We start from the raw sequence: 85,238 nt of genomic DNA, 5'->3' as shown, positions 1-85,238 counted from the left end.
AAGTTCGCGTGGCGACCGAAGCCGGGCTGGTCCGGATCGGGTCGAACTACGACCTGTGCCACGGCTTCCTCGATCACACCGGGCTTTCCCTGTGACCACCACTAACTCAATTACCGAAACCTCTGTAAGGCACGAAAATCCTCGGGGCGCTCGCGCGTGGCGGGTGCGGAGTGTGTGACGCCGGCATTGTTGATCAAGATGTCGAGTCGCCCGAACTCGGCGATCGTGGCCTCGGCGAGCGTCTCACATTGCCCTGGATCGGTGACGTCGGTGGGGACGACGAGGCAGCGACGCCCGGCGGCCTCCACGGTCTGGGCGACCGACTCCAGTTTTTCACGACGGCGCGCGGCGATCACCACGTCCGCCCCGGCCTCCGCGAGTGCTCGTGCGAACCCTGCTCCGAGGCCGCTTCCGGCGCCGGTGACGACGGCGATGGACCCGTCGAGCCTGAAGAGGTCGATGATCGAGCCTGTGTGGTGTGCGGCATCTGTCGAGGTCATGTTGCATTCTCCCGGTGTTGTGTGGCGGTATTCGGTGGTGGGCCTTGCGTCCCCTAAACCTAATTACTTAAGATTAGATGGTAGGTGAAGTCCAGGGGAGCGAGAACACGATGGTCGCGAAAACCGATTCGGAGCAGACCAAGATGCAGGTGATCGGTAAGGACGTGCTTGCAGAAGGTGTCGTCATGGTGCGATTTGCCGACCCCGACGGAGGCTGCGTTCCCGCATGGGAGCCGGGATCACACATCGACGTCATCATCGACGAGTCGACGGTCCGGCAGTATTCCCTGTGCGGCGACCCCGCAGACGACACGTGCCTGGCAGTCGCGGTGCTCCGTGAGGACAGTGGCCGCGGCGGATCGCGCTGGGTGCACGACTCCCTGCAGATCGGCGACCTCGTCAGCATCGCGGGTCCCCGTAACAACTTCACGCTCGAATCCGCGCCGTCGTACCTCTTCGTCGCGGGCGGTATCGGCATCACTCCCATGCTGCCGATGTTGCGCGCCGCCGACGCCTCGGGGGCGGATTGGCGCTTGTTGTACGGCGGGCGGACTCGAGCAAGCATGGCGTTCGCCGAGGATCTCGTTGCTGAGTACCCCGACCGGGTCGAACTTCGGCCCCAGGACGAATACGGCCATCTCGACCTGGCCGCGGCGCTCGATGCGCTCGACGAGGGCACCGGCGTGTACTGCTGCGGCCCGGAGCCGTTGCTGCAGGCCATCGAGAACGAGTGCCGTGGCCGTTCGGGTGTCACTCTGCACGTCGAACGGTTTGCCGCAAAGGAGCGGCCGGCAGATGCACTGGACGACACCTTCGAAGTGGAACTCCGGCAGTCGGGCACGACGGTAGCGGTCGATGCGAACGAGACGTTGCTCGATGCGGTGCTCCGCTCGGGTATCGATGTTCCGTTCTCCTGCAGAGAAGGGACCTGCGGCACATGTGAAACCGCTGTGTTGGAAGGGATTCCCGATCATCGCGACTCGGTTCTGACGGAAGACGAGCAGGCTGAGAACAATTGCATGATGATCTGTGTTTCGCGGAGTTGCACAGCCAAGCTGACTCTTGATCTGTAGTGGGCCCCCGATGGTGACCCGAAGTCTCGCCGCCCCCAGGGTGCGTGAGCGCAAGCGCGGTGCTTCACCCGGTGTGCTGATCCCCGCGCTCTGCTTCGTCGTGATGATCACCGCGGTCATGCAGACTGCCGTCGTGCCGCTGATGCCGGCCATCACGGCACAACTCGGCGTGGGTGCGAATGCTGCCGGATGGATCGTGACGGCGAACCTCCTTGCGGCCACGGTCTGTACGCCGCTCCTGGGGCGGCTTGCTGATCGACGCGGACCGCGGAAGGTGTTGCTCGGAGTCCTCTGTGTCGTCCTCGTGGGCTCGCTGTTGTGTGTCGCGTGGGATTCGTTGCCGGTACTGATCGTCGGGCGTGTGCTGCAGGGGACGTCGTTCGCATTGTTCCCGATCGGTGTCGCGGTACTGCGTGGTGCTCTCGGGGCGGATCGGCTCACCGCTGGACTCGGGGTGATGTCGGGGACGATGAGCGTCGGTGGCGGCGCTGGAATGATCGCTGCGGGGCTGTTGTACCGCGACGGTGACGACTATCGTCGCGTGTTCTGGCTGTTGGTCGCCCTCGCGGTGGCCGCTCTTGTCGTCGCATGGTGGGTGGTTCCTTCCTCGCCCGGATCAGGTCGCGGCGGCGGCACCGATTTCTGGGGCGCGGCCGGACTCGCGATCGGTCTCTCCGCGCTGCTGGTGGCACTTGCGCAGGGGGAGACCTGGGGCTGGGTGTCGTTGCCGACGATCTGCTGCGCGGTTGCAGGTGTCCTTGTGCTCGGGCTCTGGTACTGGCACGAGCGGCGGTTCGATGTGCCGCTGATCGCTCCGATGCTCCTCACTGCCAGAACAGTTGCCCCGGCTCATCTCGCCGCCTTCCTCGTGGGTATATCGATGTTCATCCAGTTCCTCGCGATCGCGATGTTCGTGCAGGTCGACCCAGGGGAATCCGGGTACGGATTCGGCGCGTCGGTCCTCGAGACGAGTCTGGTGTACCTACTACCCGGGCAGATCGTGGGCGTCACCGCGGCCGCCGTGAGCGGATTGCTGGTTCGGCGATTCCGCGCCGACCGAGTGCTTCTCGTGGCGTGCGCCATCGGGGTCGGTGGGTTCAGCTTTCTCATCTTCGCCCACAGTCATACGTGGCAGATGATCATCGCGGTTGCGGTCCTCAACGTCTTCGTCAGCGTGGCATACGGCGCGTTACCGGCGATGCTGATCGATCATGTGTCACTGCACGACACGGGTGTTGCGAACGGTATCAATGCAATTGCAAGGACATTCGGAAGTTCTCTGGCGAGCGCGCTCGTGGGAATGCTGCTCGCGACCATCACGATCGCGGGCACCGACATTCCCTCCGAACGTGCGTTCGTGGCTGCGTTCGTAGTCGGCGGAGTCACAGCGGCGAGCGCCGCGCTTGTCGCGGCCACCAGTAGAATTTGGCAATTTACAAAATTTGATTGACGTCTCATCGGGATGTCGATATCCTGGTCGGACGCGACGCGCGGGGTAACGTCCCTCGATTCATTCGCGCTGAAAAACTTTGCAGACACACCTCATTCGGATTCTTTCCGGCAAGGGAAAGGCAAGACACATGGCTGCCACCGTCGGCTCGGCACTACATTGGTGGGCGAAGACCAAGGGGGAGCAGAACGCGATCATCGTCGCAGGTGAAGCTCTGACCTACCGGGAACTCCAGGACTGGTCCGGTCGCATCGCGCGCATGATCGTCGCTCGGGGAATCAAGCCCGGCCAGCGCGTCGGAGTGCTCGGCCCGAACTCGCTCATGTGGCCTGTGGTGGCACTCGGTGTACTCAAAGCCGGTGCGGTTCTCATTCCCTTGAACCCCCGCTTCAAGCCCGCCGAACTCCGCAAACTCGTCGACGACGCGGGCGCCGTCCTCGTCATTGCTCCGGAGGAATTCGCCGAGACGGTCGAGGCAGCGCGGCAACTCGGTGAGCCGTACGAGACTGTCGTCTTCGCCGAACTCGCGGGGTTGCGCGACGGCGGGCCCGAGAACTTCCGGATCGATCTCTCCCCCGACGACCCCACTGCGCTGCTGTTCACCAGTGGCTCCACGGGGTTGTCGAAGGGTGTCGTCTGCACCAACCGGACGTTGCTCAACATCGTCTTCGAAGCGACCCTCACCGAAGAAGGGTTTCGGCCGGGGTCCACCTCGTTGCTGGTGTTGCCTCTCGTGTTCACCCCTGGTCTCGTGTGGGGTCTGGTGATGACCACTGTCCTCGGCGGCACCCTGATCATCGAGAAGGAACTCGATCCGAACCGTGCCGCGAAACTGCTCGGTGAGCATAAGGTGCAAGCACTGTTCGGTGTCCCGCTGATCTTCGAAGCGATCTCCCGCGCACCCGAATTCGAGAACGCCGACGTGTCATCGCTGCGCACCGCGATTGTCGGTGGTGCCGCAGTCGCCCCGGACCTGCTGAAGAGGTGGGCCGACAAGGGAGTTGCGTTGCGTCAGATCTACGGCATGACCGAAGCAGGTGGCGTCGCGACCGCGACTCTCGTGTCCGAAGCCTTCGACCACCCGGATTCCTGCGGGTCAGGTTCGATCTTCACGGAAATGAAAGTAGTCCGCGACGATGGCACAGATGCTGCGCCCGGCGAAGAAGGCGAGATCCTGCTCAGCGGCCCCGGCGTGACGCCCGGCTATTGGAACGACCCCGAGTCCACGGCGACGGCGCTGCGCGACGGCTGGCTTCACAGCGGCGACCTCGGCACCCTCGACGAATCCGGGCGCGTCAAGTTCGTCGACCGGCTCAAGGACCTCATCATCACGGGTGGCATCAACATCTCGCCTGTCGAGATCGAGCGTGTGATCAGTCAGATCCCGGGTGTCGTGGAGGTCGCGGTCATCGCGGCGACCGATGATCGGTTCGGCGAAACTCCGGCAGCCATAGTCACCGTGGAGGACGGGGTCGACGCCGCGACCATCGTCGAGCACTGCGACCGGCTGGTGGCCGACTACAAGGTTCCGCGCTACGTCGTGATCCGGGACGAGCCGCTGCCGCGACTCCCCAGTGGCAAGCTGTCGAAGACGGCGATCCGGTCCGAGTACCGGGATGTGTCCGAACGATTCGACAAGGTGCGCTGACACCGACCTGCAGAAAGAGGCCCCTGTGACTCAGACCGGAACCGACGATGCCGTTGTCCTCGAGCGGCACGGGGAGATCGCCGTTGTTCGATTCAACCGGCCCGATCGGCTCAACGCCTTCACCGACGAGATGTGCTATCGGCTCATCGAGATCTTCGACGAGACCGACGCCGACGACGATGTGCGCGCGGTCGTCCTCACCGGAACCGGACGGGCATTCTGCGCGGGAGCCGATCTCGCGGCCGGCGGTGACACGTTCGCTCTCGACGACGATCCCGCTACCGGAGGAGCGCCGGCCGATACCGGCGGGCAGGTCACGCTGCGAATCTACCGATCATTGAAGCCGGTGATCGCCGCAATCAACGGTCCCGCGGCCGGCGTCGGTGTCACGATGACCCTCCCTGCCGATATCCGGATCGCCTCGGAAGCGGCGAAGTTCGCGTTCGTGTTCACTCGGCGCGGGATCGTGCCGGAAGCATGCTCTACCTGGTTCCTCCCGCGCGCGGTCGGGATCTCCACCGCTGTGGAGTGGACGGTCGGCGGCAAGACGGTGTCGGCCACCGAAGCCCTCGAGCGTGGCCTGGTTCGCGAGCTCGTACCCACAGATCAGGTACTCGACCGTGCCCTCGGGGTTGCTCGCGAACTCGTGTCGGGCACCTCGCCGGTCTCAGCGGCGCTGACCCGCCAGTTGATGTGGCGGATGCTCGGGGCGTCGGGCCCCGAAGTAGCGCACAAGGCCGAGTCCATCGGTGTCTATGTCCGAGGTGCGTCCGATGACGCACGTGAAGGCGTCGACTCGTTCTTGGAGAAGCGCGACGCCAAGTTCCCGAACCGGGTGTCGGAAGGTCTGCCGGACCTCTTCGAGTAACTACCTCTCCGAACTGGGCTCTCCGACGGTGCCGCCGGCAGCCGTCGGAGAGCCCAATTGTCCGCAGCGGGCGCAATGACAAATACCACAGCTTGTATCATTGCCCGTACGAATCGGTACGGCGAGGCTTCAGGAGCGACGAGATGGCGCGAAGGCGGGGGAATGTCCTCAGTGATGACACCGAGGCAGCGCGCGGTCAGATCCTGAAGGCCGCGGAATCGGTCTTTCGACGATACGGCGTGCTGAAGACCACCATGGACGATATCGCCAAGGAAGCCGGTGTTTCCCGTCCGACGGTGTACCGGTATTTCGGCGACCGCGACACGCTGATCACGGCGTTGATCGAGGCAAGGTCGCGTCGTCTTTTCGACAAGGCGCGGGCCTATCTGCGAGAACGTGAGACATTCGCGGAGCAGGTGGTGGACGGCTTGGTATTCCTCGTCGAACACGGTCGCCAGGACCCGATCGTTCGGTTGATCGTGAGCCCCGAGCACATGGACCTCGCGACAGCACTCGTCGGCAGCACTGGACTTGCGGCTCGCTTGACGCAGGAAATGTGGGCACCGCTGCTGGACGAAGCACGTCGGCGTGGAGAGATCCGGGAAGGGCTCACCGACGCGGAAATCTGCCAGTGGATCGCGCTGGTCGAACTTATTCTCGTCGGGCGGATGGATTTCAGTTCCGACGGAGACCCGGAGAATCGGCGGATGCTCACCAATTTTCTGCTGCCGAGCATTGTCACGGAAGCAGCCTTCGAGAAGAACAAGGCCCGTAGCTAGGGTCCGACCCCGGGGAGTGGTAGTCCTCGCCCGAGGGGCAACGAGGCCGGTGCCTCCCATCAGGGAGTCACCGGCCTTCGTGCATTGCGGAATCCACCGAACGAATTCGAGTCAATTTACAAATATCGATTGACGTAACATGTACTACGACGGTAACGTGGGTCACACGAGAGCGGGCGTTCGATGCAGTGCCCGAGACCGATCGGCCATACCGGCCGCGGTGCAGCGATTCTGCAAAGACCCTCCGGCGCAGTCCATTCGACGCGTCAGCTCGTCGTGAACGCCGAAATATGTGTGCCCGGAACGAGTATCGACCATCGATCCCGCTGAGGGACTTCGCTTCGAGGATGACCTATGACAACCACTGAACAGGCACTACCCGATGAGCTCGTCGTGGATTTCGACATCTACGACCAGACCCTCGCCCAGCCGGTCGACAACGTCCAGCAGCGGGTGGGTGAGCTGGCGGACAAAGGTCCGGTCGTGTACTCCACAGCGCACGGCGGGCATTGGATCGTCACGCGCTACAAGGAGATCCACGAAGTCCTCCGTGATCCGGAGACCTTCTCCAGCTACCCCAACAACCTCGTCACCGGCCCCGGCGGAATGGGCAAGTTCATACCCATCGAACTCGACCCCCCGGAGCACACCGGATATCGCCTCGCGATGCAGCCCCTCTTCAGCCCGAATCGGATGAAGGCGCTCACAGAGCAGATCCGTTCCCTCATCAACGAACTGATCGACGAATTCGCGGCGGCGGGCGAGGTCGAGTTCATCTCGGCGTTCGCCCACGAACTGCCCACGCGCGTGTTCCTGGCGCTCATGGACTGGCCCCTCGACGACGCACCGCTGTTCACCGATGCGACCGACACCGTCCTCATGGGTAAGCCCGGACTGAGCGAAGAGGAAAACCAGCAGGCTCAGGTCGCCGCCGGGTTCGAGATGTTCGGATACTTCCACAAAATGGTTCAGGAACGTCGTGAGAATCCCGGCGACGACATCACCTCGACGCTGATCCACACCGAGGTCGAGCTCGAGGACGGCAAGAGATTGCTGACCGATGAAGAGCTCTACCGCATGTTCTTCCTCCTTCTCATCGCCGGTTTGCACACAGTGCAGGGCTCTCTCGCATGGTCGATCATCCATCTGGTGAACAACCCGGACCAGCGCGCGGCGCTGATCGAGGACGAGTCGCTGATTCCCAGTGCGGTGGAAGAGATCCTACGTATCGAGGCAGCGGTGATCCCCGGTCGCTGTGCGACGCGCGACGTCGAGCTAGGTGGCGTGCGGATCAAGAAGGGAGATCAGTTGATTCTCACGTTGTGCTCTGCGAATCGCGATGCCGACGAGTTCGATGACGCCGACGAGTTGCAGCTCGACCGTCACCCGAACCGGCACCTGTCCTTCGGTGGTGGGCCGCACCGCTGCCTGGGGTCGCATCTCGCCCGGGTCGAGCTGTCGCTCGCTCTGGAAGAAATCCATCGGCGAATTCCCGATTACGACCTCAACGCGGAGGACCCGCCGATTCTGCATGCAAGCCAAGTGCGTGGTTGCATGCGGCTGCCGATCACGTTCACCCCCACCACGTGAGTGCCTCCGCTCGCCGGCAGTGCAACTCGGTGCCGGCGAGCGAAGGAAGGCGACTCCTGTATTCTCGGCACTTGAACCCGGATGAGGCGTTGAGGAGGGCACATGGCGCGACGTCACGGCGTCCTCAGCGACGATGCCGAGGTCGCGCGCTCGCAGATTCTCACCGCTGCCGACGCGGCAATCCAGCGTTTCGGTGTCGCCAAGACGACGATCGACGACGTCGCGAAGGAAACGGGTGTGTCGCGGCCGACGATCTACCGTTACTTCCGTGACCGCGACACCCTGATGACGGCAATGATCGAAGCCCGGTCTCGCAGGCTCTTCGAGCAGACCCGCGAGTATGTCGCGGATCGGAAGACATTCGCCGAGCAGATTGTCGACGGTCTCCTGTACCTCGTCGACAAAGGCCGTCGCGACCCGGCCATCCATCTGATCGTGACTCCGGATCAGGTGAGCAGCACGACGGCGCTCATCGGAAGTTCGAGCCTTGCGGCACAACTGACCTATGAAATGTGGGCCCCCCTGGTCGTCGCAGCGCGTGAGCGTGGCGAGATCCGCGACGGACTCACCGACAAAGAGATCTGCAATTGGATCACTGTTGTCGAATTGATGCTCGCCGACCGTATGGTTTCCGGTTCTCCGGATTCGCCCGAAAACCGTCGATTGCTCACCAATTTACTTCTCCCGGGCATCGTTTCGGTTCAATCGGGCGTGTAGCCCATTTCGCTCGTAGGGCATTTTCTGTGAGAAGAGCTGCCACTTCATTTCTTTGAACTCGCGCATTTTGCGCGAAATGTGCAATTCATTCCTGCGTTGACGGCTCGTTCGGCACCAGTGATCCGAGAATTGCGGCCGCCGAATATCAACCGAGAATGCGGGAGTCGTTGCTCCGAGAGGAGACCTTCCATGTCCGTGGATCCATCGTCATTGATCGTGGTGCTGGGGACCGCTGTCAACGCAGTTGTGCTGGGGGCAGACCTTCCGGTCGAAGTCGACGAGCACGTGGGGACGTTCACCGAATCTGTCGAACAGGGTGCGGCACAGCTCGGAGCCGAACTCGACGCTGCACTCGCTACACTGCCTGAGCCCGTCCGGGAACCGGTGGAGCACATCGTTGCCGACACAGCCGATCGCGCGGTCGCGGGTATCGAGGAGAGAATACCCGAAATAGGTTTCGTGGAACCGGATATCCATACAGGCATGGGAATTGGCGATGCCGACTCCGGTGCGCCTGTCGTAGCGGCGCCCGCCGGCCGACCCAACCCGTGGGGATTCGGTGCGCCGGCTCCGCACGAAGCGGCGCCCGATCCGACGGGTGGACTGTCGCTGCCTCGGATACCGGCGGTTCTCCCGGGGGTTTCCCCGGCGCCGATCGGTGCGGTCGCGGTGTTCGCGCCGTGGCTGAAGAAGGCGGGTGAGATCTGCGACGGGATCACCGCGCCGGTGCTCGCCGCGCTCTACTCGGTCGAGAACGGCTTCCGTCACGGCCCGAGTGCGCCTGTATCGCCCGCAGGGGCTCGCGGCCCGGGCCAGTTCATGCCCGGCACGTGGGACGCCTACGGTAAGGATGCGGACGGAGACGGGAAGGCGGATGTTCTCGGCATCGCAGATCCGGTGATGGCATCCGGAGCGCTTTTGTGCGACAACTGGTCTCGGATCGAAGGGTGGAAGCGCGACGGCCGGGTCATGGGCGACACTCTCGGGCTGACACTGGCTGCGTACAACGCGGGCCTCGGAGCGGTATTGCGATCCGGAGGAATGCCATCCGGTCTGCCCGACTACGAGAATCAGACGAAGCCCTACGTCGCGAAGATCTTGTCCGCGCGCCCGATCTTCGAACGTGTCCTCTCGCCGTTCATCGCACTCGGTCTACCTGCAATCGGAGACGGGGGACAGCGAGTGATCGACGAGGCATCACGCTATCTGGGCCTGCCGTACGTGTGGGGAGGTGGAAACATCCACGGACCTTCCGGCGGTGGCTTCGACTGTTCCGGCCTCACATCCTTCGCGGTGCACGCGGCCACCGGAATCTCGCTACCTCGTACGTCCGAAACGCAGTGGCACGTCGGAACCGAAATCCCTCTGAGCGAGGCGTTGCCCGGCGACCTCGTCTTCGGGAACTGGCAGGCGGCAGGACCCGGACACGTCGGAATCTACATCGGAGGTGGGCAGATGGTCCACGCACCCACCACGGGTGATGTAGTGCGTGTCGGCGATGTGTTCACCGACATGCGCGCGCGACGGATTCTCTGAATCGACCATGTTGTCCGATTGGTCCGACGTTGTCCGATTCTGTTGACGGAGGCTTGAATTCGATGCCCGGAAACCGTCGAACAACGATTGACAAAATTCGTTGTTTGCATCACAGTAAACAGCCGTAGGGACTTTGGTCACATTGGGTCCGGCCGCTCGGCCCTTGAACTTCTCGCGGCCGGTCGATCCCGAAATGCATCACCGAATGATTCGCTGACAACGCTGTCGATGGCGCACGCCGCGACGAGGGCGACGGACAGAAGGAGAACCGATGGGTGTCGAGGTCTCGGTCGAAGGATTGACGAAGTCGTTCGGGTCTCAACGGATTTGGAAGGACGTGTCCCTGACGCTTCCTTCCGGTGAGGTCAGCGCACTGCTGGGACCGTCGGGCACCGGAAAATCGGTGTTCCTCAAGTCACTGATCGGCCTGCTCCGCCCCGAGGAAGGCTCCATCGTCATCGACGGCACCGATATCATGCAGTGCTCGAGCAAGGAACTCTACGAGATCCGGAAACTGTTCGGTGTGCTGTTCCAGGACGGTGCACTGTTCGGTTCGATGAACCTGTACGACAATGTCGCGTTTCCGCTGCGTGAGCACACGAAGAAGCCCGAATCCGATATCCGCACAATCGTCATGAGCAAGCTCGAACTGGTCGGCTTGATCGGTGCGGAGGACAAACTGCCCGGCGAAATCTCCGGCGGCATGCGCAAGCGCGCCGGGCTTGCTCGCGCACTCGTGCTCGATCCCGAGATCATTCTCGTGGACGAGCCCGACTCGGGCCTCGATCCGGTTCGTACCACATACATCTCGCAGACGCTGATCGACATCAACGCCGAAATCGACGCGACCGTTCTCATCGTGTCGCACAACATCAACCTGGCCCGCACGGTGCCCGACAACATCGGCATGCTGTTCCGCCGCGAGCTTGTCATGTTCGGTCCGCGCGAGGTGCTGCTGACCTCCGACGAGCCGGTGGTCAGACAGTTTCTCAACGGCACGATGATCGGTCCGATCGGAATGTCGGAGGAAAAGGACGAGGCGCAGATGGCCCACGAGCAAGCACTCGTGGATTCCGGTCATCACGCAGGGGGTGTCGAGGATGTGGAAGGCATCGTGCCGCAGATGCAGGCCACCCCGGGGATGCCGGTACGGCAGGCCGTCGCGCGTCGACAGGAGAGGGTCCGCTCGATCCTGTATGCCCTGCCCGAGGCAGCGCAGTACGCGATCCTCCAGAGTCTCGACGCTGATCAGTACGACTCCGCACAGTACACAGACGCGTATTCGGGCTCCGACGCATCGACCGAGGTGATCGCACGATGAGTACCCAACTTGCACGTCCGCCCCACGACGCGTCAGCGCCTGCCCCGAGCCGAGGTAAGGTTGCCGTCCTCGGAGTAGGACGTTACCTGTCCGCCAAGCCCTCTGCCTCGCTCGCGACGATCGGTCGCTCCACGCGCCTCGCGGGAAATGTGATGCGCTACTGCGTTACCGACACTATCGCGATGCGCCTGCCCGTTCGGGAAGTGATCGAGCAGATGTGGATCCTTCTCAAGGTGACCGCGTTGCCGGCTCTCCTCATGGCGGTCCCGATCGGGGCGGAAGTGTCGGTGCAGGTCGGTGGAATCATGAACCAGGTCGGCGCCAACTCCCTCGCGGGGGCCGCCAGTGGACTCGGTGTGGTGGGTCAGGGCGCACCCATGGCAGCAGGATTGCTCATGAGCGGCGCCGCCGCGTCGGCCATCGCGTCCGACCTCGGTGCCCGATCCATCCGAGAGGAGATCGAGGCGATCCGAGTCATGGGAATCGACCCGGTCCAGCGTCTCGTCGTGCCGCGCTTCCTGGCGATGCTCGCCATCGCACCGATGCTGTGCATCATCATCATCGCTGCGGGTGTGGCCGCGGGCCTGATTATTTCGGCCAACGTCAACGATGTGGTGCCGGGCAGTTTCTGGCAGTCGTTCGGTGCGTTCGCGACTCCCACGGACCTCGTGTTCTCGGTGCTCAAGTCTGTGATCTTCGCGGCCATGGTCGTGATCATCGCCGGACTACGCGGACTCGAGGCGAAAGGCGGCCCCACCGGCGTCGCCAATGCGGTGAACGCGTCCGTCGTCCTGAGCGTCTTCTGCATCTTCGTGGCGAACCTCGTCGTGAGCCAGCTGCAGATGATGTTCTTCCCGGCCAGGTTGGCGTGATGACGACGGGGAATCCCGCGCATCGCGGGCCCGGAGAACCGACCGCCGTGTCTTCCCGCTTCGTGAAGGCAGTGAACAAGATCCGGGGCATGGTCGAGGAGATCGGTCAGGTCGTCGTGTTCACTGCACGAACGCTCTACCTACTGCCCAGGACTGTCAAGCACTATCGGAAGCAAACGCTCTCGACCATGAACAACATGGCCTGGGGGAACGGGTCGCTGGTCGTCGACGGCGGCGTGATCAGCCTGATGTTCTTCCTCGGTATTGCGGTCGGTGCAGTGGTCGCTATCCAGGCGTTCATGGCTTTCGATCTGCTCGGGTTCGGAGCGCTGACGGGGATCATCGGCTCGTTCGGCAATGTCCGGGTGATCGCCCCGATCATCACCGGCATCGGGTTCGCTGCGCAGGCCGGTTGCAGAATGACCGCCGAGATCGGTTCGATGCGCATCTCCGAAGAGATCGACGCAACCGAATCCATAGGTCTGCAGGCCATTCCGTTCGTCGTCGGCCCGCGCCTGATCGGCAGCATGCTCGTCGTGTTGCCCGGATACCTGATGGCTCTTGTTGTCGCGTTCTTCACCGGCGGTGTCGTGGTGAAGACCTTCCACGATCAACCGACCGGCACGTACGATCACTACTTCGCGCAGTTCCTGAATGTGCCGGACCTCCTGGCTTCCGTAGGGAAGGCGCTGATCTTCTGCGCCGTCGTCACGATGATTCATTGCTACTACGGATACTTCGCATCGGGGGGACCCGCCGGTGTCGGATCGGCATCGGGCCGTGCGATTCGCGCGAGCCTGGTTGCCATCGTGGTCCTGAATTTCGTAATGACGGTGATCATCTGGGGATTGAGCCCGGAACTGGTCTTCAAGGGATGAGGAAATGACCATGTCGAGAAGCCAGGACTTCCTGCGGGGAACCGCCGCAGATCAGTCTCGCAGGCTGGCCACGACGGGTGCCGCCGCGATCGCGCTCCTGGGCGTGGCAGTCGTGGGAGCCGCGACCGTGTATCCGAAAATTACTGCCCCGGAAGGAATCGAAGTGGCTGTCGACGTCTCCTACGTCGGTCCTGGAGTCGCCGAGGGCACCAAGGTTGTGTTGCGCGGGCAATCCGTCGGCCTCGTCACCTCACTCGAGCGCACCGAATCCGAGTCGGTCCGGATGGGTTTGCTGTTCGACGAGGACCAGATCTCCGGCCTCACCGATGAGTTGCAACTCGATTTCCGGCCGGAGAACTACTTCGGGACTTCTGCAGTGAACATTCTTGCCCGGCCCGGCGGTGCACCCCTCGAGTCAGGGATGCACCTGGCGCGCGAACCCGAAGGTGACTTCACGATGTCGACGATGATCGAGCAGGGTTCGCTCACGATCGACGGCACCCTCACCGACAGCATGATCACCTCCCTCGACAAGTCCGTGCACTACCTCGACGGGGTCACGGGGTGGATCGACACCGGCCTACTCGTAGCGGATCGCGTCGCAGTGACACAGCAGGAGATTCCGAGCACGCAGATCGCGTACTTCAACGACATCCTCGACGCGATGCCCGGGTTCAGCGACCAGGCCATCGAATCGCTGATGAACATCTACGACAGCAACTACAACAGGCTCTCCGACGGATCGATCGGGGTCGACGACGCCGTGTTCGACGAGGCGAACGCAGGTCTCACGCTGGCCGCGAACCAGCTGTTCGGGCAGGCCGGTGCCCTGCTGGCTTCGCACGGAGAGGAGGTTACGCCTCTGGTCACCTCGATCGCTGTTGCGTCGGATACTTTCCCGCATCTCGTCAACGGCGGCATGACCGCCGAGGCGGCGCAGGACATCATCCGCCGACTGGACTCGGCGTTCGTCGACACACCGGACGGCCACCGTCTCCGGTTGCGCGTCCTGGTCGACGGATTCCCCGCCTTTGCCGCGCCGCTCGGTCTCGGAGCAGCTCCAGAACAGGAGGACGACGGACGATGAGCACGCGCGCCACATACCTCGCGACGATCCTCAAACTGGTTGTTGCAGCAATTATCTCGGTGATTCTCTGTGGGCTCGTCATCAGCGCGATGCGGAGCCCGGTGGATGGTCCCACCCGCACCTTCACGGCGGAATTCAGCGACGTATCCGGTCTCGGATCCAACGGTGACATCCGCACCCGAGGTGTGCGCATCGGCAAGGTCGAATCCATCGACCTGGAGCGCCGCGGCGGCAACACGATCGCCGAGGTGCGTTTCACGATGGAAGAACCGTACGAACTGACCGATACCACGACGCTGTCCGTCAAGTACCAGAACCTCACCGGCGTGCGCTACATCGACGCCGACTTCGGTGAGCAACGGGGATCGCCCGTCGAGCGTCTCGACCTCGGCAGTACCCGTCCTTCGTTCGACATCACGGAACTGTTCAACGGACTACAGCCCGTCCTCGCGACAATGAGCACCGAGGACATCAACCGCTTCACTGAGAATGCACTCGCGCTGCTGCAGGGCGACGGTGGAGGCCTGAGGCCCATGATGGACGACGCCCAGAAGCTTGCCGACCTCGCGACCGACCGGGAACGGGTGATCTCGACTCTCGCCGACAACCTGGCCCGAATCTCCGACAGCATGGGCGGACGGTCCGACGGTGTCGTGGAATTCCTTCGATCAGTGAGCTTTCCGATAGGTAAGGCAATGACAGTGCTGGACGAGTTCCCCAAGACCGCGTCCTACGGGCCGCAGTTCCTCACCCCCATCAAACGACTCCTCGATGCCTACGGACTCCGTCCCGGCGCGAACGTCGACGAGATGGTGACAACAGCGTTCGCGTCGCTCGAAGAGGCAGCCGACGCGATCCGGCTCCTGCCGCCCGCCGCAGCGGGACTCCGGCTGCCGGCCGGCGCTCCCGTCGGGTCCGGACCGGAATGTACTCACGGGGTCGCGCAGCTGCCGACCGATGTCCAGGTCCTGCTCAACGGGAGCGAGGTCGTCGTATGCGCGCCGTGAAACCCGGAAAGAGCCGGGGCGGAACGACGTCGTGGCTGAGCGACACCCGGATCGGTGCTTGCGTCGCGATTGTCGCTGTCCTGGCACTCACCGCTACGGCGGTGCTGTACATGAACCCGCCCGGACGAAAGACCGTGGCGTTCGAGACGACCGACGTTTCGGCGATCGCCACTGGGCAGGATGTGCGAGTAGCCGGTGTGTCCGTCGGCAAGGTGTCGAATATGGAACTCGGTGACACGGCGGTCCGCGTCACCATGGAAATCGACGACGACACGGTCGTCGGCACCGGCTCACGGGTCGAAGTCAGGATGCTGACCCCGGTCGGCGGGTACGCCGTCACCTTGGTTCCGCTGGGGGAGACGCCGCTGGGCGAGTCGGTGATCCCCTCCGGTCAGGTGACCGTGCCGTATTCGATCGGGGATGTCCTGCAGGCGGTACCGAATGTCACCGAGAACGTCGACGGCGCGGACATCGATGCCAACCTCATGCAGGTCGCCGAAGCGCTGCGGAAGAATCCCGGATCGGTCGAATCGGTGATCTCGGGTATGAGCGCGGTAGCCCGCGTGATGGATCATCAGCGCACCCAGGTCCAGACCGTCGCGAAACTCGCTTCTGAATACCTGACCACCTTCAATGCCAGCCGCGAGATGGTCTTCCACCTGATCCGTGAGATCGACATCGTCTTCCAGACCTACAACACCACGCACGCAGGATTCAACGAGGCCTACCGACTTCTCGGACACGTGCTGATGACCGTGTCGCCCTACGCGGAGTACTACCTCGATCACAGCGACGACCTCACCGCAGGAATCGATCAGGTGCGATCGATGATCGAGGAGTTCAACGCCACCATGGGACCGTCGATCGACGCCCTCACCGCGACCCGCGACCAGCTCGCGAACTGGCTGACACCCGAGGGCGTGGCCGCTGTCGGCGGCGGAACCCTCATGGCATCGGACATCTGTATCCCCGTGATGGGACGCCGATGCTGACGGAATCGGTGGCACCCATCAGCACTTGCAGAGTCGATACGAACGGCAGGCCGTTGTGAAGAGAACGAGAAGGTCGGTAACCATTGCACTGACGGTCATCGCGATCGCGTCGTCGTGCGGTGTCGGAGTCACGGCCGCACAACCGGACCACGACCGTGCGCAGGCCGGTAGGTTCTGCGCCGAGATGCCCGACGGCGTCGGCCTGTACGCAGGAAATCCGGTCACGCAGATGGGCTTTCCCGTCGGGAAGGTCGAGTCCATCGTGAACAAGGGCTCCCACGTCGAGGTCGTGTTCACCACCGATGGAGCGCGTACCTTCCCCGCGGACGTGAAGGCCGTCACGCGCTCGAAGTCGATCCTCGCGGACCGGAGTCTCGAACTCGTCGGAAACTACGAGTCGGGGCCGGCACTCGCACCGTCGTCCTGTATCCCGCTGGAGAACAGCCACACGCCGAAGACGATTTCGGAGGTGGTCGGATCCGCGGCGGATTTCATCGATGCCCTGGCGCCCGAGCTCGGCGATGACACCGTCTCGATGGCGGTGTCCGGGCTGAACGAGTCGCTGCGCGGGCAGGGTGAGAACGCGCGGACGATGATGCAGCACGCAGCGAACGCGATGGAGAGCCCCGACCGGTTCGTCGCCGATATCGGAGCCTCGATCGAGAACATGGCGCCGCTGACCGAACAGGCGCTCGTGGAATGGGCTGCGATCACACGCATCGTCGACGTGATGCCCGACATCGTGGATGCCGGTATCGACCTGTGGCCGGGCACCATCGACGTGTGCGTGGGCATCGGCTGGGTCGTCGCACTTCTCGACGACATCCAGAACAACTACGGCGACGAGATCTGGCCGTTCGTGCACGGTCCGGCTGTCGACGCCATCGCACTCGCGGCCGGTCGCGCCGGTGACATCAGCGGCCTGGTCTCCTCGGTGCCCGAACTGTCGGGGGTCGTGGATCAGCAGACCACGAACGCCGGTGCTCTGACCGTCGACTTCGATGCACCGCAGGTGACGCTCAGTGATGCCGACGCGGAACGGCTGTGCGGGCTACTGGAGACCTTGAGCCCGGGGAGTTGCACACGATCGGGAGATGGCACGCGGCTTTCACCCGAGGGTCTGATCGGTCTGATCGGCGCGAACGGAGTGACACGATGACGGCCAACTCGATCGGGCGCGGCTTTCGGGCGGCGGCCGCGGTCGCATTGGTGCTCGTCGCGTCGGCGTGCTCGCTGTCTCCTGAAGACCTCCCGTCCGCACGCGGCGGCATCGGGGACGGATACGAGATCTCGATCGAGTTCGCCAGCGTGATGAACCTGCCGAGTGGTGCCGACGTCATCATGGACGGTGTCCGCGTAGGTGAGGTGCGCGGTGTCGAGATACTCGAGGACAGCGTGTCCGTCCTTGCCGGAATCCGTTCCGACACGCGTGTTCCGGAGAGCATCCGATCGATCGTCCGCCAGAACACACTTCTGGGTGACACCTACGTCGCCCTCGTGCGTGACCCCGAGGGTGCCGCCGGGGAGTACCTACCGGAAGGCGCGACCGTTCCGCAGAACCGCACCACCTCGCCCCCACAACTCGAAGACACCATGGCGGTGCTCGCGACCTTCGTCAACGGTGGAAGCATCCGCCGCATCGAGGACGTGATGGCGCAGGTCAACAAGGTCATGCCTTCTGTGCCCGACATCGAGCGTCTCGCGACGGTGGTGTCCGTCGACCTCGATGACCTCGGCGGTCGCACGGCCGAGATCGACCGTTTGCTCGACGGAGTGAACGCCACCGCAGTCACGCTCGACGAGAATGCCGATTCGCTCGCCACGATCTTCGACCCGTCGACGGTGCACTACTGGCGACGGCTTGCTGTGGACGTCGTCTCCCACATCGGACAGATCCTTCCGTCCGTAGGGAGTCTGTACGAGGGTGGCCTGTGGCTCATACCGATGTTCGAATCGCTCGCCGACACGACCGACATTTCCCGCGACGCTCCCTCGGCAGCTGTAGAACTGTCCAATTTCCTTCGGACGACATTGATTCCGTTTGCGCAGCACCCGTCGGTGGACATCGTGTCGGTGGAGTCGGCCGACGGCAATCAACTCGTCTCCGATGCCGAGAACATCCTACGAATGTTGGGAGCTGTGAGATGATTCGGCGAACTGTACTGTCGGTCACCGGCATGGTGGTGATTGCAGCTCTGTCCTTCGTGTATGTGAGTCAGTCCGGACTCCGGACCGGCTTGATGGAGGACACGTACACCGCGCGCGTCGAAGTGCCCGACACCAACGGATTGGTCGTGGGGTCTCGGGTGCTGCTGCGAGGGATCGCAATCGGTGAGGTCACCGACGTCGACTCGTCGGCAGAGGGCATCGACGTGGAGTGGAAATACGATCGAGACCAGCCCATCGCCGTGGACAGCACCATCCGACTCGACAACCTGTCGGCACTCGGCGAGCCGTTCCTCGCGGTGTGGCCGCAGACAGGATCCGGGCCGTACCTCGAGGATGCCGCGGTCGTGTCGACCGAGCGGGTCATCGTACCGACCACGTTCGAAGAATTGTCGGAGCGACTCACCGGCCTGCTCACCCAGGTCGAACCGGAAGGTGTCCGCGAGATCTTCCGTACTCTCGATGTCGCACTACCGGATGATCCGCGGGTGCACGGGAATATCACGCGGGCGGGTGATCTCATGGCAGCTACCCTCACCCAGAATTCGGACCAGTTCACCACGCTCCTCCGCACGGTTCAGCCCCTGCTGCTCGACAGCGAATCCATCCCTGAAGGATTGCGTGCAACTCAGCCGCGTGTCGCGGAATTCGGAAGCGGCTTCACCGATCTGCTCGCGGGTATCCGATTCGCCTCCGACAAAGGCCCACTCAACGCAGGAATCGAGTTCGGTGCGAGCCCGTTCATCGGTGAACTCCAGAAGTTTCTGGATGCCACGGCCCCGGACCTCGAGGTCCTCGGCGTCAACCTGCTGCCCGCGGTGTCGGAGGCGTCGAACAGCATCCGCTCGATGGATATCGGCACCCTCTTGTCCAATGTGCTCACCTCCACCGAATCCGGAGACGCTCTGACCCTGAACCTGGAGGTGCCCGGAAGCTGACTTGTCCGCCTGCGAACCATCACGACCTACGACGACGAGGACCACCATGGACACGACAGAGATGATCGACACCACCGACAACCCGCCGACTCCGCTGCGCGAGATCAGCAACACAACGACACAGCGGTGGACGCGATCACGCGCCCTGGTCGCAACCGCGGGGACAGTGCTCGTCGGTGCACTACTCGTCGTCGGCTGGCTCTGGATCGACGTTCGTAGTGAACGCGACACGCTCCTTGCTGACGCCGCAGCACGCGCGCAGGCAGAGCAGGTTGCGCTCGACTACGCGGTCGGTGCCGCCGAGATGGACTTCCGGGATATCGATGCGTGGCGTGGCAGGCTCGTCGAAGGGACAACGCCTGCGCTCGATGACCGCCTGTCGAAAGCCGCAACCTCGATGGAGCAGATCATCGTGCCGCTGCAGTGGGCGTCCACAGCGGTCCCGATCACGGCCAAGGCCGAGGTCGGCCCTGAGGGGATCTACACGGTGGACTGCTTCGTGAGCGTGCGCACCACAAATGCTCAAGCGCCCGAAGGGATCCAGTCCACCGCGACCTACCGGCTCAGCATGGACAGCAACGACGAGTGGGCGATCACCGAGATCAGCGGTGTCGGTGCCGAAACCCTGCCGGACGGGGGACGGTGAATCTCGTCGCCCCGTCCGGCCCTCGTCAGCGACCCAGCGCTTCCTTCCACGTGACTGTGCGACCGATACGCAGGATCGAGCGCTGGTAGATCTTCGCGGCCACCACGGCGAGGGCAGCGGTGACGACAATCATCAGCACGATCGTCCCCACGATCTGGAACGGCGACGCGACACCCGCTGCGATCCGCAGCGGCATGAGGACCGCGGAGAACGGCGGGATCCAGCTGAGCACCGTGCTCCACGTGGCCTCTGGGTTGTCGATCGACGAGAACGCCGCGAAGAACATCGCGAGAATGATGAACATCAAGGGACCGGAGGTGGCGTTGACGTCTTCCTGACGCGACACCATCGATCCGGCCGCAGCGTAGAGCACCGCGAAGAACGCGAATCCGAGGACGAACCAGCCGAGCGTGCTGGCGAACACGCTGATCGCGGTACCGGTGATGGTGAGGGTGTCGGTGGCCAAGGCGGCGCCGACGCCGACGGCTCCGTAGGCCGTGAGCTGGAGCAGGCCGACAGCTCCGATGCCGAAGATCTTGCCCCACAGCAGCTGCAGCGGGCGCAGCGTCGACAGCAGCAGCTCGACCACGCGCGACGACTTCTCCTCGACGACGCCCATCGCGACGTACATGCCGAACATCAGGATCTGCATGTAGAGCAGGATGACGGCGACGATCGCCAGGATCATGCGTTCGCCCTGCTCGGGGTCCGGCGGGTCGATGGCTTCGACGGTGACAGTGGCCTCGGCTGTCGCGGCGGCGATGTCGGCCGGATCGACGCCCCGGCCGGTCAGCGCAGCAGACTGCGCCTCCTGCGCGACTGCCGCGTCGATCAGAGATTTCAGCGTCGTGTCGATGTCGGATTCGGTGAGTGCGGTGATGCTCCCCGCATCGCCGGGCACCAGAGCGACATCCAGCTCACCTTCGGTGACCTGCGCGCGGCCGGCTTCCGCGTCGGGGAGTTCGGAGATGTCCAGGGGGCTTCCTGTTGCCTCGCCGAGGGCGCCGAGGGTGGCGCTCAGGCTCGTCCCTCCGACGACGCCGACGGTGGGACGGTCCTCGTCGCCGCCGCCGAAGATCGACATCGCGACGATGCCGACGACGATCGCGACGAGGATGATCCCGTTGCTGATCAGAAAACTCTTCTTCTGGACCTGGGTCTGGAATTCACGGCCGGCTACGAGCGCGATGGCCCGTGGTGCGGTCAGGGGGGCGCTCATGCGGAAACAACCTCTCGGAACAGGTCGGTCAGGGACGGCTGGTGCAGTGAGAACTCATGAACGGGACCGGTTTCCAGCGCGGTCTTCAGGATTTGCTGGTCGTCGACACCGGGCAGGACCGACAGGACGGTTCGCTCGCCGGTGTGCTCGACGGTCGTGACACCCGGGAGCCCGTTGGCCCATCCGGTCGGAGCTTGGGGGGCGTGCACCACGAGCCGGGATTCTCCGCCGGAACGCAGTTCATCGACGGTTCCCACGGCGCGCATCCGCCCCTTGGAAATGATACCCACACGATGGCACAGACGTTGCACGAGATCGAGCTGGTGGCTCGAGAAGATCACGGGTACACCCTCGTTCGCCTTCTCGACCAGAACCTCACTCATGACATCCACGGCGACGGGGTCGAGGCCGGAGAACGGCTCGTCGAGGACGAGAACCTTCGGGTCGTGGACGAGCGCGGCGGCGAGCTGGACTCGTTGCTGATTTCCGAGGGAGAGAGAATCGACCGCGTCGCCGACGCGTTCGGCGATTCCCAGTCGCTCGGTCCAACGCTGCACCGCGTCCGATGCCTCCGACTTCGAAAGGCCATGGAGCTGAGCGAGATAAGAGAGCTGTTTACCGACCTTCATCTTGGGATACAAGCCGCGCTCTTCGGGCATGTAGCCGATGGTGCGGCGCACGTCGAGATCGATGTTCTCGCCGTCCAGTCGAACCTCGCCGGAATCTGCGGCGAGGACGCCGAGGATGATGCGCATCGTGGTGGTCTTGCCGGCGCCGTTGCTGCCGACGAAACCGAACAACTCGCCCGGACGGACGTCGAAGGTCGCCCCGTCGAGAGCGACTGTGCTGCCGTAGCGTTTCGTGAGATTGTCGATGGTCAGGGTCATGGCTGGTCCTCCGGGTCGTCGTCGGGGCGGTTCCAGGCGAGCAGGATGGCGGGCAGGCACCCGCTGAACAATATCGACGCGATCGTGAACAAACCTGCCGAGTAAGCGAGGGACTGATGGTCGATCGAGTCGATCGTTGCTCCGAAGACAAGCGCGAAGCACGGGATCAACACCAGTATCTGAGCGACGGAAAGTCCGATCGATCGCGCGCTGTTGCGTTCGGCGATCTCACGTTCGTCGAGGGCGTGGCGAGGGGCGTCGGACTGGCGTCCGGACACGATCTGCAGGCACGTCCACGTGGGTAGGAACGCCAGGCAGACGACGAGCCACGCGAGTGCGACGATCATGTTGAAGAACGACACGATCGCGATGACGAACATGGTGGCCATCAAGGTGGTGACGATGGCCGCGAGGATTCGGCGACGATGTTGCGTGCGCCAGCCGGGTAGCCAATGGGCAGTCAGTTCCTCGTTCTTGAGGAACCGTCGGGTGCGGCGGGCCTCGTAGCGATCGAGCAGGGACTGCGGGGGCATGTCAGGCCTCCTTCCGGGGCTTGTAGAGCTCGGTCGACAATGGAGTGAACTCGGTGCGAGAGAAGACGGCCTCCACCGGGAGTGAGAACACGTCGCAGATGCGAAAAGCGAGGTCGAGACTCGGGTAGTGGTTGCCGCGTTCGAGTGCGCCCACGGTCTGCGGGTTCACCTCGATGAGCTCGGCGAGCTGTGCGCGACTCATGCCACGCTCCGCGCGCAGGACGCGGATGCGGTTGAAGATGGGGAGTGTTTCCCCACGACGTACCGGACTCATGGAACAAAGTGTTGTGAAAACACAACGATTTGTCAACAGGAGTATCGAATTGGTCCGGCGGCCCAAGACTGAGGGTCGCATCGAGCGCCGCTCGTCGAGGGGGCAGCCAGGCAAGTATGCAGGCAAGCCTATGCAAAGTGCGTTACATTTGTTCCGAATATCCCTTTCCGGATCACTCGGACTACTGGAGCGCAGATGTCCCTTATTCGCAGAATGAGCGTGCTGTCCTGCAGCGCCGCGCTGGCCGTGGGGTTGGTCGCGTGCAGCTCCTCCGACAGCACGGACGAACCCACCACCGACACCGACCAGGCATCCGCGTCGACGCTCGTCGTCTACTCGGGGCGCGACGAAGACCTCATCGATCCATTGATCGAGCAGCTCGGCGAAGAAGTCGACGCCACAATCGAAGTCGACTACTCCGGTAATACCAACGCGCAGGCAGCGAAGATCCTCGAAGAAGGCACCGCATCTCCCGCAGATGTGTTCATCGGCCAGGATGCCGGCGCCTTGGGTGCGCTCGACGCGGCCGGGACGCTGGCGCCGCTCCCTGACGACATCCTCGCCCTCGTTCCCGAGCAGTATCGCGGCGCCGACGGTACCTGGGTGGCCACGTCCGCTCGTGCCCGTGTGCTGGCGTACAACTCGGATCTGGTTGCGGCGGAGGAGCTTCCGGACGGTATCGACGGACTGCTCGACCCGCGCTGGAGCGGACAGATCGGCTATGCGCCGACCAACGCATCGTTCCAGGCGTTCGTGACTGCGCTGCGCGTGCAACGAGGCGAAGACGCCGCGCGGCAGTGGCTGGACGCATTCCTCGCCAACGACCCGGTTGCGTTCGAAGGTAACGGCCCGCTGATGGTCGCGGTCAACGACGGGCAGGTCACTGTGGGGCTGACCAACCACTACTACTGGTACCCATTCGTCGACGAGCATGGCGACGATGCGCCGGTGCAATTGCACTACTTCGCGCCGGGCGATCCCGGTGCGCTGGTGAACGTCGCGGGCGCCGGCATCGTCGCGACCTCCGACAACACGGCGGCGGCCGAGGACTTCCTGCGAGCGCTGCTGTCCGTGGACGCACAGACATACTTCGCGAACGAGACGGCCGAGTATCCGGTGATCGCCGGGGTGGTCTCCGAGTACGACCTGCCGCCGCTGGACGAGCTGGGGGCGTCGGACATGGATCTGGGCCAGCTGTCGTCACTGGAGCAGACCCAGGCTCTTCTCACCGAGGTGGGGATGATCTAGCTTGATCGGATCTCCGCGTGGCCGCCCCGTACTGGGGGCGGCCGCGTCGGCTGTCGCTCTACTGGCCCTGGCGCCACTGTGCTATTTGGTGATCCGGGCATTCGACGGCGGCACAGAGAAGGCGTGGGGGTTGCTGTTCCGGCAGCGAACCCTCGACCTGATGTTGCGCAGTATCGCGCTCACTGTCGTCGTGGCGGTTTCCTGTGTGGTGCTCGGGGTGGGTCTTGCGTGGTTGACGACGCGCACCGACCTACCGTTGCGCCGGTTCTTCGGAGTGTGCCTCACGATTCCACTTGCCATTCCCTCGTACGTGGCGGGATACACATGGATATCCCAGTTTCCTTCCCTGGCGGGATTTGCCGGAGCTGCGCTGGTCCTCACCGCGTCGTCCTTCCCCCTGGTCATGCTCCCGGTGTCTGCAGCTCTGGCATCCGCCGATCCCGGGATGTCCGAGGTGGCGCGCACGCTGGGGCGCAGCGAGATGTGGACGGTGCTGACCGTGGAGTTGCGACGTGTCGCTCCGGTTGCTGCTGCAGGGGCACTGCTCGCCGCGCTCTACACACTCAGCGACTTCGGGGCTGTGGCCCTGATGAGATACGAAGCGTTCACCCTCGGGATCTACAACGCGTACCGGGGCGGGTTCGACCGCACCGCCGCCGCCATCCTGGGGTTGGTTCTCGTGGTGCTGGCGCTGGTGTGCACGTTGCTCGAACGGTGGGTGCGGCGCGGCGCGACCGCCCGGGTCGGTTCGGGGTCGCCACGTCGCGCAGAGCGGGTTCGGCTGGGGCGGTGGAAGGTTCCCGCATTGCTGTGTGCAGTCGGTGTCCTGACGATGTCGGTGCTGGTGCCGCTCGCGGGGCTGATGCGCTGGCTCGCACGTTCGGTTCGATTCACCATCGACTGGTCCGACGTGGTCGCCACCACGGTCAAGACGGTGGAACTGTCGGCGACGGCGGCCGTTGTCGTGACCGTGCTGGCGTTCCCGATTGCGCTGTTCGCGGCACGATCGTCGTCCTCCGCGGCGCGGGCGGCCGAGATCTCGACGTATGTGGCGCACGGACTTCCAGGCATCACCGTCGGTCTTGCCGTCGTCTTCCTGGGGATACGTTTCCTGCCTTCGATCTATCAGACAACCACCCTGTTGATCCTGGCCTACGTCGTGTTGTTCCTTCCTCTCGCGGTGGGGAGTACGCGGTCGGCGATCGATGCTTCTCCGCTGGTGCTCGAGGATGTCTCACGTGTGCTCGGGTCCGGGCGGGTGCGGACCGATGTGCGGGTGACGATCCCCATCGCTCTGCCTGCAATCACTGCCGGAGCGGCGCTGGTGTTCCTGACCGTGGCAAAGGAACTGCCGGCGACTCTGATGCTCCGTCCGCGGGGCGTGGACACGTTGGCGACCGAGCTGTGGTCGACCGCCCAGGTGTTCAAATATGGTGAGGCGGCACCGTACGCGCTCGCTCTGATCCTGGTGTCGGCGCTTCCGACGTTTGTGCTCGGCAGAGTGCTCAGGGGACGCTCGGTCGACGGGCGGACCGTAGCAGGAGGTGGGATATGAAGTCGTTGTCGGTGGAAAGGGTCGGTGCGGCGTACGGCAGCACCCGAGTCCTCGACGGTATCTCGTTCCACGTCGACCGGGGTGAGATGCTCGCGGTGCTCGGTCCGTCCGGGTGTGGCAAGACCACCCTCCTGCGTTCGATCGCAGGACTGCACCGGATCGATACCGGCTCGATCATGCTGGGGGAACAGCTGATCGATCAACCACCCCGCGTGTACCTTCCACCCGAGCATCGGAGGATCGGGTTGATGCCGCAGGAGGGTGGCCTGTTCCCGCACCTGAGTGTAGGACGGAACGTCGGTTTCGGTTTGGTGCGTCCGTCGCTGCGTTCGGTGTTCGCTGACCGCAAGGTCCGGCGTGCCCGGGTGGCGGAGTTGCTCGACCTGGTGGGGCTCGCACATGCGATCGATGCGAGGCCGCGGGAGCTGTCCGGTGGGCAGCAGCAGCGTGTCGCGCTCGCACGTGCCCTCGCGCCGAGGCCGACGGTGCTGCTGATGGACGAACCGTTCGCCGCACTCGACGCAGGCTTGCGGGCGAATATCCGCTCGGAGGTGCGGGCGATGCTGCGGGAGCAGAAGGTCGCCTCGATCCTGGTCACCCACGATCAGGCGGAGGCGATGGGATCCGCCGACCGGGTTGCGGTTCTCCTGGCGGGGCGGTGCGCGCAGATCGGAGAACCCGAGCATGTGTACCGCGCACCGGTCACACGCGAGGTCGCTGCGTTCGTCGGTGAAGCCCAGTTCGTTGCCGCGGCGCGCACCGGGTCACATGCAGAGACCGTGTTCGGAAAGGTTGCGGTGCTCGGAGAGGGCCACGGTCGTGGAGAGATCCTGATCAGGCCGGAGCAGGTGAGGTTGGCGTCCGCGCCGGATGGGCAATTCCAGGTGGGTGAGGTCCAGTTCTCCGGACCCGAGTCGATCGTGACCGTGCATCATCGCGAGTCGGAGATCAGTGTGCGGGCGTCCGTGCGTGGTGAGGTGCCGTTCGGGATCGGGTCGATCGTTCGCGCGGAAGTCGCGCAACCGCTGGCGTTTTTCGATTCCTCATCGACGACCCTGTGACAAATCCACATGGTCGCTTAGGGAATATCTATGGCCATCTACCTTCCCGGAAGCGACCGGCTCTCATACGCTGACGATCGTTCATCAAGAGGGCCGGGGGCAGGGGCCCGGCGGTGAGGTCACTGCCGGAAGTCGTTCTTCACAGTGGCACCGGGCACGCCGTCATGACCGACGACCGATAGCGACCGACCGAGGATCCAGCGCCCCTGGTCGCGTGGAATCAGAGGAGCAATCGGATGTATCCAGGCAAGTACGCTGCCGAGGCCCCGCACCGACCGGCTGTAGTCGAAGCTGCCACCGGGCGAATACTGACCTATCGAGATCTCGAGGATCGGTCGGTGCAGTTCGCGTACTGGCTACGTGAGCAAGGTGCTATGCCTGGAGACCACATCGCAGTGCTGACGGTCAACGATGCCACGGCATTGGAAGTCTATTGGGGTGCAGTCCGTTCCGGACTGTACGTAACGTTCGTCAACACGCACCTGACGCCTGCGGAGACCGCGTACATCGTCGACGACTGCGACGCGAGCATCCTCGTTGTCTCGGCCCCGCTCGCCGCTCTGGCCGAGGCTATCGCTGATTCGACCCCGAAGGTGCGCATCCGAGTTGCGTTCGGCGGCGACGTGCCCGGACATGTGGACTATCGCACGGCCATCGCGACGATGCCTACTGCACCGCCCGACGATCAGCCGCGCGGAACCGACATGCTGTACTCCTCGGGAACTACGGGACGTCCCAAGGGAATCCGCCCATACTTGACAGGTGCGCAGATCTGGGAAGACTCCGGCAATCACGTTGTTCGTACCCTGCGCTCGTACGGGTTCGAGGAGAACTCGGTGTACTTCTCACCCGCACCGATCTACCACGCTGCACCCCTGCGCTACGCTGCCGCCGCTATCGCCCTCGGCGGTACCGTCGTCATGGCGTCGAGATTCGATGCCGAGGCGACCCTCGGATACCTGGAGCGGTACCGGGTGACGCACAGTCAATGGGTACCCACGCATTTCGTTCGTTTCATGAAGCTTCCCGCAGAAGTCCGGTCGAGGCATGACATGTCGTCGATGCAAGCGGCCTTCCATGCCGCAGCTCCGTGTCCGGTCGAGGTGAAGCGCGCAATGATCGACTGGTGGGGCGAGGTGATCTATGAGTATTACTCGTCCACCGAATCGCCTGGCAGCACCACCATCACACCGCAGCAGTGGCTACGCAAACCGGGTAGCGTGGGCCGCGCCGCAGGGGGATCGGTCGTGCACATCTGTAGCGACGACGGGGCCGAACTTCCCGCAGGTGAGGTCGGGCAGATCTACTTCGAGCGACCCGGCAGCGAATTCGAGTACTACAACGATCCAGACAAGACCGCCGAGTCGCGCCACCCCGGTCGGCCTGGCTGGTCCACCACCGGCGATCTCGGCTATCTGGACGACGACGGCTTCTTGTTCCTCACGGGACGGAAGAAATTCACGATCATCTCCGGCGGTGTCAACATCTATCCCGAGGAGATCGAGGCCGCGCTCACGGTGCATCCGAAGGTCTTCGACGTCGCCGTGATCGGTGTCGCCGACGACGAGATGGGCGAGTCCGTCAAGGCTGTGGTGCAATTGGCACCCGGAGTCGACGCGGGCGAAGCCGTCGCCTCCGAGTTGATCGAGTACTGTCGTTCCCGCGTCGCCCGATACAAGTGCCCGCGTAGCGTGGAGTTCACGGCGGCGTTGCCGCGCACTGCGACCGGCAAGCTGCTCAAGGGCGCTCTGTTGGACGCTTCTAGTCCTCGTTGAAGCCGCGAAGTCGATCCATCTCGCGCCGCTCCTTCTTGGTCGGCCGTCCCGCGCCGCGGTCGCGGCGCGGGATCGAGGCCAGAACTTCCTTCGGAGGCGGCGGAGGGCTGTGATCGATGTACGCCGTCGCCGCGATCGCTGCGCCCACCCGCTTGTTCACGAGCTGCGCGACCTCGACGATCTTCTCCGATCCGTGCACACGGACCCGCACCTCGGTGCCGATCGTCACGGGTGTCGACGGTTTCGCGGTCACCCCGTCGACCCGGACGTGCCCGCCCCGGCACGCACTCGCCGCGGCCGACCGGGTCTTGAACAACCGCACCGACCACGTCCAGCTGTCCACCCGAACACTTCCGCCCATCTACAGCAACTCCTCGCTCAGTTCTCCGCCGTCAAGCCTCCACCTGCGCGTCGCGCGGGTGGTATCCAGCATGCGACGGTCGTGCGTCACCAGCAGCAGCGTTCCGTCGAAACTCTCGATCGCCTCCTCGAGCTGTTCGATCGCGGGCAGGTCGAGATGGTTGGTGGGTTCGTCGAGGACCAGCAGATTCACCCCGCGCGCCTGCAGTAACGCCAGCCCCGCACGGGTTCGTTCACCCGGCGAAAGCGATGCGGCGGGTCGCAGGACGTGGTGACCCTTGAGGGCGAACTTCGCGAGCAACGTCCGGACATCCGCGTCGGGCCAGTCAGGTATTTGGCGTCCGAACGCCTCCACCAACGGCTCATCGCCCTCGAAAAGTCCTCGTGCCTGGTCGATCTCGCCGATGAGCACGCCGGATCCGAGTGTTGCGCGTCCCGTATCCGGTGTGAGTGAGCCGAGAAGGAGACGGAGGAGTGTGGTCTTGCCCGCGCCGTTCGGACCGGTGACGATGATGCGGTCGCCCCACTCGACCTGCGTGGTGACGGGGCCGAGGGTGAACCCGCCGCGTGTCACGACCACACCGTCGAGCGACGCGACCAGTGTGCCGCTGCGCGGTGCAGCAGCGATCGACATGCGCAGTTCCCATTCCTTGCGGGGTTCCTCGACCACCTCGAGACGCTCGATCCGCCGCTGGGTCTGCCGCGCCTTTGCCGCCTGCTTCTCGGTGGATTCGGCACGGACCTTCCGCCCGGCCTTGTCGTTGTCCTTCGACTTGCGGCGCGCGTTGCGCACGCCGTGCTCGAGCCAATTGCGTTGCATCTGCGCGCGATCCTCGAGCGCCGACTTGGTGTCGGCGTACTCGTCGTACTGCTCGCGGGCGTGTCGACGCGCGACATCGCGCTCGACGAGATACGCCTCGTAACCCCCGTCGTACACCGAGATCTGCTGCTGTACAGGATCGAGTTCGACGATTCCTGTCACCGTCCGAGCCAGGAACTCCCGATCGTGACTGATGACCATCAGCGCGATGCGGGTGTCGGCGACGAACCGTTCGAGCTGTTCGAGCCCGGCCAGATCCAGATCGTTCGTCGGCTCGTCGAGCAACAGCACGTCGTACCGCGACAGCAACAGCGCTGCCAGGCCGGCACGGGCAGCCTGCCCACCCGACAGCCCTTCCATCGGAGCATCGAGCCCCACGTCGAGGCCGAGATCAGCGACGACCTTCTCGGCTCGTTCCGCCAGATCGGCACCGCCGAGCGCAAGCCACCGTTCGAGCGCAGGGGTGTAGTCGTCGACGTCGGAGACCCCCAGCGCTTCGGCCGCGGTGTTCATGGCGTGTTCGGCTTCGGCGACGCCGGTGCGGCGCCCCAGGAAACCGAGGATCGTTTCGCCGGGCACGCGCTCGGGTTCCTGCGCGAGGTACCCGATCGTCGCATCGGGAGGGCTCGAGGTGACGGTGCCGGTGACGTCGGCGCTGCCCGTACCTGCGAGGGTCGTGAGCAGGGTCGACTTGCCGGCGCCGTTGGCACCCACCAGGCCGATCACGTCGCCGGGCGCGACCGTCAGGTCCAGCCCGTCGAACAGGGTGCGTTCGCCGCGGGAGGCCGACAGGTCGCTGATACGTAGGGTTGCGCTCACTCCCCGATTATCGCCGTCGCGATGAGTTCGCCGTCCGCCGCGGGTCGGTATCGGCATGACCACAGCTGCAGTGACCACCACGATCGACACCCGTTACGGCGAACCCGGCGCCGAACCCACGTCGTGGCCCGAGACCGAGGCCCTGTTCGCGTCGGCGCCGTTGTACTGGGTGAGCACCATACATACGACCGGTCGGCCACACGTCGCGCCTCTCGTGGGCGTCTGGCACGACGGTGCCTTCCACCTGACGGTCGGCCCGGGCGAACAGAAAGCCCTCAATCTGGTGCGGGACCCCCGCGTCGCAGTCACCACCGGACGCAACGACTGGGATTCGGGCACCGACGTGGTGCTCGAAGGGGAAGCCCGCCGCGTCACCGACCACGACGCACTCACCGCGATCGCCGCCGCGTACTTCGACAAGTACGGCGACGCGTGGCGCTTCGAGGTCGGAGAGGGAGGCTTCGGTATCGCCGACGAGTTCGCCTGGGTGTTTCGGATCCCGCCTCGCAAGGTGCTGGTCTTCGCCAAGAAGCCACACGGCCAGACCACACACCGATTCGGGTAGACGGTCAGGAACCCAGCTCCGTCGCGAGGGCACGCACCGTGTCCTGCGCGGCGGCGAGACTCTCCGCGGCCTGCCCGGCGAGCGGTGCCAACGGTGGAATTCTGTCGGCAAGGGTGAGTTCCGCTGTCACGACCGACACCGACATGCCGAGCGAGGTGCCCAGTGTCTGCTGGAGCGGCGGGATCACCGAGTCGGTTCCTTCGCCAGGTGTGCCGGGCGCATAGGTGTTGCCGCGACTCGACACGATCACCACCGGTTTGCCGGCGAACGGCGAATCCGGAGTGTCGAACGGCACGGTGGTGCCGAGCACGTGGATGTAATCGATCCAGGCCTTGAGAGTCGACGGCAGCGACCAGTTGTACATCGGTGCACCGACGACGAGGGCGTCCGCGTTCGTGACCTCGGCGATCAACTCCGCCTGCAATGCCTCGGCATCGGGATCCGGCCGCTCTGTGCTGGTGCGCAGTCGCGCTGCGTAATGCAGGCCGGCGTCGGGTAGGTGGGGCAGCGGCGAGCGGTGCAGATCCCGCACGAGCACTGTGTGCTCGTCGCCGAGTGCGCGCCACGTGTCGGCGAACAGACCGGTCAGACCGCGAGAAACCGAGTTCTGCAGGTCGGCGGACGAATCGAGGTGCAACAGGTGGGGCACGGTGTCTCCCGGTTCCGGCGGTGATGTCGATCGGAAGCCTACTGCGCCGTGCTGAGGTCATCCGACGTCCATCGCGGATCCCCTCGGTCGTGAGGAGTGGCGATGCGGTCCGATCCGGAAATCTGCTGTCGGTGGATGTCTACTTTCGCGGACTACTCACCCTGTGTTCCAGGTCATAGCGTTCCTTTCGAATTACTCGCGTCAGAGACATAGGGAGCGTCACATGAGCAGGTTGAAATTCGGCACCTTCCTCGCCCCGATCCACCAGCCGGGGCAGAATCCCACGCTGCTGCTTCAGCGCGATCTGGAACTGGTGGAATATCTCGAGCAATTGGGATACGACGAGGCGTGGTTCGGCGAACACCACTCTGCAGGCGCCGAAATCTATGCCTCACCCGAGATCATGATCGCGGCTGCCGGCGAGCGCACCAACCGGATCAAGCTGGGCACCGGAGTCACTTCGGTGTCATATCACAACCCGTTGTGGGCGGCCGAACGAATGGTCATGCTCGACCACTTGACGCGGGGTCGCGTGCTGTTCGGGCTGGGACCGGGCTCGTTGCCCACAGATGCTGCCATGCTCGGTCTGTCGCAGATCGACACCCGGGAGTTGTTGGCGGAGAACACCGATATCATCATGCGGTTGCTCCGAGGCGAGACCGTCACGGCCAAGACCCGGACCCACGAACTCTTCGATGCGAAGATCCAGATGGCGCCGTACTCGGAGCCGCTGTTCGACGTCGTGGTGGCGGCGATCGCATCTCCGACCGGTGCACGGCTGGCGGGCAAGTACGGAATCGGCCTGCTTTCGATCGCCGCAACTCTGACAGCCGACGGATTCAGTGCCCTGCAACATCATTGGGGAATGCTCGAGGAGTTCGCGGCCCTGTCCGGGCGAAGCGACGAAGTGGATCGATCGACGTGGCGCCTGGTGGGCCCATTCCACCTCGCAGAAACCAAGGAACAGGCATACCGGGACGTCGAGCACGGCATCGAATACTGGTTCAACTACCTCCAGCATGTGGCCGCCTTCCCTCAGATGGACGTGCGCGGCACGAACAAGCACGAGATGATCGACTTCATCAACACCTCGGGTATCGGTGTGATCGGTACCGCGGAGGAAGCACGCGAGCAGGTGCAGCGTCTGATCGATCAATCCGGCGGATTCGGCACGCTGCTGCTCCAAGGGCACGACTGGGCGAACCCGCAGGCCACACGTCGCTCGTACGAGTTGTTTGCTCAAGATGTCATGCCACACTTCCAGGGGCAGGCGCAGCCGATGATCGATGCGGCCGAACGCGCGCAGGCGGTTCGTGAGGGGCAGGCCGCCGAACATGTGAAGGCTGTCGAGCACATGACCAAGAAGTACGAGGCAGAGCTCGGGCGGGCGTGACGATGGCGAGGATCGAAGTACAGCGTGATTTCCCGGTATCTGCTGAGACGGTGTGGAATTGGATCGGCAGCACCGGTGAGGTGGCCTCGTGGATCCCGGCCATCAGATCGTCTCGAATGGAGGGAGACGTACGGCACGTGGTGTTCACGGACGGAGAACCCGCACGCGAACGGATCGTCGAGTTCGACGACGGTGAGCGGACCTACGCCTACGAGTACATCGACGGCCCACTTCCGTTGCGCCACTACCGTTCGACCGTCTCGGTGGTCGAAACCGGCGACCGCGGCTGCACAGTGCGCTGGGCGGCCGAATTCGGTGCCGAGTCCGCCGACGTGGAGGCCGGCCTCGCTACGGCGATCGAGGGAATCTACTCCGACGCTCTCGACGAGTTGAAGGGCAAGGTTGTCCCCGTCTGACGCCGCCGAGGTCGGTGCGGTCGTGAGTACCGCTCGAACCCGATCGAGCCGCGGCATCCGGGGCATCTCATGTCACTTCGGGTGCGAGCCGGTGGGGTCCCTGCCCGCGTCGTGCCTGCGATCGGTGGCCGCGACGTAGTACCGCGATGGCCAGTTCCGACCGATTGCGATGGCCCGTCGTGTCGAAGATCCGACTGATGTACTTCTTGACCGACAACTCGGACAGGAACAACCTCTCTGCGATCTCGGAATTGCTCAGTCCGTCGCTGACCAGTTCTGCGACTTCGAATTGGCGCGGCGTGAGCCCCTTCAGTGGATCCACAGGTTGTTCGGCTGCCGCGACTGTCACTGTCCGCGTACGCAATTGCCGTGCGAGAACGCGCATCGCGACCAGATCGGACTCATCCCACGGACGGACCGTGCCGAACATGCCGATCAGGGCCTCACCATCGGCGAGTGGGAGGTGGAGTGCGGACGCGGTGTACATATCGTGGGGGCGGAGATAGTCGACCACGTACGACCGCTGCGGCGACGGCAAGTGTGACAACTCATCGAGAGACGCGAATCCGGATGTGGTCAAGACTCGGCGGGACAACGGCAACGCGAAGATGTCCTTGTCGCGCCATCGGTCGTGGTAAGTGGGCAGCAGCGGTGAAGCAGCGCCGGTCAGCAGAGGCGCCGGATCATCGAAGATGTCCGGGAATGTCCTCCCGTGGAAGAACGTCACGTCGCGAACCCCGAAATAGGTGGATATCGCATCGACCAGCCCTTCCTTGAAGGCGTGCCCGCCCCCGGATTCCTCGCACTGATCGAGCACCGCCAGGATCCCGAGCATCTGTTTCCTGGACAGCTGGTCCTGCCACGCTCGGTGTTTCGTCATCGACCCATTCTCCCCGGCTCGAATGTGACCTACATCATGAAGATCGTCGCGTGCCTAACGATCGATTGTCAACACATACGAGAGGGAGGCGCGGATTCGCGCAGATCAAGGGATGATCAGGTGCGGAATGGCAGTAGATGAGAACGATCGTTCGGCTTCGGCGGGATGTGAACCGACAGAAACGGGGCGCTGCGCGGGCGTTCCGAGACCCCCAGCAAGAACTGCGCAGATGAGGCGCATTGTGCGGTTGAGATGAGGAATGGTGAAACGAATGGACGTTGCTGTGCCCCCATGGACGAAGCACTACCCCGAATCCGTACCCCCCGACCTGACCGGGACCCATTCGTCGATGCTCGCCGCGTGGAACGAACACGTACACACCCGCCCCCACGACCCCGCGGTGCACTACTTCGACACCACACTGACATTCGCCGACATCGACCGAGCAGCAGACGCACTTGCCGTCGCACTGCACGACAACGGACTCGACGCGACCGATCGAGTTGCCCTCTACCTGCAGAACGACCCGCAGTGGCTGGTCTCGCTCCTGGCCGCATGGAAACTGCGCGCCGTCCCCGTTGCCGTCAACCCGATGCTGCGAGCCGAGGAACTGCGCCACATCCTCACCGACTCCGGAGCCTCGACACTGATCTGCCTCGACAGCCTCTACCAGACGGTCGTCGCCGGCATCCGCGACGGAACCGCACTGCAGACCGTGCTCACCACCCACCCCCTCGACATGACCCCGAACGCGACCGTGCCGCCCGCCGTCGCACACCAGGTGCCGGCCCGCACATCGTTCGCGGACACGCTGGACTGGCACACCCTCACCCACCGGTACCGCGACCGCCGCCCCGAACCCGCGACCCCACGACCTCGCGATATCGCCGCGCTGACGTACACCTCCGGCACCACGGGACGTTCCAAAGGTGCGATGAACAGCCACAGCGCGATGGTGCACAGCTCCACCGTGTACGCGCGGTGGTGGGATCTGCAGCCCGAGCGTGATGTCATCATCGGTCTCGCACCGGTCTTCCACATCACCGGGCTCGTCGCCGGCTTCGGTGTGCACATCATCAGCGGCGCCCCGCTGGTGCTGCTGCACCGATTCGATGCCGAGGCGATCCTGCAGGCGATCGAGCGATGGCGAGGCACCTTCATGATCGGCGCCGGCACCGCGTTCATCGCCTTGACCACGCACCCTGCCCTCGACGCCGTCGACGTCTCGTCCTTGACGAAGACCCCGTCCGGGGGAGCGCCGGTCGGCCAGGCGCTGGTGGATCGGATCCGTGCCCGCGCGGGGTGGACCTTGCGTGGTGCCTACGGCATGACCGAGACGACGTCGCCGACACACCTGGGACCGCCCGACATCGATCCGCCGACCGACCCGGACAGTGGTGCGCTGTCGGTCGGAGTTCCGGTTCCCGGCGCGCAGGTCCGGATCGTCGATCCGGTCAGCGGCCGGGATCTCGGCCCGGGCGAACCCGGTGAGATCGTCGTTGCCGGTCCGATGGTGGTGCCCGGGTACTGGCGGCTGCCCGAGGAGTCCGCGCACGCAATCCGTGATGGGTGGCTGTATACGGGTGATCTCGGCAAGGTGACCGACGAGGGGTGGCTGTTCGTGGTGGATCGGATCAAGGATCTGATCAATGCCGGTGGGTACAAGGTGGTGCCGCGTGATGTCGAGGATGTGCTCTATCAGCATCCGGCGGTGCGGGAAGCGTCGGTTGTCGGGGTGCCGGACGAGTACCGCGGTGAGACGGTCAAGGCGTTCGTCTCGTTGGTGCCGAATGCTGCCGTGAGCTCCGAGGAGCTGATCGGCTATTGCCGGGAGCGGATGGCGGCGTACAAGTATCCGCGTTCGGTGGTGATCCTCGATGAGTTGCCCAAGAATGCCAGCGGCAAACTCCTCCGACGGGAATTGCGTAATGGGTGAACAGGCATCGCGAATCCGGCACTAGCGGTGGGGGAGTGTGGGGTCCGCCGGTACATCCAGCGGATTCTCGATCTCGTCGCGGCGCATCCGCGCCACGACGATCGTGATCACTGCGGCGACGATGGGCAACGTTCCCGCGAGCACGAATGTCGGCACCAGGCCGACCGCGAGCGCGATCGGACCGGCCACTGCCATCGAGAGCGGCATGAACACGAGCGAGACGAAGAAGTCCAGGCTCGAGACCCGTCCCAGCAAGTGCGCCGGCACACGCCGCTGAAGGAGGGTCCCCCAGATCACCGTCGGCGCCGAGAACAGCACTCCCACGATGAACACCGCCACCACCATGACCGCGATCGATCCGGTCATGCCCACGGCCACCAGCGGCACGGCGCCGAGACCCCACATCACCATCATCGTCGTCAGATACCTGCGAGGGAGGGACCACGAGGCCATGGCCAGCGAACCCAACGCGCCGCCCACCCCGAACGCGGCCAGAACCAGTGCGTGATCTCCGGCTCCTCCTCCGGGAATCTCCTTGATGGCGAAGGGGATCAATACTTCTATCGGGCCCATCAGGACGAACGTGATCGTGGATCCGAACAGGAGGGTTGCGAGCAGCCACGGTGTGCGCACCATATAACGGAAGCCGTCGGCGAGATCGGTGGTGGCAGCACGCAGCGGGTGGAGCTCAAGATCCGCAGACAGGTCGCGCCGAAGCGGGGTGGGTCGCAACCTGAACAGGAACGCTGCGGTGACCGCCTCGAGGATCGCCACCAATGCGAGCGCCGCGGTGGGGGAGTACGACGCGATGGCCGCACCGGCAAACACCGGGCCCAGCCCCTGCATGAATGCCGGACGGATCATCCCTTCGATTCCGTTGGCCGCCAGCAGGTCACCCGCGGGAACGATGGACGGGAGAAGTGCTGAATAGGCCGGATACTCGAACCCGTCCGCCATGCCCACCGCGAGGCCGATGAGCGCAAGATGCCAGAACTCGATGCGGTCGGTCCACGCGAGCGTCGTGGCGACGACCACCATGACAGCCTTCACGGCGAACACCGAGATCAGGATCTTGCGCTGTGGCACACGGTCGGCGAGCACGCCGCCTGCGAGGCTGGTGAGCACGATCCCCAGCGCCGGGCCGACGGCAACCAGCGACAGTTGTGCGGGCCCACCGCCGATCTCGATGACCAGCCACACCAGCGCAATCAACCACATGCCGGCGGCTATCAGGCCCAGCGACAGCGCAAGCGCCAGCACCCTGTACTGCGGGAACCGGAGCGGACGCACGGGGCCGCGGGCCCACCGTGGCTGCGGCAGGTCCGAGCGATTCACGGCGTCGTTGCGCATGATGATTTCTCCGCTGTCTCGTGTGTGCCGATGTGTCGAGGGGAATCATCCGACCTCGAGTCGACTGGAGGTCAAGTGTCCTCGGTCCTCTGGACGTCGGGCAAACGATTTACGGCGTGAACGCCGCGTCAGCGGACAGGTCCCGACTCGAGCGTCAGGTCGGTGGAGCCCGTAACTCCCGCTTCGTCGATCCATTCGACACGCACCCGATCGCCGGGCCGATGCCGGCGAAGTGCTTCCTCGAGATCGTTGGTGGAGGAGACAGGTACGCCGTCGAAAGCGACTATCACAAAGCCTGGTTCGAGACCGGAACGGTAGGCAGGGGAGCCGTACGAGACCCACAGCACCTCGGCGCCCCGATCGCCGCCGTCGGAGCGGGCGGTGGTGACGCTCACCCCGAGGTGCGGGGTGGGGCCGACATGGACGGTGTCGGAACCGACCCCGCTGCGCACCTGCTCGAGCACGTCGAGTGCTTCGCCGATCGGCACTGCGTACGCCTCGGGTGACTCGTTGCTGGTGTCGATCCCGATGGTTTCCGTCTGGTCGCGGTAGACCGAACCCGCGGTGTTGACCCCGACCACCACACCGAATGCGTCGACGAGTGGCCCACCGGAATCGCCGGGCCGGATTGCCGCGTCGGTCTGGAGCATGCCGGTGAGCCGGTGGCGCGATCCGTCGGTCGAATCACGCACCACCACGTTGCGGTCGTGGGCGACCACGGTGCCCGGTGCGGCGACGACCACCCCGCCGCCGTCGGCATTGCCGAAAGCGGTGACGAGGGATCCGACTTCCGGTGGTGTGTCGGCGAGGGTGGCGACCGGCAGGTCGTGTGCCGCGCCGAGTTGCAGGACCGCGATGTCTCGAGTGGGGTCGTAGCCGGTGACGGCGACGTCGTAGATCAGTCCGGTGGCGGGACTGACGGCGGTGATCTCGGTGGCGCCGCTCACCACGTGATGATTGGTCAGCGTCACGCCGTCGGGCGTGAGGACGATGCCCGTGCCCGCGACCCCGCTCCACCCGCGGCGCGCGTCGATGTTGACGACCACCGACTCGGTCCGGGTGGCGAGCTCTTCGAACGACAGAGGAGACGGGGGCGGTGGTGCGGGCGCCGCGACGGGCGCGGGAGGAGGTGTTCCGACCTCGACGACGGCGGGTGCGCTCACAAGGAGGCTCGCGGTGGCGGCGAGCGCCACCAGCAGCGTCGACCCACTGCGCCCCGTCACGTCGCGTGAGCCTCCGCCTCCAGGTGGTCGACGAGTTCGCGTGCTGCCGCGCGCCCTGCACGGTTGGCGCCGATGGTGGACGCCGACGGACCGTAGCCGACCAGGTGGATTCGGGGATCATTCTCGACCTGGGTCGCGAGTCGTCCGGTCAACGTGATCCCGCCGCCCGGGTTGCGCAGGTCCAGCGGCGCGAGGTGGTCGAGAGAACTGCGAAATCCTGTGCACCACAGGATGACATCGACGTCGAGCTGTGACCCGTCGGGCCATTGCACGCCGGTCTCGGTGATCTCCGAGAAGATGGGCTGCCGCTCGAGGACGCCGCGCTCGCGGGCGGCCCGGATCGCCGGGGTCACGGGTAGTCCGGTGACGGAGACGACGGAGCCGGGCGGCATGCCTCGTCGCACGCGGTCCTCGACCAGCGCCACCGCGGCCCGGCCGATCTCTGGACTGAATTCCTCGGTGCGCCAAGCGGGTTCGCGACGGGTGGTCCAGGTGGTTATCGTGACGCGGGAGATCTCGTCGAGTAGCTGCACTGCCGAGATGCCCCCGCCGACGACCAGGACGTGTTTGCCGACGAATTCGTCGGCGGAGCGATAGTCCTTGGTGTGGAGCTGACGCCCGCGGAAGCGGGTGGCTCCGGGGTACCACGGGACGAAGGGATGTTCCCAGGTTCCGGTGGCGTTGATGATGCCCCGGGCGGTGTAGATCCCGGAGTCGGTTTCGATGCGCAGGCGGTCGCCGCGATCGCAGACCACCGTCACCCGGACCGGGCGGTGGACCGGCAGCTCGAACCGCTCCTCGTAGTCCGCGTAGTACTCCGGTACCGCCGTGGACGCGGGGACGAGGCCGGAGTCGGAACCGACGATGTCCTCGAACGACGATCCGGGTAGATCGTGGACGCCGTTGACGGTGCTCAACGTCAGCGACGGCCATCGGTGCTGCCACGCTCCGCCGGGTCCGTAGGAGCGGTCCAGGACGACGAAGCCCGTTTCGGGGCGGACACCGAATCGACGCAGGTAGTACGCGGACGACAGCCCGGCCTGTCCGGCGCCGATCACGACGACGTCGACGGCCTTCGTATCGGCCGCGGTGTCCTCCACCGTCATCGAACCCCTCCCGGTCGGCTCTCGTGAATTCAATGATGCCCCGTGGCGCGGGGACGTGTGCGGCAACTGTGCAGGGGAGGCGGGCCGGTGTCCGGAACGTCGGGTTCACGCTCGTGCGTCGGCCGATAATGTGATATCACTTTAATATCTTCAAGGTATCGGAGGGAACGTCATGGACACACCGGACACATTCACAGTCGAGCGACCTGGCCGCTCGTCCAACGGCTGGGCGGTACTCGTCGCGGGCCTCGTGGTCGACCTCGTCGCGATCGGACTGATCGTGTGGGGCGCGATCGAGATCAATGTTCCTCTGATCGTCATCGGCGCGGTGATCTTCGTGGTCGCCACGGTGTTCCTCGCGGGCCTGGTGCTGGTGGAACCCAACGAGGCTCGCGTACTGCAGTTGCTGGGCGGGTCGTATTCGGGAACACTGCGCGAACCCGGTCTGCGATGGATGAACCCACTCAATTCGCGCCGCAAGATCACCACGCGCATCCGCAACCACGAAACGGGCAGAGCGAAGGTCAACGACGCCGACGGCAACCCGATCGAGATCTCCGCGATCATCGTGTGGCAGGTGGAGGACACCGCTCGCGCCGTGTTCGACGTCGACGACTTCGAGGAATTCGTCGCGGTCCAGACCGAGGCCGCCGTTCGTCACATCGCAGGCAGCTACCCGTACGACGGACCGCAGACGGTGATGTCGTTGCGCCAGAATGCCGACGAGATCACCACCAAGTTGTCGGACGAGGTCCACGATCGCGTGCAGTCGGCGGGGGTCCGAATCATCGAGACCCGCATCAACCAGCTCGCGTACGCACCCGAGATCGCGCAGGCCATGCTGCGTCGCCAGCAGGCCGGCGCGGTGATCGCCGCACGCGAACAGATCGTCCAGGGCGCCGTGTCGATGGTCGGAACCGCCCTCGCGCGGCTCGAAGCCGAGCACACCGTCGAACTCGACGAGGAACGCAAGGCCGCGATGGTCTCCAACCTGCTCGTCGTGCTCTGTGGCGACCAGAGCGCTCAACCGGTTCTCAACACTGGCTCGCTCTACCAGTAGGACGACGGCATGGCCGAACGTAAGAAGGTGCTGCTGCGGCTCGACCCCGCGGTTCACGACGCGCTCGCGCGGTGGGCCTCGGACGAGCTGCGCAGCACCAACGCGCAGATCGAGTTCGTCCTCCGTCGCGCCCTGACAGACGCGGGACGGATGCCACGCGATGCCGGGCGGATCCGGGGGCCCGGTCGTCCCCGCGCAGACGAAGACGAGTGATTCGATCTCCGCCAGGCGAACAACGCGAACTGCCCACGCACGCGCTCCGTTGCCGTTAGCTTTGTGCGGATGACGCCTCATCGACACCACGAGGCGGCTTCGACACGAACGACAAGAGGAATGCCGTGAGTCTGTGGAGCTATATACAGGGCCGTGAGGAGACCTTGCTGTTCCTGACCTACCAACACGCCTCCCTCGCGTTCCAGACCGTCCTCGTCGGCAGTGTCGTCGCGTTGGCGATCGGCATTGCTGTCTATCGCCTCCCGGTGCTGTCCTCACTCACGCTCACCGGCAGCCGCGTGGCGCTGACCATCCCGTCGCTCGCCCTGCTCGCGCTGCTGATCATTCCGTTCGGGCTCGGCGTCACCCCCTCGTTCGTGATGCTCGCCTTCTTCGCGGCAATGCCGGTGATCGGCAGTTCCGTCGTCGGGTTGCGGTCGGTGTCGCCGGCGGTGGTCGAATCGGCACGGGGTATCGGCCTTGCACGATGGCGGATACTCGCATTCGTCGAACTGCCGATCGCATGGCCGGTCATCCTCAGCGGAATCCGCGTCTCGACGCAGATGGTCGTCGGTGTCGCGGCGATCGTCGCCTACGTGCTCGGTCCGGGGCTGGGTTCGCTGATCTTCAACGGACTGGCTCGTCTCGGCGGAACCAACGCCGTGGAAATGGCACTGACCGGGACCATCCTCGTCGTCCTCGTGGCCCTGGTTTTCGACGCACTGCTCGTACTGCTCGGGCGCCTGACCATTCCGAAGGGACTCTGATGGCGGATCAGCGCATCACCGGCACTTCGATACGCCTCGACGGCGTGGTCAAACGCTATCGCGGACAGGAGAAGCCCGCCGTCGAACGGCTCGACCTCGATATCGAGGCCGGCGACATCGTCGCCTTCGTCGGGCCGTCGGGATGCGGGAAGACCACCACCCTGAAGATGATCAACCGGCTGATCGAGCCCACCGAGGGCCGCATTCTCATCGGCGACCGCGACGTCACCGATGAGAATCCTGACCGGCTCCGGCAGTCGATCGGCTACGTGATCCAATCGGGCGGCCTCTTTCCGCACTGGTCCGTCGCGAAGAACGTCGGCGCGATCCCTCGTGTTCTCGGTTGGAGTCGCGCAAAGATTGCTGAACGCACCGAGTACCTCCTCGAACTCGTCGGCCTCGATCCGGGCACCTACGCCGACCGGCTCCCCAGAGACATGTCCGGCGGGCAGCAACAGCGTGTCGGTGTGGCCCGGGCGCTCGCCGCAGATCCGCCGGTGTTGTTGATGGATGAGCCGTTCGGGGCGGTCGACCCGCTCACCCGGGTCCGCCTGCAGGACAGCCTCCTCTCCATCCAGCAGGAGCTGGGGAAGACGATCGTCCTGGTCACGCACGATTTCCAGGAAGCGACGAAACTCGGCGACAAGGTGCTCATCCTGTCCGAGGGCGGCCGCATCGAGCAGTATGCGACACCCTCGGAGATCCTCGCGAACCCTGCCACCCCCTTCGTCGAGGAGTTCGTCGGGTCCGGCGCCACTCTCGCCCAGCTCACACTCACGAGGGTGCGCGACGTCGACTACGAACAGGTGGTCACCGCGTCCGTCGGGGAGAACGCAGAGGAAGTGGCGGCTCGTGCCCGCGCTGCGGGCCACGATTGGATCGTGGTCGTCGACGGACGAGGCAGACCGCGTGCGTGGCCCACCCTCGCCGAGATCGCCACGAAACCACAGATTTCCGACTACATCGACGCGAGACTCCCGGTGGTCAGCGAATCGTCGACGCTCAACGATGCGCTCGACTCGATGCTCGCCGCGAGTCAGGGCGGAGTCCTCGTCACCGACGGCCGCGGAGTGATGCGGGGAGCGCTGCGAATAGACACGGTGATGGCGGTGATTCGCGCGCACACGGCCGAGGTGAGATCGGACGACGAGGAGCCCTCGTACATCTCGCACGAAGAGGACCACCACCAGGAGGGTTCGTGACCTCCGCGCGCCGTGTGCCGGTGGACGTCTGGTTCGAGCCCCTGATCATCGTCGTGGTCGGTGCCGGGTACCTGTTCTGGTACCTGACGTCGTCGTTCACCGAAACCGAACAGGCAGCGCTGGGGTGGGACAACCTGAGCGCGACCATCGTCGACCACATCGTGCTGACCGTGGTGGCGGCGATCATCGTGATCGTGATCGCCCTGCCCCTCGGGATCCTGCTGAGCCGCGACTCGATGCGATGGCTCAACCCGGTCGTCGTCAATGCGGCGAACGTCGGACAGGCCGCCCCGGCAGTGGGGTTGCTCGTCCTGTTCACGATGTGGCTCGGCACCGGATTCCGGACCGCGGTGATCGGTCTCGTCGTGTACGCGATTCTTCCGATCCTCCAGAACACCATCGTCGGTCTTCGTCAGGTGGATCGACGGGTGATCGAGGCGGCACGAGGCATCGGTTTCTCGAGCGCGCGCACCCTGGTGCGCGTCGAGTTGCCGCTCGCAGTCCCGATCATTCTCAACGGTATTCGGACCGCGCTGGTCATCCTGGTCGGAACGGCGACGCTGAGCACCTTCATCGGGGCGGCGAGCCTGGGAACGCTGATCACCACGGGGGTCACGTTGTTCCTTCCCGCGCTGCTCGTCTCGGGCGCGATCCTCGTGGCACTGCTTGCGCTGATCATCGATTGGCTGGGCAGGCTCGTCGAGTTCGCCGCGACACCGCGAGGCCTCTCGTGACCCGGATCCGGCACGGTGCGCACGTGCTCGTCGCCGTGGTCTGTGCGGTGACTCTGGCCGCATGCGGCCTGGTCAGTTCGTCGGGCACGTTCCGGAAAGCTGCCCTTCCGGACGGGAATGAGCCCTTGGCCGGAGCTTCGCTGGTCGTCTCGTCGAAGAGTTTCACGGAAGGCGTCATCCTCGGCAAGATCACGGCCACCTATCTTGCTGCTGCCGGCGCGGACGTTTCCGACCTCACGGGTGCACCGGGATCGGCATCGTCGCGTCAGGCGCTGCTGAACGGCGACGTCGACATCGTCTGGGAGTACACGGGTACCGGCTGGGTGAACTATCACGGAGAGACCGAAACGATCGCCGATCCGGACGAACTCTGGGAACGCGTCCGCGAGATCGAGAAACAGGAATACGACCTCGAATGGCTGCCGCCCGCGAACTTCAACAATACGTACGCGTTCGCTGCGTCCTCCCCCACCGCGGAGCGACTCGGCGTGCAGCGCCTCGAAGACATCGCGAGCCTTCCGATCGGGGAGCGCACGTTCTGTGTGGACGACGAGTTCTTCAGCCGCCCGGATGGTTTCGTTCCGATGCTCGAGACATACGGGATTCCGTTCAACGATCCGAATGGTGTTCCCGCCGGAAATGTGACCAGGATGGACACGGGCGTGATCTACACGTCCACCGCGTCGGGTGAGCCCTGTAATTTCGGGATGGTCTACACCACCGACGGCCGCGTGCGGAACCTCGACCTCGTCGTCCTCGAGGACAACCGAAGTTTCTTCCTTCCCTACAGCGGGACCGCGGTGGTCCGTGGAGAGGTATTGGCAGCGCATCCGGAGATCGCCGGACTCCTGGGCACGCTCTCGGCGCGATTGACCGAGGACGTGATGCAGGACCTCAACGGGCGTGTCGACATCGAAGGGCAGGAGCCGTCGGAGGTCGCGTACGAGTGGTTGATCTCCGAGGGGCTCGTTTCCTAGAACGAACGGCGCGGACGTAATCGGACCGGTGAAATTCTCTGGTCGAATCATGATCGCTCCCGCTAATGTCGTGGAGGTGATGACGTCATGCTGATCCGCCTGATCGTCACCTACCTGCCGCGATATCGCGTGAACGTCGTGGCGGTGGTGATCCTGCAGTTCGTGGCAACTGTCGCGATGCTCTATCTACCGACGCTCAATGCCGACATCATCGACAACGGTGTCGCCAAAGGCGACACCGGATACATCCTGCGGATCGGCGGCTGGATGTTCGCGGTGGCGTTGGTGCAGTTGGTCTGCATGATGTACGGGCAGTACTTCGGTGCCCGCGGGGCGCTTGCCGTGGGACGCGACCTCCGTCACGATCTGCTGCACCGGGTGAACACCTTCTCGGCGCGCGAAGTCGGCACGCTCGGTGCGCCGTCGTTGATCACCCGTACCACCAACGATGTACAGCAGGTCCAGCTTCTGCTGGTGATGAGTTCGTTCATCCTGGTCACGGCACCCATCATGTGTATCGGCGGGATCGCCATGGGGATTCACGTCGCGGCACCCATGGCGTGGGTACTCGTGGTGGCGGTACCCATCCTCGGCATCACGATGGCCCTCATCATCCGGGTGATGGTCCCCGGCTTCCGGGTGATGCAGGCCCGGCTGGACAGCGTCAACCGGATCCTGCGGGAGCAGATCACCGGGATCCGCGTGGTCCGCGCATTCGTCCGGGAACGGTACGAAGCCGACAGGTTCGAGGTTGCCAACGACGAACTCGCGGACGCGAGCCTGCGAGTCGGACGGATGATGGCGTTGATGTTTCCCGTGGTCATGGGGATCACGAACGTGACCATCGTCGCGATCATCTGGGTCGGCGGGCACGAGATCTCCGACGGCACTGTGGAGATCGGTGCACTGAGTGCGATGATCAGCTACGTCATGCAGATCATGATGTCGGTCATGATGGCGTCGTTCCTTGCGATGATGGCTCCGCGAGCAACCGTGTGCGCGGAACGGATCGGTGAGGTCCTCGCGACCGAGACCTCGGTGGTTCGGCCCGCCGAACCGATCGGCTTCGACGCGGATCCGGCCACCGTGGAGTTCCGCAACGCGCAGTTCCGTTACCCCGGCGCCGACAGTCCGGTTCTGGATGGAATGACCTTCCGCGTCGACCCCGGCACCACCACCGCGGTCATCGGGTCGACGGGCTCGGGCAAGACGACCCTGATCGGATTGGTGCCGCGCCTGATCGATGTCACCGACGGCGCGGTCCTGGTCGGCGGTACCGATGTCCGACACCTGGACCCCGACGTGCTGCGGGCGGAGATCGGGCTGGTGCCGCAACGGGCCTATCTGTTCTCCGGCACCGTCGCATCCAATGTGCGCTACGGGAAGCCGGACGCCACCGACGACGAGGTCTGGGAGGCACTGCGCATCGCGCAGGCCGACGAGTTCGTCCGCGCGATGCCGCAGGGACTGGACACGCCGATCGCACAAGGCGGCACGACGGTCTCGGGTGGCCAACGCCAGCGCCTGGCGATCGCGCGGGCCCTCGTCCGCCGGCCGTCGATCTATCTGTTCGACGACGCGTTCTCGGCTCTCGACCTGTCGACCGACGCGCGCCTGAGATCTGCGCTGCGGCCCGCGACCACCGCCTCGGCGGTGATCATCGTCGCGCAGCGCGTATCGACGATCATGGACGCCGACCAGATCGTGGTACTCGATCGCGGACGGATCGTGGGGCTGGGGCAGCACGACGAGCTGCTCGATTCGTGCGAGACCTACTCCGAGATCGTCCGATCGCAGCTCGCCGTCGAGGAGCGGTCGTGACCGGCCCGGGCGGCAGGCAGCCGCTGGGTGCCCCGGTGCAGAAGCCCCGATCGTTCGTGCCGTCCATGAAGCGGCTGCTGCACCTGCTCGTCTCGTATCGCGGCTTCATGATCGTGATCCTGACTGCGACCGTCGGATCGGTGATCCTCACGGCGATCGCCCCACGGATCCTGGGTCACGCCACCGACCTGATCTTCAACGGTGTCATCGGCCGGATGCTCCCCGCCGGTACCACCAAGGAGCAGGCGGTCGCCGACCTCCGGGCACAGGGACAGGACACGTTCGCCGACATGGTCGGCTCGATGGATCTCACCCCCGGGGTCGGCATCGACTTCACCGCCGTCGGACGGGTACTGCTGACGGTTCTCGCCCTGTACCTGGGATCGGCGCTGCTCGCGTGGGTCGGTGCCTATCTGCTCAACATCGTCGTCGTCGGCACGATCAAGCGATTGCGTTCCGATGTGGAGGACAAGGTCCATCGTCTGCCTCTGCACTACTACGACACGACCCCGCGCGGGGATCTGCTCAGCCGCGTCACCAACGACCTGGACAATCTGTCGCAAAGCCTGCAGCAGACCGTCTCGCAGGCGCTGAACTCGGTGCTGACCGTCATCGCGATCCTGATCATGATGCTCTCGATCTCGCCTCTGCTCACGATCATCGCGCTGGTGGCGATCCCGCTGTCTATCGTCGCGACCGTCCTGATCGCCCGGCGATCCAAGCCGCATTTCTCCGCGCAGTGGTCGTCGACCGGCAAACTCAATGCTCAGGTCGAAGAAGCGTTCACCGGACACGAACTGATGTTGGCGTTCGGTCGGCAGCAGGAGGTCGAGGACGAGTTCGACACCCGCAACGACAAGCTCTACAACTCGAGTTGGCGCGCCCAGTTCATCTCCGGGCTGGTCCAGCCGACCATCATGTTCCTGGGCAATCTGAACTTCGTCGCGGTGGCGGTCGTGGGTGGACTCCAGGTCGCGTCGGGCTCGATCAGCCTCGGGTCGGTGCAGGCGTTCATCCAGTACTCGCGTCAGTTCACCCAGCCGCTCGCCCAGATCGGCTCGATGGTCAACCTCCTGCAGAGCGGAGTGGCCTCGGCAGAGCGGATCTTCGACATTCTGGACGCCGAGGAGCAGAGCGCAGATCCGGCCGACCCGCAGACCCCGTCGACGACCAGCGGGCGCATCGACTTCGACGACGTGTCGTTCCGCTACGTGCCGGACAAACCGCTCATCGAGAACCTGTCGCTGGTGGCCGAGCCCGGGCACATGGTTGCGATCGTGGGACCGACCGGCGCAGGCAAGACCACCCTCGTCAACCTCATCATGAGGTTCTACGACGTCGACTCGGGAACGATCCGCGTCGACGGTGTGGATTCACGGCGCATGACCCGCGACGATCTGCGCGAACGCACCGGGATGGTCCTGCAGGATTCGTGGCTGTTCGGCGGCACCATCTACGAGAACATCGCCTACGGTGACCCGACCGCCAGCCGTGAAGAAGTGATCGAGGCGGCCGAGCTGAGCCACGTCGACCACTTCGTGCGGGCCTTGCCGGACGGGTACGACACGATGCTCGACGAGGAAGGCGGCGGCGTCAGTGCCGGGGAGCGACAGCTGATCACGATCGCCCGAGCATTCCTGGCCAAGCCGGTCGTACTCATCCTCGACGAGGCAACCAGCTCCGTCGACACCCGCACCGAACTGCTGATCCAGCAGGCCATGGCGACACTACGCACCGATCGGACGAGTTTCGTCATTGCGCACCGGCTTTCGACGATCCGTGATGCCGATGTCATCGTCGTGATGGAGGACGGACACATCGTCGAGCAGGGCAATCACGAGCAGTTGCTCGCAGTCCGCGGTGCTTACTACGACCTGTACATCAGTCAGTTCACCGGCCCGGTCGAGACAGTGGACGACGCAGGACAGCCGTCGATCGTCGAGCAGGCATGACGAGCGTGGCCGAGCACGACTGATCGAGGTCGCTGCCGAGTGGTCGGTCAGCGCCGGCTCGGCGCGACCGACAACACCGATTCGGTGGGCAGGCGCGGCGTCGGTGCCGGCCGGCCTTCGGCAGCGGCTGTCCCGATCCGGATCAGCGCCTGCGGACAGCCGCCACCGGGGATGAGCCCGGCGATGATCTCCCGGCTGCCCGGGAGCTCGGTCACGTGTGTCAGGGGGCATGTCGCCAAGCCGTGCGCCGTCGCCTCGAGAAGCAGTTCCGAGAGCATCCGACCGGCGGCCAGCCACGCGTGCCGCTCGTCCGACGAGGTGCTGACCAGCAGGACGGTCGACGCATCGACCTCGGTTGCTGTGCCGTCCGGAGTGGTTCTGCTGCCCGCGGGGAAGTGGCGTCCGACGTCGACCCGGTGATGTTGCTCCGTGGTCACCAATGCTTCGGGAGGAATGCCGGTGGTCGCGGTGGTGTGTCCGGCCCACCAATGGAGTTCTTCCTGGTAGGCGGTGTCGTAGCGACGCAGCGCGGCGCTGCGCGCGGTCGCATCGGCCAGTATCTCCCGTGCATCGGGAGACAGGACCGTGACCTGCGCGTCACTCGGCCCGACGCACGACACGACGCTCCGCGTCGCGGCTGCGTTGGGGGCTGCGAGCGGTCGACGGTCGGAATAGCGTCGCCTGATCGCCGCCACGAGATCGAAATCGTGCGAGGCAGGTCGGGCACCGTGCCCGAAACGCACGGTGGCGAGATGATCGGAGTGTGCACCGTCGGGGAGACGCCGGACCTCGGTGGACCATTTCAATGCGGTGAACGCGACCTGCAGGTGATGCAGCGCTGCGCCGCAGCTCAGGACGAGTTGCCTGCCCGAAGGGTCGATGGCCCCGAGCATGCGTGACGCGTCGCCGTGCAGATCGAGTGCCCCGGTCTCGTACCGCCAGTGCCATGGCTGGCTGTTGTGTACCGACGGTGCGCGGCACGCGAGATCCACGGCCATCCGCACAACGTCGGAATCGGGAATCCGGGTGCTCATGGTGGCTCCGTACTCGTGCGACAGGTCGGACCTTGCCACCATTGTTCGCCGTCGGTGTCGCCGGGTCCAGGGACAATGGTCATCGACTTCCTCACCGCGGGCGTGGTGGTGGGATGATGCGGATGCTCGAGTCGAACAGGATGGGGTAGTGATGATCGGAAACAGCCGCGACGGTGCCGTGGTGACAGTGGAACTCCAGCGCGAGGAACGCCGCAACGCACTCACCACCCAGTTGTGTGTGGAAATCCGCGAGGCCGTGGAGAAGGCAGTGGAGGACGACGCGCGGGTGGTCGTGATCACCGGACGCGGTACGTCGTTCTGTGCGGGTGCCGATCTGTCCGGCGATGTATACGCCGAGGGATTCACCGACAGTCTCGCGGAGTTGCTCCGCACGATCGTGGACGCACCGCTCCCGGTGGTCGCCGCAGTCAACGGTCCCGCGATCGGCGCGGGCACCCAGCTGGCGCTCGCCTGCGATCTGCGCGTGGTTGCGCCCGGTGCGAGGTTCGCGGTACCCGCAGCGAAGCTGGGTATCTCTGTGGACCGGTGGACGGTGCGGAGACTCGCATCCATTGTCGGTGGTGGACGCGCCCGTACGGTGATGCTCGCGTGCGAGGCGATCGAGACCGATGATGCGCTCGCCTACGGTCTCGCCAACAGGATCGGCGATCTGGCGACCGCTCAGGAGTGGGCGCAGGAGATTGCGAAGCTCGCGCCGCTGTCGATGCACGCACACAAGTTGTTCCTCAACGACGACGGCACTCGCCGCGATCCCACCGCCGAACAGCAGGCGGCGGCCGCCGCGGCGTGGCTCAGTGAGGACGCGCAGGAAGCACGCCGAGCGCGGGCCGAACGCCGCGACCCGATCTTCCAGGGCCGATGAACCTCGGGCGGGTGGCGTCCTCCGCCGCCGCGGGCGTCGGGCTCGCGTGGCTCGCCCGCGCCGCACGCGGGCTGCCCACATCGATCGGTGCGTCGGTGTCCGACATTCGCCCGTATGCGGCCGGATCGCCGCAGTACCGGGAGGGACGGTTCCACAACACCGAGCCCTCGTCTGCCCTCGATCCCGAGGCCGGCGGCGGGTTCGTCAAGGACCTGCTCGCCCGCGGATCCCGCGGAAGACCGATGCGGGACGTCCCGATCGCGCCGTACGTCGCGCCCGTGGACTCCGGGCCGCTTGCGGTGACGTGGTTCGGGCATTCGAGCGCCCTGGTCGAGATCGACGGATATCGAGTGCTCGCCGACCCGGTGTGGAGCGATCGGGTCTCGCCCTCGTCGACGATCGGCCCGATGCGCCTGCATCGCCCGCCGGTCGAACTCTCGGTGCTCCCGCAGATCGACGCGGTGATCATCTCCCACGACCACTACGACCATCTCGATCGCTTCACCGTCGAAACGCTCGCGGCAACACAGCCCCGGACCAAGTTCCTCGTGCCCGTCGGGGTGGGAGCGCACTTGCGGAAGTGGCGGGTGCCCGAAGAGCGCATCGTCGAACTCGACTGGGACGAACACACCGAGATCGACGGACTGAAGGTGACGTGCACCGAAGCCCGCCATTTCTCGGGCCGAGGTCTGCAACGCAACATCACCTTGTGGTCGTCGTGGGTGCTCACCGGTCCCGCCCACTCGGTGTTCTTCGGCGGCGACAGCGGATACACCCGCCGATTCGCCGATCTCGGTGAGAAGTACGGGCCGTTCGACCTGACATTGCTCCCCGTCGGGGCGTACGACCTACGGTGGCCCGACATCCACATGAACCCGGAAGAGGCGGTGCGCACCCACCTCGACCTCGGCGGAACCGAACGTCGCGACAGCCTCCTCGTGCCGGTGCACTGGGGCACGTTCAACCTCGCGTTCCATGCCTGGTCGGAACCGATCGCGCGCCTCCTGCCCGCCGCGGAGGCCGACGGCGTCGCCACGGCCGTGCCGATGCCGGGACAGCGGGTGGACGTGTCGCGGCCGCGGGCGGAGGAAACGTGGTGGGTGGAGCTGGGGTGACGCGCGGGTGAGGCGATCGGCAGCGGAGACCGCCGGTCGGCGCGGCCTGGAATAACCTGTTCGCTATGGCATCAGACGAGCCCACCGTGACGGTCGGGCCGAGCGAGACGATCACGACCGATCCTGAGCATGTCGTGAACGGTCTGACGACCGAGCAGGTCGCCGAACGGGTCGCGAGTGGCGAGACCAACGACGTCCCCGACAGGGCATCACGGTCCGTCAAGGACATAGTGCGCGCCAACGTGTTCACGCGCATCAACGCGATCCTCGGTGTGCTCTTCCTGATCGTGCTGTTCACGGGGTCGATCATCGACGGCATGTTCGGGTTGCTGATCATCGCGAACAGCGGGATCGGCATCATCCAGGAGGTGCGCGCCAAGCGCACACTCGACAAGCTCGCGATCGTCGGTCAGGCCAAACCGGTGGTGCGGCGGGACGGCATATCCGCAGAGCTGTCACCGCGTGAGGTGGTGCTCGACGACATCATCGAACTCGGCCCCGGCGATCAGCTCGTGGTCGACGGCGTCGTCGTCGACGCAGCAGCGCTCGAACTCGACGAATCGCTGCTCACCGGCGAGGCCGACGCGATCGACAAGACGGCTGGGTCGACGGTGATGTCGGGCAGTTTCGTGGCGTCGGGCAGCGGTGCGTACCGGGCGACGAAGGTGGGCCGCGATGCTTACGCCGCGCGGCTCGCGGACGAGGCCAGCAAGTTCACTCTCGTACATTCCGAACTCAACTCCGGCATCAACAAGATCCTGAAGTTCATCACCTACTTGATGATTCCGGCGGGCCTGCTCATCATCTACAACCAATTGTTCTCGAGCGGTGAGGCGCTCGGGCCGGCGCTCAGCGGTATGGTCGCGGCGCTCGTGCCGATGGTGCCCGAAGGTCTCGTGCTGATGACGTCGATCGCGTTCGCGGTGGGCGTGATCCGGCTCGGCCGCCGCCAATGCCTCGTGCAAGAACTGCCCGCGATCGAAGGGCTTGCCCGCGTCGACGTCGTGTGCGCCGACAAGACGGGCACGCTCACCGAGAACGGGATGCGGTTGGCGGACATCGTCGTCGCCGACGGCGCCGATCTCGATGTCGTGCGGGCGGCATTGGCCGCGCTCGCCTCCGACGATCCGCGGCCCAACGCGAGTGTGCTCGCGATCGCCGAGGCACTACCGAATGATCCGGGGTGGGGGGAGTCGACTGCGGTCGCGCCGTTTTCGTCGGCGAAGAAGTGGAGCGGACAGTCGTACGGAAGGCGCGGCAACTGGCTGCTCGGTGCTCCCGACGTATTGCTGGACCCCGCATCGGATTTTGCGCGGCAGGCGGAGGACATCGGATCGAAGGGCTTGCGGGTGCTGTTGCTCGCCTCGGGCGACCGTCCGGTCGACGATCCCGATGCGCCCGGCACGGTGACTCCGCAGGCGCTTGTGGTGCTCGAGCAACGGATCCGTCCCGACGCGCAGGAAACCCTCGAGTACTTCGCCGGTCAGAAGGTCGAGGTCAAGGTGATCTCCGGCGACAATGCCGTATCGGTGGGTGCGGTTGCGTCGTCGCTGGGTCTTCCGGGCGGTGACGCCCCCGTCGACGCCCGTACGTTGCCCCAGGACCCGGATGCGCTTGCCGAGACTGTCGGATCCGCAACGACATTCGGACGCGTCCGACCGGATCAGAAACGCGCGATGGTCGGAGCTCTGCAGTCGCGGGGGCACACCGTCGCGATGACCGGCGACGGTGTCAACGACGTGCTGGCGCTCAAGGACGCCGACATCGGTGTCGCGATGGGAGCGGGCAGCCCGGCGACCCGTTCGGTCGCGCAGATCGTCCTGCTCGACAACAAGTTCGCGACCCTGCCGTATGTGGTGGGGGAGGGTCGCCGCGTCATCGGCAACATCGAACGGGTCTCGAACCTGTTCCTCACCAAGACCGTGTACTCGGTGTTGCTCGCGTTCCTGATCGGTGTGTCGGGAGCGCTGTCACAGGTTTTCGACTTCGAACCGCTGCCGTATCCGTTCCTGCCGCGACACGTGACGATCGCTGCGTGGTTCACCATCGGTATCCCGGCCTTCCTGTTGTCGCTCGCACCGAACAACGAGCGTGCACGGTCGGGGTTCGTGTCGCGGGTGATGCGACTCGCGATTCCGTCGGGCGTCGTGACCGGTGTGGCCACATTCGTCTGCTATGTCCTCGTCTACGGCGGGCCGGATCAGACCGAGGAACAGAAGATCCAAGCCGGGACGTCGGCTCTGATCACCCTGATCATGATCGCGCTGTGGGTCCTCGCCGTTGTCGCACGTCCGTACCAGTGGTGGAAGATCGTGCTGCTCGGCGGTTCGCTACTCGGATACGTCGTCCTGTTCTCGGTGCCGTTCACGCGTGAATTCTTCGCGCTGGACCCGTCGAACGCCGCCTATTCGGCGATCGCCGTGACGTGTGGCGCGATCGGAGTGGTGCTGGTCGAGGTCATCTGGTGGGTGTCCGGACGTTTGCACGGCGAGCATCGGCGTCTGTTTGCGGCCCCCGACGACCTGCTCCCGGGAGTACACTGACCGACGACCGCTGCCCGGACTCGTCGATGCAGTTTCGCAGGAGTACTCGCGGGAACTCGTGTCGACGACTCCATCCACAGAAGGAGTACGGCATGGGAATCATGGACTCGCTCAAGGGACTGCTCGGTAAGGGTAAGGACTACGCGGCACAGAATCCCGACAAGGCCCACGGCTACATCGACAAGGCCGGCGACGCCGTCGACGGGAAGACCGGCGGTAAGTACTCGCAGCACGTCGACAAGGCGCAGGACGCCGCGAAGAAGCACCTCGGCGGGTCGGGTGGCGAAGGCACACCGGACCAGGGCGACGGAAACCCGCCGCCGCAACCCCCGCAGTAACTCGCGTTCGCCGGGCGTCCCTGCCGTCCTGTTCGGGTTGTGGAAAGCTTGACTGCCGCTGTACCCGAACGAAAGGACCAGCAGTGGGCTTCATGGATCAGGTCAAGGGCATCGTCGACAAAGGCAAAGACCTTGCCGCCCAGCACCCGGACAAGGTGAACCAGGCGATCGACAAGGTCGGTGACCTGGCCGACGACAAGACCGGCGGCAAGTTCGCCGACAAGGTCGATTCCGCCCAGGATGCGGCGAAGAAGGGTCTCGGCACCGCCTGAGTCCTCCCTGCTCGCGCACGCCACACTGCGTGGCGTGCGCGAGAACACGGCGCATCACGTCCCGGCGGCGGCGGTCTCGGGTGAGAATCGACCCGTGAACGGAACCTGGATCCTGCTCGTCGTCATCGCGGCGATCGCGGTGACCGGATTGGCGAACCGCGGGAATCTGCAGGCCCCGCTCGTACTGGTCGTGATCGGCGCCATCGCGTCGTTCGTCCCAGGCCTGCCACGACTGGAACTCGAGCCGCACGTACTTCTCGGGGTCGTCCTGCCGCCGCTGCTGTACTCGGCGGCACTGCGCTTCTCCGTTCCCACCTTCAAGCGCAATCTGTCGCACATTCTCCGGCTGGGTGTAGGGACGGTGCTGGTCACTGCCTTCGCCGTCGCGTTCTTCGCGGAATGGCTGGTACCGGAACTCACCTTCGGAGCGGCGTTGGTCCTCGGTGCCGTCGTCGCACCCACCGATGCGGTCAGCGCGGTCGCGGTCGGGCGGAAACTCGGACTGCCGAAGCGGGTCATCGCCATCCTCACCGGAGAAGGCCTGGTCAACGATGCCACCGCCCTCACCTTGTTCACGGTCGCGGTATCCACGGTCGTCGGTACCGAAGTGTTCGTCGAATCGCCCGTGGTGTTCTTCGGCTACGAGGTTGCGGGCGGTGTTGCAGTCGGGCTCGTCCTGGCGATCGCCGTGCAGTGGGTGCGATCCCACATGGATCACCATTCGCTGGAAACCTCACTCGGCCTGGTTATCCCGTTCACCGCCTATCTCGTTGCCGAGGAGATCCACGCATCCGGAGTACTCGCGGTCGTCGCGGCCGGTCTGTACATGGGACACCGTGCGACCGATTTGTCGGTGACGACGCGGCTGCAGGAACGGTTCGTCTGGGAAAGCCTCGACATCCTGCTCGAGATGTTCGTGTTCGCGTACATGGGGTTGCAGCTGAAGTTCGTGCTGGATGAAGTGACCGACAACGGCTACGACGTCGTCACGATCCTGCTGTATGCGTTCGCGGTGCTGGTCGTGGTCATGCTCGTCCGCCCGGTATGGGGCCTGCTGAACTGGGGCAGGCGACGAGCCGTCCGGAAGGCCGGACTGACCAGGCTCGGCCGCGACCCGCTGACCTTTCGAGAACACGTCGTGGTGTCCTGGGCCGGGATGCGGGGCGTCGTGACCCTCGCCGCCGCAGGTGGTGTCCCCGTTGTCCTGGCCTCGGGCGAGCCGTTCCCCGGCCGCGAGATCATCCACCTCACCGCGATCGTCGTCGCTGTCGGCACCTTGCTCATCCAAGGCTCCACAATGCCCGCGCTGATCCGTCGCCTCGACGTCACCGACCCGTACGAGCGACTGCGCGCCGAGGAGCAGCGGGCCCTGGCCCGGTCCATCAGTTCGGACGCGGCGAGGGGCCGACTGCGCGCCCTCTCCGAAGAACTTCCGAGCGGGACCGACGCCGAGAGGATGCAGCGAATCCTCGAGCGCGTCGAACGATCGATCCGCGCACGAGGCGATGTCGAGCGCGCCGAATCCGAGGTCGAGGTCGAGCAAGGCCCGGACGTAGGCGCGATGTTCGACAAGTTCCGTCGTAGCGTCCTGCGGGCCCAGCGCACCGCGTTGATCGCCGCACGCGACGACGGCAAACTCGACGACGAAACCCTCCGAACCGAACTCGAGAGCCTCGACATCGAGGAGGCCGCGGCAGAGGAGCGGATCGACCGGCGCGGCCGCGACTGATCCGGCCCGTGTGCGTCACACCGCTGTTGCCTGCTGCGCGTCGTAGCGTAGGTCCGTGACCGGAACAGTCCTCGTCGTCGTCGCTCTCGTGACACTCTGCGTTGTCGCGGGGATCGCCGCGGTGTGGGCGCGTACCCGCCGGGTCGTCACGACACCCGCCGAGCGTGCCGTCCACGCGACACTGCACACCGCGTCGCTCGCGGCGAGGCCCCTGCGCAGTGGGCTGGACGCGACCTCGGCGCAGGAAGCGGCCCCGCACTTGCGGATGCTCCTCGCAGAGGTGCAGGCAGTGGCGTTGCTCGATGCGGACGGCGGCCTGCTCGCATGGGACGGGCCGTTCGAATCGCTGTCGGGGCAGGTACGAGACGCCGCTGCCCGCGCGATCGACGGCGAGCGTCGGGTCCTCGTCGGACACGACTCCCTCGCGCGCGGACCCGACGATGTCGCGGCGCGTGCCCTGATCGCGCAGCCACTGGTCATCGACGAGGTCGGTGTCGCCGGTGTGCTCGGCGTCGTCACCACCACCGATCCCGGGCCTGCGCTGCTCGGTGCTCTCACCGAGGTGGCCCGCTACGCGTGCAGCCAGCTCGAACTCGCCGAACTCGATGCGTCCCGTGCTCGTCTCGACCGTGCCGAGGTGCGTGCGCTGCGAGCACAGATCAGCCCGCACTTCATCTACAACGCGCTCAATACTGTCGCCTCGTTCGTGCGCACCGACCCCGACCGGGCCCGCGAGCTGCTGCTCGATTTCGCGGACTTCACTCGCTATTCGTTCCGCGCGACCGGCGAATACACGTCGCTCGCCGATGAACTGCGCAACATCGACCGGTACCTGACGCTGGAACGCGCCCGTTTCGGTAACGCACTCGAGGTTCGGTTGCAGGTCGCGCCCGAGGTCCTCAACGTTGCCCTGCCGTTCCTGGCGTTGCAGCCGCTCGTAGAGAACGCGGTGCGGCACGGTATCGCCGGAAAGTCGACTCGGGCAGGCACCATCACGATCGTGGCTGCCGACGAGGGCACCGACTGCATCATCAGCGTGGAGGACGACGGAGTCGGAATGGATCCGGAACTGTTGCGGTCGGGCGTGCTCGATTCGACCGCCGACGGCACCGAGGGGAGCGGGGTCAAGGAATCCGCGCACGTCGGCCTGTCCAATGTCGACGACCGGCTGCGCGCAGCGTTCGGCAACGACTACGGCCTGGTCGTCGACACCGCGCCGGGCGCCGGCACGAAGGTGAGCATGCGGGTGCCGAAGTTCCGGGCGGGTATCCGGCCGTGATCGGAGCCGTTCGTGGCACGATGAGTCTGCTGTGAACGAGACTCCCGACACCTTGAACGTGCTCGCCGTCGACGACGAACCACCCGCGCTCGACGAGCTGGCCTATCTCCTGCGTGCCCGTCCCGAGATCGGACAGGTGCACACCGCGAGCGATGCGACCACCGCGCTGCGGCTACTGCGCGACGGCGGCATCGACGCGGTATTCCTCGACATCAACATGCCGGGACTCGACGGGCTCGAACTCGCCGGGATCCTACGGAACTTCGCGACCCCACCGTCGGTGGTCTTCGTGACCGCCCACGACGACCGGGCCGTGTCGGCGTTCGACCTGGGCGCGGTGGACTACCTGCTCAAGCCGTTGCGGGAGGAGCGGCTCGCCGAGGCTGTACGTCGGATCGTCGAACGTCACCGACCGGCGCCGTCGGACAATGCCGACGCGGAGTCGCGCGACGAGGTGATCCCCGTCGAACTCGGTGGTGTGACCACGCTGGTGTCGCGGTCGTCGGTGCGCTGGGTGGAGGCCGACGGCGACTACGCGCGCCTGCACACCGACACCGGATCGCACCTCGTGCGGATCCCGATCTCGTCGCTGGAGAGCCGCTGGGCGGATGCCGGTTTCCTCCGTGTCCACCGCTCGTACCTGGTGTCGCTGCCGCTGGTGACCGGTATCCGAAGTGCCGGGACCGGCCTGGTCGTGTGCATGAAACCGATCGGCAGTGAGGCCCCGGTCGAGTTGCCTGTCAGTCGCCGTCACACCCGCGAACTCAAGGACCGTTTGATCCGAGGCCCGATGCAGTCGTGGACATCGCGGTGACAGGCCCTTCCACTCGACCCACATCGGGGCCGAATCGCGAACGCGTCGTGCTCGCGAAGAGACGTGGTGCGCGGATGGTGCGTACGCGTGTCGAAGTGCAGCAGCAGACCGAGGTGGGTGACGCGATGGTCCGCGGTCTCGTGCGCGCGCAACTCGGGCTCGCTCTGCGGATCGCGGTGGTCCCGGTGTGCCTGCTGGGTGCGATCCCCATCGTGCTCGCCCTGTTTCCCACGCTGGCCGACCTCGCATTGTGGAAGGTACGAGTTCCGTGGATTCTGCTGGGTTTCGCCTCGTATCTCCTGCTCCTGGGCTGCGCGTGGCTGTACGTGCGCCTGGCCGAACGCAATGAGCAGGATTTCACCGACCTGACCGACGACTGAGGTTCCACGCCCGTGAACACCTCGGTTCCTGTCCTTACCCTGGTCGGCATCGTCGCCGCCGCGATCGCGACCGTCGCGATCGGTGTGTACGGGGTGCGGATCTCTCGCACCACCTCGGATTTCCTCGTCGCGTCCCGTAGCGTCGGTCCTCGCTGGAACGCCGCGGCGATCTCGGGTGAGTACCTTTCTGCCGCATCGTTCCTGGGTGTTGCGGGTCTCGTCGCCAAGTACGGCACCGACGCCCTGTGGTATCCGGTGGGGTTCACCGCCGGATACCTCGGTCTGCTGTTGTTCGTTGCTGCTCCGCTGCGTCGTTCGGGCGCGTACACCGTGCCGGATTTTGCCGAGTTCCGACTCGGGGAACCCTGGGTGCGGTCGCTGTCGATGATCATCGTCGCGATCATCTGCGTCCTCTACCTGGTGCCGCAGTTCCAGGGAGCCGGACTGACGCTCAACATCCTGCTCGGACTGCCGACCTGGGTCGGCGCGGCGGTCGTCGGCGTCATCGTGATCGCCAACGTGGTGGGCGGCGGGATGCGGTCGATCACGTTCGTACAGGCTTTCCAGTACTGGCTCAAACTCACCGCGGTCGCGGTTCCCGCGCTGTTCCTCACGATCTACTTCGTGAACGACCCCCGCGGTGTCGACGAACCGGTGCCGCCCACCGTCACCGAGACCACCACGGTCGACATCACCGTCGACGTCATCGTGCAGGTCGCGGAGCCGATCTCTGCGACCGTGACGGGTGAGATGGACTCCCGGCCGGTGGCGGGCCGGATCGTGCTGACTCCCGGCGAACACGAACTCGGTGCAGGCACCGAACTCGTGCTCGACGCCGGTTCGTCCGTGCCGGTGGTGGCGGGTGCGCCGTCCGACAACGATGCGTGGGCGTCGCCGGGCGCGGGTATCGGTGCAGGCGGCGAACATCACCTGTTCCAGGTGTATTCGCTGATGATCGCCACATTCCTGGGGACGATGGGCCTGCCGCACGTCCTGGTGCGGTTCTACACGAACCCGGACGGACGGACGGCGCGTGTGACCTCGTTCGCCGTGATCGGGCTGCTCGGGTTGTTCTATCTCTTCCCTACGATCCTCGGGGTGTTCGCGCGCCTCTACGTGCCCCAGTTGCTCATCACGGGCCGCTCGGACGCCGCGGTGTTGCTGCTGCCCAACTCCGTGCTCTCGGGATGGGTGGGTCAGCTGCTCGCTGCGCTCGTCGCGTCGGGCGCGATCGCGGCGTTCCTGTCGACGTCGTCCGGCCTGCTCGTGAGTGTCGCGGGGGTGCTGTCGACCGACGTGCTGCGTGGACGGGTCCGGGACTTCCGGATGGCAGCGGTTCTGGCAGGGGTCGTTCCGTTGTTCCTGGCGGTGTCGGTGGTGTCGCTGGATCTGTCGAGGTCGGTGGGGCAGGTCTTCGCGATCGCAGCGTCCACGCTGTGTCCGCTGCTCGTACTGGGGATCTGGTGGCGCGGGCTGACCGCGATCGGTGCCGCTGCGGGCATGGTTGTCGGTGGTGTCGTGGCAGGCGGTGCTGCGCTGCTCACTGTTCTCGTGCGCTTCGATCCTTCGGTCGCCGGGGGGTGGCCGGCCGTGCTGTCCGCCTACCCGGGCGCGGTGAGCGTGCCGCTGGCGTTCCTCGTCATGATCGGGGTGAGCCTTGCGACGAGAAAGAAGGTGCCCGCCGACGTCGGTCGCACGTTCTCTCGGATGCACGTGCCGGAGCGGCTCGGGATGGGACGCGACCGAGAGCTCGGCGCGTTCGGGGACCGCCGTTCGTCGCAATGAGGTGACCGTTCGGCGCACGCCACGACAGCTCGGCGTACAACCGGTACGCACCCCTATTTGTGTGACCGCCATCTCATTAGCGTTTGTGTGCACTACACCTCACACGTACGACCAAGGAGTCGGCAGTGACCACAGCACCACTCAGCGAGAGTGACGTACCGGAGCGGCGAGAACCGACGCCGCAGGACTTCGTCGACATGCAGGCGAGTCCGGAATTCCAGGAGTTGCGTAGCCGTCTTCGCCGGTTCGTGTTCCCGGTGACGGTGTTCTTCCTGGCCTGGTACGCCCTGTACGTTCTGCTCGCCACCTACGCGCCGGATTTCATGGCGACGAAGGTGATCGGGAACATCAACCTCGGCCTGATCCTCGGGCTCGGACAGTTCGTCACCACGTTCATCATCACCGCCGTGTACGTGAAGTTCGCCGGGCGTGAACTCGATCCGCGCTCCGCAGCGATCCGCGACGAACTGGAAGGGCCGCAGCAATGACCGTACTCGCCCAGGGCAGCACCGACGTCGGTAGCCCGCTGCTCAACATCGCCATCTTCGTGGCGTTCGTCGTCGTCACGATGGGCCTGGTCATCAAGGCCAGCCGCACCACGAAGAAGGCATCGGACTTCTACACCGGTGGTGGCCAGTTCTCCGGTCCCCAGAACGGTTTCGCCATCGCCGGCGACTATCTGTCGGCCGCGTCGTTCCTCGGCATCGCCGGCGCCATCGCCGTCTACGGCTACGACGGTTTCCTGTACTCCATCGGCTTCCTCGTCGCGTGGCTCGTTGCACTCCTGCTCGTCGCCGAATTGCTCCGCAACACCGGGCGATTCACGATGGCCGACGTTCTGAGTTTCCGGCTCAAGCAGCGCCCGGTGCGTATGGCTGCGGCACTGTCGACACTCGCGGTGTCACTGTTCTACCTGCTCGCCCAGATGGCCGGTGCCGGTGGACTCGTCGCCCTGCTCCTCGACATCCAGGACAAGGCCGGCCAGGCGATCGTCGTCGCCGTCGTCGGTGTGCTCATGATCGTGTACGTACTCGTCGGCGGCATGAAGGGCACCACGTACGTCCAGATGGTCAAGGCGGTGCTGCTGGTCGCGGGTGCAGGCGTCATGTTCGTCCTCGTGCTGCTCGCGGTGCGCGGCAACTTCTCGCAGCTGCTCGCCGACGCTCAGGCCATGGCATCGAACTCGACGGACGAAGCGGTCGCCGGCCGCGACATCCTCGCGCCCGGTGCGAAGTACGGCATCAGTGGCATGACTCGAATCGACTTCATCTCATTGGGTATCGCGCTGGTGCTCGGCACTGCCGGTCTGCCGCACGTCCTGATGCGCTTCTACACCGTCCCGACCGCCAAGGAAGCGCGCCGTTCGGTCACGTGGGCGATCGCGCTGATCGGAGCCTTCTACCTGTTCACGCTGGTGCTCGGCTACGGAGCCGCGAAGATGGTGGGTCCCGACGTCATCCTGAATGCTCCGGGCAAGGAGAATGCTGCGGCTCCGCTGCTCGCGTACGAATTGGGCGGCACGATCTTCCTCGCGGTGATCTCTGCGGTCGCATTCGCCACGATCCTCGCGGTGGTCGCAGGGCTGGCGATCACGGCATCCGCATCGTTCGCACACGACATCTACGCGAGCGTGCTCAAGCACGGCAAGGCCACCGAGGACGAGCAGGTGCGGGTCTCGCGCATCACGGTCGTCGTGATCGGCCTGGTCTCGATCGTGCTGGGCATCCTCGCCATGGGGCAGAACATCGCCTTCCTCGTGGCACTCGCCTTCGCCGTTGCCGCCTCGGCGAACCTGCCGACGCTGCTGTACTCGCTGTTCTGGAAGAAGTTCAACACAACCGGTGCACTGTTCAGCATCTACGGCGGCCTCATCAGCTGCCTGCTGCTGATCGTGTTCTCCCCGGCGGTCTCGGGCAGCCCGTCGTCGATGTTCCCGGATGTCGACTTCTCGTTCTTCCCGCTGTCCAACCCGGGCATCGTGTCCATCCCGCTCGCCTTCGCCCTCGGTATCATCGGCACCTACATCGGCCGCAACAAGCCGGAGGATCCGTTCAAGCAGGCAGAGATGGAGGTCCGCTCGCTCACCGGTGTCGGTGTCGAGAAGGCCGTGTCGCACTGACCTACCCGTAGCCGAGCGAATGGCACACCCGTCTCCTTCACGAGTTCGGGTGTGCCATTCGCTCTGGCCTCGACGAACGGATTACGCTGCGGGGCATGGCGAAACTCGAAGTGGCGACCGACCTCCCGCTCGACCCGCAGACCGCGTGGGAGAAGGCCTCCGACCTGGACGCGTTCGGCGAGTGGCTGAGCATCCACGACGGCTGGCGCGGCGAATTGCCCGAGACGCTCGCCGCAGGGGTGAGCCTGCAGTCGGTGGTGTCGGTCAAGGGGATGCGCAACCGGGTGGAGTGGAAGGTCGAGGAGCTCGACGCCCCGCACCACGTGGTGCTGCGCGGGTCGGGCAAGGGCGGCACGAAGTTCAAGATGCGCCTTGCGGTGGCCGGCGTGGGATCGGGATCGCGGTTGACGATGAAGATCGAACTCGGGGGAGCACCGCTGTTCGGCCCGATCGGTTCCGGGGTAGCGCGCGCACTCCACGGCGATCTGCAGACGTCGCTGAACTCGTTCGCGGAACTGTACGGCTGACCGCGACCGAGCGAATGGCTCACTGGTCTCGGTAGGCCTAGCGAACGATACATTCGCTCGAACGTAGGGAAGGGATACGGCGCGGTTGGCACAATGAGGCGATGCCGACCCGCACGATCGGGGACCGTCGTATCACGCTGACGAACCTCGACAAGGTGCTCTATCCCCGCACCGGCACCACCAAGGGCGAGGTGATCGACTACTACGTCGCCGTCGCCGAAGTCATGTTGCCGCACGTCGTGGGTCGTCCCGGCACCCGTAAGCGCTGGCCCAACGGTGTCGACGAACCGGCGTTCTTCGAGAAGAACCTCGCCCCGCACGCGCCGTCGTGGCTCGACCGTCGCACGGTTCACCACAAACAACGGTCGGTCACCTACCCGGTGTTCGACTCGGTGGCGGGTCTCGCGTGGCTCGGGCAGCAGGCCTCGCTCGAACTGCACGTGCCGCAGTGGCGATTCGACGGATCCGCGCCCGGCCCCGCAACACGGCTCGTATTCGACCTCGACCCCGGGCCGGGGGCAGGGCTCGCGCAGTGCGCGGAGGTCGCGCGGCACGTGCGCGACATGGTCGCCGAACTCGGGTGGGAGACCTATCCCGTCACGAGTGGCAGCAAGGGCCTCCATCTCTACGTTCCGCTGGACCGGCAGCTCGCCTCCGGCGGCGCATCGACCGTCGCACGACAGGTCGCGACGAATCTTGCGACGCTGCACCCGGATCTCGTCACGGCAACCATGGCGAAGGCGGTACGCGGCGGCAAGGTGTTCCTCGACTGGAGTCAGAACAATGCGGCCAAGACGACGGTCGCGCCGTACTCCCTGCGTGGCCGCGACGAACCGTGGGTGGCGGCGCCGCGGAGCTGGGACGAACTCGACGACCCGGATCTGCGGCACCTCACATTCGACGAAGTGCTGGACCGGATCACCGACCACGGTGATCTCCTCGCAGGACTGGATCCCCCGTTCGGGGGCGCTCGGCTCGACAACGTCGACAACACAGCGGACGACGCGCTCACCGCCTACCGACGCAAACGCAACGCCGCGCGCACCCCCGAGCCGATCCCGTCCGGAGCCACCGCGACCGGCGACGACGACCGGTTCGTCATCCAGGAACACCACGCTCGGCGCCTGCATTACGACCTGCGGCTCGAGCGCGGCGGTGTGCTCGCGTCGTGGGCGGTCCCGAAGAACCTGCCGGAGGACACCGGACGTAACCATCTCGCCGTCCGGACCGAAAACCATCCACTCGAATATCTCGATTTCCACGGCATCATCCCGCCCGGCGAATACGGTGCCGGGACGATGACGGTGTGGGACACCGGCACCTACGACACCGAGAAGTGGCGCGACGACGAGGTGATCGTGTGGTTGCACGGTGAGAAGATCGAGGGCCGGTACGCGTTGATCCGCACCGAGAAGGATCAGTGGCTCGCCCACCGGATGAAGCACCAGTCGGGTTCGGGACGGTCGGAGGAGTTCCCGACCGATCTGCGTCCGATGCTCGCAACCGCGGGCGACGTCGAGAAGCTCGACGGCTCGACGTGGGCATTCGAAGGCAAGTGGGACGGATACCGCGCCGTCGTCGAGGTCCGCGACGGCGAGGCCCGATTGCGTGCCCGCTCCGGGCGGGACGTGACCGGAGAGTTCCCCGCGCTCGGCGAGCTCGCGCATGTGCTCGACGGCCACGATGCCGTCCTCGACGGGGAGATCGTCGCAGTGGACGCGCAGGGCGTCACGAGCTTCGAGCGGTTGCAGCGCGGCGCGACCCCGGAGTACCGGGTGTTCGACCTCCTCTACCTGGACGGTGTGTCGCTGATCCGCAAGACCTACGACGATCGACGCCGGGTGCTGGAGGCCCTCGCCGGGGTGACGGAGAGGCTGATAGTGCCGGACCGGTTTGCCGGGGACGGAGCCGACGCTCTCGCCGCAAGCCTGGAACGCGGGTGGGAGGGCGTGGTCGCGAAGCGTCGCGACTCGGTGTATCTGCCCGGCAAAAGGGGCGCGGCGTGGATCAAGGCGAAGAACTGGCTCACGCAGTCGGTGGTCATCGGCGGATATCGACCGGGCCAGGGGAACCGTGCGGGGTCGTTCGGCTCGTTACTGGTCGGCATCCCCGGCGACGGCGGGCTCGTCTATACGGGAAGAGTCGGCACGGGATTCGACGACCGGGCTCTCGCGGCGCTGACGTCGTCGCTGCGGGCGCGACAGCGGGACACGAGCCCGTTCGCGGATGAGCTGCCGATCGTCGACCGGCGTGACGCCGTATGGGTGGAACCCGAGCTGGTGGGGGAGGTGCGGTTCGGTTCGTGGACGGAAGGCGGCCGACTTCGTCACCCGAGCTGGCGTGGCCTGCGCGGCGATCTGGACCCACACGACGTGCACCGGGAATGAGTTCGGCTGGTGGTTGTCGGTGCAAAATCGTATGTTCTTCTCAGACCGGACTCAATGGGCTTTGTCGGGGAGCCGCCGGTCGTCATATCGATCGAAGAAGGAATCCCGACATGACGAGTGTGCTCGCGCCCTCCCGCACCTACTCCTCGCCGCAGCTCTCGGCCCGTGAAACCGAGATACTCAGGGAGTGGCTCCTGTGTGACTCCAAGTCCGAGGCAGCGTCTCGTCTGTTCGTCACAGCGGCCACAGTGAGCACCCACATCTCCCGTATCCGCGACAAGTACATGCGTGTGGGGCGTCCCGCCGCCACCAAGACCTCTCTGCTCGTGCGCGCACTCCAAGACGGTGTCGTGTCCATCGACGAATTGTGACGCCGCGGAGACCTGCAGCGTGCTGCCCGCTCGGGCCCGTCGAGTTCTCCTTGTCCGATCCGTAACCTGATCGACCATGAGCGTCCTGAAGTCCCTCGTCCTGTTCGGCGTGGCCGCGTTGTTCGAGATCGGTGGTGCGTGGTTGGTCTGGCAGGGTGTGCGCGAGCATCGCGGGTGGATCTGGGTGGGACTGGGTGTGCTCGCGCTCGGGGCGTACGGATTCGTTGCGACACTGCAACCGGATGCCAATTTCGGCCGTATCCTCGCGGCATACGGGGGAGTCTTCGTCGCGGGCTCACTGCTGTGGGGGGTCGTGATGGACGGATTCCGCCCCGACCGCTGGGACATCGCGGGTGCACTGGTGTGTCTCGTCGGTGTCGCGGTGATCATGTACGCACCGCGGTGACCGAGCGTCGGAGGGTGGGTGTTTTCCCACCTCAGGGGACCTTCTGAGTGGCTGTCGCGGTACCGACACTGGGCGCATGACAACGACAACCAACACGGGTCCTCGCACCCGCACCGCGGCTTCCCGCCTGCTCGTCACCGGATACGGAGTGTGCGCCTATCTCATATTCCTCGCGGTGTTCCTGTACGCGATCGGATGGGTCGAACGACTGGTGGTACCCCGAAACATCGACCAGGGGCCTCGTGCCCCGGCCGGAATCGCCATCGTGATCGACCTGGCGCTGCTCTCGCTGTTCGCAGTGCAGCATTCGGTGATGGCCAGACCCTGGTTCAAGCGACGCTGGACCCGGATCGTGCCTGAGCCCGCGGAACGATCCACCTACGTCCTGCTCGCCTCGGTTGCGTTGGCACTCGTGATGTGGCAGTGGCGTCCACTCCCACACCCGATCTGGGACATCGACAGCAGTCCGCTACGGACACTGCTCTTTGCGATCTCGCTCGCCGGGTTCGGTCTCGTGCTCGTGTCGACGTTCGCCATCAACCATTTCGACCTGTTCGGATTGCGGCAGGTCATCCGTAACCAACGCGGACAACCGCCCGCTGCGAACGCCTTCCGGATACCGCTGCTGTACCGGTCGGTGCGGCACCCGCTCTATCTGGGTTTCCTCGTCGCGTTCTGGGTTGCGCCGACCATGTCGGTCGGGCATCTGCTGTTCGCGGCGGTGACCACGGCATACATTCTCGTCGCGATCAGGTTCGAAGAGCACGACCTCATCGCGACGTTCGGCGAGCGATATCGCTCCTACCGGACTCGCGTGCCGATGATCGTGCCGTGGAAGTGGTTCAGCCGACGGTGACGGCGCCGGTGGCCGGGGTCGAATTGCACAGCGGACCGCTGGCGAGGCTCACCGATCCGAATACGGTGGTCAGCACCTCGCCCGGTCCGGTGTCGACGGTCGCAGACAGATTCGGGTATTCCCCGGTGAGGTCGACGATGCCGGTGCGTCCGTTGTCGCGATTGAGCCATGCGACCGTCACCTGACCGGCGGCCGGTATCGGCCACAGCGCCTGCGTGGTTGCGAACTGCACGTGGCCTGCGGTGATCCCGTGTTCGTCGTCGGGACCGGGGTGGGCTGCCACCGATGTGAGTGACGCGAGGCTGCCTTGATTGAGGCAGCCGATGGTGATCGCTGTACCCAGCGGTTGCGTCGGAGCAGCTGTGGCGACACCGGCGAACAGAACAGCGGCTGCGACGGGGGCTGCGAAGGTGAGTGCTCGACGGATGGATCGCACTGCAGGCATGCTGCGGGCTCCTCGGGTGGGGGAATGTCGTGTCCGAGTGCCGACCACAGCGTGTGCTTCATGCGTGGCGCGTCCCGCGACCGATCGACTGCCGCGATTCTATCGATCTGTCGATCAACAGGGGCGGTTTCGAGCCCGATGGTGTTAGGGCCGTCACATGATCGGCGGATGGTGATCGGTTAGCCTGGCCTAATGAAGTGGGAGAATTTTGTTGCCACGCTGGTTGCGCGTGAACAGGTCGCGGCACATCTGTTGCGCGCTCGCCTCGAGATCGGGGAGGGGACCGGGAACGGCTACCTCCCCCTCGCTGCAGCAGACGAGGCCGTGGCGTTCTACCTCTCGCGCGACGCGGAAGAACTGCACGCGCGACCGAGCGATAATCCGAATGCTCTGGGCGGCTGGGAGATTGTCGACGAGGAGCGCAGCGCCGGACACCGCAACTACACGGTGCGCTCGTACGACGCGGAATCCCGCGAGATGGTGGTCGACTTCGCGGTGCATGATCACGGTCCGGCGATCGAGTGGCTGCGCGCAGCGGAACCCGGCTGGCGTGTGCTGGTGGCGGGCCCGCGCTCATGGCACGAGCCTCCGTCTGCGGCGACCCGGCACGTCCTTGCCGGAGACCTCGCCGCACTGCCTGCACTGGCCCGAGTTCTCGAGCAGACCGATCCTTCGGTGCACGTGACCGTCGTCGCCGAAGTGCTCGACCGCAGCGAGCTCGAGTACCTGCCCGCGCGGGAGAACACCGAGTTCGTCGAACTCGTCGGCAGCGGAAACGGAGTGTCGCGCACGCGGTTGTCCGCGGCGCTCGCCGAGCTCGACCTGCCCGCCGACGGATACTGCTGGTTCGCGGGCGAGGCTGCCGATATCCGCGCCGCCAAGAAGCATCTGCGTTCGCTCGGCTGGTCGCGCGACCAGTACGACATCGTCGGATATTGGCGTGAGGACGCCGAGCGGTGGACGGCGAAGTTCGAGGAGCAGGGTGACGAGCTTCGCGCGGTGTATGCCGCGGCGATTGCCGAGGGGAAGTCGGTCGAAGAGGCCATGGATGTATATGAGGCCGCGTTGGAGAAGGTCGGCCTGTAGATCTCGGCGCTCTTCGCGCGCACTTGTCGGCTTCCCGCATCGGCGATCCGGATCACCGCCGCGGGAAGCCGGCTTTGTTGCGGGAGTGTCGACGTATGGAGAGTGTGCCCCCGGCAGGATTCGAACCTGCGACACCCGCTTTAGGAGAGCGGTGCTCTATCCCCTGAGCTACGAGGGCGCGCGCCTATTCGGCGGACCGAATCGCGGCGCGGTGTGAGTGTAGCGGTCGCCCCCGCGCGGTGACGAAGGGAGCGGCAAATCCGCTGGTTGTTACCGACTGGTTGGTTTGATTCCCGCTCTATGAGATCAAGAAGGGGTAACGCTGGACCTCGCGTATATCGTTTTGTTACCTTGAATCGCCAGGAACGACCGGATGTTACTCACCGGCCGAAATCGGGACTACGAAACGGGACAGCGACTGTGGCACGGCACCAACGGACACGCGAAGATGCGTCGACATTCGACATCGACCTGACGGTCGGATCGACACAGCGTGGGCGTCATCGCATCGAACCGACGGGTCCGTCGGCTCCGGCGAAGGCCGCCACCGTGGCGTGTGCGACCGGTGCCTTCATGGCCATCGGCACGCAGTTCACTGCCGGTACGGCCGCTGCTCATCCCGGTCATGATCACGGCGCGGTCCAGGCGGCTCCTGCGCCAGCGCCGCAGCTCCCGTTCGAGTTGCCCGCAGGTATCGAGCTTCCTGCGATCCCCGGTGTCACCACTCCCGCCGAGGAGGGTGCCCCGCAGCTCCCTGCCGAGGTCCAGGGCTTCGTCGATCAGTTCGCCGGCGGCGGTAACTGGCTCGACAACCTCAATCCCATCAAGCCCAGCACGGTCCAGCCTGTCTCGGGCACCCTGACGTCGGACTTCGGTTCACGCTGGGGAGCGCATCACGGCGGAATCGACATCGCCGCCCCGATCGGCACACCGATCCAGTCGGCATCCGACGGCACGGTTCTCGACGCGGGCGCGGCCTCGGGATACGGCCAGTGGGTTCGCATCCAGAACGACGACGGCACCACCGCCATCTACGGCCACGTCGACACCTACCAGGTGTCTTCGGGTCAGCGTGTGAGTGCCGGACAGCAGATCGCCACCGTCGGAAACCGCGGCTGGTCCACCGGGCCGCACCTGCACTTCGAGGTGTGGGACGGGTCCGGCAACAAGACCGACCCGACCGCGTGGCTCAGCAACCGGGGTGTCGTCGCCGACTGGAGCGGCTACCGCGCAGTCTGACCCGCCACTGTCGACGCTTTCGGAACACGCCCGGCCCTGCGGCCGGGTGTGTTTCGCGTTCACTGGAGGTGCGTCGTCCGATCATGCGATTCGGTGACGGACAGCGGTTAGGCTTGCGGGGACATCCGTCGGCACAGACCGGGGAGAACCCTTGGGCACAGAGATTTCTGCTCGTTCGTTCACCGGCGCAGATCGCCGACAGTTCCGGCACAAGGTCCGCGAATGCATGAGCGCACTCGAGCGCATGCTCCGCGACGGTGCGTTCGCCGATGCATACTCCTCGCCCGAGCCGCAGCTCGGCATGGAGATCGAGTTCAACCTCGTCCAGGACGACATGGCGCCGGCAATGTCCAACCTGGAAGTGCTCCAGGCGATCGACGATCACGCGGTCTTCCAGACCGAACTCGGCCAGTTCAACGTCGAGATGAATGTCGAACCGGGCCCGCTGTCCGGCGACGCGACCATCGAGATCGAGGATTCTCTTCGTCAATCGCTACGGCGCGCCGACGAACGAATGCACCTGTTCGACGCCCAGCTCGTGATGATCGGGATGCTGCCGACCCTCGAGCTCGACCACCTCGGTCGTGACCGGATCACCGCGAACCCTCGCTACGAGGCACTCAACGAGCAGATCTTCGCGGCCCGAGGCGAGGACATCGAGCTCGACCTCGACGGTGTGCCGCTCCCCGGGACGGATGAGGTCGAACACTTACGCGCCGACACCAACTCGGTGGTGCCCGAAGCGGCCTGCACTTCGCTGCAGCTGCACCTGAGGGTGGCACCCGAGGACTTCGCGCCCCATTGGAATGCTGCGCAGTGCTTGGCGGGAGTGCAGGTGGCACTCGCAGCGAACTCGCCGTTCCTGGCGGGCAAGGCGCTGTGGCACGAGAGCCGGATCCCGCTGTTCGCTCAGGCCACAGATACACGGCCGCTCGAGTTGAAGAACCAGGGTGTGCGTCCACGGGTGTGGTTCGGGGAGCGCTGGATCGAGTCCCCGATCGATCTGTTCGAGGAGAACTCCCGCTACTTCACGGCGCTGCTGCCGGAGATCACCGATGCCGACCCCGCCGCGGAACTCGATGCGGGCCTGATTCCGCAACTGCGCGAACTGCAGATGCACAACGGCACCATCTACCGATGGAACCGTCCCGTCTACGACATCAGTGACGGTCAGGCGCACCTGCGGATCGAGAACCGTGTCCTGCCTGCAGGACCGACCGTCCTCGACACCATGGCGAACGCGGCGTTCTATTACGGATTACTGCGCGCACTCGTCGAGGACGACGATCCGCTGTGGCGCCGCATGACCTTCGATGCGGCCGAGGAGAACCTGATCATCGGCGCCAAATTCGGACTCGAATCCCGGCTGTACTGGCCGAAGCTGGGCTGGGTGGGCGCCGACGAACTCGTGCTGCGACGGTTGCTTCCTCTCGCGGATCGGGGCCTGGAATCGTTCGGGCTCTCAGCCCGTGCCCGCGACCGTTACCTCGGGATCATCGAGGGGCGGTGTTCGAACCGGCAAACGGGAGCGGCGTGGCAACGCGAGCATGTCGCGCGACGTGAAGCGGCGGGTGAGGATCGTCGTACCGCATTGTCGGGCATGCTTCGCGACTACGTAGCCGCGATGACCGACGGCCGGCCTGTACATGAATGGGTCGTCTAGCCACCTGGACCCGAAGGTATCTGCAGGATGATCGTGTCCATTCGGGTGACGAAGGTCGATCAGATCCGCAGCGACCGGGTGACGACGACCGTCGGCGTCATCACCACCTGATCCGTCGGTGGCTCGTAGCCGGGCACGACGCTCAGGTCATCCGACAGGTCGATGATGCGCAGCCCCACCCGATCTTCGAGGACGCTGAGGGTGAGAGTCACCTCGACCCCTTCCGAACCTGCTGCCCAGAATCGGAATCCGAAGTTGTCGGCGGGTTCTGCTCGGTGCCCGTCGACGGTTGCACCGTGGACGGTGGCCGTGGTGCTGTCGACCCACAATCCGACAGCGTTTGCGCCTCGGGGCGACGACAATCGCAGTCGCAGTTCACGTGCGCCGCCCGCCGAGGTGTCGTCGAGCACCTCCACCTCGGGTGCCTGAAGAGGCGCTACGGGCGCCGGACCGTGTGCCGTCGCCTCGTCGGCTCGCCAGGGGAATTCGGCGGGCAGGGGGCTTGCCGGATCGATGAGCAGTGCGCGGCTCCACTCCGAGCGCGGGGAGTCGGGCGAGGCCCAGATCGCGGCGTCGAGATCACTGTCGAGTGCGTACCACAGGAGTTCCTGCCGTGGTTCCGTCGCGCCGTCGCGGTTGAGGTAACCCGCGACGAGTGCAACCACGAGTACCGATGCGAGGGCAGTGGTTCCGGCCATCTGCGTGACGGAGACGTGACCGAGCCGCATCGTGGGCGACGGGAGCACCGCTTCCCAGAGCATGAGAGTCAGGGAGAACAGCACCGCGACGAATACGCCGGCGAGTGGGGCGCCGAACATCAGCCCCGCATCGAACGACATCACCACGGCGGGAACGAGCAACACCGCGGCGGGGACGGCGCCCACCGCAACCACGATGACCGGAAGCGGTGGACGATCAGTGAGGAAACGAGCGATCTGAATTCCCGCGAGCGCCGGCAGCGCGGGGAGAACCAGCACCGATGCGATACCGACGAACGGAAGTGCGATCACTGCCGTCAGGGCCATCAGAACGAACGCGCCGACAACGAAGGACGCCGCAGGTATGCGTGCACGGGCCCACAGGTAGGCCGTGACGAGCACACCGGTCGCCGCGAGAACGGCGGCAAGTTGGTAGACGCCCGGACGGAAGGGTTCGGAGGTGACGGGGGACGCCATCCCAGGGGCGATGCGCATGGCGATCCACCACGGAAGCCATGCGGCGAATGCCGCGAAACCGACCGCCACCGCCGAGACTCCGGTTGCGGTGGCGATGTTCCAGTAGGTGGCGTCGCCCCGCCGGATCCGTGCAACGACCAGCCATCCGACCCCGAGGACGAAAAGCGCCGTCAGTGCGATCTCCAACCAGCGCGGATAGTGGATCAGCCCCCAGGCCGCCGCGGTCACGACCTCCTCGCCGCCGGAGTCGAGCGTGGTGAGGTCGGATTCGACGAGTTCGCGCGCGACGGTGAGGGTGGTGTCGCCCATCTGCTGCAGCGACTCCCGGCTCAGCCGGTCCGGGGTGTCGAGCGGACTGTGATAGTAGGCAGAGCCTCCCGCGATCGCGGTGTCGTAGGCGTGGAACCCGGCATCGGCGAAATGCTTGAAATCCGTGTCGTTGGGAAGCAGTTCGAACCCGAGTTGAGTGAGTGAATCAGCGCTGGCGCCGGGGGCATGTGCGAGTGCCTCGATGAGGGCGCCGTTGGGATCCGTGATGCGAAAGGTCACGGGCACGCCGGCGTTGCCGCGCGCTTCGTGGTTGAGGACGACGGTGGGGCCGAGCGACGGCGAGCGCGTCTGCGTGAACATGTGAGAGCCGAGCAGACCCTCTTCTTCGCCGTCCGTCATGAGGACCATGACGTCGTTGCGCGGTGCGGGACCGGTCGTGATCGCACGCGCGGCTTCGAGAACGGTACCGATACCGATCCCGTCGTCGGCGGCACCGGGTGAACCACGCACGGTGTCGTAGTGGGCAGCGAGCACCACCGTCCCGGTGGGGTCGGTTCCCGGATAGAGCGCGACGATGTTGTGCACCCGGGCGCCGCGCTGTGTTGCTCCGTCGGTAGGTGAGTACCAGCCCACGCCGCTCTTGACGGACGTACGCCAGCCGAGTCCCTCGAGTTCTCCGACGAGGTACTCGCGCGCGGCGCTGTGCGAGGGTGTGCCCAGGACTCGGGGTTCGGCGGAGACCGCCTCGATATGGGTGGCCGCGCGGCCGGCGCTGAACACATCGGCGGGTGCGTCGGTGCCTAGCGGTGTCGGGGAGGAGTGCAGTAGCACCGCGGCGAGTCCGACGACGAGCAGCGCGAGGAGCGCGAGCAGGCTCGACCGTCGGGGTAGGGCCCGAGCTGCAGCGGGCGCGGCGGTGTCCATGGACCGAGCGTAGCGGTCAAAACGGGCAGTGCACCGGCCGACAAGCCGGGGCACTGCCCGTTGATCGATCAGCGGTGCTCAGGCACCGGCAGGGGCCCAGCTATCGGGGCCGAACACCTCGTAGTGGATGTTCTCGGCAGGTACGTTGCGCTCGATGAGGGCCTCACGCAGTGACAGCATGAACGGGAGCGGCCCGCACAGGTAGGCGTGGGTCTTCGGATCGAGGGGGAGATCAGTGATGTCGGCGCGGCCGACGCGGATCGTCTCGAGTGGCTGACGTGCGCCGAGGTCCTCGTACCAGCGGTACACATCGGCCGACGGGATCTTCTCGACGAGGGTCGAGAGTTCGTTCCGGTGTGCGTGGTTGGCGGCGGAGCGGTCGGCGTGCAGCACCGAGATCGGGCGCTGGTCGCCGACCTCCGCGAGGTGCGAGAGCATCCCGATCATCGGGGTACAGCCGATACCGGCGGATGCGAGGAACAGGGGGGTGTCCTCATCGGTGAGGACGAGGTCGCCGAACGGCGTGGTGACCTGGAGTTCGTCGCCTTCGAAGAGGTTCTCGAACAGGAAGTTCGAGACCTCGCCGGCGGGAATGACGGTTCCGTCGGGTGAGGTGGACGCGGCCAACCGCTTGACGGTGATGCGCCAGTCGCCCTGGGAAGGAGCGTTGGAGAGGCTGTACTGGCGGATCTGGCGAGCACCGTCGGGCAGCTTGACTCCGACCGAAAGGTACTGTCCGGGGCGGAAGGTGGGCAGGGGAGCGCCGTCGAGTGAGGTGAGGACGAACGAGACGGTGTCGGCGGACTGGTAGACGCGCTCGGCGACACGCACCGTGCGCCACACCTCTCCGACCTCGACACCGGCTGCCTTGTAGAGGTCGGCCTCGAGTGCGATGAGGGTGTTCGCCATCAGCCAGTACAGCTCGTCCCACGCCTTCGCTACCTCGGGAGTGACTGCGGCACCGAGTACTTCGACGATCGCTTCGAAGAGGTGCTTGTGCACGATCCAGTACTCGTCGGGCTTGATTCCGAGCGAGGCGTGCTTGTGGGCGACGCGCGACAGGATCGCCTCGACGCGGGCGGGATCGGGGTCGAGCTGCAGCGTGGCGAATGCTGCGATCGAACCGGCGAGTGCCTTCTGCTGCTCGCCCTGCTTCTGGTTGCCCCGGTTGAACAGGTCGCGCTCGAGCTCGGGGTGCTCCGCGAACATCTTCTTGTAGAAGAGGGGAGTGATATCGCCGATGGCGGCACCGACGGCCGGCAGCGTGGCGGCGATGACTTCCTTGGATTCGGGCGAGAGAGTCATGGTGAACTCCATTTCCTGTCAGGGTGTGGGCTGAGTGAGGGTCAACAGGACCGGTTCGATCTTCGATGTGGCCAGATCGGCGACGGTGACGTCGTCGAGCGTGGCGTAGAAGGCCTCCTGCGCGTCGCGCAGCGCCTTCCGGAGTTTGCAGCCGTGACGGAGGGGGCACGGGTTCGCCCCCTCGCAATCGACCACTTCCTCGTCTCCTTCGAGCTGTCGCGCCAGCCAACCGATCGTGGCGGTGCGGCCGAGTTCGGTGATGGCCAGCCCTCCGCCTCGTCCGCGGCGGGTGGTGACTACGCCGAGCTCATTCAGTCGGGCAACTACCTTTGTCGTATGTGCATACGACAGATGTAGTTGCTCTGCAACGAGTTTGGTTCTCGGCACACTGTCCGCAGAGGATGCGGCCAGGTGCATGACAACTCTCAGTCCGAGATCGGTGAACTGGGTGAGTTGCATGCTTTCACGCTAGTAAATTTGCATCCAGGATGACAATTTAGTGTGACGTAGATCGCTGAGGGAATCTCGTTGTCTCACTTACTTCTCCGGTTGCAGGGACGAAAGTCCATTCCACACCACATCCTTAGGGGCTAGTCTCGATCTTGTGAAACCTCACGGTGAAACACCTCGAGACCACAACAATGTGACTGTCGGTGTGGACGGATCACCCGCGTCCGGTCGGGCAGTGCGGTGGGCTGCGGCCACCGCGGCGCAGCGCGGCCTGTCTCTGCACCTCATCCACGCGGTCGACTTCGCCACCACCGGCTGGGCCGCGACTCCCTTCGTGCAGACCTCGCAGATATTCGAGTGGGCGGAGGAGGACGCCCAGGCCGTCCTCGGCGAAGCCAAGAGGATCGCACAGGAGAGCGCTCCGGGCCTCGAGGTCACCGCCGCGGTGGCCCTGACCGGTACCGCGAAATGGCTGGTCCGGTTGTCGCAGGAGACCCGGATGCTCGTGCTCGGGCAATCCGGAAGCGGACGCCTCGGTGAGATATTTCTCGGGTCGACGCCGGTTGCGGTGGTCGGACACGCCGCATGCCCTGTTGTCGTCGTGCGCGGCGAGGAGGCGCCCGAACCCGACTATCGACCCGTCGTGGTCGGCGTCGACGGCAGCCCTCTGAGCGAGAACGCCCTGGCTGCGGCATTCGAGGAGGCGTCGTTCCGCGACGTCGACCTCGTGGCCGTGCACATCTGGAGCGACATGAAGGTCGGAAGCCTCGACGCAATGCCACTCGAATTCGAGCCGCAGGCCCTCGAAGACATCGAGCGCGTGCTGCTCGGTGAGCGCCTGGCCGGCTACGGCGAGCGCTATCCCGACGTCACCGTGGTTCGCAAGGTCTACATCGACGGGCCTCGCACCCACCTGCAGGCGTGGAGCGAAAACGCGCAGCTCGTCGTCGTCGGCAGCCGAGGTCGCGGTGGATTCAAGGGGCTCGTCCTCGGTTCCACGAGCAACTCGCTCCTGCGTGAGGCCCATTGTCCGGTCATGGTCGTCCGCCCGGACGAAGTCTGACGGCGGTAGTGTTCGGGGCACGGTCCACAGGCGTGCCCCGCACGCTGCAGAGTTGAGGTGTGCGCATGCGAATCGGAATGGGTTTGAACTACAGCGGCGGATTCGCCGAGACCGTTGCCGAGGTCGCCGACCTCGAGCGTGCCGGGCTCGACATCGTCTTCGTCCCGGAAGCCTATTCGTTCGATGCGGTGAGCCAGATCGGCTATCTCGCCGCCAAGACATCGCGGATCGAACTCGCATCCGGCATCTTCCAGCTCTACACCCGCACACCCACACTGACGGCAATGACCGCGGCCGGCCTCGACTACGTGTCCGACGGCCGTTTCGTCATGGGCATCGGAGCGTCGGGCCCTCAGGTCATCGAGGGATTCCACGGCGTTCCGTACAACGCACCGCTCGGACGTACCCGCGAGATCATCGAGATCTGCCGCAAGGTGTGGCGACGGGAGAAGGTCGAGTACCAGGGCAAGTACTACCAGCTTCCGCTGCCCGAGGAGAAGGGCACCGGCCTCGGTAAGCCGCTCAAGCTCATAAATCAGCCTGTGCGCGAACGCATCCCGGTGGTCATCGCCTCGATCGGGCCGAAGAACGTCGAGCTGACGGCGGAGATCGCCGAAGGCTGGGAGCCCATCTTCTACTACCCGGAGAAGGTCTCCGAGGTGTGGGGCGACGCACTGGCCAAGGGTAAGGCCGAGCGCGACCCCGCCCTGGGCGAACTGCAGACCTACGTCCAGGTCGCGCTCGCGATCGGCGACGACGTCGACCACATGATCGATTGGGTCCGGCCGATGCTCGCGCTGTACATCGGCGGTATGGGCGCGAAGGGCAAGAACTTCTACAACGATCTCGCCGTACGCTACGGCTTCGAGAAGGAAGCGGCGCTCATCCAGGAGCTCTACCTCGACGGCAAGAAGGAGCAGGCGGCCGCGGCAGTGCCCGAGGATCTCGTGCGCGCGGTCTCGCTGATCGGTCCCGAAGGTTATGTGCGTGAGCGTGTCGCCGCGTTCGAAGAAGCCGGCGCGACGACACTGAACGTCACTCCGCTCGCCGGCGACACCGCCGGTCGGGTTCGTCTGATCGAGCAGATGCGGAATATCTGCAACTGACCCACTCGCCGGGTCGGCGTCACCATCACGGAGAAAGGTTCCGGACATGAGCGAGATCAAGCCGATCGTCGTCGCGGTCGACGGGTCCGATTCGGCCTCGAGCGCGGTGATCTGGGCCGCCCGCGCGGCAAGCGCCCGATCGTTGCCGTTGCGCATCGTCACGGTCGTCCACGTTCCTGCGTTCTACTATTCGGAGCCCTACCTCGCGCAGAGCTTCCACGACGAGATGAAGGCGACGGCCCGCGACAGGCTCGCCAATGCCGGGGTCCTTGCTCGTAAGGTCGTCGACGACAACGACGGCTCGGTGCAGATCAGCACAGAGCAGATCGAGGGCAAGGTCGCGCCCACGCTGGTCGAACTGTCTTCACGCGCCGACCGGCTCGTCGTCGGTTCGCGTGGGCTCGGCGAGGTGAAGGGTCTGCTCGCGGGCTCGGTGTCGACATCCGTGGCTGCCCACTCCCTCGCTCCCGTGGTGATCGTGCGCGGCCGCACCCTCGACGGAGCACCTCCGGTGGAAGGCCCCGTCGTGGTCGGAATCGATGGGTCGGAATCGTGCCGGGCTGCCGTCGAGGTCGCGTTCGAAGAAGCGGCCGCGCGGCGGGCGACGCTCGTTGCGGTGAACGTGTGGAGCGATGTGAGTGTGCAGCCGTCGCTGGGTGCAGTGCCCGAAGACCCGCATTGGGCCCGCATCCAGACGGGCGAGGAGATCGTGCTCGCCGAACGCCTGGCCGGGTACCAGGAACGGTATCCCGACGTCGTCGTCGAACGGGTGGTTGCGCGCGACCGGCCCGTGCGGGTGCTCAGTGAATATGCCGAGAGCGCACAGCTTCTCGTGGTGGGGTCGCGCGGGCGGGGTGGGTTCAGGGGTCTGCTGCTCGGATCCACCAGCAATGCGTTGATCCAGACCGCGGACTGCCCGGTGCTGGTGGCAAGGTCGGAGACGGGCGAGGAATAGACGCGGCGGGGCGTCCAGGAATCGGACGCCCTGCGGGCGGCTCTGCCGAACCGATCGGAGACCCTACAGGTCCCTGAGCTTGCCTTCGGCCCCTTCCCCAACGCTGCCCGGTCGCCATGCCCCGATAGACCTTCTCGGCCAGCACCTCTGGCCCCACGTCGGAGGTGACGTGTGGCTTGTACTGGACCCGGTCGGTTGTGTCGACCCGCGCGATCGGGTGCTCCACCGCCAGCTGCGGAGACGAAGGATACTGGCGCCCAGTCGGTTTCGAAATCAGGGAATGGCACCCCGGTTCGCAGCGTCGATGCGCTGACGTCGGACTCTGGGAGATGAGCGACGTTGCCTACTCGATGTGCCGTGGTTACCGAAACGGCCCTTGTGCACGTCGAGGCAGAGCAAACACCTCGGGCCCCTCGATCGGCACTGCCGAGTCGGCAGGATCGAGGGGTGAGATGGTCAGGACGTCGGTGAAGACCCTGGTGGCCAGGTGAAGTATCGGCCGGCGCGGGAGAATGCGCTCGCAGTGGGTTGCTGATTTACGCCTCGGAAGGGCGTGTGGATAGAATCCACCGTACGGTGCATGACAGTCCAATCTGTCGTGTGCCCAGACCCCGGTTCGGTGTTCGCGCACCTGCCGGGGTCGACCTGTATTCAGGCCGGTGGAGGGATGATCTCACGTGGCGTGATCGGGGTCAACTCGAACGATTGTTCGGTTCGCAGTCGTTCCCGTTGCTTACGTCTATCTCGGACGCGACGACAAGGTACTGCTCCAGCGTCGACAGAACACCGGCTACATGGATGACATGTGGGTTGCCGGCGCGGCGGGCCACATCGAACTCGGCGAGACGGCCGCGGGCACGGCTGTGCGCGAAGCGGGCGAGGAGTTGGGGGTCCAGCTCGATTCAGCGGCTCTCCGGCCGGTGACGATCATGCAAAGGACCGATCGCACGGCGAACCCCCGAGAGCAGTGCGCGGACTGGTTCTTCACGGTAGCAACGTGGAGTGGCGAACCGGCGGCGTTGGAAACGAACAAGTGCGCGGCGATCGCATGGTTCTCGCTGGCGAACCTTCCCGATGAGATTCCCGAGTACGAACGAGTGGTGCCCGACGGGCTCGCCGCAGGGACGCGGATCTCTTCACGAGCTTCGGTTTCTGGTGAGGAGGGCCTCGTGCGGTCGGCACACGACTTGTCGATGATGTCCGGTGTGACGATTGTCGACCAGGACGGATCGGATGATGGGGTATCGCGCGTCCAGTGCTCTCGGCGTGCAACCCTCGGCGATTGCGGCTGCGCGATGATTCCAGGATGACCTCACCCCTGACGGACGAACAGAGACTGCTCGAGATTGTGCTGGAGAATCCCGTGTGCCGCCGGATTGTGGAGCGGGCGGGCGAACTCGGCGTGCAGGATTGGTTCCTCACTGCGGGCGGGGTGTTCCAGACGGTGTGGAACTACCTCGACGGCAGAGACCTGCGGGCCGGCATCAAGGACTACGACCTGTTCTATTTCGACGGATCTGACCTGAGCTACGAGGCCGAGGACCGCGTCATCAAGAGGGCTGCACTCCTGTTCGATGACATCAACGACATTGTCGAGGTTCGCAACGAGGCGCGCGTACACCTTTGGTACGAAGAGCACTTCGGCGTTCCTGCCGCACCGTTCACGAGCAGCTCGGACGCTATTGACCACTTCGCATCCACCACGTGCTGCTTCGGCATCACACGAAAGGCCGGCGGCGATCCTGAGGTCTATGCCCCGCACGGTTTCGATGATCTCTTCAATATGGTGTTGCGCCCCAATCCGGTGATGGCGCCCCGAGAGGTGTATGACGCGAAGGCCGACCGGTGGCGCGAGGAGTGGCCGCGATTGACGGTCATTCCGTGGCCCGAGCGGTAGCGACCGCGGCACCCTGTTGGCGGCAGGGTCACGTGACCGGATGAATCTCGGGGGCGGCATGACGTGTGGCCGATCGGTCGAGTTCGGCCCCGGGTGTTGGTGGCGAGTTCTCGAGTAGGTGCCAGGGCGCGCCCGACGAGTTGGATCGCGGTGAGTATCTCCTGCCGAACCAGAACACCGTGGGGGTATCCAGGTCGATGAATCGTGGCTCGCTGACGTCGGCCGAAATCGTGCATTCGGCACCGGCGGAGGTCAGCGCCCTGTGCAGCGCAACCCCTGCGGTAAAGCTGGGCGCAATATGGTTCGTCGCCATAGGCTCCGTCGTACCTGCCCGCGCCGAAGATGTCGACCCGGTCAGCCGAACTCGTCGACGCCGGCCGTCTGCAAGCGGCGCCACATGTCGGCCGGGTGCCATTTCCTTTCTTGTGTCACCTTCGGTGGTCCTTCCTCTCGGTGGTCGGTAGCCGATGCCCATGATCGAGAACATCACGGTCACCTCCGACCGGATGCTCGCAGTCGAGTTTGGGCTTTCGCTCAGCTCGGAGGTGTCCTGCGCTTGCAGGGCAGTGAGTGTGGGAGTGCCCGTGATGCAGGTCGATCCTGCGTGTCGCTTGCCAGTTGATGTTGCAAGACGCGCCGTAGCGACTTGACGGGCCGGGTCGACGGTCCCCGGTGTGGCGGCACGTCGCAGCGTCACGTTCTCGTGAGCTCGAAACCGATCTCATCGACCTCCGCGACGAAGACGCTGCGTAATGCTCGTACAACCGCCGCGCCCGGCGTCCAGGAGCGGCCTGCTGTCTGCCTGCATAGGCCGCAATGCGATGCGGCAGAAGACCACTGTTGACAATTCGAGTCGTGCAGATCACAATTTAGAAAACAAACGATCGTACGTTTTTGGATTCCCGGATCCGTCACGCCGACAGTGAACACCAGAGAGGTTGGAGACGCAATGAGTCGCTTGGAGGGCAAGGTCGCCCTGATCACCGGGGCCGCTCGCGGTCAGGGACGATCGCATGCGCTGGGTCTGGCCAAGGAGGGTGCCGACATCATCGCCATCGACATCGCCGGACAGGTCGGCAGCGTGCCGTACCCGATGGGGACGCTCGACGATCTCGAGGAGACGTCGCGACTGGTCGAAGGGCTGGGTCGTCGCGTGGTCACCGCTCAGGCGGACGTGCGCGATCTTGCGCAGATGCAGGCTGCAGTCGCCGACGGTCTCGCAAAGCTCGGGCGCATCGACATCGTGGTCGCCAACGCCGGCGTAATCTCGTCGAACAGGGTCCTGGACCTGACCGAAGAGCAGTGGAACGACATGATCGACACCAACCTCACCGGCGTGTGGCACACCGTCAAGGCTGCAGTGCCGAACATCGTCGAACGCGGCGAAGGCGGATCGGTCATCTTCACCGGATCGACCTCGAGCTTGGGCGGCTACCCGAACGTCGGCCACTACGTTGCCGCGAAGCACGGACTGGTCGGTCTGATGCACACGCTCGCAAACGAACTCGGACCGCAGCACATCCGTGTCAACGCAGTCCACCCGACGAACGTCAACACCAAGCTGCTTCAGAACGACACCTTCTACGGCTTGTTCCGACCGGACCTCGAAAACCCGACGCTCGAGGATGCCAAGGGTGCATTCGCCACCATGCACTCTCTTCCCGACCTTCCGTATGTGGAGCCGATCGACATCACGAATGCGGTCATCTTCCTGGCCTCGGACGAGTCGCGCTACGTCACCGGCATCAACCTGCCGATCGACGCTGGTGCGAGCCAAAAAGTCGGCGGCTGACTCGAACATCACTCGGTGATGCATCTATGACGCGCGGTCCGGCCTGATCCCGATCCGTGTGTCACCCGCGTGACCGCTCGCGATTGTCCACCACTGCCGGACAATCGCGAGCTGCTACGGAAGCGGTCCGAGTCACGTTGTCGCTGATAGTCGATGAGATCCGGCCCATGTCGATACCGTTCAAGGAAAACCGCTCGCCTGCAGCATCCGTACTCGTTGTCAGGTAGGCAGCTCAATCCGAAGGAGAAGTGATGTCCGAGAGTCAGAATCGCCACCGTCTGCTCATCGATGGCAAGTGGGTCGATCCGGTCGAAGGTGGCACTGTCGACACCTACAACCCATCCACCGGCGAAATGCTCGCAGAACTGGCTGCTGGAGGCCCGAAGGATGTCGATCTCGCCGTCCAGGCGGCACGACGAGCTTTCGACGGCGGCCCGTGGCGTCGCCTTCCTGCCGAGGCCCGTGCCCGTATCCTCCACCGATTCGCAGACCTGATCGAAGAGAACGCGGAGGAGATCGCGCTCATCGACACTCAGGACTGTGGTAAGCCATTTGCGTTCATCCGCGACATCGATCTACCGAACATGGCCGATCTGCTGCGCTACATGGCGGGGTGGACGACAAAGCTCGAGGGTCGCACCATTCCGCTGTCGCGCCAGAATCCGGGTGACTTCTTCTCGTACACCCGACGCCAGCCCGTTGGCGTGGTCGCACAGATCATTCCGTGGAACGGGGCCGCGCTCGCCACCGTCTGGAAGCTCGCTCCCGCACTCGCGGCGGGTTGCACCGTCGTGCTCAAGCCGGCCGAACTTGCCTCACTGGCACCGCTGCGTATTGCGGAACTCGCTGTCGAGGCAGGTATTCCGGACGGCGTGATCAATGTGATCACCGGTACGGGCGCTGACGCAGGTGCCCCGCTTGCCGGACATCCTCAGGTAGACAAGGTCGCCTTCACTGGGTCGGTCGAGACCGGCAAGCGGATCGTCGTCGCTGCTGCAACCAATTTGAGCAAGCTGACCCTGGAACTGGGCGGTAAGTCCCCGAACGTCGTCTACGACGACGCCGACCTCGACGTCGCGATCGATGGCGTTCTCGGTGCTGTTCTCTATGCGCAGGGTGAGGCCTGCACGGCCGGTTCGCGCCTTTACGTGCAGCGCGGAATACTCGACGAGGTTCAGGCCCGTATCGCGGCGCGTGTACCGGAGATCGCGATCGGTCCGAGTACTGAGCGCGGTGTCCTTGTCGGACCGATGATCTCCGCCCAGCATCGGGAGAAGGTGAAAGATTTCGTCGAAGGTGCACTCGGTGAGGGTGCTGAGGTCGTCGCCGGTGGTGCGACGACTCGTGATCCGGGGTACTACCTCGAGCCGACCGTACTCGGCGGCGTCACCGACGACATGACCGTCGCGCGCGTGGAGATCTTCGGGCCGGTGGTGTCGCTGATGCCGTTCGACGACGAGGCAGAGGTGATCCGCAGGGCAAACGATACGACGTTCGGGCTCGCGGCCGGTGTCTGGACTCGGGATGTCGGGCGTGCGCATCGATTCGCCGAGGCTGTCAACGCGGGCGCGGTGTGGGTCAACTGCTACAACGTCTTCGATGCCGCGCTCCCATTCGGCGGCTTCAAGCAGTCGGGGTGGGGCAAGGAGATGGGCGGGGAAGCTCTCGACAGCTACCTGCAGAGCAAGGCGGTCACTGTTTCACTCACCTGACCACTTCGATCGTGACGACACGACGCCCGGCCGGTCAACCGGCCGGGCGTCGATGTCTCTCGGGTCTCGACGAGCCGGGTGCTTCTGCGATGCGGATGGGAACAGGGCCGCGTGCTCACACGATGCACGTGCGTGGATGGACGCGGTCTACGCAGGACGGGATAGATTCGGAAGCATGGTCACCCCGTGTGGATCACAGTGTGGTGTTGTTGGATACACGTGTGCGGGCCCCGCAGAGGCGGTTTCAAGGGGTCGGCGCAACACTGCCTGTCAATTGGTGGTGATTAGATCACGCAGACGCTCGGCTGGAGTATCCCAGCCGAGCGTTTTGCGTGGCCGGCCGTTGAGTTCCTGGGCGACATGCTCGAGGTCCTCGGGACCGTAGACGCTCAAATCGGTGCTCTTCGGGAAGTACTGCCGCAGCAACCCGTTCGTGTTCTCGTTACTGCCCCGCT

79 protein-coding genes, 1 tRNA gene and 1 pseudogene are annotated in these 85,238 nt (G+C 65.1%); 61 read left to right on the top strand and 20 right to left on the bottom strand.

Annotated elements, in window-relative coordinates; all coding sequences use genetic code 11:
* Positions 1 to 125: 125 nt before the first annotated feature.
* Positions 126 to 500, bottom strand: a pseudogene (locus Q7514_RS29625) (SDR family NAD(P)-dependent oxidoreductase); the annotation flags it as partial.
* 110 nt (positions 501 to 610) lie between these two features.
* Here Q7514_RS29625 and Q7514_RS29620 point away from each other — a divergent pair.
* From Q7514_RS29620 to Q7514_RS29535, 18 genes are all read left to right on the top strand, one after another.
* Positions 611 to 1,573 (top strand): PDR/VanB family oxidoreductase, encoded by a 963-nt coding sequence (locus Q7514_RS29620; RefSeq protein WP_330136833.1) that lies wholly within the window; start codon positions 611 to 613, stop codon positions 1,571 to 1,573.
* A 10-nt stretch (positions 1,574 to 1,583) separates the two neighbouring features.
* Positions 1,584 to 3,023 (top strand): MFS transporter, encoded by a 1,440-nt coding sequence (locus Q7514_RS29615; RefSeq protein ID WP_330136826.1) that lies wholly within the window; start codon positions 1,584 to 1,586, stop codon positions 3,021 to 3,023.
* A 130-nt stretch (positions 3,024 to 3,153) separates the two neighbouring features.
* Complete coding sequence (locus tag Q7514_RS29610; protein WP_330136825.1) at positions 3,154 to 4,671, top strand: class I adenylate-forming enzyme family protein; 1,518 nt, start codon at positions 3,154 to 3,156, stop codon at positions 4,669 to 4,671.
* Positions 4,672 to 4,696: 25 nt separating this feature from the next.
* Positions 4,697 to 5,539 carry an enoyl-CoA hydratase-related protein gene (locus Q7514_RS29605; RefSeq protein ID WP_330136824.1) on the top strand — a complete coding sequence of 281 codons (843 nt, stop codon included), beginning with the start codon at positions 4,697 to 4,699 and terminating at the stop codon, positions 5,537 to 5,539.
* A gap of 143 nt (positions 5,540 to 5,682) precedes the next feature.
* Positions 5,683 to 6,318 (top strand): TetR/AcrR family transcriptional regulator, encoded by a 636-nt coding sequence (locus Q7514_RS29600; RefSeq protein WP_330136823.1) that lies wholly within the window; start codon positions 5,683 to 5,685, stop codon positions 6,316 to 6,318.
* Between the two features lie 354 nt (positions 6,319 to 6,672).
* Complete coding sequence (locus tag Q7514_RS29595; RefSeq protein ID WP_330136822.1) at positions 6,673 to 7,908, top strand: cytochrome P450; 1,236 nt, start codon at positions 6,673 to 6,675, stop codon at positions 7,906 to 7,908.
* A gap of 102 nt (positions 7,909 to 8,010) precedes the next feature.
* Positions 8,011 to 8,625 (top strand): TetR/AcrR family transcriptional regulator, encoded by a 615-nt coding sequence (locus tag Q7514_RS29590; RefSeq protein WP_330136821.1) that lies wholly within the window; start codon positions 8,011 to 8,013, stop codon positions 8,623 to 8,625.
* Positions 8,626 to 8,814: 189 nt separating this feature from the next.
* Positions 8,815 to 10,161 carry an NlpC/P60 family protein gene (locus tag Q7514_RS29585; RefSeq protein WP_330136820.1) on the top strand — a complete coding sequence of 449 codons (1,347 nt, stop codon included), beginning with the start codon at positions 8,815 to 8,817 and terminating at the stop codon, positions 10,159 to 10,161.
* A gap of 271 nt (positions 10,162 to 10,432) precedes the next feature.
* Positions 10,433 to 11,482: an ABC transporter ATP-binding protein gene (locus tag Q7514_RS29580; RefSeq protein WP_330136819.1), complete on the top strand. Its 1,050-nt coding sequence runs from the start codon at positions 10,433 to 10,435 to the stop codon at positions 11,480 to 11,482.
* Positions 11,483 to 11,634: 152 nt separating this feature from the next.
* On the top strand, positions 11,635 to 12,354 hold the full coding sequence (locus Q7514_RS29575; RefSeq protein ID WP_330136832.1) for an ABC transporter permease: 720 nt from the start codon (positions 11,635 to 11,637) through the stop codon (positions 12,352 to 12,354).
* An 89-nt stretch (positions 12,355 to 12,443) separates the two neighbouring features.
* Complete coding sequence (locus Q7514_RS29570; RefSeq protein ID WP_330136831.1) at positions 12,444 to 13,232, top strand: MlaE family ABC transporter permease; 789 nt, start codon at positions 12,444 to 12,446, stop codon at positions 13,230 to 13,232.
* Positions 13,233 to 13,242: 10 nt separating this feature from the next.
* Positions 13,243 to 14,319 (top strand): MlaD family protein, encoded by a 1,077-nt coding sequence (locus Q7514_RS29565; RefSeq protein WP_330136818.1) that lies wholly within the window; start codon positions 13,243 to 13,245, stop codon positions 14,317 to 14,319.
* Positions 14,316 to 15,326, top strand: coding sequence for an MlaD family protein (locus Q7514_RS29560; RefSeq protein WP_330136817.1), 1,011 nt, complete (start codon positions 14,316 to 14,318; stop codon positions 15,324 to 15,326). The genes Q7514_RS29565 and Q7514_RS29560 overlap by 4 nt, the downstream gene beginning before the upstream one ends.
* Complete coding sequence (locus tag Q7514_RS29555) at positions 15,314 to 16,318, top strand: MlaD family protein (RefSeq protein WP_330136816.1); 1,005 nt, start codon at positions 15,314 to 15,316, stop codon at positions 16,316 to 16,318. The genes Q7514_RS29560 and Q7514_RS29555 overlap by 13 nt, the downstream gene beginning before the upstream one ends.
* A gap of 55 nt (positions 16,319 to 16,373) precedes the next feature.
* Positions 16,374 to 17,477 (top strand): MlaD family protein, encoded by a 1,104-nt coding sequence (locus tag Q7514_RS29550; RefSeq protein WP_330136815.1) that lies wholly within the window; start codon positions 16,374 to 16,376, stop codon positions 17,475 to 17,477.
* Positions 17,474 to 18,466, top strand: a complete 993-nt coding sequence (locus tag Q7514_RS29545) for an MlaD family protein (protein ID WP_330136814.1) — start codon at positions 17,474 to 17,476, stop codon at positions 18,464 to 18,466. Before Q7514_RS29550 ends, Q7514_RS29545 begins: the two co-directional genes overlap by 4 nt.
* Complete coding sequence (locus tag Q7514_RS29540; RefSeq protein ID WP_330136813.1) at positions 18,463 to 19,422, top strand: MlaD family protein; 960 nt, start codon at positions 18,463 to 18,465, stop codon at positions 19,420 to 19,422. Before Q7514_RS29545 ends, Q7514_RS29540 begins: the two co-directional genes overlap by 4 nt.
* A 46-nt stretch (positions 19,423 to 19,468) precedes the next feature.
* Entirely contained in the window at positions 19,469 to 20,068 is a 600-nt protein-coding gene (locus tag Q7514_RS29535) for a hypothetical protein (RefSeq protein WP_330136812.1), read from the top strand.
* 25 nt (positions 20,069 to 20,093) lie between these two features.
* On the opposite strand, the gene Q7514_RS29530 is transcribed toward Q7514_RS29535, so the two are convergent.
* The 4 genes from Q7514_RS29530 to Q7514_RS29515 are packed head-to-tail and all read right to left on the bottom strand — an operon-like array spanning position 20,094 to position 22,981.
* Positions 20,094 to 21,287: an ABC transporter permease gene (locus tag Q7514_RS29530; protein WP_330136811.1), complete on the bottom strand. Its 1,194-nt coding sequence runs from the start codon at positions 21,285 to 21,287 to the stop codon at positions 20,094 to 20,096.
* Entirely contained in the window at positions 21,284 to 22,174 is an 891-nt protein-coding gene (locus tag Q7514_RS29525; protein WP_330136810.1) for an ABC transporter ATP-binding protein, read from the bottom strand. The genes Q7514_RS29530 and Q7514_RS29525 overlap by 4 nt, the downstream gene beginning before the upstream one ends.
* A complete protein-coding gene (locus Q7514_RS29520; RefSeq protein ID WP_330136809.1) occupies positions 22,171 to 22,707 on the bottom strand; it encodes a hypothetical protein in 537 nt (178 codons plus the stop codon). The genes Q7514_RS29525 and Q7514_RS29520 overlap by 4 nt, the downstream gene beginning before the upstream one ends.
* Position 22,708: 1 nt before the next feature.
* Entirely contained in the window at positions 22,709 to 22,981 is a 273-nt protein-coding gene (locus Q7514_RS29515; RefSeq protein WP_054713112.1) for a helix-turn-helix transcriptional regulator, read from the bottom strand.
* Positions 22,982 to 23,176: 195 nt separating this feature from the next.
* On the opposite strand from Q7514_RS29515, the gene Q7514_RS29510 reads away from it, so the two are divergent.
* The 4 genes from Q7514_RS29510 (at position 23,177) to Q7514_RS29495 (ending at position 28,620) form a co-directional block, all read left to right on the top strand.
* Entirely contained in the window at positions 23,177 to 24,229 is a 1,053-nt protein-coding gene (locus Q7514_RS29510) for an iron ABC transporter substrate-binding protein (protein WP_330136808.1), read from the top strand.
* A gap of 1 nt (position 24,230) precedes the next feature.
* Positions 24,231 to 25,784, top strand: a complete 1,554-nt coding sequence (locus Q7514_RS29505; RefSeq protein WP_330136807.1) for an ABC transporter permease — start codon at positions 24,231 to 24,233, stop codon at positions 25,782 to 25,784.
* Entirely contained in the window at positions 25,781 to 26,845 is a 1,065-nt protein-coding gene (locus Q7514_RS29500; RefSeq protein ID WP_330136806.1) for an ABC transporter ATP-binding protein, read from the top strand. The genes Q7514_RS29505 and Q7514_RS29500 overlap by 4 nt, the downstream gene beginning before the upstream one ends.
* Before the next feature lie 236 nt (positions 26,846 to 27,081).
* Positions 27,082 to 28,620, top strand: coding sequence for an acyl-CoA synthetase (locus Q7514_RS29495; protein WP_330136805.1), 1,539 nt, complete (start codon positions 27,082 to 27,084; stop codon positions 28,618 to 28,620).
* Here the strand turns inward: Q7514_RS29495 and Q7514_RS29490 are convergent.
* On the bottom strand, positions 28,607 to 28,981 hold the full coding sequence (locus Q7514_RS29490; protein WP_054713109.1) for an RNA-binding S4 domain-containing protein: 375 nt from the start codon (positions 28,979 to 28,981) through the stop codon (positions 28,607 to 28,609). The two genes, Q7514_RS29495 and Q7514_RS29490, sit on opposite strands and share 14 nt — an antisense overlap.
* A complete protein-coding gene (locus Q7514_RS29485; protein WP_330136804.1) occupies positions 28,982 to 30,619 on the bottom strand; it encodes an ABC-F family ATP-binding cassette domain-containing protein in 1,638 nt (545 codons plus the stop codon).
* Between the two features lie 55 nt (positions 30,620 to 30,674).
* Between Q7514_RS29485 and Q7514_RS29480 the strand changes: the two genes are divergently transcribed.
* The gene (locus Q7514_RS29480) at positions 30,675 to 31,184 is read left to right on the top strand and encodes a pyridoxamine 5'-phosphate oxidase family protein (protein WP_330136803.1); all 510 of its coding nucleotides are present in this window, start codon (positions 30,675 to 30,677) and stop codon (positions 31,182 to 31,184) included.
* 4 nt (positions 31,185 to 31,188) lie between these two features.
* On the opposite strand, the gene Q7514_RS29475 is transcribed toward Q7514_RS29480, so the two are convergent.
* A complete protein-coding gene (locus Q7514_RS29475; protein ID WP_330136802.1) occupies positions 31,189 to 31,833 on the bottom strand; it encodes an FMN-dependent NADH-azoreductase in 645 nt (214 codons plus the stop codon).
* 223 nt (positions 31,834 to 32,056) lie between these two features.
* Here Q7514_RS29475 and Q7514_RS29470 point away from each other — a divergent pair, with 223 nt between their 5' ends.
* Positions 32,057 to 33,226, top strand: a complete 1,170-nt coding sequence (locus Q7514_RS29470) for an LLM class flavin-dependent oxidoreductase (RefSeq protein WP_054713107.1) — start codon at positions 32,057 to 32,059, stop codon at positions 33,224 to 33,226.
* A 2-nt stretch (positions 33,227 to 33,228) separates the two neighbouring features.
* Entirely contained in the window at positions 33,229 to 33,642 is a 414-nt protein-coding gene (locus Q7514_RS29465; RefSeq protein ID WP_330136801.1) for an SRPBCC family protein, read from the top strand.
* Between the two features lie 67 nt (positions 33,643 to 33,709).
* Here the strand turns inward: Q7514_RS29465 and Q7514_RS29460 are convergent, their stop codons facing one another.
* Positions 33,710 to 34,522, bottom strand: a complete 813-nt coding sequence (locus tag Q7514_RS29460) for a helix-turn-helix transcriptional regulator (protein ID WP_330136800.1) — start codon at positions 34,520 to 34,522, stop codon at positions 33,710 to 33,712.
* A 271-nt stretch (positions 34,523 to 34,793) separates the two neighbouring features.
* Between Q7514_RS29460 and Q7514_RS29455 the strand changes: the two genes are divergently transcribed.
* Positions 34,794 to 36,458 (top strand): class I adenylate-forming enzyme family protein, encoded by a 1,665-nt coding sequence (locus tag Q7514_RS29455; RefSeq protein WP_330136799.1) that lies wholly within the window; start codon positions 34,794 to 34,796, stop codon positions 36,456 to 36,458.
* Between the two features lie 21 nt (positions 36,459 to 36,479).
* Here Q7514_RS29455 and Q7514_RS29450 read toward each other — a convergent pair whose 3' ends face one another.
* From Q7514_RS29450 to Q7514_RS29440, 3 genes are all read right to left on the bottom strand, one after another.
* Positions 36,480 to 37,808 (bottom strand): MFS transporter, encoded by a 1,329-nt coding sequence (locus Q7514_RS29450; RefSeq protein ID WP_330136798.1) that lies wholly within the window; start codon positions 37,806 to 37,808, stop codon positions 36,480 to 36,482.
* A gap of 128 nt (positions 37,809 to 37,936) precedes the next feature.
* Positions 37,937 to 39,031: a S1C family serine protease gene (locus tag Q7514_RS29445; RefSeq protein ID WP_330136797.1), complete on the bottom strand. Its 1,095-nt coding sequence runs from the start codon at positions 39,029 to 39,031 to the stop codon at positions 37,937 to 37,939.
* Positions 39,028 to 40,137 carry an NAD(P)-binding domain-containing protein gene (locus Q7514_RS29440; protein WP_330136796.1) on the bottom strand — a complete coding sequence of 370 codons (1,110 nt, stop codon included), beginning with the start codon at positions 40,135 to 40,137 and terminating at the stop codon, positions 39,028 to 39,030. Before Q7514_RS29440 ends, Q7514_RS29445 begins: the two co-directional genes overlap by 4 nt.
* Before the next feature lie 172 nt (positions 40,138 to 40,309).
* Here Q7514_RS29440 and Q7514_RS29435 point away from each other — a divergent pair, with 172 nt between their 5' ends.
* The 8 genes from Q7514_RS29435 to Q7514_RS29400 all read left to right on the top strand — a co-directional run bounded on the left by Q7514_RS29435 (position 40,310) and on the right by Q7514_RS29400 (position 48,863).
* Positions 40,310 to 41,197 carry an SPFH domain-containing protein gene (locus Q7514_RS29435; protein ID WP_330136795.1) on the top strand — a complete coding sequence of 296 codons (888 nt, stop codon included), beginning with the start codon at positions 40,310 to 40,312 and terminating at the stop codon, positions 41,195 to 41,197.
* Positions 41,198 to 41,206: 9 nt separating this feature from the next.
* Positions 41,207 to 41,410, top strand: a complete 204-nt coding sequence (locus tag Q7514_RS29430; RefSeq protein ID WP_330136794.1) for a hypothetical protein — start codon at positions 41,207 to 41,209, stop codon at positions 41,408 to 41,410.
* Positions 41,411 to 41,535: 125 nt separating this feature from the next.
* Positions 41,536 to 42,177 carry an ABC transporter permease gene (locus tag Q7514_RS29425; protein ID WP_330136793.1) on the top strand — a complete coding sequence of 214 codons (642 nt, stop codon included), beginning with the start codon at positions 41,536 to 41,538 and terminating at the stop codon, positions 42,175 to 42,177.
* Positions 42,177 to 43,379 (top strand): ABC transporter ATP-binding protein, encoded by a 1,203-nt coding sequence (locus Q7514_RS29420; protein ID WP_330136792.1) that lies wholly within the window; start codon positions 42,177 to 42,179, stop codon positions 43,377 to 43,379. Before Q7514_RS29425 ends, Q7514_RS29420 begins: the two co-directional genes overlap by 1 nt.
* On the top strand, positions 43,376 to 44,113 hold the full coding sequence (locus Q7514_RS29415; RefSeq protein WP_330136791.1) for an ABC transporter permease: 738 nt from the start codon (positions 43,376 to 43,378) through the stop codon (positions 44,111 to 44,113). The genes Q7514_RS29420 and Q7514_RS29415 overlap by 4 nt, the downstream gene beginning before the upstream one ends.
* Positions 44,110 to 45,090 carry a glycine betaine ABC transporter substrate-binding protein gene (locus Q7514_RS29410; protein ID WP_408016213.1) on the top strand — a complete coding sequence of 327 codons (981 nt, stop codon included), beginning with the start codon at positions 44,110 to 44,112 and terminating at the stop codon, positions 45,088 to 45,090. Before Q7514_RS29415 ends, Q7514_RS29410 begins: the two co-directional genes overlap by 4 nt.
* Positions 45,091 to 45,177: 87 nt before the next feature.
* Complete coding sequence (locus tag Q7514_RS29405; RefSeq protein ID WP_330136790.1) at positions 45,178 to 46,911, top strand: ABC transporter ATP-binding protein; 1,734 nt, start codon at positions 45,178 to 45,180, stop codon at positions 46,909 to 46,911.
* Positions 46,908 to 48,863 carry an ABC transporter ATP-binding protein gene (locus Q7514_RS29400; protein WP_408016212.1) on the top strand — a complete coding sequence of 652 codons (1,956 nt, stop codon included), beginning with the start codon at positions 46,908 to 46,910 and terminating at the stop codon, positions 48,861 to 48,863. The genes Q7514_RS29405 and Q7514_RS29400 overlap by 4 nt, the downstream gene beginning before the upstream one ends.
* 47 nt (positions 48,864 to 48,910) lie before the next feature.
* On the opposite strand, the gene Q7514_RS29395 is transcribed toward Q7514_RS29400, so the two are convergent.
* Entirely contained in the window at positions 48,911 to 49,897 is a 987-nt protein-coding gene (locus Q7514_RS29395) for an Acg family FMN-binding oxidoreductase (RefSeq protein WP_330136789.1), read from the bottom strand.
* A 151-nt stretch (positions 49,898 to 50,048) separates the two neighbouring features.
* Between Q7514_RS29395 and Q7514_RS29390 the strand changes: the two genes are divergently transcribed.
* From Q7514_RS29390 to mddA, 17 genes are all read left to right on the top strand, one after another.
* A complete protein-coding gene (locus Q7514_RS29390; protein WP_330136788.1) occupies positions 50,049 to 50,780 on the top strand; it encodes an enoyl-CoA hydratase in 732 nt (243 codons plus the stop codon).
* The gene (locus Q7514_RS29385; protein WP_330136787.1) at positions 50,777 to 51,895 is read left to right on the top strand and encodes an MBL fold metallo-hydrolase; all 1,119 of its coding nucleotides are present in this window, start codon (positions 50,777 to 50,779) and stop codon (positions 51,893 to 51,895) included. Before Q7514_RS29390 ends, Q7514_RS29385 begins: the two co-directional genes overlap by 4 nt.
* Before the next feature lie 65 nt (positions 51,896 to 51,960).
* A complete protein-coding gene (locus tag Q7514_RS29380; RefSeq protein WP_330136786.1) occupies positions 51,961 to 54,438 on the top strand; it encodes an HAD-IC family P-type ATPase in 2,478 nt (825 codons plus the stop codon).
* A gap of 92 nt (positions 54,439 to 54,530) precedes the next feature.
* Complete coding sequence (locus Q7514_RS29375; protein ID WP_330136785.1) at positions 54,531 to 54,776, top strand: antitoxin; 246 nt, start codon at positions 54,531 to 54,533, stop codon at positions 54,774 to 54,776.
* A gap of 83 nt (positions 54,777 to 54,859) precedes the next feature.
* Positions 54,860 to 55,048 carry an antitoxin gene (locus Q7514_RS29370; RefSeq protein WP_330136784.1) on the top strand — a complete coding sequence of 63 codons (189 nt, stop codon included), beginning with the start codon at positions 54,860 to 54,862 and terminating at the stop codon, positions 55,046 to 55,048.
* A gap of 94 nt (positions 55,049 to 55,142) precedes the next feature.
* Positions 55,143 to 56,777: a Na+/H+ antiporter gene (locus Q7514_RS29365; protein WP_330136828.1), complete on the top strand. Its 1,635-nt coding sequence runs from the start codon at positions 55,143 to 55,145 to the stop codon at positions 56,775 to 56,777.
* Positions 56,778 to 56,832: 55 nt separating this feature from the next.
* Positions 56,833 to 58,056: a sensor histidine kinase gene (locus tag Q7514_RS29360; RefSeq protein WP_330136783.1), complete on the top strand. Its 1,224-nt coding sequence runs from the start codon at positions 56,833 to 56,835 to the stop codon at positions 58,054 to 58,056.
* Positions 58,057 to 58,087: 31 nt separating this feature from the next.
* A complete protein-coding gene (locus Q7514_RS29355) occupies positions 58,088 to 58,870 on the top strand; it encodes a LytR/AlgR family response regulator transcription factor (RefSeq protein WP_330136782.1) in 783 nt (260 codons plus the stop codon).
* 74 nt (positions 58,871 to 58,944) lie between these two features.
* On the top strand, positions 58,945 to 59,250 hold the full coding sequence (locus Q7514_RS29350; protein WP_241997214.1) for a hypothetical protein: 306 nt from the start codon (positions 58,945 to 58,947) through the stop codon (positions 59,248 to 59,250).
* Positions 59,251 to 59,262: 12 nt separating this feature from the next.
* Entirely contained in the window at positions 59,263 to 61,035 is a 1,773-nt protein-coding gene (locus tag Q7514_RS29345) for a sodium/solute symporter (protein WP_330136781.1), read from the top strand.
* 125 nt (positions 61,036 to 61,160) lie between these two features.
* The gene (locus tag Q7514_RS29340; RefSeq protein WP_330136780.1) at positions 61,161 to 61,523 is read left to right on the top strand and encodes a DUF485 domain-containing protein; all 363 of its coding nucleotides are present in this window, start codon (positions 61,161 to 61,163) and stop codon (positions 61,521 to 61,523) included.
* The gene (locus Q7514_RS29335; protein WP_330136779.1) at positions 61,520 to 63,154 is read left to right on the top strand and encodes a solute symporter family protein; all 1,635 of its coding nucleotides are present in this window, start codon (positions 61,520 to 61,522) and stop codon (positions 63,152 to 63,154) included. Before Q7514_RS29340 ends, Q7514_RS29335 begins: the two co-directional genes overlap by 4 nt.
* 95 nt (positions 63,155 to 63,249) lie before the next feature.
* The gene (locus Q7514_RS29330; protein ID WP_330136778.1) at positions 63,250 to 63,681 is read left to right on the top strand and encodes a type II toxin-antitoxin system Rv0910 family toxin; all 432 of its coding nucleotides are present in this window, start codon (positions 63,250 to 63,252) and stop codon (positions 63,679 to 63,681) included.
* Positions 63,682 to 63,782: 101 nt separating this feature from the next.
* Positions 63,783 to 66,068 (top strand): ATP-dependent DNA ligase, encoded by a 2,286-nt coding sequence (locus tag Q7514_RS29325; RefSeq protein ID WP_330136777.1) that lies wholly within the window; start codon positions 63,783 to 63,785, stop codon positions 66,066 to 66,068.
* A gap of 110 nt (positions 66,069 to 66,178) precedes the next feature.
* Positions 66,179 to 66,439, top strand: a complete 261-nt coding sequence (locus Q7514_RS29320) for a LuxR C-terminal-related transcriptional regulator (protein ID WP_330136776.1) — start codon at positions 66,179 to 66,181, stop codon at positions 66,437 to 66,439.
* Between the two features lie 76 nt (positions 66,440 to 66,515).
* Positions 66,516 to 66,845 (top strand): YnfA family protein, encoded by a 330-nt coding sequence (locus tag Q7514_RS29315; protein WP_330136775.1) that lies wholly within the window; start codon positions 66,516 to 66,518, stop codon positions 66,843 to 66,845.
* A 76-nt stretch (positions 66,846 to 66,921) separates the two neighbouring features.
* Entirely contained in the window at positions 66,922 to 67,701 is a 780-nt protein-coding gene (mddA, locus tag Q7514_RS29310) for a methanethiol S-methyltransferase (protein WP_330136774.1), read from the top strand.
* On the opposite strand, the gene Q7514_RS29305 is transcribed toward mddA, so the two are convergent.
* Positions 67,688 to 68,146, bottom strand: a complete 459-nt coding sequence (locus tag Q7514_RS29305) for a hypothetical protein (RefSeq protein ID WP_330136773.1) — start codon at positions 68,144 to 68,146, stop codon at positions 67,688 to 67,690. The two genes, mddA and Q7514_RS29305, sit on opposite strands and share 14 nt — an antisense overlap.
* A 192-nt stretch (positions 68,147 to 68,338) precedes the next feature.
* Between Q7514_RS29305 and Q7514_RS29300 the strand changes: the two genes are divergently transcribed.
* Entirely contained in the window at positions 68,339 to 69,232 is an 894-nt protein-coding gene (locus Q7514_RS29300; protein WP_330136772.1) for a siderophore-interacting protein, read from the top strand.
* A 105-nt stretch (positions 69,233 to 69,337) separates the two neighbouring features.
* Here Q7514_RS29300 and Q7514_RS29295 read toward each other — a convergent pair.
* Positions 69,338 to 69,410: transfer RNA gene (locus Q7514_RS29295), tRNA-Arg, on the bottom strand.
* Between the two features lie 242 nt (positions 69,411 to 69,652).
* Between Q7514_RS29295 and Q7514_RS29290 the strand changes: the two genes are divergently transcribed.
* Together Q7514_RS29290 and Q7514_RS29285 are read left to right on the top strand one after the other, a co-directional pair.
* Positions 69,653 to 70,471 carry a M23 family metallopeptidase gene (locus tag Q7514_RS29290; RefSeq protein ID WP_330136771.1) on the top strand — a complete coding sequence of 273 codons (819 nt, stop codon included), beginning with the start codon at positions 69,653 to 69,655 and terminating at the stop codon, positions 70,469 to 70,471.
* A 151-nt stretch (positions 70,472 to 70,622) separates the two neighbouring features.
* Entirely contained in the window at positions 70,623 to 72,134 is a 1,512-nt protein-coding gene (locus Q7514_RS29285; RefSeq protein ID WP_330136770.1) for a glutamate-cysteine ligase family protein, read from the top strand.
* A gap of 59 nt (positions 72,135 to 72,193) precedes the next feature.
* On the opposite strand, the gene Q7514_RS29280 is transcribed toward Q7514_RS29285, so the two are convergent.
* From Q7514_RS29280 to Q7514_RS29270, 3 genes are all read right to left on the bottom strand, one after another.
* Entirely contained in the window at positions 72,194 to 74,503 is a 2,310-nt protein-coding gene (locus Q7514_RS29280) for a M28 family peptidase (protein ID WP_330136769.1), read from the bottom strand.
* A gap of 78 nt (positions 74,504 to 74,581) precedes the next feature.
* Entirely contained in the window at positions 74,582 to 75,808 is a 1,227-nt protein-coding gene (locus tag Q7514_RS29275; RefSeq protein ID WP_330136768.1) for a globin domain-containing protein, read from the bottom strand.
* A gap of 18 nt (positions 75,809 to 75,826) precedes the next feature.
* Positions 75,827 to 76,267 carry an RrF2 family transcriptional regulator gene (locus tag Q7514_RS29270; protein WP_054712699.1) on the bottom strand — a complete coding sequence of 147 codons (441 nt, stop codon included), beginning with the start codon at positions 76,265 to 76,267 and terminating at the stop codon, positions 75,827 to 75,829.
* Positions 76,268 to 76,412: 145 nt separating this feature from the next.
* Here Q7514_RS29270 and Q7514_RS29265 point away from each other — a divergent pair, with 145 nt between their 5' ends.
* From Q7514_RS29265 to Q7514_RS29245, 5 genes are all read left to right on the top strand, one after another.
* On the top strand, positions 76,413 to 77,321 hold the full coding sequence (locus tag Q7514_RS29265; RefSeq protein WP_330136767.1) for a universal stress protein: 909 nt from the start codon (positions 76,413 to 76,415) through the stop codon (positions 77,319 to 77,321).
* A 65-nt stretch (positions 77,322 to 77,386) separates the two neighbouring features.
* Positions 77,387 to 78,427 carry an LLM class F420-dependent oxidoreductase gene (locus tag Q7514_RS29260; RefSeq protein ID WP_330136766.1) on the top strand — a complete coding sequence of 347 codons (1,041 nt, stop codon included), beginning with the start codon at positions 77,387 to 77,389 and terminating at the stop codon, positions 78,425 to 78,427.
* 46 nt (positions 78,428 to 78,473) lie between these two features.
* Positions 78,474 to 79,382, top strand: coding sequence for a universal stress protein (locus Q7514_RS29255; RefSeq protein WP_330136765.1), 909 nt, complete (start codon positions 78,474 to 78,476; stop codon positions 79,380 to 79,382).
* 704 nt (positions 79,383 to 80,086) lie between these two features.
* On the top strand, positions 80,087 to 80,692 hold the full coding sequence (locus tag Q7514_RS29250) for an NUDIX domain-containing protein (RefSeq protein ID WP_330136827.1): 606 nt from the start codon (positions 80,087 to 80,089) through the stop codon (positions 80,690 to 80,692).
* A complete protein-coding gene (locus Q7514_RS29245; protein WP_330136764.1) occupies positions 80,689 to 81,279 on the top strand; it encodes a nucleotidyltransferase family protein in 591 nt (196 codons plus the stop codon). The genes Q7514_RS29250 and Q7514_RS29245 overlap by 4 nt, the downstream gene beginning before the upstream one ends.
* Positions 81,280 to 81,307: 28 nt before the next feature.
* Here the strand turns inward: Q7514_RS29245 and Q7514_RS29240 are convergent, their stop codons facing one another.
* Positions 81,308 to 81,592, bottom strand: a complete 285-nt coding sequence (locus Q7514_RS29240) for a hypothetical protein (protein ID WP_330136763.1) — start codon at positions 81,590 to 81,592, stop codon at positions 81,308 to 81,310.
* 636 nt (positions 81,593 to 82,228) lie between these two features.
* Between Q7514_RS29240 and Q7514_RS29235 the strand changes: the two genes are divergently transcribed.
* Both Q7514_RS29235 and Q7514_RS29230 read left to right on the top strand, forming a co-directional pair.
* The gene (locus tag Q7514_RS29235; RefSeq protein ID WP_330136762.1) at positions 82,229 to 83,071 is read left to right on the top strand and encodes a mycofactocin-coupled SDR family oxidoreductase; all 843 of its coding nucleotides are present in this window, start codon (positions 82,229 to 82,231) and stop codon (positions 83,069 to 83,071) included.
* Between the two features lie 251 nt (positions 83,072 to 83,322).
* Positions 83,323 to 84,783 carry an aldehyde dehydrogenase family protein gene (locus Q7514_RS29230; protein ID WP_330136761.1) on the top strand — a complete coding sequence of 487 codons (1,461 nt, stop codon included), beginning with the start codon at positions 83,323 to 83,325 and terminating at the stop codon, positions 84,781 to 84,783.
* Between the two features lie 270 nt (positions 84,784 to 85,053).
* Here Q7514_RS29230 and Q7514_RS29225 read toward each other — a convergent pair.
* The coding region (locus Q7514_RS29225) for a transposase (RefSeq protein WP_408016211.1) at positions 85,054 to 85,238 on the bottom strand (185 nt) is incomplete at its 5' end.

It is taken from the genome of Rhodococcus artemisiae, assembly GCF_036327795.1.
Lineage (GTDB): Bacteria > Actinomycetota > Actinomycetes > Mycobacteriales > Mycobacteriaceae > Rhodococcus > Rhodococcus artemisiae.
Note: the sequence above shows the minus strand (reverse complement) of the source record. Positions and strands in the feature narration are given on the sequence as shown.

Excerpts from the sequence above, each read along its gene's own strand:
- Q7514_RS29620 (WP_330136833.1), top strand. The coding sequence starts at position 611 with ATGGTCGCGAAAACCGATTCGGAGCAGACCAAGATGCAGGTGATCGGT.
- Q7514_RS29615 (WP_330136826.1), top strand. The coding sequence starts at position 1,584 with ATGGTGACCCGAAGTCTCGCCGCCCCCAGGGTGCGTGAGCGCAAGCGC.
- Q7514_RS29610 (WP_330136825.1), top strand. The coding sequence starts at position 3,154 with ATGGCTGCCACCGTCGGCTCGGCACTACATTGGTGGGCGAAGACCAAG.
- Q7514_RS29600 (WP_330136823.1), top strand. The coding sequence starts at position 5,683 with ATGGCGCGAAGGCGGGGGAATGTCCTCAGTGATGACACCGAGGCAGCG.
- Q7514_RS29595 (WP_330136822.1), top strand. The coding sequence starts at position 6,673 with ATGACAACCACTGAACAGGCACTACCCGATGAGCTCGTCGTGGATTTC.
- Q7514_RS29590 (WP_330136821.1), top strand. The coding sequence starts at position 8,011 with ATGGCGCGACGTCACGGCGTCCTCAGCGACGATGCCGAGGTCGCGCGC.
- Q7514_RS29585 (WP_330136820.1), top strand. The coding sequence starts at position 8,815 with ATGTCCGTGGATCCATCGTCATTGATCGTGGTGCTGGGGACCGCTGTC.
- Q7514_RS29580 (WP_330136819.1), top strand. The coding sequence starts at position 10,433 with ATGGGTGTCGAGGTCTCGGTCGAAGGATTGACGAAGTCGTTCGGGTCT.
- Q7514_RS29575 (WP_330136832.1), top strand. The coding sequence starts at position 11,635 with ATGCGCTACTGCGTTACCGACACTATCGCGATGCGCCTGCCCGTTCGG.
- Q7514_RS29570 (WP_330136831.1), top strand. The coding sequence starts at position 12,444 with ATGGTCGAGGAGATCGGTCAGGTCGTCGTGTTCACTGCACGAACGCTC.
- Q7514_RS29565 (WP_330136818.1), top strand. The coding sequence starts at position 13,243 with ATGTCGAGAAGCCAGGACTTCCTGCGGGGAACCGCCGCAGATCAGTCT.
- Q7514_RS29560 (WP_330136817.1), top strand. The coding sequence starts at position 14,316 with ATGAGCACGCGCGCCACATACCTCGCGACGATCCTCAAACTGGTTGTT.
- Q7514_RS29555 (WP_330136816.1), top strand. The coding sequence starts at position 15,314 with ATGCGCGCCGTGAAACCCGGAAAGAGCCGGGGCGGAACGACGTCGTGG.
- Q7514_RS29545 (WP_330136814.1), top strand. The coding sequence starts at position 17,474 with ATGACGGCCAACTCGATCGGGCGCGGCTTTCGGGCGGCGGCCGCGGTC.
- Q7514_RS29540 (WP_330136813.1), top strand. The coding sequence starts at position 18,463 with ATGATTCGGCGAACTGTACTGTCGGTCACCGGCATGGTGGTGATTGCA.
- Q7514_RS29535 (WP_330136812.1), top strand. The coding sequence starts at position 19,469 with ATGGACACGACAGAGATGATCGACACCACCGACAACCCGCCGACTCCG.
- Q7514_RS29530 (WP_330136811.1), bottom strand. The coding sequence starts at position 21,287 with ATGAGCGCCCCCCTGACCGCACCACGGGCCATCGCGCTCGTAGCCGGC.
- Q7514_RS29525 (WP_330136810.1), bottom strand. The coding sequence starts at position 22,174 with ATGACCCTGACCATCGACAATCTCACGAAACGCTACGGCAGCACAGTC.
- Q7514_RS29520 (WP_330136809.1), bottom strand. The coding sequence starts at position 22,707 with ATGCCCCCGCAGTCCCTGCTCGATCGCTACGAGGCCCGCCGCACCCGA.
- Q7514_RS29515 (WP_054713112.1), bottom strand. The coding sequence starts at position 22,981 with ATGAGTCCGGTACGTCGTGGGGAAACACTCCCCATCTTCAACCGCATC.
- Q7514_RS29510 (WP_330136808.1), top strand. The coding sequence starts at position 23,177 with ATGTCCCTTATTCGCAGAATGAGCGTGCTGTCCTGCAGCGCCGCGCTG.
- Q7514_RS29500 (WP_330136806.1), top strand. The coding sequence starts at position 25,781 with ATGAAGTCGTTGTCGGTGGAAAGGGTCGGTGCGGCGTACGGCAGCACC.
- Q7514_RS29495 (WP_330136805.1), top strand. The coding sequence starts at position 27,082 with ATGTATCCAGGCAAGTACGCTGCCGAGGCCCCGCACCGACCGGCTGTA.
- Q7514_RS29490 (WP_054713109.1), bottom strand. The coding sequence starts at position 28,981 with ATGGGCGGAAGTGTTCGGGTGGACAGCTGGACGTGGTCGGTGCGGTTG.
- Q7514_RS29480 (WP_330136803.1), top strand. The coding sequence starts at position 30,675 with ATGACCACAGCTGCAGTGACCACCACGATCGACACCCGTTACGGCGAA.
- Q7514_RS29470 (WP_054713107.1), top strand. The coding sequence starts at position 32,057 with ATGAGCAGGTTGAAATTCGGCACCTTCCTCGCCCCGATCCACCAGCCG.
- Q7514_RS29465 (WP_330136801.1), top strand. The coding sequence starts at position 33,229 with ATGGCGAGGATCGAAGTACAGCGTGATTTCCCGGTATCTGCTGAGACG.
- Q7514_RS29460 (WP_330136800.1), bottom strand. The coding sequence starts at position 34,522 with ATGACGAAACACCGAGCGTGGCAGGACCAGCTGTCCAGGAAACAGATG.
- Q7514_RS29455 (WP_330136799.1), top strand. The coding sequence starts at position 34,794 with ATGGACGTTGCTGTGCCCCCATGGACGAAGCACTACCCCGAATCCGTA.
- Q7514_RS29450 (WP_330136798.1), bottom strand. The coding sequence starts at position 37,808 with ATGCGCAACGACGCCGTGAATCGCTCGGACCTGCCGCAGCCACGGTGG.
- Q7514_RS29440 (WP_330136796.1), bottom strand. The coding sequence starts at position 40,137 with ATGACGGTGGAGGACACCGCGGCCGATACGAAGGCCGTCGACGTCGTC.
- Q7514_RS29435 (WP_330136795.1), top strand. The coding sequence starts at position 40,310 with ATGGACACACCGGACACATTCACAGTCGAGCGACCTGGCCGCTCGTCC.
- Q7514_RS29430 (WP_330136794.1), top strand. The coding sequence starts at position 41,207 with ATGGCCGAACGTAAGAAGGTGCTGCTGCGGCTCGACCCCGCGGTTCAC.
- Q7514_RS29420 (WP_330136792.1), top strand. The coding sequence starts at position 42,177 with ATGGCGGATCAGCGCATCACCGGCACTTCGATACGCCTCGACGGCGTG.
- Q7514_RS29405 (WP_330136790.1), top strand. The coding sequence starts at position 45,178 with ATGCTGATCCGCCTGATCGTCACCTACCTGCCGCGATATCGCGTGAAC.
- Q7514_RS29395 (WP_330136789.1), bottom strand. The coding sequence starts at position 49,897 with ATGAGCACCCGGATTCCCGATTCCGACGTTGTGCGGATGGCCGTGGAT.
- Q7514_RS29390 (WP_330136788.1), top strand. The coding sequence starts at position 50,049 with ATGATCGGAAACAGCCGCGACGGTGCCGTGGTGACAGTGGAACTCCAG.
- Q7514_RS29385 (WP_330136787.1), top strand. The coding sequence starts at position 50,777 with ATGAACCTCGGGCGGGTGGCGTCCTCCGCCGCCGCGGGCGTCGGGCTC.
- Q7514_RS29380 (WP_330136786.1), top strand. The coding sequence starts at position 51,961 with ATGGCATCAGACGAGCCCACCGTGACGGTCGGGCCGAGCGAGACGATC.
- Q7514_RS29375 (WP_330136785.1), top strand. The coding sequence starts at position 54,531 with ATGGGAATCATGGACTCGCTCAAGGGACTGCTCGGTAAGGGTAAGGAC.
- Q7514_RS29350 (WP_241997214.1), top strand. The coding sequence starts at position 58,945 with ATGGTGCGTACGCGTGTCGAAGTGCAGCAGCAGACCGAGGTGGGTGAC.
- Q7514_RS29335 (WP_330136779.1), top strand. The coding sequence starts at position 61,520 with ATGACCGTACTCGCCCAGGGCAGCACCGACGTCGGTAGCCCGCTGCTC.
- Q7514_RS29330 (WP_330136778.1), top strand. The coding sequence starts at position 63,250 with ATGGCGAAACTCGAAGTGGCGACCGACCTCCCGCTCGACCCGCAGACC.
- Q7514_RS29325 (WP_330136777.1), top strand. The coding sequence starts at position 63,783 with ATGCCGACCCGCACGATCGGGGACCGTCGTATCACGCTGACGAACCTC.
- Q7514_RS29320 (WP_330136776.1), top strand. The coding sequence starts at position 66,179 with ATGACGAGTGTGCTCGCGCCCTCCCGCACCTACTCCTCGCCGCAGCTC.
- Q7514_RS29315 (WP_330136775.1), top strand. The coding sequence starts at position 66,516 with ATGAGCGTCCTGAAGTCCCTCGTCCTGTTCGGCGTGGCCGCGTTGTTC.
- mddA (WP_330136774.1), top strand. The coding sequence starts at position 66,922 with ATGACAACGACAACCAACACGGGTCCTCGCACCCGCACCGCGGCTTCC.
- Q7514_RS29305 (WP_330136773.1), bottom strand. The coding sequence starts at position 68,146 with ATGCCTGCAGTGCGATCCATCCGTCGAGCACTCACCTTCGCAGCCCCC.
- Q7514_RS29300 (WP_330136772.1), top strand. The coding sequence starts at position 68,339 with ATGAAGTGGGAGAATTTTGTTGCCACGCTGGTTGCGCGTGAACAGGTC.
- Q7514_RS29280 (WP_330136769.1), bottom strand. The coding sequence starts at position 74,503 with ATGGACACCGCCGCGCCCGCTGCAGCTCGGGCCCTACCCCGACGGTCG.
- Q7514_RS29275 (WP_330136768.1), bottom strand. The coding sequence starts at position 75,808 with ATGACTCTCTCGCCCGAATCCAAGGAAGTCATCGCCGCCACGCTGCCG.
- Q7514_RS29270 (WP_054712699.1), bottom strand. The coding sequence starts at position 76,267 with ATGCAACTCACCCAGTTCACCGATCTCGGACTGAGAGTTGTCATGCAC.
- Q7514_RS29260 (WP_330136766.1), top strand. The coding sequence starts at position 77,387 with ATGCGAATCGGAATGGGTTTGAACTACAGCGGCGGATTCGCCGAGACC.
- Q7514_RS29255 (WP_330136765.1), top strand. The coding sequence starts at position 78,474 with ATGAGCGAGATCAAGCCGATCGTCGTCGCGGTCGACGGGTCCGATTCG.
- Q7514_RS29245 (WP_330136764.1), top strand. The coding sequence starts at position 80,689 with ATGACCTCACCCCTGACGGACGAACAGAGACTGCTCGAGATTGTGCTG.
- Q7514_RS29240 (WP_330136763.1), bottom strand. The coding sequence starts at position 81,592 with ATGGCGACGAACCATATTGCGCCCAGCTTTACCGCAGGGGTTGCGCTG.
- Q7514_RS29235 (WP_330136762.1), top strand. The coding sequence starts at position 82,229 with ATGAGTCGCTTGGAGGGCAAGGTCGCCCTGATCACCGGGGCCGCTCGC.
- Q7514_RS29230 (WP_330136761.1), top strand. The coding sequence starts at position 83,323 with ATGTCCGAGAGTCAGAATCGCCACCGTCTGCTCATCGATGGCAAGTGG.